Genomic DNA, 104,623 nt, shown 5'->3' with positions numbered 1-104,623 from the left:
CGTTGCCAGCACTGCATGCACCGATAGGCTACGGGCGACGGAACGCCCGGTTTTCTTCCGTCAGACTTCAACGGCAAAACAACGAACTACGCGACTGTCACGTCGCACAAGTACGATTACCCCAAGATGCTGATGGAGTATGTCGGCTGGAAGGATGTCCGCTCGGCCATGCGCTACATCGACGCGGCGGACCGGTTCACGCAGCGCAGGATCGAATCCGCGCTGGCGCCACCTAGATTCAGCGCGCGGCGGGAACACGTCGACCTCAGCGCTCAAGCTCGCCTTGATCCGGCGCGCGATGGTGCTCATGAATGCCGGTAGCGTCTGTCCCTAGCAGACCGATCAGTGCTTCCACTTGCGACTTGTCCAGCAGGACTTGATTGGTCGCTACGCTGCGCAGCCTTTGTCGATATAACTCCAGGCCGACGGCCTGGAGCGAATGCCGGTCAAGCAGAGTCTCAATGGCAACCCGAGCCTGCGGAGGCAAAGACGCCGGCTTCACTTCGTCCCTGGTGAGCCTTCCGACATCGCTCATGTGCCGGTCGCGAATCCACTCGTCAATGGGGACGCCGGGAATGCTGCGCAAGCCAGCGACAATGCGATTCTTCGCACGGACCGCCTCATCCCGCTCGGCCTTGATGAGCGCAACGTAGGCGCGGATCGTTTCGTCCTGAATCGCCGGCTCAAAGCTGTGGGCGTTGTGCGATGCCACTGGTAATACCTGCTCCGAACTGCGGGCTTTTACATAGGCGAAGAGAGTCTTATCGGCATTCCGGATGGACTGGCTCCTCGGGCCACCCCAGCGGTCAATACAATATTTGCCAACTGAGGTGGGCGTCATAGCCGCGCGGGCCGATTCCAGAAAGTCGCAAGCCTCCTTGATCCGTTCGAGAGACTCGCGCAGCCGCTTGTTGGTCGCCTCTTCGATGAGTCGCGCGTACAGCGCAGCACTGACGGGTGTGGACATCTCAAACCTCTTTCAGCGAGATGGGCCTGCGCTTCTTAGGAGAAAGCAATAGCGTGTCGGGCGCGGCCACCTCGCGTACCGCAGGCTCAAGGCCGTCAATCTCGCTCAACTTGACCTCACCGCTGGCCAAGCGGCGCATTTCCTGGGCCGCCACGAACCGCAATAGCGTTGCGCTCAAGAGGTTCGCTGCGCTATCGCGCTGCTCGCCGCTCAGGGTGACAAGGTAGTTAGCAGGAATACCGTTGGCGGCGAGAAGCTGGGCAAGGAGCACATGTTTGTCCTGCATTGCGCGCTGGTTGCGGAAGCCCGGCATGAACTCGGACGTCTGTGTGACGTACTCCATCAACAAAAATTCATCGGCCTCCTGCAGCGTCGTCTTGAGATCGTCCGGCGAGTTGGCGGTCACCATTGGCAGCGCAGGCGTTTCGTCCCTATGCAGGCAGTCGCGCATCTTCAGGTACCCGTCCATCAGTTCCGAAGATGCCATCGCATATCCATAGCGGGCCTGCCATTCTGCCAGATCAATGCTCAGTTCCCGTTCTGTCATTTCGATCCGATCCCGAATGTACCTGGCACTTGTGCGCTCACCCCGATCCTCGGCCTCGATCAAGCGATCTCTTTCCGCCTTGAGCGCCAACCCCTTTTGACGGATTTCGTAGGCCAGATTATTCACGGCGGCCATCTGCCCGAGCATGAAGGCTGGACCAGTGATCCAATATCGGCACAGGCCACAGCGTCGGCCGCCGGGCACCGGTTCGTGCTCAGACGCACCAGGCTGCCGTTCACCCCCGGTACTGCAAGACGTCCCTGGACAGATCCCATCCGCATTGATGGTCCATAGGCCAGTGTGTTCCTTGAGCGACGCAAATGCGGGGTCGTAGACTGCGCGCCCGCTTGCTTCTTTGGAGATAAGAAACGGCGAGAATTCTTCAACGTGATCGGCAAACGAGCGGCCGCCGATGAAGTCGGCCTCCTTTTCCGCCAGCTCGCTTGCGCGCTCGATTTCCTGCCGTAACTTGGCCGGTGCAAATTTCGTGTACCACAGCGTCATCACAAGAGTCGCATGTCCGGCGACGAACTGGGATACGACTTCGAGCGGCACGCCGTTCTCGATCATGGCGCTAATGCCGCTGACCCGCAACGTATGAAGGTCGACCTTCCACGTGCGTTTACCGCTTTCGTCCAACCTCGTCAGCTCGAAATCCGGGATGTTGCGCTCAATGCGTACCCGCTTCTCGGTCTCGTGAAGCACCGCAACCCAGAGGCGCGCCATCTTAGCGCGTGACACCGGGATGCTGCTTTGTGGTTGCTTGGGATCGCGCAAAAGCGGTGCGACCTGGGGGAGGAGCTTTCGATCAACCTTGGCGAAGGTGGATTTGCCCAAACCTTCGTTGGTGTAGGTGACTGGCGCAGCAAGCGGCGGCAAGTAGCGCTGGTTCCACTCCTGCATCCGATAAACCAGTTCGGCGGTTTGCTTGCTCACCCAAGGAATCACGTAGCCATTAGGCGACCGGCCATCGTATAGCGCAGTCTTGTTTGTGTTGACATACATGCCTACCCATTCCGCCTGTGACGCCGGGTCATTGAGCAGCCGTAGACAGGATTCGCGTCGACCGACAGTTGCGTTGGGGTTGATGTTTGTGACCTCCTTGCCAGCCCGATGATCGTAGTAGAGTTCGTCCAACTCCCCAGAATCGAGCCAGCGTGCCTGATGAGACCGCAACGGCAGGTCCAACAGAATGGTCAGAGCGATCGCCGTGCCTGGCCACCAGACGCGAGACACCTTCTTCTCGACAGCATCGAAAACGGGAACCGCATCTGCCGCGAATGATCTGGGAAGCGCAAAGTCATCCTCGGTCAGAGTACGTCGCAGCTCGTTCAACACCCAACTCGGCAAGGCTCTGCGGTGCGTGCCTGTGGGCGCGTTGTCATGCGTGACCCGTTCCATCTCGGTAACAGGGTTCTTGAACCGCCGCGCGATCTCCTTTCTGCCATTCCTATGCAACCAGTCCGGATACCAACTGAAGAACTCGCGCGCGATGCGCAGAATGCGCTGATGCCGCTTGGAGGCCAGGCCGGAAGCGCGCAGCCGCGTCATCAACGTATTGTTGTTCCTTAAGGTCGGATCATGGATGTGCTGATGACGATCAATGTCCTCCGGCCGCTGAGGCGGTGCCTCGAGTGACAAGAGGAAATCGACAAACCAGTTCAGGTCCGCGATCGGGCCCGACTTCGTCCTTGCGCCGCGCCGTTCCTCAATGAAGGCCGCCAATGGCTGTACCCAAGGTTCCATGTCCGGCCGCGCCAGACTCACCCAGTGGTACTCGCCTCTCGTACGCAATAGATTGGGGTTGTGTTTTTCTTGCTGTTTGCGCGTTGCCTTGAAGGCTTTCTCAGGGTAATGGCGGTTCCACATTTGCCGCAGACCCACAGCGGCCGAACGAACATGGCCCGGACGCCTTGCGACCCAGCTCGACGATGCCTGCGCGCTCAGTTTCGTCGCATAGAAAAGCTCTTCAGCGGCATCAATGATGTTTCGACTGAGGTCCTCCATGGACAGTACAGACGTGATCGCCAGCATCATCATCCCCAGGGCGGTCTTATCCGTTCGCTGGCCCCGGGCGTTCGTAAGATGGCGAGCGACCTCGTCAAGCAGCGGATAAAGGCTGCCCGCGTACCCTTGCTGGTAGAACGATTGCCACCTTACATTTCCGCCGGTCATCCAATCACCATATGCCGCAGGAAACAGTAGCCATCCTCGCCCCCGCAGCATCATTACGAGCTCACGATACGTTGCCGAATGATGTCTTGGAACGGTATTGTTGGCCAACTGCTCCTGGATGACCTCCACCAACGCTGACAGGCTGCCCGCAGCCGCGACAAGCCGGCCCAGGTCGACCGGAAACAGCGCCCGAATTGCATGCACACCGACCGTGCTTTCCAACTCCCGCCAATTCGCCGGCTTCAGAGAACGCAGTACCTCGACCTGTCGATCGAGTGCGTGGCGATAGATGTACTGTGCAATTTGGCGCTTGTTGCCTTCGATTGCGATCCCGAAAGCTTCCACAACCACGTTGCGTTTGAAATAGCGGAGCGACCCCTGGGCGGAGGAGGCGAACGCTGTAATGCAAGATTCATTGTGCGGCGTCTCGAAATGCTTCCAGAGTAAGTCGATACGCACGCGCTCCCAGTCGGCGATCAGCTCTGCCATTTCGACGGTGCCGGGTACATGCGTCCAAGTAAAACGATCCGTGTCCAGGTTGAGCCGTATGTCGCGGCCATTGATTTCGGACTTAAATACCTTGATCTCGTTAGGCATGGGAACCATCGCCGTCGGCCGACGCGAGCGTCAAACCGTTCAGAAATGTAGGGACCGCTTCCAGCATGCGCTGATGGGCAAGCGCCAACTCGTCACGGACCACCTTCGGGTCGAGGGCGTAGTACACCTCTGTGGATAAAACAGAGGCATGGTGCATTAGCACCTGGAGTTTCTCTTTTGAAAGGCGAAGCCATGTCGCACCGAAATAGCCGTAGAAGTGCCGTCCACCGTGCGGGTTCACTCCGTCTTGGGAAGGGGACAGCCCGATTCGCCTAGCATTGCCGTAAAACTGGTCTCGAAGATTCTTCAGCTTGAGAGGCTCCCCAAATGCGTCGTCTTTTATTGAGACAAAGTAGTAAGGGTGATTGTCTGACACACGCAGTCGGACGCTACGCATGTACTCCTTATGAAGTTTCCAGAACAATTGCCCCATCCTGGGGTCACTCCAATAGATCCAACCCTCGCGCCTTTGCTCATCGTCGTACTTCATTCCCTTCCAGCCAGCGCGTTCGGGATGGTAGGTAGCGAAATCCTGGCGCGGCACGCGCTGGTATCGCTCATCGAGGAAGTCGGCACGAATCCCATTTCTCAGCGTGCCGCGTCTTGTCGTCCATTGAATCTTCCCCTCTCTTGGATGAGCAAGTACAACGCGGGCCATACCGCTACGCTGATCTAGACTGATGTCGCGAACGTAGAGATGCATCAGTTCGGAGATACGCACGCCGCCGTAAAATATCAGCAGCCAACACAAGGCATCGCGCGTGTTCGCGGCCCGAGAGATGAAATCAAGCACGTGTTCAGGCGGAAAATACTTCGCAGACCGGATTCGCTTGGATTGGCCTGCCTCTGGGCGGAACACGCGCCGGGTTACGAACCCTTGACCTTCCTGACTTGCCCCATACGTGTGGTACAGCAAGTCGAAGCGCTTACGCCCATGGCCTTGCGCCAGCCAATTGTTGAACTCCCTGTTCGACATGGCCGACACCAGCACTCGCTCTGAAGGGTGAGCCTCCATGTGACCATAGTTGTCTTGGCAAAACGTCGAAAATTGGCCGACATACTCGAGGTCGTCCAGGGCAGTCTTCAGGCTCACCGGCCTCCACCCCAAGCTCTCGCATCCATAGCGGCGAGCTTCATAAAACTGCCGGATAAGGAGGTGCAAGCCTCGCTCGTCCAGAGTGGGACAGCGTTGGTCAAGGACGTAGTAGTCGTAAAGCAGGCCAATGGCTTTGGCTGCTTTGCTGACGGTCGGCCCCTTGCTGCCCAACAGCAGCATGTTGCGCAAAAAAGAAGTGACAAAAAGTGGGGCTTCGCCGGGATCTACTAACAGCAAAGGCATGGAGACACCGGACCGGGCGGACAGCGGCACCTCAACTATCGAGTGAGCGGACCGCTTCGGGGATGGGTAGTCGCGCGTCAACTCTGGAAAAGTTAAATAGGCAGGAGCCGTACACGATACCGGACGGCACAAAAAAAGGCACTAACGCGCCATAGCCACCCCTAGTAGTTAGCCCAGTTACCCAGCTATAACCTTGGTGATACAGATCTGGCTCGGCACGTCGAGCGGGATTTCCTTGAGCACGTGCTTGTAGGCCACACGATCGACAAAGGGCAGCACGATGTTGAGCCCCGGCGAGAGCGTTGCATGATATTTGCCCAGCCGCTCGAGAATCCAGGCGTGCTGCTGCGGCACAATCTTGATGCCTTGCGCAATGAGCACGATGGCGGCAAACAGGACGATGATGGCGAGAGTCCCCAGCTCGAACATAGAACCTCCGTGGTTGAGCTTATTGGTTGTTTTGAGTGCGATTTGCGCGTTATTTGGGCGCGACGACCAGCACGTTGCCGCGCACTTCGACGATGCGGAATTCACCGACTGTAGCCGCCGCATTCGGCGCCAACTCGACATCCCACGCTGCGCCGCGATATTGCACACGCGCGCGTCGTTCGGGTGACCAGGCGTCGACGCGCAACGTCTCGCCGATATCCAAATTGACGTTGCGATTCCGGGCGGCGTTCTCGCGCGTGACACGCCCGTAGCGCGTACGCCGCAGCCCAACGATGCCGAACACCGCCACGATGGCGGCCACGATGGCCTGCGCAGGAAATGCAAGGCCGATCAGCGCGGCAAGACCACCGGCAATCAGCCCAATCGCGACCATCAGCAGATAGAAGGTCCCCGTCATCAGCTCGCCGATGACGAGCAGCACGGCCAGCGAAAACCAGACGGTCTGAGCCGACATACTCCCTCTCCCTGAATCCCAGAAAAAAACCCCCGCGACGCTGTTCGTCTGCGGGGGCATGTCGCTCGGCCCCCGCCAGCGTTGGACCGCCGCCGGGCACTTCGCGTTCTTGTTGGCGCGCACCTGTCAGGATACGCGCCTTGTCTTACGACATTCGTTGCAACACTCTAGTTCAAGCTCAAGCCAAACCGAGCTTCTGCCATGTGTCGACCACCGAATCCGGGTTCAGCGAGATCGACGAGATGCCTTCCTTCGCCAGCCACTCGGCAAAATCCGGGTGATCGGAGGGGCCCTGACCGCAGATGCCGACGTACTTGTTCATCGACAGCGCCGTGGAGATGGCGCGCTGCAGCATGAACTTGACCGCCGGATCGCGCTCGTCGAAGTCCTTGGCCAGCAGCTCCATGCCGGAGTCGCGGTCCAGACCCAGCGTGAGCTGCGTCAGGTCGTTCGAACCGATCGAGAAACCGTCGAAGTACTGCAGGAACTGTTCGGCCAGGATCGCGTTGGACGGCACTTCGCACATCATGATCAGGCGCAGGCCGTTCTCGCCGCGCTTCAGGCCGTACTTGGCCAGCAGCTCGACAACCTTCTCGGCCTGGCCGAGCGTACGCACGAACGGCACCATCACCTCGACGTTGGTCAGGCCCATCTCGTCGCGCACGCGCTTCATGGCACGGCACTCCATCTCGAACGCTTCGGCAAAGTCTTCGGCGATGTAGCGCGAGGCGCCGCGGAAGCCCAGCATCGGGTTTTCTTCGTCCGGCTCGTAGCGCGAACCGCCGATCAGCTTCTTGTACTCGTTGGACTTGAAGTCCGACAGGCGCACGATCACGGGCTTCGGATAGAACGCCGCCGCGATGGTGGCGATGCCCTCGGCCAGCTTGTCGACGTAGAACGCCCGCGGGCTGGCATGGCCACGGGCCACGCTTTCCACGGCCTTCTTCAGGTCGCTGTCGACCTGCGGGTAGTCGAGAATCGCCTTCGGGTGAACGCCGATGTTGTTGTTGATGATGAATTCCAGACGGGCCAGGCCCACGCCGCCGTTCGGAATCTGGCAGAAATCGAACGCCAGTTGCGGATTGCCGACGTTCATCATGATCTTGGTGCTGATCGTCGGCATTTCGCCGCGCTGGACTTCCGTGATTTCGGTTTCCAGCAGACCGTCGTAGATCTTGCCTTCGTCGCCTTCGGCGCACGAGACCGTCACGAGCGTGCCGTCCTTCAGCAGATCGGTAGCATCGCCGCAGCCGACCACCGCCGGCACACCCAGCTCACGCGCGATGATGGCCGCGTGGCAGGTACGACCGCCGCGGTTCGTGACGATGGCCGAGGCGCGCTTCATCACCGGTTCCCAGTTCGGGTCGGTCATGTCGGCAACCAGCACGTCACCCGGCTGCACACGTTCCATTTCAGCCGGATCGTTGATCACGCGCACCGGGCCCGTACCGATCTTCTGGCCAATGGCGCGGCCGGTGGTCAGCACCGGCGCCGAGCCCTTCAGGCGGAAACGCTGCTCGACCTTGCCGTGCGCCTGGCTCTTCACCGTCTCCGGGCGGGCCTGCAGGATGTAGATCTTGCCGTCCTTGCCGTCCTTGCCCCACTCGATGTCCATCGGGCGGCCGTAGTGCTTTTCGATGATGACGGCGTACTTCGCCAGCTCTGCCACGTCGGCATCGTTGATGGAGTAACGGTTGCGGAGTTCGCCCGGCACGTCGACGGTCTTCACGCGGCCTTCTTCGCCCGGCGCGGTGAATTCCATCTTGATCAGCTTGGAGCCGATTGAGCGGCGGATGATCGGGTACTTGCCGGCGGCCAGCGTCGGCTTGAAGACGTAGAACTCGTCCGGGTTCACAGCGCCCTGCACCACCGTTTCGCCCAGGCCGTAGCTGGAGGTGATGAAAACGACATCCTGGAAGCCCGATTCGGTGTCGATGGTGAACATCACGCCCGAGGCGCCGCAGTCCGAGCGGACCATGCGCTGGATACCGGCCGACAGGGCGACCACGTCATGGGCGAAGCCCTTGTGCACGCGGTACGAAATCGCGCGGTCGTTGTACAGCGAGGCGAACACGTGCTTGATCTTGTCGAGCACGTCGTCGATGCCGAGCACGTTGAGATAGCTCTCTTGCTGGCCGGCGAACGATGCGTCCGGCAAGTCTTCAGCCGTGGCCGAGGAGCGCACGGCGAACGATGCCTCGGCGCCTTCGCGGGCCGACACGCGAGCATACGACTCGCGAATCTCCTGCTCCAGACGCGGCTGGAACGGCGCGGTGGCGACCCATTCGCGGATCTCCTTGCCGGCGACAGCCAGCGCCTTGACGTCGTCGACGTCGAGGCTGGCCAGACGCTGCGAGATGCGCTCGGTCAGGTTGTTGTGTGCAAGGAAATCGCGGAACGCCAGTGCCGTGGTGGCAAAACCGCCCGGAACGCGCACGCCGGCGCCATCCAGCTGGGAGATCATCTCGCCCAGCGAAGCGTTTTTACCGCCAACGACCTCGACATCGGTCATCCGCAATTGCTCGAACGGCAGCACATAGGCGCCGTCTTGCGACAGGTTAGTCATACAAGCCCCTAAACTAAGTGAAAAACCGGTCGGATCCGCACGGGGCTTTCTTCTTGTCGTCTGGCCGTACGAATCGCTTGGCTAAATCATCCGGAAGCCATGCCAGGATTGCCGCTGCGGCAGCGCCCGGCAGGCGATTGGCCCGAATTGCTTAGCTAAACGATCGCCGCTATTCTACCGTGCCGCAGCACGATTTCCTGCCGGCGTGCTGGAAAAACCCCTCGTTTTCGATGACCGACCTCGCCTCCGCATCTCCCAACCGGACACCTTTCCGGACCGTTTTCATCGTGTCGGATGGCACCGGGATCACCGCAGAAACCTTCAGCCACTCGATCCTGGCGCAGTTTGAGATGAAATTCCGCCAGGTGCGGATTCCGTTTGTCGACACGATCGACAAGGCGCATGTTGCGGTCGCCAAGATCAATGAGGCGTTCCACGCCGAAGGGGTGAGGCCGATCGTCTTCACCACGTTGGTGGATGCCGAGGCAAACGAGATCGTCCATCGGGCCAAGGCCACCATCCTGGATATGTTCCAGACCTTCATCGAGCCGCTCGAGAAGGAGCTGAACCTCAAGTCGACCCACGCGATCGGCCGTTTTCACCAGAACGCCGACACCGAGGCGTACAAAAACCGCATCGAAGCGATCAATTTTTCACTCGCCCACGATGACGGCCAGTCACACAAGAACCTGGCCGAGGCGGATGTGATTTTGGTGGGGGTATCGCGCAGCGGCAAGACGCCGACCAGCCTGTACCTGGCGATGCAATATGGCGTGAAATCGGCCAACTATCCGCTCATTCCGGACGATTTCGAGCGCGGCAAGCTGCCGTCGGTGCTGTATGACTACAAGAGCAAGATTTTTGGGCTCTCGATTGATCCTCAGCGCCTGTCCGAAATCCGCAATGAACGCCGGCCGGGCAGCAAATATGCCGCGCTGGAAAATTGCCGCTACGAGATCAACGAAGCTGAAGCGATGATGCGGCGCGAGGGCATCAAGTGGTTGTCGTCGACGCACAAGTCGATCGAGGAAATTGCCACGACGATCCTGCAGGACATCAAGATGGATCACAACAACTACTGAGCGTGGCATCGCACCACAAATAAAACGGCCGGCATTGCACCGGCCGTTTTGTTTTTCTGCCGGCCGCCCAGCCAGTCAGGCGCGGTCACGCACCCAGTTGCCGCCGTGCGCCGCGGCCTGCGCTGCCGGCGATGTTTCCAGATAGGCCAGCGCCTGCTCGGTCGAGCCTTCATGATGCGGCGTATAGCTCGGCCGGAAATAGCGCAGCGCGGCCCCCAGCATCTTCCAGAACGAGGGCAGGCAGTTACGCCGCGAGCCATGCCACCAGCCGCGGATAAAGCCGGGAAACCTGCCCGCGCCCGGATCGCGCTTGTGCATGAAGCGGAAGCCCGTCACCAGGAAATACAGCAGCAACAGGATCGTGGTCAGCATGTGGAAGCAGCGTTCGAGATACGTGCCGCCCATGTGCCGGAAGATGTCGAAGGCGACGGTACGGTGCTCGACTTCCTCCGCGCCATGCCAGCGCAACAGGTCCAGCATGACGGGATCGGCCTGGGCGGCGTCCAGCCCCTTTGCGTTGAGCACCCAATTGCCCAGATAGCCGAAAAAGTGCTCGAGTGCGGCGATGATACCGAGTTGCTGCCGCAGCCAGAAACGCGTGTGACCGATCTTCAGACCCAGCGGCTGTTCGCCGAGCACCTTGGAGAACAGCCAGTCGAGCCGCTTGGTGAACGGCTGGGTATCGATGCCGTGGTCTTTGTAGTAATGCGTCAGCACGCCGCCATGCGAGCGCGAATGGACGGCCTCCTGGCGCAGAAAGCCCTCGGCGTCGGCGCGCAGCTTCGCGTCGGCAATCAGCGGCAACACCTTGTTGTAGACGCGGCAGAACCACAACTCGCCCGCGGGAAACAACAGATTCAGGATGTTGATGATGTGCGTGCTGGACGGATCGCCGGGAACCCACTGGATAGGCGTGTCCTTCCAGTCGAAACGGACGTGGCGGGCCTTGATGAAGTAGTCGGGCGCGGTCATGGTGGTTTCCGGATGTTCTTGTCGGCGCGGGTTCAATGCCCGGCCATGCTCACGCGCGCGATCAGCCGGCTGAGCCACTGCGCATAGCGCGAGATGAAGCGCGACGAATGCGCCTCGATGCCGATCGTGACGACGGGCTTGTTGTATTGAATCGCGCGGAACATGGCTTTCGCGACGGTCTCGGGCTTGAGGCCACGCAGTTGGTAGAGCTTCGTCGCGCGGGCGCGCAGTTGCGCCTGCTGTGCCTCGGTTGTGCCGGTGTAGACCGTGGAGGCCATGATTCCCGTCTCGGCAAAGCCGGGGCAGATGGCCGACACGCCAATGCCCTGCCCGGCCAGCTCGCCGCGCATGCATTCGGACAGCATCAGCACCGCGGCCTTTGTCGTCGCATAGGCGGCAAGATCGCGCGATGGCGCAAAGGCCGCTGCCGATGCGGTGTTCAGGATGTGCCCGCCCTGCCCTCGCGCCACCATTTGCTTGGCGAACAGCCGGGCGCCGTGAATCACGCCCCACACATTCACGTGCAGGATGCGTTGCCAATCGCGCTCGGACGTGTCGACAATGCCGCCTGCCATGCCGATGCCCGCATTGTTGACGACGATGTCGGCGCCGCCCAGTTCTTTGCCGACCCAATCGACCAACGCTTCCATCTGCTCGGCGTTGCCGACGTCGACGGTACGCGCCCACGCCTTGCCGCCGGTGAGGCGGATGAGCTTGGCGGTGCGCTCTGCGTCTTCAGCATGAATGTCGACGGCGACAATGGCTGCGCCTTGCGCCGCGAATTCCAGCGCCGCGCAACGACCGATGCCGCTGCCGGCCCCCGTGATGACAGCGAGCTTGCCGGACAGCGGTTTGCGCTCGCCTTGCTGACGCGCGCGCTGCAGCGCTTCGGATTCCGGCTTGCCCTCGGCGTGCTCGATCAGCTCGCGCGCCATCTCGGCCATGCGCGCGGCATGCGTGACCGGCAGCCAGTGCCGTGCCACAACCTCGCGGCGCCAATATTGCGGCACCCAGCGCGAGAGGTCTTCGGACAACGCCGGGCTGACGTACTTGTCCAGCGTCGGCACGATCACCTGCACCGGCGCATGTGCGACACGTTTGCGCGGCGTGAACAGGCTGCGGATGAAGTTGGCGCGATACAGCGACACACCGCGCACGCCATCGGCCGTCTGCGTTGCGCGCGGCACGATGGCGGTCTTCTCGACACGACGCAGCACACGCGGCCACGCGCGCCCCAGCCACAGGCGCCAGCTCAGTTCCGGCACGATCGGCAAATGGAACAGCAGCACGTACCACGAGCGCACGAGCTGCCCGACCATCTTGCCCAGCGACGACGGCGTCGGGCGCAGCAGTCGCGCGCGCATCCAATGCCCGACGTGGTCCAGGCACGGCCCCGAGCACGACGTGTATGACGCAATGCGGCCGCGCAGGCGCGCCTCCGTCACGAATTCCCACGACTGGATCGAACCCCAATCGTGCGCGATCAGGTGCACGGGCTTGCCGGGGCTCAGCGCATCGATCACGGCGATGAAGTCGTCGGTCAACCGCGCGAAGGTGTAATTGCGCATCCCGCTGGGCGAACTCGACCGGCCTGCGCCCCGCACGTCGTAGGCAACGACGTAGTAGTCGCGCGCGAGCAGCGGTGCCATCTCGTGCCAGACCTCGCTGTTGTCGGGATAGCCGTGCACCAGCACGACGGTCGGATGCGCCGGGTTGCCCCACGTCTTGACGGCGAGGGAGACGCCGCCGGACTGCACCATCCGCTCCGAATAGTCGTTGGGCGAAACCGCTGCGGGCGATTCGAACAACGCCAGCGGGGCCTCTTCAAGAAGCGTTTTCATCTGGGCCTCCGCGTACGTCAGGCAGCGCGCTGCTGCCCGAGTTGACGCTGCTGCCAGCGGCGCACGTGCGGCAGATCGTCGTCGAGCCAGTAGGCGTCGTCTTCGGTGATGACGAGCAGCTCCTCGAACTTGGCCCCCACGCCATGAAAGCCCAGGTGCGGCTCGACGGCCCACAGGCCCGGCACCGGCGCGTGTTCGGATCGACGATCGATCGACCACAGCGGCGACCACCCTTCCTGCTTACCGCTGCGCACCTGGTCAAGGATCAGGTTGCGCGTGGCGTTCAGCCCGAAGCGCGCAACGAAACGCGGCTTCGACGGGCTGTCGAGCTTGGCCACGCGATGCGCCAGCACTTTGAACGGATACGCCTTGTGACGCGGCTCCACGCCCTGCTTCATGCAGAGTTGGTCCACCGCACGTGCCACATCGGCCATGGACCGGCGCTCGCGGATCAAACGCACGATCAACTCGCGATGCGCCATCAGGTCGTCCTGCAGCTGATCGAGCATGGCGTTTTCGCCGAGACACGTGGCATAGCCGACATCGGCGATCACGCCATTGCGCACGGGCGCCACGTCGAGGATGACCGGCATGTTCTCTTCCAGCCGCCGCGACGACGGAAAGAACGCCAGGTTGAAGCCGGCCATATGCGTCAGGCCCGAAAAGCCCTGGAACGCGGTGCGGTCGCCAAACCACGCGAACGGCTTGTGCAGCCAGTCATGGACGCCACGATCGCCAAGCCACTCGGTGAGCAGCTTGGCCGCGTCCTTCTCGGTCATGCCGGGGCGCAGCATGCCGCCGACGGCTTCGACGCACGCGTAAGCGAGCTGCTGGATTTCGCGAAACTGGGCGAGTTCGTCGACATGGACGCGCGCCAGGCTGGGGTTCGGCATGCCGGTCTCCTTGAGTCTGGGTATCGAGGGCGCTCGATGGCGCCGCGCCCAATGTTCCATTACTCAATGTCAAAGTCAATGCGGGACTTTTCTGGCGTTTGAAAACGCCGTATGACCGGTAATCGACAGAAAAAAGAGAGGGTTACGCCGCGCGGCGTTGTCGCACGGCCTCAAACAGGCAGATCGCTGCTGCGGCAGCCACATTGAGCGACTCCATGCCGCCCGGCTGGGGAATCGTCACCGGCGTCGTCACGGCAGAAAGCCATTCCTCCGACACGCCCGCGCCTTCGTTGCCGAACACCCAACCCACAGGTGTATTGAGCGGCACATCGAACACCGCCTGCTTGGCGTGCGACGAGGTCGCCAACAGCGGCACCTGAAGCCGCGAATGCACGCTTTCGAAGGTGCAGTGCTCAACGATATTCAGGTGGAAATGCGCACCCATGGCGGCGCGCAATGTCTTGGCCGACCACGCGAACGCGCAGCCCGGCGTCATGAAGACATCGCGCACGCCGGCGGCGGCCGCACACCGCAGGATGGAACCAACGTTGCCGGCGTCCTGGATGCCATCCAGGACGACGCAGTCTGCATCGATCGTCTGCGGCAACTTGCCCTCCGGCGTCTCGACCAGCGCCATCAGATCGACACCGTTGACGACGGTGGTGAGTTGGCCAAACAGGTTATCCGCCAGCAGGATGACGGTGTCCGGATCGACGCGATCGAGCACCGCGGCCACTTCCGGGTGCCGGATATGGCGCTCCGAAACCAGGCATTGCGCCGGCATATGGCCCGCATCCAGATACGCCACGACGAGATGCACGCCATCGAGCACGGATTGCCCCGCGCGCCGACGATGCTGCGTCGAGCCCGAAAGCGCCTTGAGATGCTTGAACACCGCGTTGTCGCGGGAAGTGATGTGCTTCACGAATGGGCCCAGCGGAAAAAGGTCAGTCGTCCCAGGCGCTGCCTGCAGCGGTGGTTTCGATGCTGATCGCGCTCATCCCCTCCAGCGCACGACGCACGGGCGCAAACGAGCGGCGATGATGTGGCGTTACGCCATGCAGGTCGATCGCGGCGAGATGCTGCGGCGTGCCATAGCCGGCATGGACGTCAAAACCATAGAGCGGAAACTCGGTATGCAGCGCTGCCAACTGGCGATCGCGCGTCACCTTCGCCAGGATGGATGCCGCTGAAATGGCCGGCACCAGCGCATCGCCCTTGACGATGGCCTCCACCGCAAACGCCACCTGCGGGCAGCGATTGCCGTCCACCTGCACGAGATCGGGCAGCGTGCCCAGTGCTGCCACGCCGTGCACCGCGCGCTGCATGGCGAGCATGGTCGCGTGCAGGATGTTGATGCGATCGATTTCTTCGACGGTGGCTTCTGCCACGTGCCAGGCAAGCGCCTTTTCGACGATCTCGTCGTAGAGCGCTTCACGCTTCTTGGCGGTCAGGATTTTGGAGTCGGCCAAGCCCTTGATCGGCTTGCGCGGATTGAGCACGACCGCTGCAGCCGTCACCGGCCCGGCCAAGGGCCCGCGGCCAGCCTCATCCACGCCGCACAGGATGCGACGCGCACGCTTGGCCGCCGGCTCTTGCGAGAGCAGCAAGCCAAGCTGATCGGGATTGGGTTTGCGGGAAGCCATGGACTCAAAGCTTACCGCGACTGCGCAGCAGGTCGACCACGACTTTCGCGCCGATCTCGGCCATGTTCTGCTTGAGCGTCAGGTGCATCTGCGTGAAGTGTTCACGCAGGAACGCGGCATTGCCATGGTCGCTCAGCTGCAGTAGCGTTTCGCGCGCGAGTGCCTCGGGCGTTGCGTCATCCTGCAGCAGTTCCGGCACGACAAAGCGGCCGGACAGGATGTTCGGCAGCCCAACATACGGCAGATAGCCTTTGCGCTTCATGATCTGCGCGGTCAACCAGGGCACCTTGTAGGTGATGACCATCGGCTTCTTGTACAGCGCCGCTTCCAGCGTGGCCGTGCCGCTGGCCAGCAGGATCACGTCAGCGGCTTCCATGGTGGCGTGCGACTGACCATCGACGACCCACAGATGCAGGCCCGGATGCTCCGCGCGCATGGCATCGATGCGCTCGCGCAGCGTCGCATTGGCCGCCGGCAGCACAAACGCCAGATCCGGCTCGACCGCCTGCATGCGCGACATCGCCGCAAACAGCGTCGGCCCGAGATGCTTCACTTCGGAATTCCGGCTACCCGGCAGAACCGCAACGACCTTGCGGCCCAACGGCAGCCCCAGGTGCGTGCGAGCACCCTCCACGTCCGGCACCAGCGGAATCTCGTCCGCCAGCGGATGCCCGACGTACGTGGCCGGAATGCCAGCCTTGGCGTAAATCTCGGGCTCGAACGGGAACAGACAGAGGATATGGTCGACGGCGCGAGCGATCGTCTTGATACGACCCGCTCGCCAAGCCCAGATCGACGGGCTCACGAAATGCACCACCGGCACACCCGCCTGCCGCATGGCGATCTCGACGTTGAAATTGAAGTCGGGCGCGTCCACGCCGATGAACGCCAGCGGGGGCGCAGTCAGCAGGTTCTGCTTGAGTTCCTTGCGAATCGTGAGAATCTCGCGCAGCTGGCCGAGCACTTCCACGTAGCCGTTGACCGACAGCTTGTGCATCGGCCAGTTCGACTGGAAACCCTGCTCCGCCATGCGTGCCCCGCCGATGCCGTTGTAGGCGATGTCGTCAGGCAGGTGTGCGCACAATCCCTTCAGCAGCAGCGAGGCCAGCAGATCGCCGGAAGCCTCGCCGGCCACCATGCCGATGCGGCGCACCGGCGTGGCGTTCTGTGGCTGCTCGCTCAACGCACGATGCCGCGCTTGGTGGCGGCAATGAAATCAGCAAATGCGGTCAACACCTCGCGGGTCGGGGCGTCATCCGCCTGAGCGATCTGCGCGGCGATTTCCGCCTTGGCCTGATCAAAGCTCAGATCGCTCTTGTAGAGCAGCTTGTATGCCTGGCGCAGCGCGGTGATCTGCTCGGCTGTAAAGCCACGGCGGCGCAGGCCTTCCACGTTGATGCCGTGCGGTGCGGCCTTGTTGCCGCCCTTGTCGCTGGCGGCGATCACGAACGGCGGCACATCCTGCACCAGCGCCGATGCGCCCCCCAGCATGGCATGCGCGCCGATGCGCACGAACTGGTGTACGCCCGACATGCCGCCGAGGATCGCCCAGTCGCCCACTTCCACGTGGCCCGCGATCTGCGCGTTGCTCGAGAACACCGTGTGGTTACCCACGCGGCAATCGTGCGCGATATGCACGTAGGCCATGATCCAGTTGTCGTCGCCGATGGACGTGATGCCGGCATCCTGCGCCGTGCCGGTATGGATCGTGGTGAATTCACGGATCGTATTGCGATCGCCGACGATCAGCTGCGTCGGCTCGTCGCGATACTTCATGTCCTGGGGGCGACCACCCACCGATGCGAAGTGGCCGATGCTGTTGTCACGGCCCAGCGTCGTGTAGCCCTCCACCACCGTGTGATGACCGACGCGCGTGCCCGCGCCCATGCGCACGTTCGGGCCCACGACCGTGAACGCACCGATCTCGACGCTCGAATCCAGTTCGGCCTTCGGATCGATCTGCGCGGTCGGGTGGATCTTCTGTGCTTGCGTCATGCCTCGCCCTTGGACTTGTCTTCGCGCACGGCACACATGATCTCGGCTTCCACGGCGACTTCGCCGTCAACCTTGCCGTACACCTTGAACTTCCACATACCGCTCTTCGAGCGCAGCAGCTCAGCCGTCATCACAAGCTGGTCGCCCGGGATCACCTGCCGCTTAAAGCGCGCACCATCGATGCTCACAAACAGGTAGAGCTGGTTTTCCTTGCGCTCGTGGTCTGCCTCGCCGAAGGTCAGCAGCGCAGCGGTTTGCGCCAGCGCCTCAAGCATCAACACGCCCGGCATCACCGGGTGGCCGGGGAAGTGCCCGTTGAAGAACGGCTCGTTGAACGTCACGTTCTTGATGGCCGTAATCGACTTGCGCGGCTCCAACGAGATCACGCGGTCAACCAGCAGCATCGGATAGCGATGCGGCAGCAGGTCGAGAATCTTCTTGATGTTGAAATCGCAGACGACGCTGGGGGTCGCGCTCGTCGTCGCATTCGTTGCTTCGGTCATGATTGTTGCTGCAGGTCTTTGACCCGCTGTTCCAGTTGTTGCAACCGTTCGCGCATGCGCGTCAGGCCTCGGACGATGGCCGCGTTACGCTCCCAGTCGCCGTGCGGCATGAATGGGAAAACGCTGGTGAAATGGCCACCGGGCTTGGTGATGGATTTGGTAATGGATGTGCCGCCCGAGACGGTCACGCGATCAGCAATGGTCAGGTGGCCGGCAAAATTGGCCGCGCCGCCGATGATGCAGTAGCGCCCGATCTTCGTGCTGCCGGAAATGGCAGCGCAGCCGGCGATCACGGTATAGGCGCCCACGTGCACGTTGTGCGCGATCTGCACCTGGTTGTCGATCTTGCAGCCTTGCTCGACCACCGTATCGGCCATCGCGCCGCGGTCGATGGCGGTGTTCGCGCCGATCTCCACGTCGTCGCCAATCACGGCTCGGCCAACCTGCGGAATCTTCACCCATTCGCCGCCCTGCGGACCAAAGTCCGGGGCAAAGCCGAAACCATCCGCGCCGATCACAACGCCGCTATGCAGAATGCAACGCGCCCCGACCACGCAGCCGTGATAGATCGAAACGTTCGCGTACACCAACGTGTCGTCGCCAATGCGCGCACCGGCCCCAACGAAACTGTTGCCAGCGATGCGCACACGCTCGCCAAGCACAGCACCGGCTTCAATGGTGACGTTCGGGCCAATGGAGCAGGATGCCGGCACCGTGGCGCCCTCTTCCACGCTGGCAGTCGGATGAATGCCCGGCACTACGGGGCGCGCTGCCAGCGCAACAAAGCGCTGGGCGACACGGGCAAACGCAGCATACGGATTGGCCGCAATGAGCCAGTTCCGGCCAGCAGCGTGGCCCTGGCCTTCGAGTGTTTCCAGATCGCGGGGCGACACGATGATCGCGCCCGCGCCGGAACTCACAGCCTGATTGAGGTACAGCGGATTGGAAAGAAAAGCGAGCTGATCGGCACCCGCTTGATCCAGCGGCGCGATCGACTTGACGATCAGGCCTGCGTCACCCTGGACGGTCGCGCCGAGCGACGCGGCAAGTTCACCAAGCGAAAACGACATGCGGACAACCTCATTTGGCCGATTGCGAATTCAGCGCCTTGAGCACCTCGTCCGTGATGTCGATGCGCGGGTTCACGTACACGGCTTCCTGCACGATCAGGTCGTACTTGCGCTGCTCTGCAATCGAGCGGATCACGCGATTGGCGCGCTCGAGCACCTGGGCCAGCTCTTCATTGCGACGCTGGTTCAGGTCTTCACGGAATTCGCGCTGCTTGCGCTGGAAGTCGCGGTCGAGGTCCGACAGTTCACGCTGACGGCGGTTGCGATCGGAATCGGCCAGCACGGCCGAATCCTTATCCAGCTTGTCAGACATGCCCTTGAGCTTGGCAGCCATGTCCTGCAGTTCGCGATCGCGCTTGGCGAACTCCGTTTCCAGCTTGGCCTGGGCGGCCTTGGCAGGTTGCGAGTCGCGCAGGATACGCTCGGAATTGACGGCAGCAATGCGCGCTTCCTGCGCCGTGGCCGGCAGCGCGAAGCTGGCAGCGGCAAGTGCGGCGAAAGCAGCGGACACGCCCATGCGGGACAACGTGATGCGCGTGGATTTCATGATGAATGCAGTCATTAGAATGCAGTCCCGATCTGGAACTGGAAGCGTTGCGTTTGATCTTCGGTCTTGCGCTTGATCGGGAAGCCCATGCTGATCTTCAGCGGGCCGATCGGCGACAGCCACGACAGACCGAAACCAGTGGAGTAGCGCATGTCGCCCAGCTTGTACGGCTGACCTTCGGCGAACACGTTACCGTAGTCGAAGAACGTGAACAGGCGAACCGTGCGGTCCACGCCAGAACCGGGCAGCGGGAAGATGAATTCCACGTTGCCGACGAACTTGCTGGCGCCACCGATGGCCACGCCGTTGGCGTCGCGCGGGCCCAGCGTGCTGGTTTCGTAACCGCGCACCGAGCCGATACCGCCCGCGTAGTAGTTCTTGAAGACCGGGAAGTCCTTGCCGCCGTAACCGTGGCCGTAACCGATTTCGTTGTTGAACGCCATCGTGAACGACTTCGACAGCGGGTAGAAATACTGGTGCTGGTAGTACGCACGGAAGTACTGCAGATCGCCGCCCGGGATACCGAATTCCAGGTTGGCCTGCTGATAACGGCCGCGCGTCGGCACCAATGCGCTGTCACGCTGATCCTTCGACCAGCCGATGGTGATCGGGAAGTTGTTGGTGATACGGCCGTTCTTCGCGACGTAATTCTGGTAAGCCAGCGGCGTGTTGGTCGTCACGTCGATGGTCGTGCGCTCGTAGCCGATGCCGAAGAAGACGGTATCGGTTTCCGAGAACGGCACGCCAAACTTGACGTTGCCGCCTTGTTGCACAACGCGGTAGTCCTGGTCACCCGTGTAGTACAGCGGGCGGTACGTGCGGTAGTACAGTTCCGTCGAACGGCTGATGCCATCCACCGTGAAGTACGGATCGAACTGCGTCACCGCAATCGTGCGGTTCGACTTGGACGTGTTCACATCCAGGCCGAGGCTCGTACCGGAGCCGAACACGTTGTCCTGACGAATACCCGCCGACAGCACCAGCTTGTCGGTCGACGAGAAGCCCACGCCCAGGTTGATCTGGCCAGTCGGCTTTTCGGTCACGTTGACGTTCACATCGACCTGGTCAGTCGTGCCGGGCACGTCTTCCGTCGTGATGTTGGCATCGGTGAAGTAACCGGTGCGGTTCACGCGATTCTGCGACAGTTGCAGTTTCTCGCCATCGAACCACGACGCTTCCATCTGGCGCATTTCGCGGCGCACGACTTCGTCGCGGGTCTTGCTGTTGCCGACCACGTTCACGCGACGCACATACACACGGCGGCCCGGATCCACGACCAGCGTGAGCGCAACCGTGCGATCCGACTGGTTGATCTGCGGCTGCGGATTGATGGTGGCGAAAGCGTAGCCGTACGTGCCGAGCAGATCGGTAATCGACTTGGTCGTCGACGACAGCTTGGCCGACGAGAAGACATCGCCCTGCTTAAGCTTGATGAGCTTCTCCATCTCGGCCTGCTTGCCGAGCAGCTCACCGGTCAGCTTGATGTCCGACACCTTGTACTGCTCACCCTCGTGGATGTTCAGCGTCAGGTAGATGTCCTTCTTGTCCGGCGTGATCGACACCTGGGTCGACTCGATTGCGAATTCCAGGTAGCCGCGATCCAGATAGAACGAGCGCAGCGCTTCGAGGTCGGCCGTGAGCTTCTGCTTCGAGTACAGATCGTTCTTGGTGTACCACGACAGCCAATTGGGCGTGGACAGTTGCATCTCGTCGCGCAGGTCGCCTTCCTTGAAGGCCTTGTTGCCGACGATATTGATCTGGCGAATCTTGGCGGTCGGGCCTTCGTCCACCGTGAAGGTGATCGACACGCGATTGGCGTCGACCGGCGTCACGGTCGTCGTCACCTCGGCCGCGTAGTAGCCGCGCGAAACATATTGGCGCTTGATTTCCTGCTCGGCGCGGTCGATGAGGGATTTGTCGTAGTAACGAGCCTCTGCCACGCCCACGCCACGCAGCGTACGACGGAGCGCTTCCTTGTCGAACTCCTTGAAGCCGATGAATTCGAGCTGCGAGATCGCCGGACGCTCTTCCACACGCACCACCAGCACGTTGCCTTCGGAGCGGATCTGCACGTCCTTGAAGAAGCCGGTGTTATAGAGCGCGCGGATCGATTCGGCGCCCTTCTCGTCGGTGAAGGTCTCACCCACCTTCACGGGCAGATAGCCGAACACGGTACCCGGCTCGACGCGCTGCACCCCCTCCACGCGAATGTCCTTGACGACGAACGGCTCCACTGCATGAGCCTGACCGGCAGTGACGGTCAGCACGGAAGCCGCCAGCACGCTGAGCGGGAAGCGATGTTGTCTGATCAATCTAATCCCCTAGTTGGATTCAATCGGAATCCACTTCTGAGTGTTTTCAAAACCCTGAGTTGCCCGCTCACGCCGGTGGCAACGATGCGGCTGACCGACCCAATTTGAATACGGTCTAGCCTCGAGTCAAAAACAACCGACTCAAATCGTTGTACAGGGCGAGCGAAGTGAGAAGCAGGATGCAGGCGACGCCGATCTTCTGAAGGACTGCTTGCCAGGATTCCGGCACGGGTCGGCCAGTCAAAAATTCCACGCAATAATACAGCAAATGCCCCCCATCCAATACCGGAACGGGCAATAAGTTCAGCACGCCGAGACTGACGCTGATCAACGCGAGAAAGCTCACAAACGTCTGCCAGCCAAGGCTTGCCGCCTTGCCCGCAAAGTCCGCCACCGTGATCGGCCCGCTCAGATTCTGCAGCGATGCCTGACCGACGATCATCTTGCCCAGCACCTGCAGCGACAGCACCGAAGTCCGCCAGACCTCACCGACGGCATGCCCCAAGGCGGCGACCGGCTCGTCCCGGATCATCGCCGTTTCCACCTTCTGGTTGAGTTGTGCGCCCAGCTTGCCGATCTTCGGCCCCGTGGGGTTCTTGGGATCGGCGTCTGCATCCGGGCGAACGGGCAACGTCATGGGCTGATCGTTGCGGAGGATATCGATCGAGGCGTTTTGCTCGGGCATGGCGCGGATCTGGCGGATGAGGTCCATCGCCTGATCGGCCGGCTGGCCCGCGAAGCGCACGATCTGGTCACCCGCCCGCAACCCCGCGCGTGCCGCGGCACTGCCCGGCAGTACGTCGACGATGGTGACGGGGCCGCCGAGCAGGCGCAAACCAATCTGGTCAATCACGTCGGCCTGCGGCGTGCGGGCAGCGCTCGGCAAGCCCTGCAGGCGGACGGTACGTTCGACTCCATCCGTGCCGCGCACTTGCACAAGCGCGTCGCGCCCGGCGATGCCAGCCGAGTACAACCGCATGCGGACATCGCTCCAACTGCGCACGGCGGCAGGCGCTTCGCCGTCCGTGCCGATTGCGATCACGCGGTCCCGTGCGCGCAGGTCGGCCTGCGCGGCGATGCTGCCCGGCGGCGGTGCGCCCAGAATAGGCACCGGCTCGATCGCACCCACCCATGCCAGCACGGCATAAAGCGCAATTGCGAGGAGGAAATTAGCGATCGGGCCCGCGGCGACGATGGCGAATCGCTTGTAGACCGGCTGGTGGTCGAACGTGCGCGGGAGATCTTCCGGGAGGATGGGCGGGTCTTTCTCGGGGTCCCGAGCGCCCTCGCCGAGCATCTTGACGTAGCCGCCTAGCGGAATGGCGCAGATCGTCCATTCGGTGTGGTCGGGCCCACGGCCGACACGGCGGAACAGCACCTTGCCGAAGCCAACGGAAAACCGGAGCACCTTGACGCCGCACAAGCGCGCGACGCTGTAGTGGCCCAGTTCGTGAATGACGATCAGTACCGCGATCGCAAAGACAAACGCTAAAACGGTCTGCAAAACCATCTCCGGATGCACTGAAGGGCACGCGCCGGGGTGCCCGGCGCGAAGCCGCTATGTTACCCGCTTGCTCTGACGGGGCGCTTTCACGCGGCCGGCAGTTGCGCGCATACGGTCGCGATATAGCGCTCAGCCTGCTGACGCGCCTGGGCGTCGGCAGCAAAAACGGTGTCGAGCGAGTCGGCCGGCACGATCGTGGTGTGGGCGAGCGTGTCGGCCACCACCGCGGCAATCTCGGTGAACCGGATTCGGCGCTGTAAAAATGCCTCGACGGCCACCTCGTTGGCCGCGTTCAGCGCAGCAGGTGCCGTACCACCGGCGCGCAGTGCGTCGAAGGCCAACGCCAGACACGGGAAGCGGCGCAGATCCGGTGCCTCGAACGTCAGTGCACCCGTGGTGACGAGATCGAGAAGCGGAACGCCGGCCTCAATGCGCTCAGGGTAGGCCAGACCGTAGGCAATCGGCGTGCGCATGTCGGGATTGCCCAGCTGCGCCAGCACCGAGCCATCGTCGTAGCCGACCATCGAATGGATGACACTCTGCGGGTGGATCAGGACTTCGAGATGCTCGACCGGCACGCCGAACAGCCAGTGCGCCTCGATCACCTCCAGCCCCTTGTTCATCATGGTGGCGGAATCGACCGAGATCTTGCGCCCCATCACCCAGTTCGGATGCGCGCAAGCCTGATCTGGCGTGACATCAGCGAGGGACTCCACGGCGCGCGTGCGGAACGGGCCGCCCGACGCCGTCAGGACGATGCGCGACACGCCGCGTCCAAACTGCGGAACTTGCTGCGGCAAGCATTGGAAGATGGCGTTGTGCTCGCTGTCGATCGGGAGCACGGTGGCGCCATGCTGACGCACCGCGTCCATGAAGAGCGCGCCGGACATGACCAGCGCTTCCTTGTTGGCCAGCAGCACGCGCTTGCCGGCGCGCACAGCCGCGAGCGTCGGGCGCAACCCCGCTGCGCCGACGATGGCCGCCATCACGGCATCGCAGTCGGGGTGGCCCGCAGCCTCTTCCAATGCCTCGCTGCCGAAACGGATGTCGATGCCGGCGGCCTCTGCGCCCAGTTGGTCACGCAATGCATCCGCCGCGACCGCCGAACCAAGCACCGCCATCTTCGGGCGAAACTCGCGGCAGAGCACCGCGAGCTTGTCGGCCTGGGCGTTGGCGGTCAGCGCAAAGACGCTGTACTTGTCGGGGTGACGGCGCACCACGTCGAGCGTGCTGTCGCCAATGGAGCCGGTGGCGCCAAGAACGGTCAAACGCATCATGTTCAGACGCCTCAGGAAATCAGCAGCGCAGCCAGCGGAAACACCGGCAGCAGCGCGTCGATACGATCGAGCACGCCGCCGTGGCCGGGCAACAGGCGGCTGCTGTCCTTCATGCCGACCTGACGCTTGAGCAGGGATTCAAACAAATCGCCGCCGACGCTTGCAGCCACCAGAAGGATGGTCAGCACCAGGGCGACGACGGCGCCGCGCTGGTCAAACTGGTGCGAAAACCACGTCGGCGCAAACCAGTGCGTGACGCCGGCCACGGTGGCAATCACTGCAACCAGCACGGCGCCGCCAATCGCACCTTCCCACGACTTGCCAGGGCTGATGGTCGGTGCGAGCTTGCGGCGGCCAATGGCCTTGCCGACAAAATACGCACCCACATCGGCCGCCCACACGAGCAACGCGACCGACAGCAGAAAGGCGACGCCGTGCGTGCGCAATTCAATGGCGCCATGCACAAATGCCGGCAGCATCACCAAGCCCAGCAGCACGAAAACGATCCTGCGTGTGCCGTGCAACTCGCGCACGCCCCCGGCCAGCAGCGCCCAGGCGATCACCCAGGCGATGACTGCGCCGTGGAACAGCGGCTGCACATCGCCGCGAACGGGAATGTCGTGCCAGGTGATCGTCAGCACGACGACAACGACGGCATAGAGAATCGGCCCCCACCAGCCCGGCAGGCGGACGAGACGCCCCCACTCCCACGCGGCGAGGGCTGCAAATACCGTCACCAACCCGGCCAGGCCGGCGGGCGGCGCGAAGAACAGAATGGGCAGGATGACAATCAGCAGGCAGACAGCGGTAACGACGCGAGTCAGCAGCATGTGTCAGGCTCCGGCGGATAGCGCGGGGGGAACATCGGGCTCGAGCTGCGCGCTGGTACGGCCAAAGCGACGCTCGCGGTTGCGATACCACGCGAAGGCGCGATCGAGTTCTGCAGCATCGAAGTCGGGCCAGTAGCGATCGGTGAAGTAGAGCTCGGAATAGGCAAGCTGCCACAGCAGGAAGTTGCTGATGCGCTGCTCGCCACCGGTGCGGATGAACAGATCCGGCTCTGGCGCGTAGGACAGTGCCATGTACGGCGCCAGCATCTCTTCGGTAATGGCCTCAGGTGCAATGCCGGGCCGCGCCGCCAACAACGCGCGCATGGCCTGCAGGATGTCCCAGCGCCCACCGTAGTTGGCGAGGATCGTCACCGTCAGACCGGGGTTGGCAGCCGTCTTCGCCTCGGCTTCGCGAATCAACAGCTGGATGCGCGGGCTGAACGCGGACAGATCGCCCACCACGCGCAGGCGGATGCCGTTATCGTGCAGCTTGCCCACTTCGCGACGCAGCGCCGTCATGAAGAGTTTCATGAGGAAGGTGACTTCGTCGGCCGGACGACGCCAGTTTTCGGAGCTGAAGGCAAACAGGGTCAAGTACCCGACGCCACGGCGTGCCGCTGCTTCAACGGTTGCACGCACGGCATCGAGGCCGCGGCTATGGCCGGCCACGCGCGGCAGGTGCCGTTCGGTGGCCCAGCGGCCGTTACCGTCCATGATGACGGCAACGTGGCGCGGCGTGTCGGCGGTGTCTGGCACCGCCAGTGTGGAACTGATATGCATGAATCGGGCTTCCCGCCACCTGCGCCCAATGCGCCGGCGACGGGAGACGGCCTTACACCGTCATGATTTCCTTGTCTTTCTCGGCGACCAGCTTGTCGATTTCGGCGACGAACTTGTCGGTCAGCTTCTGGACGTCGTCACCACCGCGACGCTCGTCGTCTTCCGAGATGGCCTTGTCCTTCACCAGCTTCTTGAGCTGTTCATTGGCGTCGCGACGCAGGTTGCGCACAGCGACCTTGGCATCCTCGCCCTCGCCCTTCACGACCTTGGTCAGCTCCTTGCGGCGCTCTTCGGTCAACGCGGGGGTCGGCACGCGAATGATGTCGCCCATCGTGGCAGGGTTCAGGCCGAGGTCCGCCTCACGGATGGCCTTCTCGACGGCTTGCACCATCTTCTTTTCCCACGGCTGCACGCCGATCGTGCGTGCGTCCACCAGCGTCACGTTGGCAACTTGGCTGATCGGCACCATCGAGCCGTAGTAGTCGACTTGCACGTGATCGAGCAGACCGGTGTGGGCACGGCCAGTACGGATCTTGGCCAGATCCGCCTTGAGAGCCTCGATCGACTTCTGCATCTTCTGCTCGGCATTCTTTTTGACATCGGCGACGCTCATACTTCCTCCGAACGATAACGGCGGTCTGCCGAACTTGTGCCCCGGAACACGACACAGGGCACCGGCAAGACCAAAAAGACAATAGACGATTTTACATGGAAGCCGCTCGCCAACGCCATTCAAGCGGGGTCAGCGAACGGTAAAAAAGGCGCCTGCGATGAGGCTTTCCGCTGGCTTCAGACGTGGACCAGCGTGCCTTCGTCTTCACCCAGGATGACGCGCTTGAGCGCGCCCGGCTTCTGAATCGAGAACACCTTGATCGGCAGCTTCTGATCGCGGCACAAGGCGAAAGCGGTCGCGTCCATCACCTGCAGGTTGCGCGAAATGGCTTCATCGAAAGTGATGGTGGTGTAGCGGGTGGCGCTCGGGTCTTTCTTCGGATCGGCGGTGTAGACGCCATCAACCTTGGTGGCCTTGAGAACGATCTCGGCGCCAATTTCCGAGCCGCGCAGCGCGGCAGCGGTGTCGGTCGTGAAGAACGGGTTACCGGTGCCGGCCGCGAAAATCACGATCTTGCCCTCTTCCAACTGGCGAATCGCACGAGGGCGGATGTACGGCTCGACCACTTGGTCCAGGCGCAATGCGGATTGCACACGGCCTTCGAGGTTGGCGTGGCGCATGGCGTCCTGCAGGGCCAGCGCGTTCATCATGGTGGCCAGCATGCCCATGTAGTCGGCCGTTGCGCGATCCATGCCGGCCGCGCCGCCCGCGACACCGCGGAAGATGTTACCGCCGCCGATCACCACTGCCACCTGCACGCCCAGCTTCACGATTTCAGCGATGTCGTTGACCATCCCTTCGATGGTGCTGCGATTGATGCCGAAGGCATCGTCGCCCATCAGGGCTTCGCCGGAAAGTTTGAGTAGAACGCGCTTATAGGCAGGCATGGAGATCCTCGTGACGATTCCTGGTACGGGAGACAGGAAAGGGGGAAATGACGCTGCGGAGATGACAACGACGTGCAAAGCGGGACTTCGCACATCCCGCAACCTTCTTGCGCGGAAGCCGTCGGGAAAAACCCAACGATGCCCGCGCAAGCAGGCTGCACCTGCAAACAGGGCACCTTTCGGTGCCCTGTCTGTTTGGCATTATACGGCTGCGCCAACGGTGGAAACGCCCCCTGCCGGCCTGCGCCGGAAGGTGAATCGCCGCACCGTTGGAAACGGCCGCTGCAGCATTACGCCTGTTGCTTGGCGGCGGCCACTTGGGCAGCCACTTCAGCAGCGAAGTCGTCTTGCTTCTTCTCGATGCCTTCGCCCACCACGTACAGCGTGAAAGCCTTCACGGTCGTGTTGGCGGCCTTGAGCATCTGCTCAACGGTCTGCTTGTCGTTCTTCACGAACGGCTGGTTCAGCAGCGAGACTTCCTTCAGGTACTTCTGCACGCTGCCTTCCACCATCTTGGCAACGATTTCAGCCGGCTTGCCCGATTCGGCAGCCTTCTGCTCAGCAACGCTGCGCTCCTTGGCGACCAGATCTGCGGGCACGTCGTCAGCCGACAGCGACACCGGCTTCATGGCGGCAACCTGCATGGCCGCATCCTTGGCCGCAACTTCGTCACCCTCGTACGCCACCATCACGCCGATGCGGGCGCCGTGCAGGTACGACGTCAGCTTGGTGCCGTCGAAACGCTGGAAGCGGCGGATCGTCATGTTTTCGCCGATCTTGCCGATCAGGCCCACGCGCACGTCTTCAACGGTCGGGCCGAAGCCGTCTTGCGACAGCGGCAGCGCGCCGACAGCGGCAACGTCAGCCGGGTTGTTCTTGGCGATCAGTGCAGCCACCGAGTTGGCGAAGGCCAGGAACGAATCGTTCTTCGAGACGAAGTCGGTTTCGCAGTTGATTTCGACCAGCGCGCCGGTCGTGCCTTCCACTGCAGCCGCCACCACGCCTTCAGCGGTGACGCGCGAGGCGGCCTTGCCTGCCTTGTTGCCCAGCTTCACACGCAGGATTTCTTCGGCCTTTTCCAGGTTGCCTTCGGCTTCCGTCAGGGCCTTCTTGCATTCCATCATCGGCGCATCGGTCTTCGCGCGCAGTTCTGCCACCATGCTTGCGGTAATTGCCGCCATTTCATGCTCCTTGTTTCAGATCGTCGTCCGGTCGCGCGCTGAAAGGTCTTTGCGTTTTCGCTGCACGCCGGCCTGTCGTCCGGTTTCCATCCGGCCACCCCACGAGATACGACGCGTGTGGGACATCCGCATGACAAATTAAAAAAAAGGGGCGTTTATTACGCGCCCCTGTCTGGCCTTCACCTCGGATGCACCGCGTTCGCAGAACATCACCGATATGGCCTGACGCGCTTCCCGCTCGGCAATGCGGCGGGCGCGCGCCTTCTTGTGTATTAGCCTTCTTGGACTTCGACGAAGTCGTCGCCGCCACGAGCGGCCTCAACCACTTCCTGGACCGCGTTCGCACGGCCTTCCAGGATCGCGTCGGCCACGCCGCGCACGTACAGTGCAACAGCCTTGCTCGAGTCGTCGTTACCCGGGATGACGTAGTCGATGCCTTCCGGCGAGTGGTTCGTGTCGACCACGCCGATCACCGGAATACCCAACTTGGCAGCTTCGGTCACGGCAATCTTGTGGTAACCGACGTCCACCACGAAGATGGCGTCCGGAATGCCGCCCATGTCCTTGATGCCGCCAATGGACTTCACCAGCTTGTCCATTTCGCGTTCGAACATCAGCGCTTCCTTCTTGCTCATGGTTTCGGTCGCGCCGGCTTCCTTGGCGACTTCCATGTCCTTCAGGCGCTTGATCGAGGTCTTGACCGTCTTGAAGTTGGTCAGCATGCCGCCGAGCCAGCGGCTGTCGACGAACGGCATACCTGCGCGAGCCGCTTCTTCAGCCAGGATCTCACGCGATTGGCGCTTCGTGCCGACGAACAGGATGGTGCCCCGGTTGGCTGCCAGCTGGCGCACATACTTCAGTGCGTCCTGGTACATCGGCAGCGTCTTTTCCAGGTTGATGATGTGAATCTTGTTGCGATGGCCGAAGATGTAGGGGGCCATCTTGGGGTTCCAGAAGCGGGTCTGGTGGCCAAAGTGGACACCGGCTTCCAGCATTTCGCGCATGGTCACGGACATGAAATTCTCCAGTCGGGTTAGGTCTAAAGCCGCCTCAGACATCTTTCGCATGCGATACGAAAAACACCCGCGGTGAGGCGGCTCGCGATTTCAAGCGCTCCCGGCCACACGACCGGCAACTGCTTAGCCAGCGATTATAGCGGTAAAAACCCAATCGACTCAAGACCTTCCGAGCATTCGCGACAAACGGCGCAAGACGGGCGCCCACCGCCCGAAAACCCCGGCCGGGGCGCTTTGGTGCGATAATTCATGCTTTAGCCACGACGCGGCGCTCCAGGCGCTTGCGTGCAGAAAGAGTCACAGCATGGCCGTTACCATTCACACCGCCGAAGACATTGCGCACATGCGCGTGGCCTGCCGGCTTGCGTCCGAAGTTCTCGACTACATCACCCCGTTCGTCGTGCCCGGCGTGACGACGGGCAAGCTGGACCAGCTGTGCCACGCTTACATGCGTGACGTGCAAGGCACCGTGCCGGCACCGCTGAACTATGCGCCGCCGGGCTATCCGCCCTTCCCGGCATCGATCTGCACCTCGGTCAACGATGTGATCTGCCACGGCATTCCGGGCGACAAGGTGCTCAAGAATGGCGACATCGTCAACCTGGACATCACCGTCATCACCAAGGAAGGCTATTACGGCGATACCAGCCGCACCTTCGTTGTGGGTGAAGGCTCGATCCTCGCCAAACGCCTGACGCAGGTTACGTTCGAATGCATGTGGAAGGGTATCGCGGCGGTGCGCCCGGGCGCCCGCCTCGGCGACATCGGCCACGTGATCCAGCAACATGCAGAAGCTGCCGGCTATAGCGTGGTGCGCGAATATTGCGGCCACGGCATCGGCAAGAAATTCCACGAAGATCCGCAGATCCTGCATTACGGCCGCCCCGGCACCGGGATGGAGCTGAAGGCCGGCATGATCTTCACGATTGAACCGATGATCAACGCGGGCAAGCGCGATATCCGCACGATGCCCGACCAGTGGACGGTCAAGACGCGCGATCGCAGCCTGTCGGCGCAGTGGGAACACACGCTTCTTGTGACAGAGACCGGCCATGAAGTGCTGACCGTGTCGGCCCTGACGCCGCCGGCACCGGAATTCGTACACGAAGGCGCACCGGCCACGGCCTGATCATCGCGGGCGAGCCGCACCTTCAGAGGCAGCAGCGTCGCGCTGATCTCGCCCCGCCTCAGCTCAACTCCTGCAGCGACCGGCTCGTTCCGGTCGCTGTTTCATTCACGCTCCACTCATGCCCTCCGCTGCCGCCGCCCCTGCCGAAGAAGTCCAACCGCGCGACGCCCTGAAAGCTGAGCGCGCGCACCTGTTCGCGCAGTTCGACCAGCACGCCAACGTTCAGCAGCTCGTGACCAAGCTGGCACGCGCCGTTGACCGTGCGCTGGTGCGGCTCTGGCAGGAGGAGCAGATGCCAGCCGACTGCGCCCTGATTGCCGTGGGCGGCTATGGGCGCGGCGAGCTGTTCCCGTATTCCGACGTCGACATCCTCCTGCTGCTGCCGGGCACCGCCGACAAGGCACTGGAGGCGCGGCTGGAAGCCTTCATCGGCCGCTGCTGGGACATGGGGCTGGATATTGGCTCCTCGGTGCGCACGGTCGACGAGTGCATCAAGGAGGCCGCGCAAGACGTAACGGTACGCACCTCGCTGCTGGAAGCACGTCTACTGACCGGCGACGAAGGCTTGTACCGCACGTTCGAGACGCACTATCAGGGCCATCTGGATGCGGCCGATTTCTTCCAGTCGAAACTGCTGGAGATGCGCCAGCGGCATGCCAAGTACCAGGACACGCCCTACTCGCTCGAACCGAACTGCAAGGAAAGCCCCGGTGGCCTGCGGGATCTGCAGGTCATTCTGTGGATGACGCGGGCGGCTGGTTTCGGTTCAAGCTGGAACGAGCTGCTTGCCAATGGCCTGCTGACGCGCCGTGAAGCGCAGGAGCTGGCAAGCAATGAGCGCTTGCTCAAAACCGTCCGCGCGCGTCTGCACCTGCTGGCCGGGCGCCGGCAGGACGTATTGGTGTTCGACCTGCAGACGCAACTGGCCGAGTCGTTCGGTTACCGCCCGACCACCGCCAAGCGCGCGAGCGAACAACTCATGCGCCGCTATTACTGGGTCGCCAAGGCCGTCACGCAGCTCAATACCGTGGTGCTGCAGAACATCGAGGCGCGGCTGTTCCCCAGCGAGCTGGGTATCACGCGGCGGATCAACGATCGCTTTGTCGAGCGACAAGGCATGCTCGAGATTGCCGACGCCGATCTCTACCAGCGCGAGCCGACGGCCATCCTGGAAACCTTCCTGCTGTACGAGCAGACGCGCGGCATCAAGGGATTGGCTGCCAGCACGATGCGCGCGCTCTACAACGCGCGGACGTTGATGGACGCCAAATGGCGCAAGGATCCGGCCAATCGCGCGCTGTTCCTGTCGATCCTGCAGCAGCCGCAGGGCATCACGCACGCGCTGCGCCTGATGAATCAGACCAGCGTGCTCGGCCGCTACCTGGTCAATTTCCGCCGCATCGTCGGGCAGATGCAGCACGACCTGTTCCACGTCTACACGGTCGATCAGCACATCCTGATGGTGGTGCGCAACATCCGACGCTTCTCCATCGTCGAGCACACGCACGAGTTCCCGTTCTGCAGCCAGTTGATGGCGAACTTCGACAAGCCGTGGGTACTGACCGTGGCGGCGCTGTTCCATGACATTGCGAAAGGACGCGGCGGCGACCACTCCGTGCTGGGCATGTCCGACGCACGCCGCTTCTGCAAGGAACACGGCATCGCCAAGGAAGACGCCGACCTCATCGTCTGGCTGGTCGAGCACCACCTGACCATGAGCCAGGTCGCCCAGAAGCAGGACCTCGGCGATCCGGAAGTCATCCGCCATTTCGCCGATCTGGTCGGCACCGAACGTCGGCTGACTGCGCTGTATCTGCTCACCGTTGCCGACATCCGCGGGACCAGCCCGAAAGTGTGGAACGCGTGGAAAGGCAAGCTGCTGGAAGACCTGTATCGCATGACGCTGCGCGTGCTCGGCGGCGCCACGACCGATCCGCACGCGGTGCTCGAAAGCCGCAAGGAAGAAGCGCGCGCCCTGTTGCGTCTGGCCGCGCTGGACGACACCGCGCACGAAGCGCTCTGGAAGCAGCTCGACGTGGGCGTGTTCCTGCGTCACGACGCGCGCGACATCGCCTGGTTCACGCGGCACTTCTACAACCGCGTCGACACGACGATCCCGATCGTGCGCGCGCGCATTTCACCGGCGGGCGTCGGCCTGCAGGTGGCGGTGTATTCGCCGGATCGGCCCGATCTTTTTGCGCGCATCTGCGGCTACTTCGAGCGCAAGAGCCTGACGATTCTCGACGCCAAGATCCACACGACCAAACACGGCTACGCGCTCGACACCTTCCAGGTGGCCGATCCCAGCAGCGGCCTGGTGGAGCCCGGCCATTACCGCGACATCATCACGCTGGTCGAGCACGAACTCGCCGAGCAGATCTCGCGCGAAACCGCCCTGCCCGAACCGCCGCGTGGGCGCATCTCGCGCCAGTCGCGCAGCTTCCCGATCAAGCCGCGCGTCGACCTGCGGGCAGACGAACGCGGCCAGTACTACCTGCTCTCCATTTCTGCAACAGACCGCACCGGTCTGCTCTACGCCATTGCCCGCGTGCTCGCACACCGTCGCGTGTCGGTACACACCGCGCGCATCAACACGCTCGGCGAGCGCGTGGAAGACATTTTCCTGGTCGACGGCACCCGCCTGACCCAGGACAACAAACTGCAGCTCGAACTCGAAAGCGAGCTGCTCGATGCGCTCGCCATCTGAGCGCCAGCCTTACCGGTCTAGATTCATGACTACCGATTCCGATGATTTCCCGGGCGACGACGACAAGCGCCGCGCCAGCGACCCGACGCAGCGCGCCACCCGCCCGGGCAAGCGCACCACGCTCGGCGTGCGCCGCGATGACGAAGGCAATGCCGTGCGTTCGACCGGCAAGCCGCTGCGCTCGTCCGACCTGAACCGCGAGCGCCAGCCGCTGCGCCCTTCGCAACGCCGCCCCAAGCCGGAAGAAGGCACCGGCAAGCCCGCGCGCCCGGCACGCCCGCCCCGCCGCGACGACGACGGCCAGACGCGCGACGCCAAGCCACGCCGCATGCAAGGCGATCGCCCGCCTCGCCGGTTCGACGACGAGCGCCCGCCGCGCCGATTCAACGACGAGCAACGGCCGCCCCGCCGCTCTGATGATGAGCGTCCGCCGCGTCGTTTCGAAGATCGCCCGCCTCGCCGATTTGACGACGAACGTCCTCCGCGTCGCTTTGACAACGACCGCCCACCCAGGCGCTTTGACGATGAACGTCCGCCGCGCAGGTTCAGCGACGATCAACGCCCGCCCCGTCGTTTCGATGACGAACGCCCGCGCCGCTACGGCGATGATCAACGCGCACCGCGCCGCGATGGCGACCAACGTCCGCCGCGACGCTTTGATGATGAGCGTCCGCCGCGTCGTTTCGACGATGAGCAACGCCCGCCGCGCCGGTTCGAGGATCGCCCGCCACGCAAGTTCGGCGACGATCAACGGCCGCCCCGTCGCTTCGACGACGAGCGCCCGCGCCGCTACGGCGACGACCAACGCGCGCCGCGTCGTGATGGCGATCAGCGCCCTCCGCGACGCTTTGACGACGAACGTCCGCCTCGCCGGTACGGTGACGATCAACGCCCGCCGCGTCGATTCGACGATGAGCAGCGGCCGCCGCGGCGCTATGGCGATGACCGCGCTCCGCGTCGTTTTGACAACGACCGTCCGCCGCGCCGCTTCGAAGACCGTCCGGCCCGTCCGCAACGGCCCGAGCGCGAGCGTGAGGAGCGCGCGCCGCGTCATGCCGAGGAGCAGGCACCGCGCCAGGCCGCGCAAACCGAATCGAGTGGGCTGGTCCGTCTGTCCAAACGCATGTCCGAACTGGGCCTGTGCTCACGCCGCGAGGCCGATGAATGGATTCCGCGCGGCTGGGTATTGGTGGACGGCGAGCCCGTCACCGAGCTGGGGTCACGCGTCAAGCCGGATGCGGTCATCGAAATCCACCAGTCGGCGCGCTCGGAGCAAGGCGAGCGCGTGACCGTGCTGATGCACAAGCCGGTCGGTTATGTGTCCGGCCAGGCAGAAGACGGCTATCAGCCGGCGGTGTCGCTGTTCGTGCCGGAAAACCAATGGGAAGGTGACCCCACACGCAAGCGCTTCGCGCCGTGGCAGCGTCGGGCGTTGGCGCCGGCCGGTCGACTGGATATCGATTCCACCGGGCTGCTGGTGTTGACGCAGGACGGCCGCGTGGCACGCCACCTGATCGGCGAGGATTCAACGGTCGAGAAGGAATACCTGGTGCGCGTCGTGTGGCATTCGCCGGACGGCGTGGTCGAGCACGACCTCTCCAAGGTCTTCCCCGAAGAGCTGATGGAAAAGCTGCGCTTTGGCCTGTCGCTCGACGGCGAAGCACTCAAGCCCGCGAAGGTGAGCTGGCAGAACGAAGAGCAACTGCGCTTCGTGCTGCGCGAAGGCAAGAAACGCCAGATCCGCCGCATGTGCGAACAGGTCGGATTGGAGGTGGTGGGCCTGAAGCGCATCCGCATGGGCAGCATCGTGCTGGGCGATCTGCCGGTCGGCCAGTGGCGATTCCTGGGGCCGTTCGAGAAGTTCTGAGGCAGCCTCTGCCCCAACAAAAAACCGGTCAGCGCACCCTGCGTTGACCGGTTTTCTTTTTGCGCGCTGCCTACGTTACAGATGCGGAGCTTGGCAGGCTGCGCCCGAGGTGTTGGCCGACGCGGGCATGCCGAACACGGCTTGTGCGCCACAACGCGACCCGAACATCTTCGCCTGCTCGTGGCCTACGCCAACCACTTCGTGCGCCTGGTGGTTGACGCGCTTGCGCCCCGCCAGGTAGCGCTCGTAGCGCCAGTAGTTGCGGGCGCGATCAAGGCGCGTCGGGCCTTCGGCTTCCGCACCGCACAGCTTGTCGAGCACGCGGTGGTTCGGGTCGTTGTCGTTCGTGCCGACCAGGTAGGTCACGTGGCGCTGCGCATATCGGTTGAACAACTGACGGCCGGTCTTGCCGGCGGCATACGGGACCATATCCACCATGCCGTATTTGTAGTGATCGTAGTCCGGGCACACGCTGGTGCTGTAGCGCGCAAAGCCCTTGCCGCGCGGTCGCTCCGGCGTGAAATACAGATACGACGACGGGTTGGCGACCACATAGCGCAGATCGACGCCGCGCTTGCGGATGGCCTCGTCCACGTTGTTGAGCACGGCGTAGCGCTGCACGATCTGGCCGCCGCCCGAATGGCCTGCCACCGTCACGCGCTTGACGTTGGGCGCACGCGCCGGGTCGGTCACGTAGCCGATCAGGTCATCGAGCACCTTGAGCGAACTCAGGTCCGTGTACGGCGCATTGGTGGCGTTGAAGCCGCCGATCCAGCCATCCACCGACCATACCGGCATGCCGTCGAAGCCCTTGCCTTCATCCGGCGTGCCGGGAAAGTTCGGGGCGATCAGCAGGACTTCGTCGGGATTGCGGCCGCTGGCCTGGAGCAGATCGGCCCCAGCGGTGTAGTAGTCGTTGCCGTTGCGCTGCAGGCCATGCTGCACGAAGACGACTTCGCGAATGCGGCTCAGATCGCCGTCAAGCGGATGGTTGGCGTAGACGGGGAAATCGTAGCCCGCCGCATCGGTACCAAGATGCACGCGCTGCCAGACGGGCCCCTGAGGCTTCTGTGCAGCCGACGCAGCCGCTGTCGTTTCCGGCGTCTGCGGCCCCGCGCATGCGGCCAGCCCCAGCATCGCAGTCATGGCCACGCCAAGCGCCAACCGGCGCCAGCCCCTCAAACCATCGCGCTTCATATCGTCTCCGTGGTGGATGAAACACGCGCCTACCCGCCCCCGCAGGTACGACGCTCCCGCAGTCGCGATCAGTCGTCGTGATTGGCGGGCAATTCCGGGAACAGCACTTCGGTAAAACCGAAGCGAGTGAAATCCTTGACACGCATCGGGTACAGCACGCCCTGCAGGTGATCGCATTCGTGCTGCACGACGCGGGCGTGGAAGCCCTCGGCAATACGGTCGATGGCATGGCCATGCTGGTCAAAGCCGGTATAGCGCAGGCGCGTGTAGCGCGGCACCACACCGCGCAGGCCGGGTACCGAGAGGCAACCCTCCCAGCCCTCTTCCATCTCGTCCGACAGCGGCTCGAGAGTCGGGTTGATCAACACCGTCTTGGGCACCGCCGGCGCATCCGGATATCGCTCGTTGCGATCGAACCCGAAGATGACGACCTGCAGGTCCACGCCGATCTGCGGGGCCGCCAGGCCGGCACCGCGCGCAGCGTCCATGGTGTCGAACATGTCTTCGATCAAGGCAGTCAGTTCGGGCGTGTGAAAGCGCTCGACCCGCTTGGCCACACGCAGCAGCCGGCTATCGCCCATCTTCAGGATGTTTCGGATCATGACTGGTCTCCCGCCGGATTTTTTAACAGCGCGAGCATACCCGCTTCGTCCAGAACCTTCACGTTCAATTCCTCGGCTTTGGCGAGCTTGCTGCCGGCGTCTTCTCCGGCGACAACGAAGTCGGTTTTCTTCGACACCGAACCCGACACCTTGGCGCCCGCCGCTTCCAGCATGGCCTTGGCTTCGTCGCGCGTGAGGTTGGGCAATGTGCCGGTCAACACGACGGTCTTGCCGGCCAGCACGCCTTCTTCGGCGGCTTCGGCGGGCATGGTGGCAAGCAGCTCGCCGCGCAACGCGTCGAGCTTCGTCAATTGCGCGCGATGGTCGTGCGAGGCGAGCCATTCGAGCAGCGACGCAGCCACATCCGCCGGCAGGCCAGCCAACTGCTCGGGTTCCACGCTTGCCAGGTGGGCAAGCGTTGGCGCTGCCACGGCCAGTTGCTTCGCACGCGTGACCGTCAGCTTGGGCACGCCGAGCGTGGCGTACAGCTCCGCCGGCTCCAGCTTCTCGCGCAGCTTCGCGTTCGGCGCGTGCTCGCCTTGCGGCGCGACACCGGCTTCGAGCAATGCATCCAGTGCCTGCTGATTCTTCGGCTCGGCAAAGAAGTCGGCGATGGCCTCCGCCACCGTGGCGCCCACGTCGGGCAGCGCCAGCAGCAGCGGCGCGGGTGCGCGACGGATCATCGCCAGGCTGCCGAGCCAGTCAGCGAGTGTCTTGGCGGTCGACTCGCCCACGTGGCGAATACCCAGGGCAAAAAGGAAGCGCGCCAGCGGCGGCGTCTTGCTGGCCTGGATGCCCTCCAGCAGGTTCTCGGCCCACTTGGTGGCGATCTTGCCGGCGGAAACCGTCTCGGGCGTCACGCCATCACGCTCATCCGCGCGGCGCTTCATCTCCAGGAAGTCTTCGAGCTTGAGCTTGTAGAGGTCGGCGATGCCGTGCACGTAGTCCAGTTCGACCAGGTTGTCGATGTAACGCTCGCCCAGGCCTTCGATGTCCATCATGCGGCGGCCGGCAAAGTGGCGGATCGCCTCTTTGCGCTGCGCCGAGCAGAACAGACCGCCCGAGCAACGGGCCACCGCCTCGCCCTCTTCACGCACGACGTGCGAGCCGCACACCGGGCAGGTCTTCGGCAGTTCGAACGGCGGGTACTTGGGCTGCTGCTTCGGATTGAACAAGTCGCTGCCCGGCACGTCGTCCATCGGGCGGCGGTCGAGCACCACGCTCACCACCTCGGGGATCACGTCACCGGCGCGCCGGACGATCACGGTGTCGCCGACGCGAACGTCCTTGCGGCGCACTTCGTCTTCGTTGTGCAGCGTGGCGTTGGTGACCGTCACCCCGCCAACAAACACCGGCACCAGCCGCGCTACCGGCGTGATGGCGCCCGTGCGGCCGACCTGCACGCCGATCGACTCGACCGTGGTCAGCGCTTCCTGCGCCGGATATTTGTGCGCGACCGCCCAGCGCGGCTCACGCGTGCGAAAGCCGAGTTCGCGTTGCAGCGCCAGCGAGTTGACCTTGTAGACCACGCCATCGATGTCGAACGGCAAGCTGTCGCGCTTGGCGCCGATGGCGTCATGAAACTCGACCAGGCCATCTCCGCCCTTCACCGCGGCGCGCTCCGCGCTGACCGGAAAACCGAACGCCTGCAGCGCGTCGAGCATGCCGGAATGCGTCTCGGGCATGCCCTTCCAGCCGACCACCTCGCCCAACCCATAAGCGAAGAACGACAGCGGGCGCTCGGCAGCCATCTTCGGATCGAGCTGGCGCACAGCGCCCGCCGCGGTGTTGCGCGGATTGACGAAGGTCTTGTCGCCGCGCTCGCGCTGGCGTGCGTTGAGCTTTTCGAAGTCGTCGCGGCGCATGTAGACCTCGCCGCGCACTTCCAGCACGTCTGGCACATGACCATCCACGGGCGACAGGCCCAGCGGAATCTGGCGGATCGTGCGGATGTTCTGCGTGACGTCTTCGCCCGTGGTGCCGTCGCCGCGCGTGGCCGCCTGCACGAGATAACCGCGCTCGTAGCGCAGGCTGATCGCCAGGCCGTCGAACTTCAGCTCGGCGGCATATTCGACGGGCGGGTCGGTATCGTCGAGGCCCAGCTCGCGGCGTACGCTGGCATCAAATGCGCGGGCGCCGTTGGCGGTGGTGTCGGTCTCGGTGCGGATCGACAGCATGGGAATGACATGCCTGACCGCCGCAAACTCGGGCAGGACGGCGCCGCCGACCCGCAGCGTGGGCGAGTCGGGCGTCTTCAGCTCGGGATGTTCCGCTTCCAGCGCTTCCAGCTCGCGATAGAGCCGGTCGTATTCAGCGTCGGGCACGCTGGGCTGGTCGAGCACGTAGTACTCGTGGGCGTAGCGGTTCAGCTCGGCGCGCAGCCAAGCTGCCCGCGCCTCGGGCGTGGCACCGGACGCGGGTTCTGCAATCTTGCGCATGGTGCGTCCGTCAGTGGCTGAACAAGCGCACCGCGGTGCTGGAACCGGCCGGGATGCCGCGCGATTCGAGCTTGTCGTACAGCACCCGCAGATGCTTCTGGATGGCGACGAACGATTGCTCCGTGAGCGGACGCAGGTTGTCGTCCACGACCTGCGCACCCATGCGCTGCGACAGCGTGTAGGCGTATTCGCACACCAGCTTGAACGGCTTGCTCGCCTCTTCCGCCACCGGGACATCGAGCAACAGCGTGATCTGACGACCCGCCTTGACGGTCAGGTCATCGCGCAGGAAATTGGTGTCGCCAAACTGCAGGGTGAACAGCGCGCGCTGCACGCCATCGGCACCGGCATGGAAGCGCGTGAAACGCGTGCCGTCGCGCGAGAGCACCAGCCCGTCTTGCGTGGCCACCGTCTGCACATACGCTGCCGACCAGGGCGCCCCGTCGGAGATCACGCTCACGCCCAGTTGCACATCGCACTCGGCGGCAAACGCGTCGAGTTCGCGCGCGTTGGAAATCGTCTCGTTCATGTCCGGCAGTTCCGGCACGGCATCGGCCGCTTCCGACAGCGGATCGATGGCGTTGATGAATTCCGAGAATTCCAGCGCATTCAGCGGGCCCGTGCGGTTGGCCAGTTGCACGGCGACTTGCACGTCAAGGTAACGCTGGCCGGCGCGGATGGCTTCCCACGCATTAGCGGCGGGGTTCAACCCTTCCACGTGAATCTGCTTGGTGCCTGCGCGGCGCAGCTTGGTCAGCGCCGGCAGCAGGCGGTCGCCCGACACTTCGCGTTCCGGATGCAGCGGCACGATGCAATCGATCAGCGGATCGATCACGCCATTGGCGGGCTCCAGCGAACCCGGCGCAGGCTCAGCAACCTCTTCCGTTTCGGCCGTTTCGAGCGCGGCATCGTCGCCCGAAGGCGAGAGTTCAGCGCCGATCACGCCGGCTTCGGTTTCGGCGCTGCCCGTGGCAGGCGTATGCGTCTTCGCCGAGAACCCCGGCTCAAGACGCGGTTCGACGCGGTCGATTTCATCACGCTCGCCGCCGAGGGCAGGTTCGGCGCGCTCGGTCCAACCTTCGCCGCGGGGCGTCTCGTCGACGGCCGGGTTGTATACCTCGGGGCGGCGCGCCTTGCGGATTTGCCACTGGTTGTAGACAACGATCACCAGCACAAAGACCACGCCTGCCCCCAACAGGGCCATCACCAGGTTGTTGTCCTGCATTTACGCTGCCTCCGCCATGGTCAGCGCGGCATCCATGTCCACCGCCACGATCCGGGACACACCTTGTTCCTGCATGGTCACACCGATGAGCTGTTGCGCCATTTCCATCGCAATCTTGTTGTGAGAAATAAAAACGAATTGGGTCTTGTCGGACATGCGCTTGACCATGTTGGCGTAGCGCTCGGTGTTGGCGTCGTCCAGCGGCGCGTCCACCTCATCCAGCAAGCAGAACGGGGCCGGATTCAGCTGGAACATCGCAAACACCAGCGCAATGGCGGTCAGCGCTTTTTCGCCGCCCGATAGCAGGTGAATGGTCGAGTTCTTCTTGCCCGGCGGCTGCGCCATCACCTGCACGCCCGCATCGAGGATCTCTTCGCCCGTCATCATCAGCTTGGCCTGGCCGCCGCCGAACAGCGTCGGGAACAGCTCGCCAAAGTGATAGTTGACCTGGTCGAACGTGCCTTGCAGCAGCGCGCGTGTTTCCTGGTCGATCTTGCGGATGGCGTCTTCCAGCGTGGTGATGGCGTCGGTCAAATCGGCCGATTGCGCATCGAGGAAGCCCTTGCGCTCGCGCGCCGCCGCCAGTTCGTCCAGGGCGGCCATGTTGACCGGGCCGAGCGCGTTGATGGCGTTGTTGATGCGCGTGACTTCGCCTTGCAGGTACGACGGCTTCAAGTCGCCCGTCAGACGTTCTGCCAACGCCGCTTCGTCAACATTGGCAGCGGTGAGCTGCTCGGTGAACTGCTCCTGGTTCAGGCGCGCCGCCTGTTCCTTCAACTGCAGCTCGGTGATGCGATCGCGCAGCGGTTGCTGGGCACGCTCGGCCGTCAGGCGTTGCTCGTCGTGCGTGCGCAGTTGCGCGGTCAGCGCATCCAGTTCCATGCGCGCCAGCCCGAGCTTTTCTTCCTTCTCGGCACGGCGCTCCAGCGCTTCCTGCAGTCCGGTATGCGCGGTCTGCTCGTTGATGGTTTCCAGCTCGGCGCGCGCGTTTTCGAGCGTCAGCACGATCTGCTGCGCCTGGTCGCTCGCTACCTGGATGTTGCGCTTCAGTTCGGCAATGCGGTTCTGCAGATTGCGTTCGGCAAAGTGCGCCTCTTGTGCGCCGCGCTCCTGATCGCGCAAGGCGTTGCGTGCGTCGCTCAGGCGAACTTCCAGCGCTTCGAACGCCTGCTGGCTGTCTTCGAAGCGCGCCTGCATGTCGGCGAGCGCCGCGTCGTGCTGTTCGAACGTCGCTTCGGATTCGGCGCGGATGGCGCGCTGCTCTTCGATCTGCGCGCGAATCTCTTCTAGCTCGCTGTCGATCTGGCCGCTGCGCGCGTTGTAGCGCTCCATCGCCTGCGACAGTTTGAGCACATCCATCTGCAGCACGTGGACGCGGCGCGTGGCCTGCTCGGCGCGAGCCCGCACCTGCGTGAGGTTCTGGCTGGCCTGGCTGTACGCCGCTTCAGCCCGCACGGCAGCGCTCTTGGCTTCGTCCGCCAACAGCATCTGCGCGCGCACCTGTTTGTTCAGGTTTTCGATTTCCTGCGCGCGAGCCAGCATGCCGGCCTGCTCGGAATCAGGCGCGTACAGCTGCACCGACGAGCGGCCAATCAGGTGCCCAGCCTGGACGACAAACGTGCCGCCTTCCGGCAGCGTCTGCCGTGCGGCGAGCGCAGCCTGCATGTCGTCGGCGATATAGACGTCGGCCAGCCAGTCTTGCAGCACGGCGCGCATGCCGGGCTCCGTCACTTGCACCAGCGACATCAACGGACGCAACCCGGCGGGCGCTTCCACCGGACGCGCTGCGGGCGGCGGCGCATAAAAAGCGAGCTTGGCGGGCGGCGCGTCGGCAGCAAACGCTTTGATCCAATCGAGGTTGGAGACTTCCAGCGCGCCAAGCTTTTCGCGCAGCACCGCTTCGAGTGCGGGCTCCCAGCCTTGCTCGATCTGCAGCTTCTTCCAGAAGCGCGGCAGTTCGCTCAACTCATGCTTGGCGAGCCACGGCTGGACCTTGCCGTCGGTCTGCACGTTCTCCTGCAGCTGCTTGAGCGCGGCGAGGCGGGCTTCCAGGCTGGCAATCGCGGCGGCTTCCGATTGCACGCGGTCCTGCGCGGCGCGGCGTGCCTCGTCGAGTTGCGGCACCTGTGTCTCGGCGTCTTCCAGCGCGGCTTGCGCTTCAGCCAGCACCTCTTCCTGCTCGGCCAGTTCAGCACGCAGGGTTTCGAGCTGCACGTCGTCCGGCTTGTCGAGGCCGGAGGATTCCTGCGTCAGACGTTCGCGGCGCTGCTCGAGCTGCAGCAGCGCCTGATCGGCATTGCGCTGGTGCGCGGCTTCGAGCTTGAGCGCCTGTTCCGATTGCAGGATCGCGGCGCGCTGATCGTTCAGCGCGGTCTGCGCATCGCGCCACTGCGCTTCCAGGGCGGGGAGTTCGTCGGCTTTGCGCGCGACGTCCTCGGCGGCCTGCGCGGCACGCTCCTCGGCCATGGCCAGCTCTTCCTCGGCGGCGGCGAGGTCTTCCTGCGCCTGCTCGCCCTGCGTATGCCACTGTTCCTGCTGCGCGGTCAGCGTGGCGATCTGCTGCTGGATCCGGTTGCGCGATTCCACCACGTAGCGGATCTCGGCTTCCAGGCGGCTGACTTCGGAGTTGGCTTCGTAGAGCGCGCCCTGCGCGGCGTGCATCGCATCGGACGACGCGTAATGCGCCACGCGCATCGTTTCGAGTTCGGCCTCGATATGGCGCAACTGCGCGGTCTGCGCTTCCAGGTCGATCTGTGCCTGTTCGATGGCGCGCTGATGGCGTTCCTGCTCAGCCTGCGCTTCACGCTTGCGGAGCAGCCACAGCAGGTGCTGTTTCTCTTCGCCGTCGGCCTGCAGCGCCTGGAAGCGCTGCGCGACTTCGGCCTGGCCCTCGAGCTTTTCGAGGTTCGAGCCGAGTTCGCGCAGGATGTCTTCCACGCGTGTGAGGTTTTCACGCGTGTCGGAGAGGCGGTTTTCGGTTTCGCGGCGGCGTTCCTTGTATTTGGACACGCCCGCGGCTTCTTCCAGGAAGATGCGCATGTCATCGGGCTTGGCCTCGATGATGCGCGAGATCATCCCCTGCCCGATGATGGCGTAGGCGCGCGGCCCGAGGCCCGTGCCCAGGAAGATGTCCTGGATGTCGCGGCGGCGCACCGCCTGGTTGTTGATGAAGTACGACGAGGTGCCATCGCGGCTCAGGACGCGCTTGACCGCCACTTCGGCGTATTGGCTCCACTGGCCGGCGGCGCGGCCTTCCGCGTTGTCGAAGACGAGTTCGACGCTGGCGCGGCCAGCCGGCTTGCGCTGGGTCGAGCCGTTGAAGATGACGTCCTGCATCGATTCGCCACGGAGTTCCGCAGCGCGTGATTCGCCGAGCACCCAGCGCACGGCGTCGATGATGTTGGATTTACCGCAACCGTTCGGGCCGACGATGCCGACAAGCTGGCCCGGAACATGGAAATTGGTCGGATCGACGAAAGACTTGAAGCCTGCGAGCTTGATCGAAGAGAGGCGCACGTTGTGTTCGTCTCGAAGGGATCAGAAAAGGGGGATAAAGCGGGCGCCCCAAGAGCGCGCCTTTACCGTCACACCAACGCCGTTCGGCGTGGACTGACAAGGCACGCCCCAGGGGCGCGGATGGCGCCATCATACCATTCGCACCCCGGCCTCCCGCCAATCAAATCGCTACAAAAATGGACGAAATTTGCAGCGTGGGAGGCCAAATTGCTGCGGATTTGTAAGCAGTTTCACCTTCATGACAAACGGCGTCAGTCCGGCCGGCGGGTGCGCGAAGGCGCCGGCGTGGCGAGCCAGTCAAGCAGCGCATTGTGCAGCGCATCAGGATCCTGGATTTGTGGCGCATGGCCCGCATCCGGGAATTCCACCAGCGTCGCGTGCGGAATGGCCTTGGCAGCTGCGCGGCCGAGTTCGGGGTAATGCCCCAGCTGCGCCCGTGCTTCGGGCGGCGCCGCGTCCTTGCCGATGGCGGTGGTGTCTTTTTGGCCGATGAGCAGCAGCGTCGGCGGGCGCAACTGGCCGAACTCATAGGCGACGGGCTGCGTGTAGATCATGTCGTACAGCAGTGCGGAATTCCACGCTACCAGATCGCGCCCCGGGCCGCGGTACATGCCGGCCAGCATCTGCACCCACGGTTCGTATTGCGTGCGCCATTGCCCGGCGTAGTACGTGGACTGCTCGTAGGCGCGTATGCGCTCGGCGGTCGTTTGCTTCTCACGCGCGAACCATTGGTCGACGGTCATGGACGGCACGCCTTTGGTCCTCCAGTCTTCCAGGCCGATCGGATTGATCATCACCAGCCGCGACACCGCGTTCGGATACATCAGCGCGTAGCGCGTCGCCAGCATGCCGCCCGTCGAATGGCCGATCATGATGGCCTGCTCGATGCCGAGCGACGCCAGCAGCGCATGCGTGTTGCTCGCCAGTTGCTGGAACGTGTACTGATATGCGCGTGGCTTGCTCGACTTGCAGAAGCCGATCTGATCCGGGGCGATCACGCGGTAGCCGGCGCCCGTGAGCGCGGCGATGGTGCCTTCCCAAGTGGCCGCGCAGAAGTTCTTGCCGTGCAGCAGCACCGCTACCTGGCCGTTGGGCTGCTTGGGCGCAACGTCCAGATACGCCATCTCCAGCGCACTGCCCTGCGACTCGAGCTTGAAGAGCTTGACGGGCGCCGGGTAATCGAAGCCTTCCAGGCGCGGGCCATACGCGGGGCCGGTCTCCGCCGGAGCGGCGTGCGCGGCCGCAGCGGCCGTCGACAGTGCAAACGTCAGCGCGATGGAAATCGAACGAAGCAACATCGGCAACTCCTTGGTTGGTTGGCGAAACGCCGGCAGCCTACTTGCGCCGCGACAGCCCGGACAGCGCCCCGGCCAGGATGATGCATGCGCCGCCCACCATCTCCTGTGGGGACAGACGCTCCGCCGTCAGCAGCGCAGACGACACGGCCGCGACCACGATCTCGAACAGCATCAGCAGCGCCGCACGATTGGCCGGCAAGCGTTGCAGGCCGCGCTGCACCATCGCATTGCCGCCGACCAGCACGCAGGCCATGCCCGCCAGCAGCAGCCACGTATTGCCCTGTGAGAAAGCCGCCGGCACCGTGCGCACGCCATCGAGCATCAGCGCAGCCGGAAAGCCCACCAGCGCGCAGCCGGTAAAGACGACCACGGTCCGCATCTCCGGGCGCATGGTCGGATGACGCTGCCCCGCCAGGCGGGACAGCACGTTGTTGCACGCAAAAGCGAGCCCCGCAATCAGCCCCGCCCATTCCGCCGCTGAACCGGGCCATGGCGTGCCGGCTTGGCCCGACCACAGCATCATCACCGCGCCCGACAGCGCCAGCGCGAGCAGCACACCGCCACGCCAGCCCAGCCGCTCGTGCAGCCACAGGCGTGCCAGCAGCGCAGTCCAGACGGGCGTCAGATAGAACAGGAGCAGCACCCGCATGACCGTGCCGTGCACCGTGCCCCAGACAAAGCCCGCGTTGGTGATGCCCGCCGCGATCCCGAGCGCCGGGATCAGCCACGACCATTGGAATGTCGAAAAGTGACGACGCAGCACCACGGCAGCCAGCACAGCCGCAGCCGCGCCCGTCATCGACGATGCCAGCATGCTGCCGAGCCCCCAGCCGGCCAGCAGGCGGTACGGATACCAGGAAATGCCCCAGACCGAGGCGCCCAGTAGGATGAAGAGTGCCGCCGCCCATTGCGGCTCGTGGTGAGCGGAAGCGTCCGCCGAGGAGGCTATCGATGTCATCTAAGCAATAAAAAAACGGCGGAAATCCGCCGCATGCAGCATTGTCTTGGGGCGGCCAGCACACGTTGGCCGTATAATTTCGGGCTTCCCGGCAAGCGCCAAGCTTGCCCGCTGACCAGCCCAACACCGCCGCCCAACACCGTGAATCCGCGCCTGTCCGCCCTCCAGCCGTATCCGTTCGAGAAACTGAAAGCGCTTGTGAAGGACGTCACGCCCAGCGCCGCCCATACGCCGATCAGCTTCGGCATCGGCGAGCCCAAGCACCCGACGCCGGCCCTGGTGAAAGATGCGCTGACAGCGGCGCTTGGCGGGCTGGCGAATTATCCCACGACGCTCGGCTCCGATGCACTGCGACAGTGCATCGCCGCATGGCTGGAGCGCCGCTACGGCTTGCCGAAGGTCGATCCGGCCACCGAAGTGATCCCCGTCAACGGCTCGCGCGAGGCGCTGTTCTCGTTCGCGCAGACCGTAATCGACGGCAGCAAGCCCGGCGCCCGCGTGCTGTGCCCGAACCCGTTCTACCAGATCTACGAAGGCTCGGCGCTGCTGGCCGGCGCCACGCCGCTGTTCGCCAACAGCGACCCGGCGCGCAACTATGCGCCCGATTTCGCCGCGATCACGCCCGAAGAATGGCGCAACGTGCAGCTCGTCTTCGTATGCAGCCCCGGCAACCCGACCGGCGCCGTACTCACGCTCGAAGACTGGAAGCAGCTCTTCGCGCTGTCGGACGAATACGGCTTCATCATCGCGTCGGACGAGTGCTACTCCGAAATCTATTTCGACGAGGCCAACCCGCCGCTGGGCGCACTGCAGGCGGCACACCAGCTGGGTCGCGGCTTTGATCGCCTGGTGATGTTCTCGAGCCTGTCCAAGCGCTCCAACGTGCCGGGCATGCGCTCCGGTTTCGTGGCGGGCGACGCCAAGCTGCTCAAGGCGTACCTGCTGTATCGCACGTATCACGGCAGCGCGATGAGCCCGTCGGTGCAATCCGCTAGCATCGCGGCGTGGAACGACGAGACCCATGTGCGCGACAACCGCGCGCAGTACGTCAAGAAGTTCCAGCAGGTCACGCCGATGCTGGCCGAGGTGCTGGACGTGGCCCTGCCCGATGCAGCCTTCTATCTGTGGGCCAACGTCAAGCGCACGGGCCTGTCGGACACCGAATTCGCACGCCAGCTGCTGGCCGCCAAGAACGTCGCCGTCCTGCCGGGCAGCTACCTCGCCCGTGAGGCGCACGGCACGAATCCGGGCCAGGACTACGTCCGCATCGCGCTGGTGGCCGGCGTGGACGAATGCCTGGAAGGTGCGCGCCGCATCGTCGAGTTCTGCCAGCAACGCTGAACCTGATTTTTCTCTTCTGTTTCCTCTCCGAGAGCCAACAAGACCATGACGCAACAACTGCAATCCCTGATCGACCAAGCGTGGGAAGACCGCGCCAACCTGTCGCCCAAGTCCGCTCCGGCCGATGTCCGCGAAGCCGTCGCCAACGTGATCGGCCAGCTCGATCGCGGCGCGCTGCGTGTGGCCGAGAAAAAGGACGGCGAGTGGATCGTCAATCAGTGGATCAAGAAGGCCGTGTTGCTGTCGTTCCGCCTGGAAGACAACGCGCCGATGGCTGCCGGTGGCTTCACGCAGTTCTACGACAAGGTGCCGAGCAAGTTCGCCAACTACACGGCAGAAGATTTCGCAGCGGGTGGCTTCCGCGTGGTGCCGCCGGCCGTGGCGCGCCGTGGCTCGTTCATCGCCAAGAACGCCGTGCTGATGCCGTCGTACGTGAACATCGGCGCTTACGTTGACGAAGGCACGATGGTCGACACGTGGGCCACCGTCGGTTCGTGCGCACAGATCGGCAAGAACGTGCACCTGTCGGGCGGCGTGGGCATCGGCGGCGTGCTGGAGCCGCTGCAGGCCAACCCGGTCATCATCGAAGACAACTGCTTCATCGGCGCACGCTCGGAAGTCGTGGAAGGCGTGATCGTTGAAGAGAACTCGGTGATTTCGATGGGCGTGTACCTGGGCCAGTCGACCAAGATCTACGACCGCGAAACCGGTGAAGTCAGCTACGGCCGCATCCCGGCGGGCTCGGTGGTGGTGGCGGGCAACCTGCCGTCGAAGGACGGCTCGCACAGCCTGTACTGCGCCGTGATCGTCAAGAAGGTCGACGCCAAGACGCGCGCCAAGGTTGGCCTGAACGAGCTGCTGCGCGGCGATTAAGCACCGGCGCAAGGCATGCCTGCTAGTCTTGCGGGCATGCCAACCACTTCAAGCGCAGCCATGTCCGAACGCAATGCCACCGGCTCCCGCTTCGGCAAGCTGCGCCAACGCATCATGGGTCTTGATCCAAACACCATCGGGACTGTCCTGTCGCTGCTGCCCACCATCCTGGAGCAGGCGAACAAGACCATCGACAAGTTCAAGAACCGCAAGAAAACCGGCACCGAAGCTGCCCGCGCAGAAGGCGCCGCGTCCGATCCGAATACACGCATCGCCGAGCTGGAAGCGGCGATCCTGCAGCAGGCCGAATCCGTCAAGCTGCTGGCTGAGCAGCACGCCATCACCATCGACGCGCTGCGCGACGAAGCCGCGCGGCTGGAGCGCCGCCTGAAGCGCATGACATGGCTGGCGTCCATCGGTTTTGCCTTGGCCGTTGCCGCCCTCTCGTTTGCCCTGCAAGCTTCTCGACACTGATTTCGAATCCCACCATGACGACCCTGCACGGCATCCCCAATTGCGACACCGTGAAGAAAGCCCGCACGTGGCTCGAATCGAACGGCGTTGCCTACACGTTTCACGATTTCAAGAAGCAAGGCGTGAGCGCCGACATGCTGGCCGGCTGGCTCAAGCATGTGCCGCTCACCACGCTGCTCAATCGCAAGGGCACCACATGGCGCGCCCTGTCTGACGCCGACAAGGCCCGCGCCGAAGACGAAGCCGGCGCCATCGCGCTGATGCAGGCCAACCCGTCGCTCATCAAGCGTCCGGTGCTCGTGCACGGCAAAAGCGTCAACGTCGGCTTTTCGGCGGATCAGTACGCCGCCCTGTTCTAACCACAACAACATCACCGTGACTGTCGTCATGTCGAACATGCAGCCCACGCTTGCCCTCACTGAAGACCTGATCCGCCGCCGCTCCGTCACGCCCGAAGACAAGGGCTGCCAGGACGTGCTGATCGAACGCCTGACCGCCGCCGGCTTCGAATGCGAAACCGTGATCAGCGGGCCGGACCACTTTCGGGTGACCAACCTGTGGGCCATCAAGCGCGGCCGCGCCGGCACCGACGGCAAGCTGCTCGTTTTCGCAGGCCACACCGATGTGGTGCCGACCGGCCCTGTGGAGCAATGGAGTTCCGATCCGTTCGAGCCCACGCACCGTGACGGCAAGCTCTACGCCCGCGGCGCAGCCGACATGAAGACATCGATTGCCGGCTTCGTGGTGGCCTCGGAAGAATTCGTTGCCAAGCATCCGGACCATGCCGGCTCGATCGGTTTCCTGATCACCAGCGACGAAGAAGGCCCGGCGCACGACGGCACCGTCAAGGTGTGCGACCTGCTGCGCGCACGCGGCGAGCGCCTCGACTACTGCGTGGTCGGCGAGCCGACTTCCGTCTCCACACTCGGCGACATGGTCAAGAACGGGCGACGCGGTTCGCTCTCGGGCAAGCTCACGGTGAATGGCGTGCAGGGCCACATCGCCTACCCGCATCTGGCCAAGAACCCGATCCACCTGGCTGCCCCGGCGCTGGCCGAGCTGGCCGCCGCCAAGTGGGACGACGGCAATGCCTACTTTCCGCCGACGACCTGGCAGATGTCGAACATCCACGGCGGCACGGGCGCGACGAACATCATTCCCGGCCACGTCACGATCGACTTCAACTTCCGCTTCTCGACCGCCAGCACGCCGGACGGCCTGAAGGCGCGCGTGCACAGCATTCTCGATGCGCACGGCCTCGACTACACGCTCGACTGGACGCTGGGCGGCGAGCCCTTCCTGACCGAGCGCGGCGACCTGTCCGAAGCCCTCGCCTCCGCCATCGAGGCCGAGTGCGGCGTGACGACCGAACTGTCGACCACGGGCGGCACGTCGGACGGCCGCTTCATCGCCAAGATCTGCCCGCAGGTGATCGAGTTCGGCCCGCCGAACGCGAGCATCCACAAGATCGACGAACACGTCGAAGTGGCGTTTATCGAGCCGCTGAAGAACGTGTATCGCCGCGTCTTGGAAACGTTGATCGCCTGAGGTTGCCCCGATGGCGCGCAACGTGGAGATCAAGGCGCGTGTGCGCGATGTGGCTGCGCTGATTGAACGCGCGGCCGCCATCGCCGATTCCGGCCCCGAGCGCATCGAGCAGGACGACACGTTCTTCGCCTGCGCGAACGGGCGCCTGAAGCTGCGGCAGTTCTCGCCCGAGCGCGGGGAGCTGATCCACTACTTCCGTGCCAACAGCGCCGGTCCGCGGGTGTCCAGCTACCACATCGTTCCGACCAGCGCGCCCGATGCCCTGCGCGACACGCTGGCCGCCGCCATCGGCACCGCCGGCCGGGTCATCAAGGTGCGCCAGCTGTATCTCTCCGGCCAGACGCGCATTCATGTCGATGCGGTGAAAGACCTCGGCGATTTCGTCGAACTCGAAGTCGTGCTGCACGATACGCAGTCCGAAAACGACGGCGTAAAGATTGCCCACCAACTGATGCACGCCCTCGGCATTGCCGAATCCGACCTGCTCGACGTGGCCTACGTCGACCTGCTCGCCGCCACCCAACGCTGAGCCAACTCACGTCACCCATGACCACGCCTACCCTCCCCGCTTCCCACCCGTTCACCACCGTACGCGACCTGCTGCGCTACGCCGTGTCGCGCTTCACCGCGGCGGGCCTCGTCTTCGGCCACGGCAGCGAGAACGCCTACGACGAAGCCGCCTACCTGATCCTGCACACGCTGCACCTGCCGATCGACACGCTGGAGCCGTTCATGGACGCGCGCCTGCTGCCCGAAGAAGTGGCGGCTGTGCTGAAGGTGATCGAGCGCCGCGCCGTCGACCGCGTGCCCGCTGCGTACATCACGCACGAGGCGTTCATGCACGGCATGCGCTTCTACGTGGACGAGCGCGTGATCGTGCCGCGCAGCTTCATCGGCGAATTGCTCGAAGACGGGCTGGAACCGTGGATCGACCAGGAAGACGGCCCGACCGACGTGCTGGAGCTGTGCACCGGCTCGGGCTGCCTGTCGATCCTGGCGGCGCTGCAATGGCCCAATGCGACGATCGATGCAGTGGACCTGTCACCGGATGCACTGGTGGTGGCCAATCGCAATGTCGACGAATACCGCCTGCAAGACCGCATCCGCCTGCACGAGGGCGACCTGTATGCGCCGCTGCCGCCGGGCGTGCATTACGACGTGATCCTGACGAACCCGCCGTACGTAAACGAAGCGTCGATGCAGGCGCTGCCGCCCGAGTACCGTGCCGAGCCGCACATGGCGCTGGCCGGCGGCAACGACGGCATGGACATCGTGCGCCGCATCCTCGCCGACGCACCGCGCCACCTCAAGCCGCACGGCGTGCTGGTGGTGGAAATCGGCAACGAGCGTGAAAACGTTGAGGCGGCGTTCCCCGATCTCGACCTGGTCTGGCTGCCGACCAGCGCAGGCGAAGACCAGGTATTCCTGGTGACGCGCGAGGCGCTTTAAGCGAATGGGGTTCCGAACCGCACGCGTGGGGTTCGGAACTCAGCAGGTTGGCGTTTGGAACGCCGTGGTCCGGGTTACGAACGCCGCGTTTGCAGTTCCCAACGCCGCAATTGAAGTTCCGAACGCCATGTGTGGGGTTCGGAACGCCGAATGTCCGGGTTCCGAACCCCACTTCTCTGGTTCTGGACTCGATGATTGCCGTTCAGAACCCCATGCGCCGGGCTTTGAACCGCGCATTTGACGTTCGGAACCCGACGCGCCGAGTGCAACACTCCGGCGAGGGCACCCCAGCGTCAGGACTTCACCTCATCGCAGGCGTCTTTCACGACGCAGATCGAAAAGCGCTTATCGAACACCTGGCCGCTCGGGCAGTGGTCGAAGACGGCTTGCGACTGGGCGTCGCAGGTGGCGTAGGCGGTGGTGCAGTTGGTGCGCACGGGCTGCTTGGGGCCGCGGTTGGTACCGTCGTCGATCATGAAGCGGCCCGAGGGCGCGGGGCATTTGAATTCTGCGGCAGCCTTGGCGAGCGCGGCGGCGGCCTTTTCGGCTTTTGATGTTTGGGGCGCGGGCGGATTGGGGGATGGGCGGCGGTCGCAGGCGGTTACCGTGACGACTGCTAGCGCACACAGCAACGTGGTGAGTGTGAGTGCGCGGGTCATGGGGGGGCTCCTTCGGGGGTTGGATGTGCTGAAGTTTACGCTGTGATGTGCGTTTTTGGTCCATCCCTGTTTCGTCCCCTGTCGGGGCCGACCTAGTTTCTTTGTCTTGCCAAAGAAAGGTAGGCAAAGAAAGGCGCGCCCGAGATGGCGAAAGATTCCTTGAATTTATGTCGCAGAGAAGGGAAGGGAAAAACCCGCTTCGCTCAGACAGTTTCCCTTCCTTTTTCCTCTCTGCAACAGAAATTCAAGGCGCCATCTAGGGCAGGAACGTCAACGGCCACACCGTCTGAGTGCGTCGTGGGATGGCGCCATGACTTGCGCCACACCGTTCTCAGCGCAGCATCGCCGACATGGCGGAGAGGCTGTTGAGCATGCGTACGGCGTGTTCTACGGAGTCGGCGGCGAAGCGCAACATCGTGCCGTCGACGCGCTCCAGGGCGGGCCATTGGCAGAACAGGTCGGCCAATGCAGATGTTTGCGTTTGCAGGCGGCAGACGATCGGTGCCTGGAGGCGCAGCGGCATGCTGAAATGGCCGCGCCGTACCGTGGCTTTCACCGCTGCGTAGATGGCTTCGCACGACTGCTCGGGCGAGAGCGATGTGCCGGCGTTCTGGCCTTCGGCCTGCTTGGTCTCGACAAACGTGGTGTGCGGCAGCAGCGGCTTGGTTTCCTTGATGAACACGTCGTCGCCGCTGGCCACGGCCACCGGCACACCGCGCTCGCCGGCCAGGGCGCCGTAGAGGCCGGCTTCGCCCAGTTCTTGTTCGTTGAACCAGACGCGCGCAAACGCGAAGCTGTTGATGGTGTGTGCCAGCACGCCGCGGCTGCCGGCGCGCGCGTGGTAGCCGATCATGCAGACGGCATCGCAGCCTTCCACGCCGGCCATCATGCTGAGGTAGCGCGGCTTGCCGAGGACGAAGCGTGCGCGGCGGTCAATGGAATCGGGGATGAGGTTGCGGAAACCTCCGTGCGAATCGTTGACGAGCACGTCCGTGGCGCCGCCGTCGAAGGCACCGCGCACGGCGGCGTCGGCTTCGGCGGTCATCCAGCGGCGGGCGCGTTCGTATTCGCCGTTGCCGGCGCGCGTCTGCTCGGGGTGGAACACGTTGGCCACGCCTTCGATGTCGGCGGAAATCAGGATTCGCATGGAGTCAGGTCAGATCAATTCGGTCAGTGCGCGGCGCGTGTTGCCGTCGCGGCCGGTGACCGCGGTTGCGTGGAACAGCGCGTGCACGATGGCTTGTTCGACGCTGTCGGCGGCGGCCTGGAACAGCGGATCGAGGTGCGATTCGTGGGCCATGGCGACGGCCGGCATGGCGCGTGTGCCTTCGTGCGGCACGGTGTAGGCAGTGGAGAACGCGAGCGCGATGTCGCCGCTGCCATGGCCGAAGACGGAGCCGGTACGCGCCAGCCCGGCGCCAGCGCGCAAGGCAAGGCGGCGCAACTGGCGTGCATCGAGCGGCGCATCCGTGGCGAGCAGCATGATGATCGAGCCCTTTTCCGGCGCCGGTGTGCCGGCAGACAGCGCTTTTGCCAAGTCCGCACCGACGTTGCGCCCTGCAAGCGTCAGGTTTGCCGTCACGCCAAAGTTGGACAGCACCAGCGCGCCCACCGTGCGTTGCGTGCCGTCAGCAAGCGCCACCACGCGCGACGCAGAGCCGATGCCGCCCTTCACGCCGAACGACGACATCCCGCGCCCTGCCCCGACCGCGCCCTGCTCGAACGCTTGGGCTGCCGCAGCGTAGGCCGCGTCGTAGTGCACGTCCTGCACGGCAAAGGCCTGCAGGTCGTTCAGGTAGCCGTCATTGCATTCAAAGACGAGCGGATTGACGGTCGACCATGCGCGGCCGATCTGCGGATTGGCGGCAACCGCCTGGCGGATCTGCGCCTGCGCCACGGCGCCCACGGCAAACGTGTTGGTCAGCGCAATCGGCGTTTCCAGCACGCCGAGTTCGTCCACCTGCACGAGGCCGATGCTCTTGCCGAAGCCGTTGAGCACGACGCTGGCGGCTGGCACCTTGTCGAGGAACGGGTCGCCGGCGTGCGGGCGTACTACGGTCACGCCGGTCTGGATGTCGCCGCCGGCAATCGTTGCGTGGCCGACCGTGACGCCGGCCACGTCGGTGATGCTGTTGCGTGTGCCGGCCGGCAGCGTGCCGATGGCAGGAAGGCGGATGGGCATATCAACGGCGGTCGATCTTCGGATCCAGCGCGTCGCGCAGGCCGTCGCCCAGCAGGTTGAACGCCAGCACGGTCAGGAAGATGGCCAGGCTCGGGAAGATCGCCACGTGCGGCGCCGTCACCATGTCGGCGCGCGCCTCGTTGAGCATCGCGCCCCACTCGGGCGTGGGCGGCTGCGCGCCCAGGCCCAGGAACGAGAGGCTGGCAGCGGTGATGATCGAGGTGCCGATCCGCATCGAGAAGTACACGACGATGGACGAAATCGTGCCCGGCAGGATGTGCCGCATGATGATCGTCCAGTCCGATGCGCCGATGCTGCGTGCGGCTTCCACATACGTCAGGTGCTTGAGCATGAGCGTATTGCCGCGCACCAGCCGCGCAAACGCCGGAATGCTGAACACCGCCACGGCAAAGATCACGTTGATCATGCCGTTGCCCAGGATGGCCACGATGCCGATCGCCAGCAGGATGCCCGGAAAGGCAAACAGTACGTCGGAAATGCGCATGACGATGCGGTCCCACCAGCCTTCGTAGTAGCCGGCCAGCAGGCCGAGCATGGTGCCAACGATGGCGCCGATGATGACCGACACGAAGCCCGCTTCCAGCGAGATGCGCGTGCCCATCAGGATGCGGCTGAAGATGTCGCGGCCCAGCGAGTCGACGCCAAACCAATGCTGCGCCGACGGCCCCGCGTTGAGCGCGTCGTAGTCGAAATAGTTTTCCGGGTCGAACGGCACGATGTGCGGCGCGAGGATGGCGATCAACACCAGCGCGATCACGAACACACCGGCGCCCATCGCCAGATGCTGCTTGCGGAACTTGCGCCAGAACTCCGTCCACGGGGTGCGGACGGGTTCGGTGGCGGCTTGCGGTGCGACCGCCTGGCTTGCGGCTTGGGTCATGGCGGCCTCCTTACTTCTTGTAGCGGATGGTGGGGTTGATGACGGTGTACAGCATGTCCACCACGAGGTTGATCAGGATGAACTCCAGCGAGAACAACAGCACCTCGGCCTGGATGACCGGGTAGTCGCGCATCTCCACCGCATCTACCAGCAGGCGCCCGAGGCCCGGCCAGTTGAACACCTTCTCCACGACGATCGAGCCGCCCAGCAGAAAGCCGAACTGCAGACCCATCATCGTCACCACCGGGATCATCGCGTTGCGCAGGCAATGCTTGATGACCACCACCGTCTCGCGCACGCCCTTGGCACGGGCGGTACGCACGAAATCTTCCTGCAGCACTTCCACGAACGATGCACGCGTGAAGCGCGCCATCACGGCGGCCACGGCCGCGCCCAGCGTGAGCGAAGGCAGGACGTAGTGCTTCCAGCTATCCGCGCCGATGGACGGCAGCCAGCCGAGCTGCACCGAGAACACCTCCATCAGCAGCATGCCCAGTGCGAACGCGGGGAACGAAATGCCCGACACGGCGAGCGTCATGCCCAGACGGTCGGGCCACTTGTTGCGCCACACGGCGGATGTGATGCCGATCACCATGCCGAAGATCACCGCCCACACCATGCTGGTGATCGTCAGGTTGAGCGTCGGCCAGAAGCGTTCGCCAATCTCTTCGTTCACCGGGCGCTTGGTGCGGATGGAGTTGCCGAATTCACCGCGTGCGGCGTTGGCGAAGAAACGCACGAACTGCTCGTGCATCGGCTTGTCCAGGCCCAGGTCCTTGCGTACGAGATCGACCGTCGTCTCGTCCGCTTCGGGGCCGGCGGCCAAACGCGCCGGGTCGCCGGGCAACAGATGCACGAACAGGAACACCAGCACTGCCACGATCAGCAGCGTCGGGATCACGCCCAGCACACGTTTAATGAAATAGTTCAGCATGGCAAATCCACCGCAGGCGGCATTTCAATGGCCCGCGCAAGGCTGCGCGGGCCGGTACGGCAATGAGGCTTACTGCTTGACGTCGATGTCGTCGAAGCTGAACGAACCGTCCGGCGCCACGTAGGCACCCGACAGACGCTTCGAACGTGCGTAGACGATCTTCTCCGTCACCAGGAAGGCCCACGGTGCGTCTTCCCAGATGCGCTTCTGCGCGTCGGTGTAGAGCTTCGACTTCTCTGCGCGATCAGTCGTGCGCAGCGCGCCGGCGATGTCGGCATCGACCTGCTCGTTCTTGTAGTACGCCGTGTTGAACGACTTGGGCGGCATGGCTTCCGATGCCAGCAGCGGACGCAGCGCCCAATCCGATTCACCCGTCGACGACGACCAGCCTGCGTAGTACATGCGCACGCCGGCGTCTTCCGGCTTCGGCACGCTTTCGACGCGCTCGACGCGCTGGCCCGCTTCCAGCGCCAGCACCGACGCCTTGATGCCGACCTGCGCCAGTTGCTGCTGCACGAACTGGATGATCTTCTGCGCCGTCGTGTGGTTGTAGGCCGACCACAGTTGCGTCTCGAAGCCGTTCGGGTAGCCTGCTTCCTTCAGCAGCTCTTTCGCCTTGGCCGGGTTGTACGGCCATGGGCCCAGCTTGACGGCGTAGTCGACGCCCGGCGGCACCACACCTTCAGACGGCACGGCGTAGCCCGCAAACGCCACCTTGGTCAGCGCATCCTTGTTGATGGCGTAGTTGATTGCCTGACGCACCTTGGGGTTGTCGAACGGCTTCACGTTGGTGTTGAAGCTGACATAGCGCTGGATGATCGACGGCGCTGCAATCAGGTCAACCTTCGGGCTGCTCTTGAGCACCGCGGCCTGCTCGAACGGAATCGTGAACGCAAAGTCGGCTTCGCCCGTCTGCATGACGGTGGCGCGCGTGTTGTTGTCGACCACCGGCTTCCAGGTGATGGTGTCGATCTTCGGCAGGCCATGCTTCCAGTAGCCGTCGAATTTCTTGCCCTTCAGGTAGTCGGTCTGCTTCCATTCGACAAACTCGAACGGGCCGGTGCCGACCGGGTGGAAGGCGATGTCCTTGCCGTACTTCTTGAGTGCCGTGGGCGAAATCATGGCCGCCGACGGGTGCGCCAGCACGTTGATGAACGGCGAGAACGGCTCCTTGAGCGTCACGCGGGCGGTGTACGGATCCACCACTTCGGTCTTCGCCACGCGGTTGAACAGCACGAAACGCTTGAGCTTGTTGGCCGGGTCCGTCACGCGGTCCAGGTTGGCCTTGACGGCGGTGGCGTCAAACGTGGTGCCGTCGTGGAACTTCACGCCCTTGTGCAGCTTGAACGTGTAGACCAGGCCGTCCTTGCTGACGTCGTAGCTGTCGCACAGCACGTTGACCAGCTTCATGTCCTTGTCGAAGCCGAACAGGCCTTGATAGAACGACTTGGCGGCGCTGAACGACAGCGTGTCGTTGGCGTCGTACGGGTCCATCGTGGTGAAGGTCGAGTAGACCGCCATCACGGCGTCCTTGGAGGCAAAGGCCGGCATGGTGAATGCCGCCAGGGCCAGGCCGCTGGCAACCATGGCTGCGCGCGGGCCGAATGCGACTCGGTGGGCAAAGCGATTGAACATTTCCTTCCTCCTCATCAAAGATGACGTCTCACTGCGTTCTGTATTGCGATTAATACGCGCCGCCAATCGAATGGCGGGCAACAAAGTGGTCTGGCGCCACTTGCACCAACGGCTGCACCACCGGCAGGTCGCCAACGGCACGGATCGGGCTGGGAATTTCGTGCGTGGAAAGTTCACGCTTCAGGTGACGGCGCGCCGGGTCCGCAATCGGCACGGCCGACATCAGCTTCTTCGTATAGGGGTGCTGCGGGTTTTCGAAGATCGCGCGGCGCGGGCCGATCTCGACGATCTGGCCGAGGTACATCACGGCCACGCGATGGCTGATGCGCTCCACCACCGCCATGTCATGCGAGATGAACAGGAACGCAACGCCAAACTCCTTCTGCAGGTCGAGCATCAGGTTGACGATCTGCGCCTGGATCGAGACGTCCAGCGCGGACACCGACTCATCGGCAATCACCACCTTCGGGTTCAACGCCAGCGCGCGCGCAATGCAGATGCGCTGGCGCTGCCCGCCCGAGAACTCGTGCGGATAGCGCGACGCATGCGCGGCCTGCAGGCCCACCTTGTCGAGCAGCCATTCCACGCGTTGCTGCGCCTCTTTGCCGGAAGCCACCTTGTGCACCAGCAGCGGCTCCATGATGGAGTAGCCGACCGGCACGCGCGGGTCCAGCGAGGCGAATGGGTCCTGGAAGATGAACTGGATGTTTCGGCGAAGCGTCTGGAGCGCGGGCCCCTTCAACTCGCCGATGTTCTGGCCGGCAAATTCGATGCTGCCGCTCTGGCTGTCCACCAGACGCAAGAGCGACCGTCCCGTCGTCGACTTGCCGCAGCCCGATTCGCCGACCAGCGCCAGCGTCTCACCAGGGTAGAGATCAAAACTGACCTGCTCCACCGCATGCACCCGGCGCGTGACGCGGCCGAAGATGCCCGTGGGCACGTCAAAGCGCGTGACGAGATCACGCACACGCAAAATGGGTTGCACATCGTGCGACGCCGCCGGTTGCGGTGTCGTATCGACTGCGGCGGCCGTGCCATCCACACGCAACAGCGGAAAGCGCGCCGGGCCATCGGTGCCCTGCATCGAGCCGAGGCGCGGCACTGCCGACAGCAGCGCACGCGTATACGGATGGGCCGGCTGCGCAAACACCGTGGCCGACGGGCCCTCTTCCACGCGATCGCCCTTGTACATCACGAGCACGCGGTCGGCCACTTCCGCCACCACGCCCATGTCGTGCGTGATGAACACCACGGCCATGTGCAGCTCCTGCTGCAGCGCGCGGATCAGTTGCAGGATTTCGGCCTGGATGGTGACGTCCAGCGCGGTGGTCGGCTCATCCGCAATCAGCAGCGACGGTTTGCATGACAGCGCCATCGCGATCATCACGCGCTGGCGCATGCCGCCCGACAGCTGGTGCGGATAGCGCCCCAGCACATTGCGCGCCTCGGGAATGCGCACCAGCTCCAGCATGCGCAGCGCCTCGGCCTTGGCTTCGCTGGCGGGCTTGCCCTGTTGCAGGCGGATCGATTCGGCAATCTGCTCGCCCACGGTGAACACCGGGTTGAGCGAGGTCATGGGCTCCTGGAAGATCATCGCGATGTCAGCGCCGCGCACGCCGCGCATGGCCGCCGGGCTGGCGTTGGCCAGGTCCAGCACCTCGCCGTTGCGGCGGCGCAAATGCATCTGCCCGCCGACGATCTTGCCGCCGCCGTGCTCCACCAGCCGCATCAGCGCCAGCGACGTCACCGACTTGCCCGAACCCGATTCGCCCACCACGGCCAGCGTCTCGCCGCGGTCCACATGGAACGACAGGTTGCGCACCGCGTCGACCACGCGTTCGGACGTGGCAAAGCGCACGCTCAGGTCTTGCACCTGCACGACGCGCTGATCGGGCATGGCAATGACGCTGCTGGCACTGGGCTGTTTGGTTGCTGTCACGACAAATCTCCTGCTGTCCTGCTCGCTTCTCTGCTGGGCTGCTGCTTACCGGTAGATCGACACGACGGGCGCTTCGGCCCCGCGTGCGAACCCGCGGTACATCCCTTCGGTGTTGAACGGCAACGCGACGTTGCCCTGCGCGTCCACGGCAATCAGCCCGCCGCGGCCGTTGATGGCCATCAGCTTGCGCATCACCACGTCGTCGGTGGCATCGGCCAGGGACTTGCCGGCGTATTGCATCTGCGCGGCCACGTCATAGGCGGCCACCGCGCGGATGAACATTTCGCCCGTGCCCGTGCACGACACCGCCGCCACGTTGTTCGCAAAGCAGCCCGCGCCGACGATGGGCGTGTCGCCCACGCGTCCAACCTTCTTGTTGGTGACGCCGCCCGTGGAGGTAGCGGCCGCGAGGCGCCCTTGCGCGTCGCATGCCACGGCGCCCACGGTGCCGAACTTGTTGTCGGGGTCGATGGGCGCGGCTTCCTTGGCCATGAGCGACGCGGCATCGTGATCGAGCAGCGCCATGCCGTCTTGCTGGCGAGCGCGCTGCCATTGGGCGTAGCGCGCTTCGGTGTAGTAGTAGTCGGGCTCGACAAACTCGAGGCCTTGCGCTTTCGCAAAAGCCTCAGCGCCTTCGGAGGTGAACAACACGTGTTCGCTGCGCTCCATGACCGCGCGGGCAGCCAGGATGGGATTGCGCAGGCGCTTGACGCAGGTGACTGCGCCCGCCGCCAGCGTGGCGCCATCCATGATCGATGCATCCAGTTCGTACGTGCCGGCGCTTGTGAGCACCGCACCCTTGCCGGCGTTGAACAGCGGGCACTCTTCGAGCAGGCGCACGGCTTCGGTCACGGCATCCAGCGCGCTGCCGCCATCGACAAGGATGCGTTGCCCAGCGGCCAGGATGTCGTTCAGCGCCTGCTGGTAGGCGGCTTCCTTGTCGGCACTCATGGCCGTGCGGGTGATGGTGCCGGCGCCGCCGTGAATGGCGAGGATGGGCGTAGTCATGCGTGGCTCGATGTAAATCAGTTTTCAGCGGTGCGTTTGCGGCCGCGTCGGGTGGTCGTCGATGTGCCGGGAGCGTTCGCGGCGTCGTTGGCGCGCGGCGCCGGGGCGGTATGCAGCCACGGCAGCACAAATTCAGTCAGGCGCTCGGCCGATTCCAGCGAATGCGCCGAGCGATGCGCCACCGCGCCGCACAACGCTTCGAACAGCGCCACGGCAGCCGTGTCGGACGTTGCCGAGAACTGCCGCTCCGGCCGCGCATACAAGGCAATGTCGGCCAGAGGCGCGAGCGGCGATGTGGGGCTGTCGGTGAGCGCCAGCAGCTGGCAGCCTTGCTTGCCGGCCTGCTTGGCAAGCGTGATGGTGTCGGCCGCATAGCGCGGGAAGGCGATGGCGATCAGCAGATCCTTCGGCCCGATCTTGCGCAGCTGGCGCGCCGCATCCGATGCGCCGCCCGGCTGCGAAACGGAGATCACCGTGTCGCAGTAAAGATCGAGCCCATGGCGCAGCAGCCCCGCCAGATAGCCGCTAGCGCCAAAGCCCATCACGTAGATGCGCTGTGCTCCCAGAATGGCATCGACCGCGCGTTCGCACGCAGCGGCGTCGAGCATGCGGCGCGTGGCGTCGAGGTTGGCGATGTCTTCGTTGAGGGAGGCGGCAAAGATCTCCGCGCTGGTGGCCGGGCGTGCCAGCTCGTGGCGCAGTTTTTCCACCGGCGCGAGCGTCGCCTCGAAACCTCGCAGCAGCCCCGCACGGAACTGCGGATAGCCGTCAAAGCCCAGCGCCAGCGCAAATCGGTTGGCCGTGGCAATCGACATGTCGACCGCGGCGGCAAACTCGTCGATGCGCATGGTGGCCGCGCGGAACGGGTTCGCCAGCACGTATTCCGCCATGCGCTGGTGCGCCGGCGTGAGCGTGGCAAGAGCCGCTCCAATGCGCTCGGAGACCGTCGCATCGGCGGCGAATGCGCCTTTCGACACATCCGTGCGCTTGCTGGTGGATTTCGCCATGTTCCTGGGCCGTGAAAATTTTGTGTAAATGTATTTTCACGAATCGGCCATGTAAAGAAAAAAACTTTCATGAAGACCTATGGTTTTCCCTAGGTCCAATGCCGCCGCACAGATTGCGGGCGAGCGCTGCTTCGGCACGGTGCAATGCACCAGTCCAAACGCCGCCGGCGCGCCAGGATCGTGCGACGCAGCACGCTACAATCGCAGCCTTCTCCGATTTGCCTTCAAGCGCAGTTTTTCGTGATCCGATTCGACGACCTCGTCCTCCAGCGCGGCACCAAGGTGCTGTTCGACCACGCCACCGCCACCCTCAACCCCGGTGAACGGGTCGGCCTTGTCGGCGTGAACGGCAGCGGCAAATCCACGCTGTTTTCAATGCTTCGCGGCGAATTGCACGCCGACGGCGGCGAAGTCGCCATCCCGCCCACCTGGCAGGTCGCCCACGTGGCGCAAGAAACCCCGGCCGTCGACCGCAGCGCGCTCGACTACACGCTCGACGGCGATACCCGCCTGCGCGACATCGAACGCCGCCTGGCCGCGGCCGAAGCCGCGCACGACGGCCACGCGCAAGCCGAAGCCCACACCGCCTTTGCCGATGCCGACGGCTACACCGCACCGGGGCGTGCGCAGGCGCTGCTGCTCGGTCTCGGTTTCACGATGGCGCAGACCTCGCAGCCGGTGGCGAGCTTCTCGGGCGGCTGGCGCATGCGCCTGAATCTGGCCCAGGCGCTGATGTGTCCATCCGACCTGCTGCTGCTCGACGAACCGACCAACCACCTGGATTTGGACGCCGTGGTCTGGCTGGAAGACTGGCTGTCGCGCTACGCCGGCACGCTCGTCATGATTTCGCACGACCGCGAATTCCTCGACGGCGTCTGCAACGTCACGCTGCATATCGAGCACCAGAAACTCAAACGCTACGGCGGCAACTACACGCAGTTCGAAACGCAGCGCCTGCAGCAGATGGCGCTGCAGGAAGCGTCGTACGCACGGCAGCAGAAGCAGATCGCGCATCTCGAATCGTTCATCACGCGTTTCAAGGCCAAGGCCAGCAAGGCCAAGCAGGCGCAGAGCCGCGTCAAGGCGCTGGAGCGCATGGAGCGTCTCGCGCCCGTGCATGCGGCGGCAGGCTTCTCGTTCGAATTCCGCGAGCCTGAGGCGGCGCCCAACCCGATGCTCACGTTTGAAGGCGTCGATTGCGGCTATCCCGGCCCGAGCGTTGATGAGCCCATCACCATCCTCAAGCACCTGACGTTTTCGATCCAGACCGGCCAGCGCATCGGCCTGCTGGGTGCGAACGGCCAGGGCAAGTCGACGCTGGTGAAAACGCTGGCCGAGACGCTGGCGCCGCTGTCCGGCACGATCCGGCGCGGCAAGGGGCTGCAGATCGGCTACTTCGCCCAGCACCAGCTTGAAACGCTGGACGATCACGCCTCCCCGCTGCTGCATCTGGCCCGGCTGGCACCCGACGTGCGCGAGCAGGAACTACGCGACTTTCTCGGCAGCTTCAACTTCCGCGGCGACATGGCGACCTCACCCATCGAGCCGTTCTCGGGCGGCGAGAAGGCGCGCCTGGCGCTCGCCCTGATCGTCTGGCAGCGCCCCAACCTGCTGCTGCTCGACGAGCCGACCAACCACCTGGATCTCGACACGCGCGAAGCGCTGACGATGGCGCTCGCCCAGTTCGACGGCACGCTGATCCTCGTCTCGCACGACCGGCATCTGCTGCGCGCCACGACCGACCAGTTCCTGCTCGTCGGCCAGGGCACCGTCGCCCCGTTCGACGGCGATCTGGACGACTACCGCGACTGGCTGCTCAAGCAAGCCGCGGCCAAGCGCGCAGCCGCGGGCGCACAGGCGGCTTCGGCCGATGCAGATGGCGCACCGGCCACCAACCGCCGCGACCAGAAGCGCGAAGAAGCCGCCGAACGTCAGCGCCTGAATGCGCTGCGCAAGCCGCTGCAGAAGAACGTCGACGCCATCGAAAAACGCATGGCGCCGCTGCAAAAGGAAAAGGCGGAACTCGAAGCCTTCCTCGCCGATGGCGCCGCGTATGAGGAAGCCAACAAGGCACGCATGATGGAAAGCCTGCGCCGCCAGGCCGAACTGAACGCCGAACTCGACGAACTCGAAGAGCGCTGGCTCGAGCTGCACGAACAACTCGAACAAATCAATTGAGGCTGGCGCGTCCGGCCAAGGAGACCTGTTGATGACATCGCCGTCGCCGGACACCGCCACGCATCAGCCACTGACCGGCGTGCGCGTGCTCGACCTCACGCGCCTGCTGCCCGGCCCGGCCGCCACGCGCCACCTGGCCGACCTCGGCGCAGAAGTCATCAAGATCGAAGACCCCGGCCCCGGCGACTACGCGCGCGACATGATGCGCACCCCCGCCGACCGCGCGGCCGAACGCCCGAGCCTGTTCTTCCGCTCGCTCAATCGCGGCAAGACCGAAATGCGGCTCGACCTGAAACGCGCCGAAGACCGCGACGCGCTCATCGAACTCGTACGCCACGCCGATGTGCTCATCGAAAGCTTCCGCCCTGGCGTCATGGCGCGCCTCGGTGTCGGCTGGGACACCCTGCGCGCGGCCAACTCGGCGCTCGTCATGTGTTCCATCAGCGGCTACGGCCAGGACGGCCCGCTCGCGCAAGCCGCCGGCCACGACATCAACTACGTCGGCTATGCGGGCATGCTCGATCAGCTCGTCAGCGCGGATGGCACGCCCATCGTCCCCAACGTACAGATCGGCGACCTGCTGGGCGGCTCACTCACGGCGGTGGTCGGCATCCTGGCCGCGCTCGTCGACGCGCGCGCCACGGGCCGCGGCCGCTACGTCGACGTATCGATGACGGATTCGGTGTTCGCGCACAACCTGATGGCGTTCTTTGCCGTCGGCACGCGCGGCAAGGCCAGCCCCGCGGGCACCGACCTGCTCAATGGGGGCGTGCCGTGCTACGGCGTATATCGCACGGCGGACGATCGCTTCATGGCCGTCGGTGCGCTCGAATTGAAGTTCTGGCAGGCGATGTGCGAGGTCATCGAAAAGCCCGAATGGAAAGACCGGCACTGGGCGCTCGGCCAGCGCGTCGGCGGCGATGACGCACGCGCCATTCGCGACGAACTTGCTGCGCTCTTCCTGACCGCCACGCAAGCCGAATGGACCGCCCGTTTTGCCGATGCCGATTGCTGTGTCACGCCCGTGCTGCGCATGGAAGACGCGTTGCAAAATCCGCTCTTTGTCGAGCGCAACAGCGTGGTGAAGGAGAACGGCGAGCCCGTGCAGCTCGCCTTACCGCTACGGTTTGCCGATTGACGAATCGGCGCGGTCCTGCGCGTCGAGCGCATCAAGCAGGCGCCCGGCTTCTTCCAGCTGGTGCTGGCTGAATACGCGGATGCCGTGTTGGCGCAGCAGCGCCGCCGTCACGCCCTCGCCTTCCTGCAGCTGGCTGGAAAACGTCCCGTCGTAGAGAAACGCAGAACCGCAAGACGGGCTGCGCTCGGTGAGCACGGCGACTTGCACGCCGGCCGCCTGCGCCGCTTCCAGTGCGCGCTGCGCGCCTTGGAGAAACGCTTGGGTGACATCGTGGCCGTGGTGTTCGACGACACGGGCTGCGCCGCGCAGCACCGCCGCGCCACCGCCCTCGCCGTGAATTTCCGCGGGCAGACGCGGCACCGGCAAACCACCGGTCATCTCCGGGCACATCGGCACGATGCGGCCTTCCATCTGCCAGCGCGCCAGGATGCCGCCCTCGGTGGCGACCGTGCCGCCGTCATAGCGCACCGGCTGGCCCAGCAGGCAGGCACTCACCAGCACGCGTTGCATGATCGGCGGCCCCGGCTCAGCGGCGCTCGCGGCGGATCATCCCCACCACCAGCGTCAGCGACAGAATCACCAGCCAGATCAGCGACCACACCGGCACCGACAGGCCCAGCACCGGCGGCATCGGCCCGACGCACAAACCATCGGCTTCGAACACCTGCGGCAACCATTTGGCAGTCGGCAGCGCGTTGACCCAGTTCTCGATCGGGTCGATGCCGCACGTTGCCTTCGGGTTCAGCAGCAGCGATACGTGGTACCCCGCGACGCACAGGCCGGCCAGGCCAGACAGCATGCCGAGCCCGTGCCACAGCAGCCGCGTGGCCGACGACAGCGCCGCCAGCAGCGAGAACACGCCGATGCCCAGGAACGCAAACCGCTGCAGGATGCACAGGGGGCATGGCTGCAGCCCCTCAACGTGCTGCAGGTACAGCGCATAGCCGACCACCCCGAAGGAGATCACGGCAATCAGCAGGAAAAAGGCGCGCGAGTTGGCTTGCATGGCGGCGTCAGTTCAGAGGAGTCATGGAGAAAAGTGGGCGGATTATCGCACCGCAACGGCACATGCATTTTCAAATGGCATCAGCGATACCGTTGCGAAATGTTGAACGATCAAGCCTCCAGCGAGCGCACCCGGTCGATCGCCTGTTCAATGCGCTCGACGGCAATGACCTCCAGCCCGTCGATCGCCTGCTTGGGGGCGTTGGATTTCGGGATCACGGCAATCGAAAAGCCCAGCTTGGCAGCCTCCTTCAACCGCTCCTGACCGCGCGGCGTCGGGCGGATTTCCCCGGCCAGGCCGATCTCGCCGAACACCACCAGCCCGCGCGGCAGCGCTTTGTTGCGCATCGACGAGTGGATCGCCAACAGCACCGCCAAGTCCGCCGCCGGTTCGGTAATCTTCACGCCGCCCACCGCGTTGAGAAACACGTCCTGGTCAAAGCACGCAATGCCGGCGTGACGGTGCAGCACCGCCAGCAACATCGCGAGCCGGTTCTGCTCCAGACCCACAGCCAAGCGGCGCGGATTCGGCACGTTGGCCGTATCCACCAGCGCCTGGATTTCGACCAGCAGCGGCCGCGTGCCTTCCTGGGTTACCAGCACGCACGAACCCGGCACCACCTGCTCGTGCTGCGACAGGAACAGCGCCGACGGATTCGCCACGCCGCGCAGGCCGCGCTCCGTCATTGCAAACACGCCCAACTCGTTGACGGCGCCAAAACGGTTCTTGAACGCACGCACGAGCCGGTAGGCGGAATGCGTATCGCCCTCGAAATAAAGCACCGTATCGACAATGTGTTCGAGCACACGAGGGCCCGCCAGCGCGCCTTCCTTGGTCACATGGCCGACCAGAATGGTGGTCACATCCAGCCGCTTGGCAATGCGCGTCAGCTGCGCCGCGCACTCGCGCACCTGCGCCACGGAGCCGGGCGCCGAGGTCAACGCCTCGGAATACAGCGTCTGGATCGAATCGATGACGACGACTTCCGGCTTTTCCGTCTCGATGGTCGCCTGGATGCGCTCAAGCTGGATTTCTGCCAGCAGCGCGAGGTTCGGGCTTTCGATGCCCAGGCGCCGTGCACGCAGCGCGATCTGCGAGCCGGATTCTTCGCCGCTCACGTACAGCACCCGCCGATCGGTCGACAGGTTGGACAGCGCCTGCAGCAACAGCGTCGATTTGCCGATCCCGGGATCACCGCCGATGAGCACCACACCGCCGCTGACCAGGCCGCCGCCCAGTACGCGGTCAAATTCGTCGATGCCGCTGGAGAAGCGCGGCACATCCACCGCGTCGATGTCTGACAGCTTGCGCACCGTCGCGCTCGATGCCAGCGACTGGAAACGCGCGCCGGCGCCGGACGTCGGCTGCGCGACGGTTTCCACCAGCGTGTTCCACTGCTGGCAATTCGGGCACTGCCCCGCCCACTTCGGTGCCGTGCCGCCACACTCGGTGCACGTATAGACCGTCTTGCTCTTGGCCAAACAACCCCCTGCTTACGGCGCCGCGCATGGGCGGCCGCCGCTTGATCTTTGTATTGACGATGCTGCGCTCAGGCAGCCTTGCCCAGGTCGCCGGCCTCTGCCGTGCTGACCGGTTCAACGGACACCGGCACGCGCGGCGCCAATGCACACATCAGCTCATAGCCGACCGTGCCGGACGCCTGCGCGACGTCGTCGATCGGCAAACCTTCGCCCCACAGCGTGACGGGGGTGCCGACGCGCGCTTCGGGCACGCCAGACAAGTCGACGGTAATCATGTCCATCGACACGCGGCCGACGGTATGCGTGCGCACGCCGTCGACCAGCACGGGCGTATGGTTGCCGTCCCAGCCGGGCGCATGACGCGGGTAGCCGTCGGCATAACCGCACGCGACGATGCCGATGCGCATCGGGTGTTCCACAACAAAACGCGAGCCGTAACCGATCGTCGCGCCGGGCTGCAGATCCTGAATGGCGATCAGCTCGCTCTTGAGCGACATGGCGGGCAGCAGGCCCGTGCCGTCGATGTCCGCCGCCACGCCCGTCGGCGAGGCGCCGTACATGATCACGCCCGGGCGCACCCAGTCGCGATGCGCTTTCGGGTGCCACAACGTGGCCGCCGAGTTGGAAAGCGACGCCTCGCCCGGCAAACCTTGCGTGGCCTGTTCAAACGCGACGAGTTGATGCTCGATGCCACGCGGGCCGTCGGCATCGGAAAAATGCGTCATGTGGACGATCGTGCCGACGCCCGAAATGGCGCGGGCGCGCTCCCACGCGGCGCGGTAGGCGGCGGGCGCGAAGCCGAGGCGGCTCATGCCCGTATTGATCTTGAGCTGCACGCTGATGGGCCCTTTCGGGCGTGCCAGTTCCAGCATGCGCAGTTGCTCTTCGCAGTGGACGGTGGTGGTCAGGCGGTACTGCTCGACGATGGCCAAATCTTCCGGCTTGAAAAAACCTTCCAGCAGAAGGATCGGCCCCTGCCAGCCGAGCTGGCGCAGGCGGACGGCCTCGTCCAGATCGAGCAGGCCGAAACCGTCGGTCTGGCGCAGGCCCTCATACACGCGTTCGATGCCGTGGCCATACGCGTTGGCTTTGACGACGGCCCACACGCGCGAGTTGGGCGCATGACGGCGGGCAACCTGGAGATTATTGGCAAGTGCTGGGCCGTGGATGACGGCCTGGATGGGTCTTGGCATGACGGCAAACCTGCAAAACGTGAATGCGATGGCGCGCTTGTGGCGCGGCGTCGGTGCTGCAATGCAACAGGCAAATGGACGTTGCGGGGGCCGGTGCGCCCGACCTCACGCGATGAGCGTTCTATTTGACCACAGGACGCCAACTGGTTCGCAGGTGTCATCGGCGCGCCAAAAAGAAAGTGCGCCGCCGTCACCGGAAGCGCACAAGTTTCATGATATAAAGCCGTTCAATTCAGGCATGGGAAAACAGTTGTGATGCGCTGTCAGCATAAGGAAAGTTGGGCACCCGCCACTTCTTTTTGCGCGATGCGGCCACATCCGGTTTGACCATGCGAGCAGGCGAGACCAAAACACATTCCGGGCGGAACGCATGGCCCGAACGTCTGTCAGTGAAGATTCCCGCGGTTGCCCAGCGATGCCTGTCTTACAGCACAGCATGGGCCCCGTCCAAGGGAACCACAACCAGGGGAGCCCGCGCGGGCACAGGCTTCGATGCCGCCACCGCGCACCTGTGCGCTGCACGGCCGGTCAGCCGTCGCAACGCTTGGCCGGCACCCCCGGGGGGCACTTCCGAGTGCCGGCATGCTGCCGGCAGGTCGTGAAGAGGAAGATGGCACCGCGGTCTACGGGGATGAATTCGAAGGTATGAAGAAGGGTTTTTACACCATCATGGCGGCGCAGTTTTTTTCGTCGCTCGCCGACAATGCGCTGCTCATTGCCGCCATCGCCCTTCTGACAGAGATGCATGCGCCGCAGTGGATGACCCCGCTGCTCAAGCTGTTCTTCGTGCTCTCTTACGTTTTACTTGCCGCATTTGTTGGCGCGTTTGCCGATTCCCGGCCCAAGGGCAAGGTGATGCTCATCACCAATGCGATCAAGCTGGTGGGCTGCGGTGTGATGCTCACTGGTCTGCACCCGCTGCTCGCCTATGGCGTGGTCGGTTTTGGTGCGGCAGCCTATTCGCCCGCCAAGTACGGCATCCTCACCGAACTCCTTCCCCCTGAAAAACTCGTCGCCGCCAATGGATGGATCGAAGGCCTTACCGTCGGCTCGATCATCCTGGGCACCGTGCTCGGCGGAGCGCTGATCTCAAACCATGTGTCGGCCTGGCTGCTGTCGTTCGACATTCCGGGGCTCGAGCGCATCGACACCCCGGCCGAAGCGGCGATGCTGGTGATCATGGTGATCTACCTGATCGCGGCGCTGTTCAATACGCGCATTCCGGACACCGGCGCGCGCTATCCGCAGCAGGAAAAGAATCCGGTACGTCTCATTTCGGAGTTTGCCGACTGCTTCAACGCACTGTGGCGCGACAAGCTCGGCCAGATCTCCCTGGCGGTGACGACGCTGTTCTGGGGCGCGGGCGCCACGCTGCAATTCATCGTGCTGAAGTGGGCCGAGCAATCGCTGGAGCTGAACCTCTCGCAGGGCGCCATTCTGCAAGCCGTGGTGGCCGTCGGCGTGGCGGCCGGCGCCATGGCTGCCGCCGTGAAAATTCCGCTGCGCCGCTCGCTCGACGTGCTGCCGGTGGGCGTGGCAATGGGCGCAGTCGTGATGCTGATGGCGTTCTACACCAAGCACACGATCCCGGAAGTCACATTTCACATCGGCCATATGAAGCTGCCGCTGTACATGATGATCGCCTACCTGTTCCTGATGATCGTCGGCGCCATGTCAGGCTTTTTCGTGGTGCCGATGAATGCACTGCTGCAGCACCGCGGACACGTGCTGCTCTCGGCCGGCCACTCGATTGCGGTGCAGAACTTCAACGAGAATGTCTCCGTGCTGCTGATGCTGTGCCTCTACGCACTGCTCATCAAGCTCAACGTGTCGGTGAGCGTCGTGATCGTGTCGTTCGGCATCTTCGTCTGCGTGACGATGGCGCTGGTCATGCGCCGGCATCGCCTCAACGAAAAGCTGTTTCACACCGCCGCGCTCATCGGCGAAGACAAGCACCATTGACGCAGTGCCCGCCACGCAGGCGGGCCACTGACTACTGGCCGCCGCGCTCCGCGTAAATCTTGCGCGCCAGGCAGAGGTCTTCCCACGCACGCGCCTTGTCAGTCAGCGTGCGCAAGAGGTACGCCGGGTGGTACGTCACCACCACGGGCACACCCTCCACCTCATGCACCTTGCCGCGCAGCTTGCCGACAGGCGTTTGCGTCTGCAGCAGGTTTTGCGCTGCAATGCGACCCAGCACGACGATGATGCGCGGCTTGACCAGCGCAATCTGACGCTTGAGATACGGATCGCACATCGCGGCTTCGTCCGGCTCCGGATCCCGATTGCCGGGCGGGCGGCACTTGAGCACGTTGGCGATGAACACGCCCTTCTCGCGCGACAGGCCGATCGATCGCAGCATGCTGTCGAGCAGCTTGCCGGCCTGGCCGACGAACGGCTCGCCCTGCTTGTCTTCCTGCTCGCCCGGCGCCTCGCCGATCAGCATCCATTCCGCCTCGCGATCGCCAACGCCGAAAACGGTGTTCGTGCGGCGCTCGCACAACTTGCACGAGGTGCAGTTGGAAACGGCGGCTTCGAGCTGTGCCCAGTCGAACGCGGCGATGCGCTGGGCGCGCGGCGCGGCCGTGTCAGATGGCGCGGCCACCTCCATGACAGGCGTTTGCGTTTCAAGTCGCACTGGCTCGGACTCAGCCACAACAAACGAATCGGCTTCCACCTCGACGGCAACCGGCTCGGCGACAGCGACCTCGACGGCCTCCACCCCGGCCGGCTCAGCCCCGCGCAAGGTCCATTCGGTCGAAACGCCCAGCGCTTCGAGCATTCGGGATCGACGATTCATGCGGCCTCCACCCCGCTCGCCTCGCACACCATGCGCATGACGAGCGCATCTTCGCGCGTGTTGTTTTCGGCCGGGTAATAGCGCTTGCGCCGGCCGATTTCGGCAAAGCCGATACGGTGATACAGCGCAATCGCGCCGGTGTTGGAGGGGCGCACTTCCAGCAGCAGGCTGCCGAAGCCATGCACCAACGTGAGCGCCGTTGCCAGACGCATGAGCCAATGGCCGAGCCCTTGCCGTTGCCACGCCGGTGCCACCGTCACGTTGAGCAAGTGCATCTCGTCGACCACCGGCATGAGGATCAGGTAGCCCGCGACCTCGTTGCCGCCGTCACGCAACACAATGCCGAGGTGGCCGGACTTGAGCGAATCCTCAAAATTGCCGCGCGACCAGGGAAATTTGAACGCCGCCAGTTCCACCGCCGCAACGCCCTCCAGATCGCGAGCCGTCATGCGCTCTGCGCGCCAGCCCGCAGGCAGCGGCGCCTGCGTGATGACGCGGGCCAGTGCGTTGTCGATCAGGCTCATGGCTGGGCACCTGCGGCAGCCTTGGCCTGCTGCACCGCTTGTCGCTCTTCAATGGTGAGCGCGACCTTGTCACGGACATAGAGCGGCGCCGCATCTTCAGGCCGCACCGTATGGCCGGCGGCCAGTAGGCGCAGACCGACGGTGATGATTTCTCGGGCGTGCGGCGCGACCTCGGGCAACACAACGGCGGCCCCTGCAGCGATGCTCAACTGATCGCCGAACACCGCGGCGGCATTGCCCGCCAGCCAATACGGCTGCGACGGCGCGACAACGTTTTGGGGGCCGCTGACCTGGATGGCGGAAAGCGCATGCCAACCGGATGCGTCCTGCGCCGCATCGGCGGGAATGAAGCTGGCCCAGTAGCACTCGTCCATACGCGCATCGAGCGCAATGGTCACGGCTGTGCCAGCGGGCAACGTTGCGCGCATCTGCTCGGCGCAGGCAACAAGCGAGTTGACGGGCACGACCGGCAGATCCGCACCGAACGCCAAACCCTGCGCCACGCCGCACGCCGTGCGCAGCCCGGTGAAGGAACCCGGCCCGGCGCCAAAGGCAATCGCAGCGCAATCGGCCAGGGCGATGCCCGCCTCGGCCAGCAATTCGGAAGCCGCCGGCAGCACGCGGCTACTGGAGCGCGGGCCGGTGTGTTCATGGCGGAACAGCGTGCGCGTGCCGTCACCAAGGGCGACGGAACAGAACTCGGTGGAGGTATCGAAAGCAAGAATCCAGGGCATGGCGGCATTGTACCGGCTGGTGTGGCGCCTGAATGCGCAAACCCGTGGCTGCGCCTCGGGAAACCGGGCCCAACGTCGCGCAGAAAACCGAAGCCGTCCTCGAATTCAAACGGCCCGACCGCCGAACCCCGGCGCTATCATCGCCAGACCATTGTTTTCAGCCGGGAATCATCATGAGCGACCTGCAAGCCCGTTTCGACCAAGCCCAAATCGACGTCAAGGGCCTCTCCGAGCGCCCCGCCAACATGACGCTGCTGCGCCTGTACGCGCTGTACAAGCAAGGCGCCGAAGGTGACGCGCACGGCGACAAGCCGGGCTTTACCGACATCGTCGGCCGCTACAAATTTGAGGCGTGGGAAGGCCTGAAAGGCACGTCGCAGGACGAGGCCAAGCAAAAGTACATCGACCTCGTCGAAGAACTGAAGAGCGGCGCAACGACCTGATCGTCGAATCGCCAACGAAGAACCGGGCCCCGTGCCCGGTTTTTTATTGCGCTGCAGGAATGGCGGACGGCAGCTCACGGCGGCGCATGCGCCATGCAGCCAGCACGGCCAGTGCGCACAGCGTGCCGAGAAAGACGAAAGTCTCGTCAAAGGCCAGGATGCGCGCCTCCGGGTCGACTGCCGCACCGTGCACCGTTTCGATACCGCGCGTGGCGAGCCGCCATTGCAGAAAGATACCGGTGGCCGACACGCCGATCGCCCCGCCCAATTGGCGCAGGAAATTCACGGCGCTGGAGCCTTGCGCGATCAACGTGAAATCGACACCACGCATGGCGCCAAGGCTCAGCGACGGCAGCACGAAACCCAGCCCGATCCGCCCGATGACGGCGATGGCGATCAGCAGCAGATAGCTCGTTGCCCGGGTGTTGGTCGCCATCAGGAAGAACGAAAGCGCCAGCGCTGCCAGCCCGAACGACACCAACCGGAACGGCTCGATGCGATTGGTCAGCCGCCCCGCCAGCATGATCGTCACGGCCAGCACGAGGCCGGCGGGCAGCAGCACCAGCCCGGCGCGCGACGGCGCATAGGCCAGAGCCACCTGCATATACACCGGCACGAGGTACGTCGAGCCGTACAGCCCGGCCCCGTAGATGAAGGCCACGACCGCCCCCATCGCAAACTGCCGGTAGCTGAACAGCCGCAGGTTGAGCAACGGCGACTCCACCCGCCGCTGCCAGAACACAAAGCCCGCCAGGCACACGGCCGACACGAGCATCAGCACAACGCCGTGCGCCACATCGCCGTGGAGCGCGACGAGTCCGTTGAGCAGCGTGACGGTCGCACCGCCGATCAACAGCAGGCCACGCCAGTCGAGCGGCTTGGGCTCGCCCGCCATCGACGAGTTGATGGCCATGAAGCGCCGCGCCATCGCCCAGCCGATCAGCGTGAACGGCATCACCACGAAGAAGATCGAGCGCCAGCCGAACAACTCCACCAGGAAACCGCCCACGCTCGGGCCCACGGCCGGCGCCAGCACAACACCAAAGCCGAACAGGCCGAACGCCTTGCCCTGCTCCCGCTCCGGAAACACGCGCAGGATCAGGATGTTGGGCAGCGGCTGCATGATGCCGGCCGCAATCCCTTCCACGACGCGCATGGCGATCATCACTTCGTAATTGGGCGACAGGCCACCCGCCAGCCCGCCGACGCCCAGCAGCAGCAACGCGCCGATAAACGTACGACGCAGCCCGAAACGCAGCAGCAGCCACGGTGTCAGCAGCATCGACAACGTCATCGCCACCATGAAGCTGGCCGATACCCACTGCGCGCGTTCCTGCCCGAGCACGAAATGCCGGCTGAGATCGGGAATCGCCACGTTCACGATCGTGGCTGAGATGACGGACGACACCGCACCCACCATCAGCGTGAAGAGAACGAGCCATTTGAAGCGCTCGCCGTAACGCGCGCGCAGCGCCTCCAGGGTGGGCGTGAATGTCGTCATGGTCTCGTTGTCGTGATGTGTGAGACGACCAGGGTGCAGGCAGAGCAAACCCGGCCGGCGCCTCCTCCAGCGCCGGCCGGACAGAACACGTCAGCCGAGGCGGCCGGTGGCGGCGATCTCGCGGATGCGGCGCACGGTGTCGATGTCGGATTCGCGGTAGGCGGATTTGACGATCTCGGCGTAGCGCGTGTCGCCGGTTTCGTCGGCGTTGGGCAGCGTGGTGTCGTAGATGAAGCGGATGAACGCGGCGTTGGCCTCGTTGCTCTCGATCGTCATGGTCAGCGAGCCGCCGGCGTGTTCGCCCGTGGCTTCAGTGGTGTACGTCACGCGCTTGTGGGGCTCGAGCGTCACGCGGTCCTGGATGCGCGCCTTGCCGAACACGAGTTCGCGCTCGACCCAGCCGTCGCCTTCAGCGGTGATGATGCATTCGTCCAGGCTTTCGACAAATTCGGTTTGCTCGCGCACGCGCAGCACCAGGCCTTGCCAGATCTGGTTCAGGGTCAGCGTGTCGATGAGGGGGTTCAGTGGATCGTTGACTTCCACCAGGTGTTCAAAGCGCAAAGCGACCTCCGCAAGATTTCGTGACATTATCGCGCGGCTTGGCCCGCCTTGCGCCAAATGAAAAAACGCCGGCGGGTTGCCCCAGCCGGCGTTTCCTCAGCGCGCTTTAGGCGTCGCTTAAAAATCGTTCATGATCCGTAGCGAGCGACCCGAGGTTGGCGCGAGAAGCGCAGCCGTACATGAGTACGGCGAGCATCGCAGAGCCAAGATCGGGGCGCGCAGTAGGATCGTGAGCGATTTTTTAGATCTCTTCGTACAGCGGCAGGGTCAGGAATTCCGCAAAGTCTTCCGACGTCGACATCTGTTCGAAGATTTCTGCGGCACGGTCGAAGTGGCCCACCGCGCCCGTCTCCTTCACCTTGGCCAATTCTTCCGGGATCAGCTTGCGCACCAGTTCAGCCGTGACCTTGGTGCCGTCTTCCAGCTTGCCCTTGGGCGAGCGGATCCACTGCCACACCTGCGAGCGGGAGATTTCTGCCGTGGCGGCATCTTCCATCAGGTTGTGGATCGGCACGCAACCGTTGCCGGCCAGCCAGGCGCCCAGGTAGTGGATGCCGACGTTGATGTTCATACGCAGGCCAGCTTCGGTGATCGGCGTTTCCGGCTGGAAGTCCAGCAGGTCGGCAGCCTTCACTTCCACGTCGGGGCGTTGCTTCTCGAACTGGTTCGGCTTGTCGCCCAGCACTGCCACGAATTCCTTCATGGCCGGCTCGACCAGGCCCGGGTGTGCCACCCAGCCGCCGTCGTAACCGTCGGTCGCGTCGCGCTTCTTGTCGTTGATGATGCCGGCCATGGCGATGGCGTTCTTCTCCGGATCGTTCTTGATCGGGATCAGCGCGCTCATGCCGCCGATGGCGGGTGCACCGCGCTTGTGGCAGGTCTTGAGCAGCAGCAGCGCGTAGGCACGCATGAACGGCGAGGTCATCGTCACCTTGGCGCGGTCGGCCAGGCAGAAGTTCTTGTCGACCTTGAACTTCTTGATGCACGAGAAGATGTAGTCCCAGCGGCCGGCGTTCAGGCCCGCGCTGTGTTCACGCAGTTCGTACAGGATTTCTTCCATCTCGAACGCGGCGAGGATGGTTTCGATCAGCACGGTGGCCTTGATCGTGCCTTGCGGCAGACCGATCTCGTTCTGCGCCATCACGAAGATGTCGTTCCACAGACGCGCTTCCAGATGGCTTTCCATCTTCGGCAGGTAGAAGAACGGGCCGGCGCCGCGCGCGATCTGCTCCTTGGCGTTGTGGAAGAGGAACAGCGCAAAGTCGAAGATGCCGCCGGACACGCGCTCGCCGTCGATCAGCACGTGCTTCTCGTCCAGGTGCCAGCCGCGCGGACGCACCTGCAGCGTGGCGATCTTGTCGTTGAGCTTGTAGGTCTTGCCGTTCTGCTCCAGCGTCAGCGTGCGGCGGATGGCGGCCTTCAGGTTGACCTGGCCCTGGATTTGGTTGTGCCAGCTCGGCGAATTCGAATCTTCGAAGTCGGTCATGTAGCTGTCCGCGCCCGAGTTGAACGCGTTGATGACCATCTTGGCATCGACCGGGCCAGTGATTTCCACACGGCGGCAGTGCAGTGCCGGCGGGATCGGAGCAACCTTCCAGTCGCCTTCACGCACGGCCTTCGTTTCCGGCAGGAAATCCGGGCGCTCGCCGGCGTCGAGGCGCTTGGCGCGCTCGACACGGGCAGCCAGCAGCTCTTTGCGACGCGGCTGGAAGGCACGGTGGAGCTTGGCGACCAGCGCCAGTGCTTCGGGGGTCAGAATGTCTTCGTAGGCCGGCAGAATCTCGGCCTTGATCTCCATGCCTTGGGGCAGCGTGAGCGCCATGGTTGTTCTCCAGAGGATGATGTGAGGGTTGAACGGGTTCGGTCCTATGGCTGGACCGATTAAATGCAATGCCTTACGTCGCTTGTGTTGCCTGCACGAACTGCAGCAGATCGCGCATGTCGTGGCCGGCCGCGGTGGGCGCCACGTCGAGCGCCTCGGGCGGATGCCCCAGGCGGTTGATCCAGAACGTTGTGAAGCCGTACCACGTCGCGCCGCAGGCATCCCAGCCATTGGACGAGACAAACAGAATCTGTTCCGCTGGCACACCAAACGCTTGTGGCGCCAGCGCATAGGCTTGCGGCGCGGTCTTGTAGAGCTTGACCGCATCGACCGACAGCACGTGATCGAACAGCCCCGACATGCCGGCACTCTTCACGGCAATGTCCAGCATCTGGGGGTTGCCGTTGGAGAGGATGCCCAGCGGCAAGCCCCTCTCGCGCAGGCGGCGCAGCGCAGGCACGTTCTCGGGAAACGCCGACAGGCACGCATATTCGCGCATCAGCGTGGCTTCGTCGTGGGCGGAAAGCTCTACGCCCAGGCGTGCGGCCGCATAGCGCAGCGCATCGACAGTGATGTCCCAGAACGGCTTGTAGTGTTCGCCCGACGGGCCGGCCAGCGAGCGGATGCGCGTGTAGTCGATCTGCTTGTCGCGCCACAGCACCGACAGCGCTTCGCCCTTGCCGGCAAACAGTTGCTCGGCGCGCGCGGCCACGGAATACACGTCGAACAACGTGCCATAGGCATCGAAAACCACCGCGCGAATCGAACTCATCAGAAGCTCCACGGACCCGAAGGCCACGCGCTCGCACGTTCCATTACGCAGAACGCCTTGCCGACCTTCGCAACGAGGGCCATTGTAGAAAAGCTGACGCACCGCACAAAGACGGCAATGGTCACTTGATCTTTAACTTTTACCGACGGAATGACGAGTGATAACCTTTATATTCGTCACAATCCCGCAGGCCCCGATCGGCACGGTATACATCAGGCATGGATCATTTCAAGCAGCTCGAAACCTTTGTCGCCGTCGCCACGCGCGGCAGCTTATCCGCCGCCGCCGCCGCTGAAGGCGTGGCGCCTGCCATCATCGGGCGCCGCATCGACGCGCTGGAAGAACGCCTCGGGGTCAAACTCCTCGTCCGCACCACGCGGCGCATCACGCTCACGTTCGAAGGCTCGGCGTTCCTGGAAGATTGCCAGCGCATTCTCAATGACCTGCACAACGCCGAGGCCAGCGTCTCGGCCGGTGGCGTGAAAGCCAGCGGGCATCTGCGCGTGACCGCCCCCGCCGGTTTCGGCCGCCGTCATGTCGCGCCGATGGTGCCGGACTTCATCGAGACGCATCCGGATGTCTCGATGACGCTGGACCTGGGCGACCGCGTCGTCGACCTCGTCAACGAAGGCTTCGACTGCGCCATCCGCCTGGGCGATCTACCCGATTCGAGCCTCGTGTCGATCCGCCTGTGGGAAAACCGCCGCGTGGTGGTGGCTGCGCCGTCGTACCTGGAGCGCCGTGGCGTTCCGACGCAGGTGGAGCAGCTTTCCACCCACAACTGCCTGGCCTTTGGCGCCAGTGCCAACGTGCAGCGCGGCTGGGTGTTCCAGCAAGGCGGCAAGGCTGTCACCGTGAAGGTATCGGGCACGATGGAATGCACCGACGGCGCCGTGCTGCGCGAGTGGTGTTTGCAAGGCTACGGCCTGGCGTGGCGCTCATGGTGGGAGGTGGGGCATGACATTGCCACGGGCAAGCTGGTGACGGTGCTCGATGCCTTCGAGGCGCCGCCGATCGGCATCCACGCAGTGTTTCCGCAGCGCAAGCATTTGCCGCTGCGCGTGCGCCTGTTCATCGACTTCCTCAAGAACACGTATGGCAACCCGGCCTACTGGCGCCGGGCAGACGCCTTGATCGGGATGGATTAGCAATCACCCCGAGTGGGTGAAACACCGCATGCGGCCTACAATCAAGACAAGAACGTCTTCCCGCATCCCACCTCAGGAGGCCGCATGTTCCAGCACATCCTCATCCCGACCGATGGTTCCGAGCTGTCGCGCAAGGCGGTGGCAGGGGCGCTCGACTTCGCCAAGACGCTGGGCGCGCGCCTGACGGCCTACACCTGCCTCGAGGAATACCCGTACACGCCGTTTTCCGAGATCGTCGTTGAGACACCCCAGGCGTTCAAGGAGCGCGTCGAAGCGCAGGCGCGCGTGGTCCTCAAGGACGTGGAAGACGCCGCCGTCAGCGCCGGCATCACGTGCGACACCGACATGAGCTGCTTCGCCGTCCCGTACATGGGCATCATCGACGCGGCCGAACGCCATGGCTGCGACGTCATCTTCATGGCCTCGCACGGGCGGCGCGGGTTGGCCGGGCTGCTGCTCGGCAGCGAAACGCAGAAGGTGCTCACGCATACCGAGATTCCGGTGATCGTCTACCGCTGAAGCGACCTCCCGCAAGCACGATAACCAGCCGCCTTTTTCAGGCGGCTTTTTTTCTCCTTGACTCTTGGCTTCCTGACGCATACAACTTTGTACACAAAACAAAAACAAGTTGTGTACATTTTTGCGCACAAGATCGCCCGGTCCTGAAACCGGCAAAAAACCAAAGGAGACAGCATGACCACGACCACCGCTTCGGCGGCGCAGGCGGTTGATTCGCCACACGCGCATCCCAACGTCATCATCAAGCCGCACTACGACCCGCGGCTCACCAACGAAGATCTGGCGCCGCTGCGCAAGCAGTCCTGGGGCACCTACAACATCTTCGCGTTCTGGATGTCGGACGTGCACAGCGTGGGCGGTTATCTGACGGCGGCAAGCCTGTTCTCGCTCGGCCTGTCGAGCCTGCAGGTGCTGTTTGCATTGCTGGTGGGCATCGTGATCGTGCAGGTGTTCTGCAACCTCGTCGCCAAACCCAGCCAGGCGACGGGCACGCCGTATCCGGTGATCTGCCGCGCGTCGTTCGGGGTGCTGGGCGCGAACATTCCGGCCATCATCCGCGGGCTGATCGCCGTGGCGTGGTACGGCATCCAGACCTATCTGGCATCGAGCGCGTTCATCGTGCTGGCGCTGAAGTTCATGCCGCAGCTCGCGCCGTATGCCGACGTTGCGCAGCACGGCTTTGTCGGCCTGTCGACGCTCGGTTGGGCGGCGTTCATGCTGCTGTGGGTCTTGCAGGCGTTCGTGTTCTGGCACGGCATGGAATCGATCCGCAAGTTCATCGACTGGGCAGGCCCGGCGGTGTATGTCGTGATGATCGCGCTGGCCGCATGGCTCGTGCACAAGGCCGGCTGGAACAACATCAACCTCACGCTTTCCTTTCTCAAATACGAGGGCTGGGATGCCGTGCCGGTGGTGCTCGGCGGGATCGCGCTGGTGGTGTCGTACTTTTCCGGCCCGATGCTGAACTTCGGTGACTTCTCTCGCTACGGCAAGGATTTCGCCTCCGTCAAACGCGGCAACTTCTGGGGGCTGCCGGTCAACTTTCTCGGCTTCGCGCTGCTGACGGTCGTCACCACGTCGGCCACGCTGCCGGTGTTCGGCGAGATGATCTCCGACCCCGTCGCCGTGGTTGCCCGCATCGACAACATCACGGCCGTGGTGCTGGGTGCGCTTACGTTCATGATCGCGACCATCGGCATCAACATCGTCGCCAACTTCGTGTCGCCGGCGTTCGACTTTTCCAACGTGGCGCCGCAGCACATCAGCTGGCGCACGGGCGGCATGATCGCGGCAGTCGCATCGATCTTCATCACGCCCTGGAACCTCTACAACAACCCCGAGGTGATCCACTACACGATCGACGTGCTGGGCGCGTTCATCGGCCCGCTGTTCGGCATCCTGATCGCGGACTACTACTTCGTGCAGCGGCAGCAGGTGCATGTCGACGATCTCTACACGCTGCGCCCCACGGGCCGCTACTGGTACCGCAACGGCTACAACCCCGCCGCCGTCTGGACGATGATCCCGTCCGCGCTGATTCCGATGGCGTGCGTGGTCTTCGAACGGCTGCATGTGCTGGCCAATTACAGCTGGTTCATCGGCGTGGGCATCGCGCTGGTGCTCTACACCGTGCTCAGCCGCAAGCAACGCACCCTCTCCCGCTAACCGGCGTCATCCACGCATCAACAACATGGACATCCGCATCATCAATCCCAACACCACGACGAGCATGACCGCGCTCATCGGCCGCTGCGCGCAAGCCGCGGCCGCATCGGGCACGCGCATCACGGCGGTGAGCCCGAAGATGGGCCCGGCTTCCATCGAAAGTCATTACGACGAAGCGCTCTCGGTGCCCGGCATCCTGGAAGAAATCCGCCACGGCGAACGCGATGGCGCCGATGCCTACGTCATTGCCTGCTTTGGTGACCCCGGCCTCTACGCCGCACGTGAACTCGCGCACGGCCCGGTAATCGGCATCGCTGAAGCGGCCATGCACATGGCGAGCCTGATCGGCAACAGCTTCAGCGTAGTGACGACGCTCGAGCGCACCGTCGGCATGGCGTGGCACCTGGCCGAGCGCTACGGCATGCGGCATGCGTGCCGCAACGTCCATGCAAGCGACCTGCCCGTGCTGGACCTGGAGAAACCCGGCTCCAACGCACGCCAGATCATCCTCGAAGCCTGCCGCATCGCGCTCGCGCAAGACCGAAGCGACTGCATCGTGCTCGGCTGTGCCGGCATGGCCGACCTCTGCGAAGACCTGACCGCCGAGCTGCACGTGCCGGTCATCGACGGTGTGGTGGCTGCGGTGAAGCTGGTCGAGGCGCTGGTCGGCATGCGGCTTTCCACCAGCAAGCGCGGCGACTGGGCCCGGCCGCTTCCAAAACCCTATACCGGGATGCTTGCCCCGTTTGCGTTGGCGTAGCGCAAAGCGGAGTGGAGCATTTGCTACCATGCACCATTCCGCTTTTTCTTCTGCACCGCCACCTGCCATGCCCGCACCCGCACGGGAACCTGCCGACAGCCAACCGGCTGCCGAACCGATCTACCAGGGCCTGCTGACGGCCATCATGGAGCACCGACTGCCGGCCGGCACCAAGCTGGTCGAAGAACGGCTGTGCGAAGCGACCGGCGCCGGCCGGCCGCGCATCCGCCAGGTGCTGGCGCGTCTGGCGCATGAGCATCTGGTGACCCTCGTGCCGAACAAGGGCGCGTTCGTCGCGCAGCCTTCCGTGAAAGAGGCGCGCGACGTTTTCCAGACTCGCCGCATCATCGAACCCGAACTGGCCAGCATGCTGGCAAACGCGTGCACGCCGGCAAAGGCCAAACGCCTGCGCGAACACATCGCGGCAGAACACGCCGCACGCGAACGCGGCGATCGGGCGGCCACCATCCGTCTGTCCGGCGAATACCACGTCCTCATTGCCGAGATGGCCGGCAACCATGTGCTTGAACGGCTGACGCGCGAGGCGGTGTCGCGCACCTGCCTGATCATCACGCTCTATGACCGCCCCGGCCTGCCCGCCTGCCCAGAGCACGAGCACGACACCCTGACCGAAGCGATCGCCACCGGCGATGCCGCGCGTGCGCACGACCTGATGCGGGAGCATCTGGAGCACATCGAGCACTCGCTCGACCTGCACGCGACAGCCACGTCGGCGCTGGATCTGGAATCGATCTTCAAGCGCGCCTGAGCGGCCACGCCGTACAGGTCGCAATATCGCGGACGAAAAAAAACCGCGCCGTTGAGGAAGCGCGGTTCGAGAGGCCGGCGTGTGGTCAGCACGGCCGGCCCGGATACCCAGGTGCCGGATGCGTCGGCAGCCTCAGGCAACCTTCTTGGCTTGCGCCGTTTCTTCGAAGAATTGTTCGTCTTCCGTCGAGCCCTTCAGCGCCGTGGTCGACGCCTCGCGTTCGATGGTCTGCGTCACCGCGTCGAAGTAGCCCGTGCCGACTTCGCGCTGGTGCTTCACCGCGGTGAAACCCTTTTCCGCCGCCTTGAACTCGGCCTCTTGCAGTTCGACGAATGCGCTCATCTGGTTGCGGGCATAGCCGTACGCCAGGTTGAACATCGAGTAGTTCAGGGCATGGAAACCGGCCAGCGTGATGAACTGGAACTTGTAGCCCATCGCGCCGAGTTCCTTCTGGAATCGGGCGATCGTCACGTCGTCCAGGTTCTTCTTCCAGTTGAACGACGGCGAGCAGTTGTAGGCGAGCATCTTGCCCGGGAACTTGGCGTGGATGGCTTCGGCAAACTTCTTGGCGTATTCCAGATCCGGCTTGCCGGTCTCGCACCACACGAGGTCCGCCACTTCCGCATACGCCAACCCACGGGAGATGGCCTGCTGCAGACCCGGCTTGGTGCGGTAGAAGCCTTCAACGGTGCGCTCGCCGGTGCAGAACGGCTTGTCGTTCTCGTCCACATCGGTGGTCAGCAGGTCAGCGGCTTCTGCGTCGGTGCGGGCGATCAGCACGGTCGGCACGCCCATCACGTCGGCAGCCAGACGCGCGGCCACGAGCTTGCTCACAGCTTCGCGGGTCGGCACAAGCACCTTGCCGCCCATGTGGCCGCACTTCTTCACGGCGGCCAACTGGTCTTCAAAGTGCACCCCGGCCGCGCCGGCCTCGATCATGGCCTTCATCAGTTCGAACGCGTTCAGCACGCCGCCGAAACCGGCTTCTGCATCCGCCACGATCGGCGCGAAGAAGTCGATGTCGTCCTTGCCTTCCGACCATTGGATCTGGTCAGCGCGCTGGAACGTGTTGTTGATCTTCTTGACAACCTTGGGCACCGAATCCACCGAGTACAGCGACTGGTCCGGATACATCTCGCCATTGCTGTTGGCATCGCCCGCAACCTGCCAGCCCGACAGATAGATCGCCTTCAGGCCCGCCTTCACCTGCTGCATGGCCTGGTTGCCCGTCAGTGCGCCCAGGGCGTTGACGAAGGGCTCGTTGTTGATCAGGTCCCACAGCTTTTCGGCACCCCGCTTGGCCAGCGTGTGCTCGATCTGCAGCGAACCGCGCAGGCGCACCACGTCTTCAGCCGTATAACCGCGCTTGATGCCCTTCCAACGCGGGTTGGTATCCCATTCCTTCTGCAGCTTTTGCACTTCGAGTTCGCGTGACATCGCACTCTCCTGTTTGATCGCATCCATCAAATAACCGGTAACTCACTCTGCGCCTTGAGCCGCTGGCGCCTTCTTGGGGCGCCGCTGGGTGGCTCAAGTCATATGTCTTATATAAGAGTGTAGAAACGGGCAGTGCAACGCAACAAGGAGAAGATGTTTCCGAGCGCAAGTTTTTACTTCTTAATTTTCAAAGGGTTACGATCAATATTCCACGATACGGAAAGATTTTTTCCATGATGAAAGACAGGGATGGTGCTGTGCGATGCGGAATTTTTGCGGACCAAAACCTCTTTCCGCATTATGAAAAATGACAGATGCCTGCTCGTCACATTGCAGGGGCACAAAAAACGCCGCAGATGCGGCGTTTTTTTGAGCGTCTAGTCACGTCAGGTGCGCGCCAAGCGATGCGCCACCCAATCGCCGCCCGTAATCACAGCACGCCCGGCAATGTGTTTGGGGCTGACCGGATACACAATGCAGTCGACCGGTTCGCTGCCCAGCATGACGGCGTGGTTCTCGCGCAAGAACAGCGCGTCCCCGCCCGGGTAGACCTCTTCGATCTCGTCCAGCACCGGAACGAGCGCCGCGTTGATCCGATACACATCGCCGCGCACGGCGGTGCCTGTCGGGTCCAGCACGAGGCCGGGGTACGCACCAAAGTCGTACAGGCGGCCGTGCAACATGGCCGTACCGAGCAGCTCCGGCTCGGGAATGCCGCGCTTTGCAGCAGCAACCCGCAGGTCGTTCGCCTCACCGGCACGCAGCGTGCCGTAGACGAACACATGGATGGCATTGGCGTGGTTCATTCGAGCATGTCCTGCGAAACCAGCACGCCGTCTTCATCGGCATAGACCCACTCGCCGGACTGGATGTACGCACCCGGCATCTGCACGCCCACCTCGCGCTGCCCGGCGTTCTTCTTGATGCTCTTGCGCGGATGCACCGCCAGGGCGTGGATGCCGACGTTGCATTCGGCCAACTCGCGCGTGTCGCGCACGCAACCGTTGAGCAGAATGCCCTCCCAACCGTTCTCTTCGGCCAGCTTGCCGAGGTTGCCGCCGACCAGCGCGCAGCGCAGCGAGCCGCCGCCGTCGATCACCAGCACGCGGCCAGCGCCCTGCTCTTCCAGCGCGGCGCGTACCAGGCCGTTGTCCTCAAACACCTTGAGCGTGGAAGCCGGGCCGGCAAACGCGGCGCGCTTGCCAAAGCTGCGGAAGACCGGCGCGAGCACGCGCAGGCTTCCGTACACCAGCTTGTCTTCGTGCATGTCGCACAGGTCGGTTACAGGAATCATCGTCATGGCAATGAGTGGATGGCGTTGGCGAAAACGAAAAATGAAAGCGGAATCAACTGCGTGACTGCGCGCGCAACGAATCGATCGTCGCGCGCGGGCTGATGATGTTTGGATCGGTCTGCACTTCGATGACGGTGGCAACGCTTGCCGCCAGCGCGGCTTCCATCGCCGACTGAAACCCTTCGAGCGAGCGCACCGTGTGCCCCTCAGCGCCGTAGGCTCTCGCCAGCGCGGCGAAGTCCGGGTTGCGCAGCTCCGTACCGCTGACGTGCTCGGGATACTCGCGCTCCTGGTGCATGCGGATGGTGCCGTACATGCCGTTGTTGACCACGATAAAGATCACCGGCGCGTTGTACTGCATGGCGGTCGCCAGCTCCTGGCCGTTCATCAGGAAGCAGCCGTCGCCGGCCATGCAGATGACGGGCGTGTCGGGGCAGACGATCTTGGCCGCCACCGCAGCCGGCGCTCCGTAACCCATCGCCCCGCTGGTTGGCGCAAGCTGCGTACGCGAGCCTGCCGCCAGCGGGCCATATTGGTAGAAGCGATGCAGCCACGTGGCGTAGTTGCCTGCGCCGTTGGTCAGGATGCTGTTCTGCGGCAGGCGCTCGCGCAGCCACTGCATGGCGCGGGCCATGTCGATGCCCTTGCCACCGAACGGCGGCGGCGCGATGTTGGCGCGGTAGTCGGCGTTGGCGGCCTCTGTCCAGGCGGACCAACGCGGCGGCGCATCCGGCGACACGCCATCCAGCGCCTCGGCAATCGCCGGCATCGACGCGTGGATCATCAGATCGGCCTGGTAGACACGCCCCAACTCTTCTGCGCCGGCATGCACGTGAACGAGCGTCTGCTTGGGCCGCGGCACATCGAACAACGTATAACCGGAGGTCGTCATCTCGCCCAGGCGTGTGCCGATGGCGAGCACCACATCAGCGTCTTTCACGCGCGCCGCGAGCTTCGGGTTGATGGCGATGCCGACATCGCCGGCGTAATTCGGGTGGCGGTTGTCGAACAGGTCTTGCCGGCGGAACACGCAGCCCGCGGGCAGATTCCATCGCTCGGCAAAGGCTTGCATGCGGGCGGCCGCTTGCGGCGTCCAGCCGGAGCCGCCGAGCAGCAGCATCGGGCGCTCGGCGTTCTGCAACAGCGTCTTCAGTTGCGCAAGGTCATGCGGGGCCGGCCACGCCATCGCGCGAGGCATCGGCGGTACATCGGCCACGGTGGCGACCTCGGTCAGCATGTCTTCGGGCAGCGCCAGCACAACCGGGCCGGGCCGGCCTGCGGTGGCAGTCTGGAAGGCGCGTGCGATGTATTCGGGGAGGCGCTCGACGCTGTCGATCTGCGCGACCCACTTGGCCATCTGGCCGAACATGCGGCGGTAGTCGATTTCCTGAAACGCTTCGCGGTCGACGAAATCGCGGCCGACCTGCCCGATGAAGAGGATCAGCGGCGTGGAGTCTTGAAATGCGGTGTGCACGCCAATGCTGGCGTTGGTGGCGCCCGGCCCGCGCGTGCAGAAGACGATGCCGGGACGGCCGGTGAGTTTGCCGTAGGCGTCGGCCATGTTGGCGGCGCCGCCCTCTTGCCGGCAGACGATGAAGCGTGCGCGGTCGCGGCGCTGGTAGAAGCCTTCGAGGACGGAGAGGTAGCTCTCGCCGGGCACGCCGAACGCCAAATCGACGCCGTGGCCCACCAGCGCATCGACAAGAATCTGGCCGCCGTGGCGTGGCTCGGCAACGTTGCTGGCGGGGCGTGCGGCGGGTGTCTCCATGGCGGGTGCTCTCGTTCTCGATCCGTTGACGACACGAAGGATCATAGCGGAGCCGCCGCCGCGGCGACTACATCTGCCGGAACAAATGCGCGTATTGCCGCGCGACGGGCAGCGTCTCGGTGCGCCCGCGTATCTTCAGCCCCAGACGACCTAGCGACAGATGCACGGCGCTCGACACATGCGCCACGTTGACCACCGTACCGCGATGCACCTGCCAGAAGTGCTCGGGGTCGAGCTGGGTCAGCAGCTCGCGCAGGCTGGTGCGGATGAGCGATTCGCCACTGCCGGCCACCACGTTGACGTATTTGTCGGTCGCTTCCAGATAGATCACGTCGTCCACGGGGATGAAGCGCACCTCCTGCCCGACCAGCGCCTTGATAAAGCGCAGATACCCACCCTGCGGTGTGGCTCGCGTTTGGGCCGCGCCCTGCAGCCCGGCAAGGCGCTCGACGAGTTCAGCCAGCGTCTGCGCCGGGTCCGTGGCGGCGGTGGCGTTGCCGTTCGGGCGCGCGCCGAGCCGGTCCTTCAGCCGCTTGACGGTCTCGGCCAGGCGCTCGGTCTGCACGGGTTTGAGCACGTAGTCGACCGCGGCCTGCTCGAAGGCGTCGAGCGCGAACTGGTCATAGGCCGTGACGAACACCACGAGCGGCCGGTCTTCCCGGGCCGACAGCTCACGCGCCACGTCGATGCCCGACAACCCCGGCATGCGGATGTCGAGGAAGACCACATCGGGCACCTCCCCGTCGGCCGCATCGTCAATCACGTCGAGCACGGATTGGCCGTCGTGCACGGCCGGCAGCAGCGTGGCATCAGGCCACAGCGCCGTCAGCTCGGCGACGAGGTTCTCAGCCAGCGCCGGTTCATCGTCGGCAATCAGCAAGCGGGGGGAAGCAGGCATCGATCAGGTTCCGGCAGATGCGCGCGCAGAGAGCGCGCCGGTGGCAGTGGCATTGGCCGTGGCGGCGGAGCGAGAGAAGCGGCAGCGCCATTCCGGCGCGTCGGCTTGAGACGGTGCAGGCGCCGTTTCATGCGCCAGCGGTAATTCGACGATGATCGTCACGCCGTGCGGCACGGTCTCGGCGATCGTCAGGCGCGCGTCGCCATCAAACAGGCGCGACAGACGTTCACGCACGTGCGTGAGCCCCAGCCCCGAGCCCGTGGCACCGTCGTTGCCGAAGCCGACACCCGTGTCGCGCACTTCCAGCACGAGACGCTCGCCGTCATGGCCGGCAGCCAGGCGCGCAGACAGGGCAATCTCGCCGCCCTCGCGCGCGGGCTCGATGCCGTGCACCACGGCGTTTTCCACCAGCGGCTGAATCAGCATGGGCGGGATGACGATGTTGGCGATGGCATCGTCCAACGCCAATGAAAAACGCAGCCGATTGCCGAAGCGCAGCGCCTGGATGTCGAGATACGCGCGCAGCAGCGCAAATTCCTGCGCCAGCGTGCACTGCTCGGCGCGCGCGTGCGAAAGCGAACTGCGTAGAAAGCCGATCAAATGCTGCAGCAGACGCCGCGCGCCGGCCGGGTCGCGCGCAATCAGCACATCGACGTGCGCCAGCGAGTTGAAGAGGAAGTGCGGTTCGATCTGCGCCTGCAGCGCCATCAGTTGCGCCCGCACGACCTGCTTCTCGGCCTCTTCGCGCTCAAGCGCATCGAGCGCGGCCTGGCGCTGCAATGCCGCGAGCTTGCCGCGCGACCAGTAGAAATACGTTGCGCCAAGCGCGGCCAGCATGGCGATGATGAAACTCATGCGCAGGCTGTCCGCGCGCCAGGGTTCCGGGTTGACGCTATTCAGGCACAGGATGGTGCGCGCCGCCCATTGCCCGAACGGCACGCCAATCAGCACGGCGCCCACCACAATCCACGGGAAGACCTTCTTGTTGGGCGGGCCGTCGCCCCACAGCACGTGTCGCGGGATATCGATCAGCGCAAACATCGACACGCCGATCGCTTGGCTGAACACGAAATCTTTCCAGAACGATTCTTCCGGCCGAATGCCGAAGGCCAACACCGCCGCGATCAGCGTATTGATGATGGCGATGATGAGCAGCCCCTTCCCCGCCCGCACGACGAAGCGCAGGCAATCCGCAAGCGAAGGGAACGACACATTGGCGAACATGCGGGCGATCTTACCGGAGGCTTCCCCGGCGTTGAAGCTTGGGGTTTCCCGCATCACTGGCGGCCGGCTTGCTCGCGCAAACGGGCGAGTTCCTGCTCGACCATGCGCTGGTAACCGTTGCCCTGGCTCCAGGCTAGGCTCAGGCCGTGTGCGGCCAGACCCATCCCCCACCCCAGCAGCGGCCAGACAAACCAGAACTGGCCGCGCGACAGCGCAATCACGGCCAGCCCGGCGTTAATCGCCAAAAACGACAGCAGGTGAATCCGGAACCCCAGGCGCGCGCCGGCGCGGTGGCGAGCCCGGCGCAGCAAGGCGGCGTCGGATTCGGTCGATGGGGAGGCTTGGGTATAGGGCACGGCGGACATGGCGGTCTCTAGTGGAACCGAGGATGTCCGCAGTATAGGAATGGCGCCCAGGCAGGCGCCATGCCGATGCGACGAATGGTGCGATTGGACGGATGAACGGTGCGCAACCGGCTCCGCCCCGGGGGACGATTACGCCGCCAGCGCTTCCCGCGCGGATTGCGTCACCACCGTGGAAGCCACCGCTTCGGCCACCGTTTCGCGCGACAGATGCGGCGCGAACATCCCGATGAAGTCATGCGCATAGCCGCGTAGATACGCGCCACGGCGCACCGCCACACGCGTGGTGTTCGGCTCGAACAGGTGATCGGCCCCGATGCAGACGAGGTTGTCGTCCTTGCGGCCGTCATACGCCATCGACGCGATGATGCCCACGCCCACATCCAGCGCCACGTAGGTCTTGATCACGTCCGCATCCATGGCGGTCAGCACGATCTCAGGGTGCAGGCCCGCGCTGGCAAATGCCGCGTCGATGTTGCGTCGGCCCGTGAAGCCCGCGTCGTACGTGATGAGCGGATACTGCGCCACGTCTTCCAACGTCGGGAGCGGATTCTTCGTCAGCGGATGGTCCGGGCTGACCACCAGCACGTGACGCCAGCGGTACGCCTCGAACGACGTCAGCCCCGGCTCGTTGGCCACGGCTTCGGTGGCGATACCGATATCGGCCTGCCCCGTCAGCAGCAGCTCGACGATGTGCGAGGGCGACGCCTCCTGCAGCGCCAGCGTAACGTGCGGGTATTCCTTGCGGAACGACTGCACCACCTTCGGCAGCGCATAGCGCGCCTGGGTGTGCGTGGTCGCCACGGTCAGGCGGCCGGATTGTCGGCCGGAGAACTCCTCGCCGGCCTGGCGCAGGTTTTCGGCTTCGAGCAGCAGCCGTTCGACAATGCGGACGATCTCGCGGCCCGGTTCGGTCAGGCCCGTCAGGCGCTTGCCGTACCGCTCGAAAATCTCCACGCCAAGCTCATCCTCCAGCTCGCGAATCTGCCGCGACACGCCGGGCTGCGACGTGTACAGCGCGTTGGCGACTTCGGTCAGGTTGAACTGGCGGCGCACCGCCTCGCGGATGGAACGCAGTTGCTGGAAGTTCATGGCTCGTGTCCTCTCGTATTGGTTGTCGTCGGAGCGTCGTGTTACACGGCGGCTTGCGCGACGGGCCGTGCATTGCCTTGCGCGAACACGCGGATCGCGCGCGGGCGCACCACCAGCGTTTCGCCTTCACGGAAACCCTCGGCGCGGAAGCGCTCGATGGGCAGGGAGACTTCGATGATGTCGTCGGTGTCTTCGCGCTCCAGCTCAAGCTGCGCGATGGCGCCCAGCGTGAGCGCGCGGCGCAGCGTCACGGGAATGCCCTCGGCGCCCGGCGCATAGCGCTCGAGGTCGATTTCATGCGGGCGCACGAAGGCCACCGCCTGATCGGCGCGGGACGAATCCACACCGCCCGACGGCACGGCGATGGCCGAATCGCCCACGTGCAGCACGCTGCCGCCCTCGCCCTCTTCCAGGCGGCCGTGGAACAGGTTCACGTTGCCGAGGAAGCCGTACACGAACGGCGTGGCCGGCGTGTTGTAGACCGCATCGGGGCTGCCGACCTGCTCCACCTGGCCGCGGTTCATCAGCACAACGTTGTCTGCCACTTCCAGCGCCTCTTCCTGGTCGTGCGTAACGAACAGGCTCGTGACATGCAGATCGTCGTGCAGGCGACGCAGCCAGCGGCGCAGCTCCTTGCGCACCTTGGCATCGAGCGCGCCGAAGGGCTCGTCGAGCAGCAGCACGCGCGGCTCCACCGCCAGCGCGCGTGCCAGGGCAATCCGCTGACGCTGCCCGCCAGACAGCTGCGGCGGGTAACGATCGGCCAGCCAATCCAGCTGCACGAGTTCCAGCAGCTCCTTCACCTTGGCGCGGATCTGCGCTTCGCTCGGCCGCTGCGCACGGGGTTTCACGCGCAGGCCGAACGCCACGTTCTCGAACACCGTCATGTGCTTGAACAGCGCGTAATGCTGGAACACGAAGCCGACCTGGCGCTCGCGCACATGCTGGTCCGATGCGTCTTCGCCGTTGAGGTGAATCGTGCCCGAATCGGCATGCTCCAACCCGGCGATGATGCGCAGCAGCGTGGTCTTGCCGCAGCCCGACGGGCCCAGCAGCGCAGTCAGTTCGCCCTGCTTGAAGTCGAGCGAAACATCGTTGAGGGCAACGAAGTTGCCAAAGCGCTTGGTGATGTGTTGAACCTGGATGCTCATGCTGCGCTCCCTTCCAGCGGAGATTGCACGGAAATGTGCGAGTTCGAATGGGATGTCGGTTGTTCCACGCGCTGGCCCGGACCTTCGCCCACGCCGGCATCAGCATCAGCCAGTTCCCGACGGCTGCGCCATTCGACCAGCGTCTTCAGCGCCAGGGTGACAAGCGCCAGCAATGTCAGCAGCGACGCCACGGCAAACGCGGCCGCAAAGTTGTATTCGTTGTAGAGAATTTCCACGTGCAGCGGCATCGTGTTCGTCAGCCCGCGAATGTGGCCCGACACCACCGACACCGCGCCAAACTCGCCCATCGCCCGCGCGTTGCACAGGATCACGCCATACAACAGGCCCCACTTGATGTTCGGCAGCGTTACGCGAAAGAACGTCTGCCAGCCCGAGGCGCCGAGCACGATGGCGGCCTCTTCCTCTTCGCTGCCTTGCGCCTGCATGAGCGGAATCAGCTCGCGCGCCACGAACGGAAACGTGACGAACACCGTCGCCAGCACAATGCCCGGCACCGCAAAAATGATCTTGAAATCATGATCGGAGAGATACGGCCCGAACCAGCCCTGCGCACCGAACAGCAGCACGTAGATCAGGCCGGCAATGACGGGCGACACCGAAAACGGCAAGTCGATCAACGTCAGCAGCAGGTTCTTGCCGCGAAACTCGAACTTGGCAATCGCCCATGCCGCCGCCACGCCAAACACCACGTTCAGCGGCACGGCAATCGCTGCGGTGGTCAGCGTCAGATAGATCGCCGAAAGCGCATCGGGCTCGATCAGCGCCTGGAGATACACGTCGACGCCCTTCTTGAACGCCTCGACAAACACGCTCGCCAGCGGCACGAACAGGAACAACGCCAGGAACACGAACGAAACGAGGATCAGCGTTGCGCGCACCCAGGCGGATTCTGCGGTGGCGCCCCGGCGGCCACCAGCGGGCGCCTGACCAAGTTGACGGGAAACAGTACCGGCCATGTCAGGCTCCAGCTGCCGCGTTGGCGGTCGGGGGTTCGGGGGCGCGCTCGATGGCGTCATTGCGATTGCCGCGGCGGCGCGTCCACGCTTGCAGCAGATTGATCACCAGCAGCAGCGTGAACGAGATACCGAGCATGACGACGGCAATGGCCGTGGCGCCCGCGTAATCGAATTGCTCCAGCTTGGAATAGATCATCAGCGGCGTGATCTCGGAAACCATCGGCATGTTGCCGGCGATGAAGATGACCGAGCCGTATTCGCCGGTGGCGCGCGCAAAGGCCAGCGCGAAACCGGTCAGCAATGCGGGCAGCAAGGTCGGCAGGATCACGCGAGTGAAGGTCTGCCAGCGCGTGGCGCCCAGGCTGGCTGCCGCCTCTTCCAGTTCGGCCTCCAGATCTTCCAGCACCGGCTGCACCGTGCGCACGACAAACGGCAGGCCGATGAACGTCAGCGCCACCACGATGCCCAGCGGCGTGAACGCAACCTTCAGCCCCAGCGGTTCCAGCCGCGAGCCGATCCAGCCATTCGGCGCATACAACGCGGTGAGCGCAATACCGGCCACCGCGGTCGGCAGCGCAAACGGCAGGTCGACCAGCGCATCGATCAACCGCTTGCCCGGAAAGCGATAGCGCACCAGCACCCACGCCACGATCAGCCCGAACACGAGGTTGATCACCGCGGCGATCAGCGAAGCCCCGAACGTCAGCTTGTATGACGCCACCACGCGCGGCGCGGTGACGGTCGTCCAGAACGCATCCCACGTCATGGTGAACGTCTTGAGGACCGTTGCCGACAGCGGGATCAGGACGATCAGCGCCAGGTACAGCAGCGAAAACCCCAGCGCCAGCCCGAAGCCGGGCAGCACATTGGCGGGCTTACGCCGCTTGGAGGAAAAAAACGCGGAAGGCAGGCTCATCAGCGCACCGATAAAAATGGCCGCAGAGCAAAACACTGCGGCCGATATGCAGATGAACCGATTGTGGCGGACTGTTCTTATGACGAAAACGAATATTTGCGCATGTGCATCATCGTTTTAGATATAAGGGGTGCTCGGTAAGACATCCCACTGCGCTTGCCAGTCGGCGCCGTCGCGGGTGGTGTCTTGTGCACTTGCGCGGCCGATCAGGCGATCGAGCAAGGCCAGGCCGGCGTCCCATTCACCGAGGTTGGAATCGGCGTTGATATGGCCGGCTTCGCCGGCATCCACGAATTCGGTGCCCCAACGCCCGGCCCAGTCGATGGCGCTGCCTTGCGGCATCCACGGGTCATTGCGGCTGGCGACAAGCGTGGCCGGGAACGGCAGCGTGCGCCCGGGAAGCAGATCCCGCACGCCGAACTTGTCCGGATCGGCCGGCGCGACGAGCAACACCGCCGCCACCGCCTCCTTGGTCTGGACCGCCCAATGCAATGACGCCAGGCAGCCGAAGCTATGCGCCACCAGGATGACCGGGCGCCTGCTGCGCGTGGGCGGACGCTCGGCAAGCGCCGCATGCACCGCTTCACCCACACGGGCCGACCAGCGCGGCAGGTCAGGCGTCGACCAATCCGTCTGCTCCACGCGGCGCCACGCCGGGAAGCGCTGCTCCCAGCGTGTCTGCCAGTGGCCGGGGCCGCTGCCATGCAAGCCGGGAACGGTCAGGATGACGGCGTCTGCCGGCCACTGCCAGGCGGGTGCGTCCGATGCGGTTGCGGGTGCGCTGCGTGCCATGTCGTGCTCATTGAGTCAGAGAAAGGCCGGCCGCGGATTGCTGCTGTTGCACCAACGGCGCCTGCGCCATGGGCACCACCTGTGGCGCGGGCGCAGGGTCCGGCTCAGCTTCCGCGCCGGGCAGGATGCTGCCCTGCACATACGTGATACCGGCGGCCCGGGCCAGTTCCAGGTCGCTCGGGCGCTCGCAGCGCCGCAAGGCCAGCGTCACGCCTAGCTCGCGTGCCGAATCGGCCAGCGACACCACGTTCCGCGTACGCCAATCGCGCCGCGCATCGAGCTTCAGATAGGCGGGCTTGGCATGCACGAGCAGCGCGCCAGCCTCCGCCGGGTCCGACGCCTGCACGGCGACGGCAAAACCGTTGCGCCGGTAGTTGTCCACCACGAACAGCAGCAGCCCCAGATCGTCATTCGCCGTCGACGGCACCTGGATGACGAACTGCTCGGGATGCAGCCCCAGCGCCGTCACCGCACGGTGGAACGCCTTGCCGTGGTCGGCCGCCACCGCTGCCAACAACCGGCCATGCACATTGACGACCAGCCGCCCCGCATCGGTGCGCGAAAAATAGTTGAGCGTATGCACCAGCCGGCACAGGCGGTCCAGTTCAACCAGCGTGTTGTCATCCGACGCCAGCGAAAACACCTTCCACGGGTTCAGGCCCAGCTCGCCGTCGCGCGTCCACGTGCGCATCAGCGCTTCGTGGCCGGCGGGCGTCAGCGCGCCATCGGCGGCAAGCTGCCAGACCGGCTCAAACAGGCTGGTGAGCGCGCAGTGGAAGAACTGACCTTGCACGCGGCCGGTGGCGTCACGCCACAAGTGACGATCTGGCGCGGGCGCGTTCGGCAATGTGCCGAGAAATTGTGCGACTGCTGTGGTGTGCATCAGGCTCATGGGTGAGGCTCCTTGTTGGGTCGCCGTCTCCTCCCCGTCCTTACAGTTTGGCGATCGAGACTTCAGTCGCCTTCACCAGCGCAACCACTTCGCTGCCGATCTTCAGGCCAAGGCTGTCGACCGAGCGCGTCGTAATGACCGAAGTGACGATGCCGGCCGGCGTCTCCACGTCGATCTCCGAGAGCACGTCGCCCCGGATGATCTCCTTGATCTGCCCACGGAACTGGTTGCGTACGTTAATCGCTTGAATGCTCATGATGTTCCTTCTTAGGTGACAACGGCACTACGTGCCAATGAATGTTTTCAGGAGAAAGGTTTGCAGCGCCTTACACGGCCCAGCGCACCGCAGTGGCAGACACGTCGAAGGGTGATGCCCACGCCGTGTGCGGGCGCACATCGGTCACTTCGTTCGGATCGGTCTTGCGCTGCATCACGCGGTTGAGGATCGCTTCTTCCAGCCGGGCAAACGCGGGCGAACCACGATGGCGCGGACGCGGCAGGTCGATGCGCTCGTCCAGCGCAATGCGGCCGTCTTCGATCAGCACCACGCGGTCGGCCAGCGCCACCGCCTCGGCCACATCGTGCGTGACGAGCACGGCCGTAAAGCCCAGGCGTTGCCACAGGCCTTCGATGAGGTTCTGCATATCGATGCGGGTCAGCGCGTCGAGCGCGCCCAGCGGCTCGTCCAGCAGCAGCAGGCGCGGCCGATGCACCAGTGCACGCGCCAATGCCACGCGCTGGCGCTGCCCGCCCGACAGGCGTGCCGGCCATTCACCTGCCCGCTCGGCCAGACCCACTTGCGCGAGCACTTCAGCGGCCTGCGCGCGCTGTGTTTTCGGCAGGCCGAGCGCGACGTTGTCGAGCACCTTCTTCCACGGCAGCAGGCGCGCATCCTGGAACATCACGCGGGCATCGTCGTGCAGGCCGTCTTCGGCGTCGCCATCGCGACGCAGGTGGCCATCGTCGATGCCTTCCAGCCCGGCGATGAGCCGCAGCAGCGTGCTCTTGCCGCAGCCGCTGCGCCCGACGATGACGACAAACTCGCCCGGGGTGATGTCCAGATCGATACCGTGCAGCACCTCACGGTCGCCATAGCGTTTGACGACGTGCTCGATGTGCAAGGCGGTGCCGGCCAGCGCGGCGTGTTCAGTGGCGTTGCTTTGCATGCGTCTCTCCAATTCAGCCTCAGGCCGCTGCTTGATAGCCAGGGTGCCAACGCAGCCAGAAGCGCTCCAGCGCACGCGACAGCAGATCGGCCAGCTTGCCCAGCAGCGCGTACAGCAGGATGCCCAGCAGCACCACGTCGGTCTGCAGGAACTCGCGCGCATTCATCGTCATGTACCCGATGCCGGCCTGCGCAGACACCGTCTCCGCCACGATCAGCGTCACCCACATCAGGCCGAGCGAAAACCGCACGCCCACCAGGATCTGCGGCAGCGCCCCCGGCAGGATCACCTCGCGATACAGCTGCGCACGCGAGAGCCCGTAGCTGCGGGCCATCTCCACCAGGGCCGGATCGACCGAGCGGATGCCGTGATACGTGTTCAGGTAGATCGGGAAGAACACGCCCAGCGATACCAGGAACAGCTTGGCCGATTCATCGATGCCGAACCACAGGATCACGAGCGGAATCAGCGCCAGCACGGGGATGTTGCGGACCATCTGCAGCGTGGTGTCGAGCAGGGTCTCGGCAGTGCGGAAGGTACCGGTCAGCAAGCCCAGCGCCAGCCCCAGCGAACCACCGATCGCAAAGCCCAGCAGCGCGCGCCACGTGCTCACGGCCACATGCGTCCACAGCTCACCCGAGCGCGCCAGCGCCACGGCGGATTTCGCCACGTCCAGCGGTGCCGGCAGGATGCGGTTCGACAGCCAGCCCCACTGTGCCGAGGCCTGCCACAGCACCAGCAGCACAAGCGGCACGATCCACGGCGCCAGGCGTTGCTGGGCGGTGCGCAGGAAGGCGTTTGCGTTTGCCTTAGCCTTCGGTTTCGATGTTGATTTGGATTTCGACTCGGATGCCATCGCCCTGCTCCTCTCGGCTCAGCTTGCCGCCACGCGCGGCACGATGCCGGTGGCAATCACTTCGCCAAACGGGCCGTTCAGCACGTTGCCCGGCAGCTTGTCGCGCACCGAGCGCGGCAACAGCGGGAACACCAGTTCAGCAAAACGGTAGGCCTCTTCCAGATGCGGATAACCGGACAGCACGAACGTATCGATGCCCAGCTCGGCGTATTCCTGCATGCGCGCGGCCACGGTTTGCGGATCGCCCACCAGCGCCGTGCCGGCACCACCGCGCACCAGACCCACGCCGGCCCACAGGTTCGGGCTGATCTCCAGATCGGCACGCGTGCGCTTGACGCCATTGGCATGCAGCGCGGCCATGCGCTGCTGGCCGGCTGAATCCATCTTGCGGAAAGCCTCCTGCGCACGTGCGACGGTGTCGTCGTCGAGCTTGCTGATGAGCTTGTCTGCAGCAGCCCAGGCTTCATCGTCCGTCTCGCGCACGATCACGTGCAGGCGGATACCGAAGCGCACGGTGCGGCCATGCTTGGCAGCGCGCGCCCGCACGTCGGCCAGCTTCTCGGCCACGGCGGCAGGCGGTTCGCCCCAGGTGAGATACGTGTCGACCTGCTCGGCTGCCAGTTCGTGCGCCGCTTCCGACGACCCACCGAAATACACCGGCGGATGCGGCCGCTGCACGGGCGGATACAGCACCTTCGCGCCCTTCACGCTGAGATGCTTGCCGGTGTAATCCAGCGCGGCGCCTTCGTGGCTGGCCGCCAGCGTTTCGCGCCAGATGCGGATGAATTCTTCCGAGGCTTCGTAGCGTTGCGCGTGGTCCAGGAACAGGCCATCGCCGGCCAGCTCCGACGGGTCACCACCGGTGACGAGGTTCACCAGCAAGCGGCCGTTCGACAGACGGTCGTACGTGGCGGCCATGCGGGCGGCCAGCGTCGGCGCCATCAGCCCAGGGCGCACCGCCACCAGGAAACGCAGGCGCTTGGTGACGGGAATCAGGCTCGCGGCCACGATCCACGGGTCTTCGCACGAGCGGCCGGTCGGAATCAGCACGCCCTCGTAGCCGAGCGTATCGGCGGCCACGGCCACCTGCTGCAGATAGGTTTGATCGACCTGGCGAGCGCCCTCGGCAGTGCCGAGATAACGGCTGTCGCCGTGCGTCGGGATGAACCAGAAAACTTGCATGACAGCTCCTTGGACTGTGTTGTTCTCAGATCAACGCAACAACTCAAGCGCGGGCGATGGCCAGTTGCGCCGGGGTCGGGTGCCAGACCAGTTCGATCGGCTTGACCGGGCGCGGAATCAGCCCCAGCCCGTGGAAGGCATCGGCCACGCGCTGCTGCTCGGCCACCGCTTCGGGCGTGACCGGCCGCACGGGCGAAGGCGGCCGGCGCGACAGGAACAGATGCACCGTCGCCAGCGACAGCCCGGAGAAATCTGCAATGCGCTGCGCGGCTTCCTTGCGGTTCTCCTGCACGAGGCGATCGGCGCGCGACAGCTCTGCAAAGATGGCGGCGATGGTGTCGCCGTGCTTTTCCGTAAAGGCCGTCGGCGCGAAGTAGAACGAGTTGTTGGACGACAGCGTGCGCCCGGTGGCCAGCACGCGCGGCTTGATCGCCAGTTCCGTGGCGGCGTAGTACGGATCCCAGATGCCCCAGGCGTCGACGCTGCCGCGCTCGAAGGCGGCGCGCGCATCGGCCGGCGTCAGGTACACGGGTTGGATGTCGGCAAAGCTCAGGCCGCCCTTCTGCAGGCCCCGCACGATCAGGAAATGCGCGCTCGAACCCTTCTGCAGCGCCACGCGCTTGCCCTTCAGGTCGGCCAGCGTCTTGAGCGTCGAATCCTGCTGCACGAGGATGGCCGAGCTGTCCGGCTTGGGCGGCTCCACGCCGACGTAGCGCAAATCCTTGCCGGCAGCCTGCGCGAACACCGGCGGCGTATCGCCCGTGATGGCGAGGTCGAGACTGCCCGCAGACAGCGCTTCGAGCTGCTGCGGCCCGGCCGGAAACTCCAGCCAGCTGATCTTGGTGCCCGGAAAGCGCTGCTCCAGTGCCCGGTTTTCTTTCACGATGACCAGGTTGACCGCGCTCTTCTGGAAACCGATGCGCAGTTGCGCGGGCGGCGTCACCTTGGGCAAGCCTGCCGCGGCCGGGGCGGCGGTTGCGGCATTGGCAGCGTGCGCGACCGGCCCGAGCGTGGCCAGCGAGGCGCCTGCCACGGTGGCGCTCAGCAAGCGGCGGCGTTGGATGTCGATCGTCATGGCAATCAGCGCGCGGCCTGTTGGGTGGTCGGCTGCCACGCAGCATCGGCCACCTTGACGGGACGCGGGATCAGCTTGAGTGCGTGGAACGTATCGGCAATGCGTTGCTGGTCGGCCAGCGCCTCGGCCCCGACCGGCTGGATGCCGTAGGCAATGCGCGACACCGAACGCGCCACCACGGCCGGCTCCAGGCCGAGCTGCGGGCCGAGAATGGTCGTCACATCCTTCGGGTTGGCCGCGGCCCAGGTGTCGGTCTTCTTCAGTTCATCCAGCACGATGTTCAGCACATCGGGCCGTGCGCCCGCATAGCCCTTCGAGGCCAGGAAGTACTGCGAGTTGTTGACCACGCCCGTGCCGTCGGCCAGCACACGCGCGCCCAGCTGCTGTTCAGCCGCGGCAAAGAACGGATCCCAGATCACCCAGGCGTCGACGGCGCCGCGCTCGAAGGCGGCGCGCGCATCGGCGGGCGTGAGGTACACGGGCTGGATATCGCTGTAAGGCACGTTGGCCTTTTCCAGCAGCTTCACCAGCAGGTAATGCACGTTCGAGCCCTTGTTGAAGGCGACGCGCTTGCCTTTGAGATCGGCCACGCTCTTGAGCGGCGAAGTCTTCGGCACGATGATCGCCTCGCCGGTGGGCGCAGGCGGTTGGTTGCCGACATAGACGAGATTCGCGCCGGCAGCCAGCGCGAAGATCGGCGGCGCTTCACCCGTGGTGCCGAAATCGATGGCGCCCACGTTCAGGCCTTCCAGCAGCTGCGGGCCCGCCGGAAACTCGGTCCACTTCACTTCGATGCCCTGCGCGGCAAGGCGCTTTTCCAGCGTGCCGCGTGCCTTGAGCACCGTCAGCGTGCCGTATTTCTGATAGCCGATGCGCAGTTGCTTGGCAGCGGTCGGGGGCGGCGCATCGCTGTTGGCAAATGCGGCGGGCGCGCCGAGCGTGGCAAGCAGCGTGGCGGCAATGGTCAAAGTCCTGCGCAGGGGCGAGTGGTTTTTCATGGCAAGTCCGGTCGATGCGGGGTGTATGGGCGGCACGGTCCGCGCGCAGCGGCTGCGCGGCGTGACAACAACGGGAAAGCAGTGAGCGGCGTGTGTAACGGCGGCGCGGTCAGCGCATCACGCCAGACATCGCATTCGTTCTTCGTCGGCGGCCTGGAACGTGGCACGCACCGCGCTGCGGCTCGAAACGATGACCTGCGCCACGGCCGGATGCCGTGCCAGCGCCAGTGCCTGGTGCACGCGCTCCACGCCGTCATCCAGGCGCTGCTGCAGCGCTGGGTCGACGCTCACGCCGTCGTCTGCCACAACGATCTGCGAGTCGACTGCAAAGATGCCGGGCAGGATCGAACGCGCCGCCAGCGCCGTCAGCACGGGGCGCAGCGCATAGTCGATCGCCAGCGTATGGGCGAGGCTGCCGCCGGTGGCAATGGGCAGCACGACCTTGTCGCGCAGGCCGCTCTGCGGCAGCAGATCGAGAAATGTCTTGAGCAGCCCGCTGTAGGCCGCCTTGTAGACCGGCGTGGCGAGAATCACCACGCCTGCCGCTTCCACCCGCGCCACCGCATCGGCGATGGCGGGGTCCGACACCTGCGCGCCGAGCAGCGCGTCGGCCGGAAGGCTGCGCAGGTCCAGGTGGTCCGCCTGCTCGCCGGCGCGTTCGAGCTGCGCACGCACGTGGCCCAGCAGGCGCGCAGATCGCGATTGCGCCGAAGGGCTGCCGGAAATCGTCAGGATTTGCATGATGCGGATCACCCGATGTCGTTACGTCGTGTGGGCCTTACTTGCCCGGTTGATAGAGCTGGTCAAACTGCCCGCCGTCGGCAAAGTGCGTCTTCTGCGCCTTCTGCCAGCCGCCGAACGTGTCGTCGATGGTCACAAGCTTCACCTTCGGGAATTCGCTCTCGTGCTTCTTCGCCACGGCCGGGTCGGTCGGGCGATAGAAATTCTTCGCACCGATCTCCTGCCCTTGCGGCGTGTACAGGAACTTGAGATACGCCTCCGCGGCCTTGCGCGTGCCCTTCTTGTCGGCCACCTTGTCCACCACCGCCACCGGCGGCTCGGCCAGGATGGAAATCGACGGCACCACCACGTCAAACTTGTCCTTGCCTTCCACGCGCGCCGCCAGCAGCGCCTCGTCTTCCCACGCGATCAGCACGTCGCCGATACCGCGCTCGGTAAAGGTGGTGGTCGCACCGCGCGCGCCCGAATCGAGCACCGGCACGTTCTTGTAGAGCTTCTGCACGAAATCCTTGGCGGTGGCGTCCGAACCGCCCGGCTGCTTCAGCGCATAGGCCCAGGCGGCGAGGTAATTCCAGCGTGCACCGCCGGAGGTCTTCGGGTTCGGCGTGATGACGGCGATGCCCGGCTTGACCAGGTCATTCCAGTCCTTGATGCCCTTCGGGTTGCCCTTGCGCACCAGGAAGACGATGGTCGACGTGTACGGCGAGGCGTTGTGCGGCAGGCGCTTCTGCCAGTCCTTGCCGGTCAGGCCCTTCTCGGCGATCGCGTCGATGTCGTAGCCCAGCGCCAGCGTCACCACATCGGCATCCAGCCCGTCGATCACGGAGCGCGCCTGCTTGCCCGAACCGCCATGCGAAGCGCGCAGGGTGATGTCCTCACCCGTTTCGGCCTTCCACTTCTTGGCAAATTCAGTGTTGATTTCCTTGTACAGCTCGCGCGTCGGGTCGTACGACACGTTCAGCAGTGTCGTTGCCGCATGCGCACCCACGGTTCCCCCCGCCACGATGGCAGCCGCGATGGTATTGAACAAAAACTTGCGAATCATCTTGCAGCTCCGTTTCTGATCTCTGATGGATTTGGAATAGGAGCAAGACTACCGAGCGGGTCTTGTACGGGGAACGAATGGTTTCAGGGAATGTTCATCGTTTTTTGCATAAAGGCGCGGTTGGGGGCTGCGCGGATGCAAAGCAAAGGGCCGTGAGCGGGCGTGCGGGCGTGGTGCTTGAGGGTCAAACCCTCGGCGTTGGATGTCGGAGACTCGAGCTTGGGCCTTGGACAGCGGGACTCCAGGGGTTTTGGGTGGAGGTCGGGCCTTGGAGAGACGTTGGGTCGACTGTTTTTGGGTGGCGCTTGGGGGTTGGAGGGTGGAACTTGAGGGTTTTAGGGTGACGTTTGGGTGTTGGAGGGTGGAACTTGAGGGTTTTAGGGTGACGTTTGGGTGTTGGAGGGTGGAACTTGAGGGTTTTAGGGTGACGCTTGAGTGTTGGAGGGTCGAGATTGAAGGTTTGGGGGTGGAGGTTGGGTCTTTGGGGGTGGAGCTTGAGGGTTTTAGGGTGGAGTTCGGGGCTTGGAGGGTGGGACTTGAGGGTTTTAGGGTGGGGCTTGGGTCTTAGACGGTGGGGCTTGAGGGTTTTGGGGTCGCGGGGGGAGTGTCAGGATTTCGGTGTTCAAAAGGGGCTTCCTTGCCCCGGGCGGTTTTTTGTTGGTGGTGCATCCCTTGTTTCATCCCCTGCCGGGGCTGACTCACTTGTAGTGGTCCAATTTCCTCGGACAAGTCGATAGGCGGACAATGAGCCACGACGAGGAAAAAGCAATGGCAAGAGAGAGACGGCAGTTTGACGCGAGCTTCAAGTTGGA

General features: G+C 64.3%; 92 protein-coding genes and 1 pseudogene. 20 read left to right on the top strand and 73 right to left on the bottom strand.

Annotation, left to right across the window (positions count from 1 at the left end):
* Window positions 1-265 precede the first annotated feature (265 nt).
* The 6 genes and pseudogenes from R2676_RS25375 to ppsA form a co-directional block, all read right to left on the bottom strand.
* On the bottom strand, window positions 266-967 hold the full coding sequence (locus R2676_RS25375) for a hypothetical protein (protein ID WP_316857648.1): 702 nt from the start codon (window positions 965-967) through the stop codon (window positions 266-268).
* Between the two features lies 1 nt (window position 968).
* Window positions 969-4,286, bottom strand: a complete 3,318-nt coding sequence (locus R2676_RS25370) for a VPA1269 family protein (RefSeq protein ID WP_173004204.1) — start codon at window positions 4,284-4,286, stop codon at window positions 969-971.
* The gene (locus R2676_RS25365; protein WP_154207451.1) at window positions 4,279-5,625 is read right to left on the bottom strand and encodes a site-specific integrase; all 1,347 of its coding nucleotides are present in this window, start codon (window positions 5,623-5,625) and stop codon (window positions 4,279-4,281) included. The genes R2676_RS25370 and R2676_RS25365 overlap by 8 nt, the downstream gene beginning before the upstream one ends.
* A 192-nt stretch (window positions 5,626-5,817) precedes the next feature.
* Window positions 5,818-6,054, bottom strand: a pseudogene (locus R2676_RS25360) (SPFH domain-containing protein); the annotation flags it as partial.
* A gap of 49 nt (window positions 6,055-6,103) precedes the next feature.
* Window positions 6,104-6,529, bottom strand: coding sequence for an NfeD family protein (locus tag R2676_RS25355; protein ID WP_027677455.1), 426 nt, complete (start codon window positions 6,527-6,529; stop codon window positions 6,104-6,106).
* A gap of 178 nt (window positions 6,530-6,707) precedes the next feature.
* Window positions 6,708-9,095 (bottom strand): phosphoenolpyruvate synthase, encoded by a 2,388-nt coding sequence (gene ppsA / locus R2676_RS25350; RefSeq protein WP_206271829.1) that lies wholly within the window; start codon window positions 9,093-9,095, stop codon window positions 6,708-6,710.
* 230 nt (window positions 9,096-9,325) lie between these two features.
* Here ppsA and ppsR point away from each other — a divergent pair, with 230 nt between their 5' ends.
* A complete protein-coding gene (gene ppsR / locus R2676_RS25345; protein ID WP_027677457.1) occupies window positions 9,326-10,177 on the top strand; it encodes a posphoenolpyruvate synthetase regulatory kinase/phosphorylase PpsR in 852 nt (283 codons plus the stop codon).
* Between the two features lie 75 nt (window positions 10,178-10,252).
* Here ppsR and R2676_RS25340 read toward each other — a convergent pair whose 3' ends face one another.
* From R2676_RS25340 to rpsB, 19 genes are all read right to left on the bottom strand, one after another.
* Entirely contained in the window at window positions 10,253-11,149 is an 897-nt protein-coding gene (locus R2676_RS25340; protein ID WP_206271830.1) for a metal-dependent hydrolase, read from the bottom strand.
* Between the two features lie 32 nt (window positions 11,150-11,181).
* The gene (locus tag R2676_RS25335) at window positions 11,182-12,990 is read right to left on the bottom strand and encodes an SDR family oxidoreductase (protein ID WP_316857649.1); all 1,809 of its coding nucleotides are present in this window, start codon (window positions 12,988-12,990) and stop codon (window positions 11,182-11,184) included.
* Between the two features lie 17 nt (window positions 12,991-13,007).
* Window positions 13,008-13,883: a M24 family metallopeptidase gene (locus tag R2676_RS25330; protein ID WP_206271832.1), complete on the bottom strand. Its 876-nt coding sequence runs from the start codon at window positions 13,881-13,883 to the stop codon at window positions 13,008-13,010.
* Window positions 13,884-14,025: 142 nt separating this feature from the next.
* Window positions 14,026-14,808, bottom strand: a complete 783-nt coding sequence (locus R2676_RS25325; RefSeq protein ID WP_206272282.1) for a TrmH family RNA methyltransferase — start codon at window positions 14,806-14,808, stop codon at window positions 14,026-14,028.
* Between the two features lie 22 nt (window positions 14,809-14,830).
* Window positions 14,831-15,529 (bottom strand): ribonuclease HII, encoded by a 699-nt coding sequence (gene rnhB, locus R2676_RS25320; protein ID WP_027677462.1) that lies wholly within the window; start codon window positions 15,527-15,529, stop codon window positions 14,831-14,833.
* Window positions 15,530-15,533: 4 nt separating this feature from the next.
* Window positions 15,534-16,667: a lipid-A-disaccharide synthase gene (gene lpxB / locus R2676_RS25315; RefSeq protein ID WP_410482507.1), complete on the bottom strand. Its 1,134-nt coding sequence runs from the start codon at window positions 16,665-16,667 to the stop codon at window positions 15,534-15,536.
* A gap of 41 nt (window positions 16,668-16,708) precedes the next feature.
* Entirely contained in the window at window positions 16,709-17,524 is an 816-nt protein-coding gene (gene lpxA / locus R2676_RS25310) for an acyl-ACP--UDP-N-acetylglucosamine O-acyltransferase (protein ID WP_027677464.1), read from the bottom strand.
* Complete coding sequence (gene fabZ / locus R2676_RS25305) at window positions 17,521-18,027, bottom strand: 3-hydroxyacyl-ACP dehydratase FabZ (protein WP_206272280.1); 507 nt, start codon at window positions 18,025-18,027, stop codon at window positions 17,521-17,523. The genes lpxA and fabZ overlap by 4 nt, the downstream gene beginning before the upstream one ends.
* Window positions 18,024-19,097, bottom strand: a complete 1,074-nt coding sequence (lpxD, locus tag R2676_RS25300; RefSeq protein ID WP_206272279.1) for a UDP-3-O-(3-hydroxymyristoyl)glucosamine N-acyltransferase — start codon at window positions 19,095-19,097, stop codon at window positions 18,024-18,026. The genes fabZ and lpxD overlap by 4 nt, the downstream gene beginning before the upstream one ends.
* Before the next feature lie 10 nt (window positions 19,098-19,107).
* A complete protein-coding gene (locus R2676_RS25295; RefSeq protein WP_004626688.1) occupies window positions 19,108-19,659 on the bottom strand; it encodes an OmpH/Skp family outer membrane protein in 552 nt (183 codons plus the stop codon).
* Complete coding sequence (bamA, locus tag R2676_RS25290) at window positions 19,659-21,956, bottom strand: outer membrane protein assembly factor BamA (protein WP_027677467.1); 2,298 nt, start codon at window positions 21,954-21,956, stop codon at window positions 19,659-19,661. The genes R2676_RS25295 and bamA overlap by 1 nt, the downstream gene beginning before the upstream one ends.
* A 115-nt stretch (window positions 21,957-22,071) precedes the next feature.
* Window positions 22,072-23,460, bottom strand: a complete 1,389-nt coding sequence (rseP, locus tag R2676_RS25285; protein ID WP_102067123.1) for an RIP metalloprotease RseP — start codon at window positions 23,458-23,460, stop codon at window positions 22,072-22,074.
* Between the two features lie 86 nt (window positions 23,461-23,546).
* A complete protein-coding gene (gene ispC / locus R2676_RS25280; RefSeq protein WP_206272278.1) occupies window positions 23,547-24,737 on the bottom strand; it encodes a 1-deoxy-D-xylulose-5-phosphate reductoisomerase in 1,191 nt (396 codons plus the stop codon).
* 11 nt (window positions 24,738-24,748) lie between these two features.
* Window positions 24,749-25,567 carry a phosphatidate cytidylyltransferase gene (locus R2676_RS25275; RefSeq protein WP_206272277.1) on the bottom strand — a complete coding sequence of 273 codons (819 nt, stop codon included), beginning with the start codon at window positions 25,565-25,567 and terminating at the stop codon, window positions 24,749-24,751.
* Between the two features lie 3 nt (window positions 25,568-25,570).
* On the bottom strand, window positions 25,571-26,347 hold the full coding sequence (gene uppS / locus R2676_RS25270) for a polyprenyl diphosphate synthase (protein ID WP_206272276.1): 777 nt from the start codon (window positions 26,345-26,347) through the stop codon (window positions 25,571-25,573).
* 52 nt (window positions 26,348-26,399) lie between these two features.
* Entirely contained in the window at window positions 26,400-26,960 is a 561-nt protein-coding gene (gene frr, locus R2676_RS25265) for a ribosome recycling factor (RefSeq protein ID WP_027677472.1), read from the bottom strand.
* Between the two features lie 176 nt (window positions 26,961-27,136).
* Window positions 27,137-27,847 carry a UMP kinase gene (gene pyrH, locus R2676_RS25260; RefSeq protein ID WP_009238238.1) on the bottom strand — a complete coding sequence of 237 codons (711 nt, stop codon included), beginning with the start codon at window positions 27,845-27,847 and terminating at the stop codon, window positions 27,137-27,139.
* A gap of 290 nt (window positions 27,848-28,137) precedes the next feature.
* Entirely contained in the window at window positions 28,138-29,028 is an 891-nt protein-coding gene (gene tsf, locus R2676_RS25255) for a translation elongation factor Ts (protein WP_027677473.1), read from the bottom strand.
* Window positions 29,029-29,300: 272 nt separating this feature from the next.
* Window positions 29,301-30,044 carry a 30S ribosomal protein S2 gene (gene rpsB / locus R2676_RS25250; protein WP_009238240.1) on the bottom strand — a complete coding sequence of 248 codons (744 nt, stop codon included), beginning with the start codon at window positions 30,042-30,044 and terminating at the stop codon, window positions 29,301-29,303.
* A 304-nt stretch (window positions 30,045-30,348) separates the two neighbouring features.
* Here rpsB and map point away from each other — a divergent pair, with 304 nt between their 5' ends.
* From map to R2676_RS25235, 3 genes are all read left to right on the top strand, one after another.
* Window positions 30,349-31,173: a type I methionyl aminopeptidase gene (gene map / locus R2676_RS25245; protein WP_027677474.1), complete on the top strand. Its 825-nt coding sequence runs from the start codon at window positions 30,349-30,351 to the stop codon at window positions 31,171-31,173.
* Window positions 31,174-31,291: 118 nt separating this feature from the next.
* Window positions 31,292-33,880, top strand: a complete 2,589-nt coding sequence (locus R2676_RS25240; RefSeq protein ID WP_206272275.1) for a [protein-PII] uridylyltransferase — start codon at window positions 31,292-31,294, stop codon at window positions 33,878-33,880.
* Complete coding sequence (locus tag R2676_RS25235) at window positions 33,864-35,747, top strand: pseudouridine synthase (RefSeq protein ID WP_206272274.1); 1,884 nt, start codon at window positions 33,864-33,866, stop codon at window positions 35,745-35,747. Before R2676_RS25240 ends, R2676_RS25235 begins: the two co-directional genes overlap by 17 nt.
* A gap of 75 nt (window positions 35,748-35,822) precedes the next feature.
* Here R2676_RS25235 and R2676_RS25230 read toward each other — a convergent pair whose 3' ends face one another.
* The 7 genes from R2676_RS25230 to R2676_RS25200 form a co-directional block, all read right to left on the bottom strand.
* Entirely contained in the window at window positions 35,823-36,944 is a 1,122-nt protein-coding gene (locus R2676_RS25230) for an alpha/beta fold hydrolase (protein WP_206272273.1), read from the bottom strand.
* A 68-nt stretch (window positions 36,945-37,012) separates the two neighbouring features.
* A complete protein-coding gene (gene def, locus R2676_RS25225; protein ID WP_027677478.1) occupies window positions 37,013-37,546 on the bottom strand; it encodes a peptide deformylase in 534 nt (177 codons plus the stop codon).
* Complete coding sequence (gene ligA, locus R2676_RS25220; protein ID WP_206272272.1) at window positions 37,543-39,984, bottom strand: NAD-dependent DNA ligase LigA; 2,442 nt, start codon at window positions 39,982-39,984, stop codon at window positions 37,543-37,545. Before ligA ends, def begins: the two co-directional genes overlap by 4 nt.
* A gap of 10 nt (window positions 39,985-39,994) precedes the next feature.
* A complete protein-coding gene (locus R2676_RS25215; RefSeq protein ID WP_206272271.1) occupies window positions 39,995-41,209 on the bottom strand; it encodes a cell division protein ZipA C-terminal FtsZ-binding domain-containing protein in 1,215 nt (404 codons plus the stop codon).
* A complete protein-coding gene (gene smc / locus R2676_RS25210; protein ID WP_206272270.1) occupies window positions 41,210-44,725 on the bottom strand; it encodes a chromosome segregation protein SMC in 3,516 nt (1,171 codons plus the stop codon).
* A 251-nt stretch (window positions 44,726-44,976) separates the two neighbouring features.
* Window positions 44,977-46,023: an alpha/beta fold hydrolase gene (locus tag R2676_RS25205; protein WP_206272269.1), complete on the bottom strand. Its 1,047-nt coding sequence runs from the start codon at window positions 46,021-46,023 to the stop codon at window positions 44,977-44,979.
* A gap of 37 nt (window positions 46,024-46,060) precedes the next feature.
* Window positions 46,061-46,981: a DMT family transporter gene (locus R2676_RS25200; protein ID WP_027677483.1), complete on the bottom strand. Its 921-nt coding sequence runs from the start codon at window positions 46,979-46,981 to the stop codon at window positions 46,061-46,063.
* A 141-nt stretch (window positions 46,982-47,122) separates the two neighbouring features.
* Between R2676_RS25200 and dapC the strand changes: the two genes are divergently transcribed.
* Genes dapC through prmB form a run of 7 tightly spaced genes read left to right on the top strand, consistent with a single transcriptional unit; the run spans window position 47,123 to window position 52,666 of the window.
* Window positions 47,123-48,322, top strand: a complete 1,200-nt coding sequence (gene dapC, locus R2676_RS25195; RefSeq protein ID WP_206272285.1) for a succinyldiaminopimelate transaminase — start codon at window positions 47,123-47,125, stop codon at window positions 48,320-48,322.
* A 45-nt stretch (window positions 48,323-48,367) separates the two neighbouring features.
* A complete protein-coding gene (dapD, locus tag R2676_RS25190) occupies window positions 48,368-49,195 on the top strand; it encodes a 2,3,4,5-tetrahydropyridine-2,6-dicarboxylate N-succinyltransferase (protein ID WP_004626643.1) in 828 nt (275 codons plus the stop codon).
* A 60-nt stretch (window positions 49,196-49,255) separates the two neighbouring features.
* Complete coding sequence (locus tag R2676_RS25185; protein WP_316857655.1) at window positions 49,256-49,669, top strand: hypothetical protein; 414 nt, start codon at window positions 49,256-49,258, stop codon at window positions 49,667-49,669.
* 14 nt (window positions 49,670-49,683) lie between these two features.
* Window positions 49,684-50,028: an arsenate reductase gene (locus tag R2676_RS25180; protein ID WP_027677486.1), complete on the top strand. Its 345-nt coding sequence runs from the start codon at window positions 49,684-49,686 to the stop codon at window positions 50,026-50,028.
* 37 nt (window positions 50,029-50,065) lie between these two features.
* Window positions 50,066-51,217 carry a succinyl-diaminopimelate desuccinylase gene (dapE, locus tag R2676_RS25175; RefSeq protein ID WP_206272284.1) on the top strand — a complete coding sequence of 384 codons (1,152 nt, stop codon included), beginning with the start codon at window positions 50,066-50,068 and terminating at the stop codon, window positions 51,215-51,217.
* Between the two features lie 10 nt (window positions 51,218-51,227).
* Entirely contained in the window at window positions 51,228-51,746 is a 519-nt protein-coding gene (locus R2676_RS25170; RefSeq protein WP_206272267.1) for a class IV adenylate cyclase, read from the top strand.
* Between the two features lie 17 nt (window positions 51,747-51,763).
* Window positions 51,764-52,666 carry a 50S ribosomal protein L3 N(5)-glutamine methyltransferase gene (gene prmB, locus R2676_RS25165; RefSeq protein ID WP_027677489.1) on the top strand — a complete coding sequence of 301 codons (903 nt, stop codon included), beginning with the start codon at window positions 51,764-51,766 and terminating at the stop codon, window positions 52,664-52,666.
* 293 nt (window positions 52,667-52,959) lie between these two features.
* Here prmB and R2676_RS25160 read toward each other — a convergent pair whose 3' ends face one another.
* The 9 genes from R2676_RS25160 to R2676_RS25120 form a co-directional block, all read right to left on the bottom strand.
* Window positions 52,960-53,325 (bottom strand): chitin-binding domain-containing protein, encoded by a 366-nt coding sequence (locus tag R2676_RS25160; protein WP_027677490.1) that lies wholly within the window; start codon window positions 53,323-53,325, stop codon window positions 52,960-52,962.
* Between the two features lie 331 nt (window positions 53,326-53,656).
* Window positions 53,657-54,472: a M55 family metallopeptidase gene (locus tag R2676_RS25155; protein WP_206272266.1), complete on the bottom strand. Its 816-nt coding sequence runs from the start codon at window positions 54,470-54,472 to the stop codon at window positions 53,657-53,659.
* A gap of 9 nt (window positions 54,473-54,481) precedes the next feature.
* Window positions 54,482-55,507 carry a DmpA family aminopeptidase gene (locus R2676_RS25150; RefSeq protein WP_206272265.1) on the bottom strand — a complete coding sequence of 342 codons (1,026 nt, stop codon included), beginning with the start codon at window positions 55,505-55,507 and terminating at the stop codon, window positions 54,482-54,484.
* Between the two features lies 1 nt (window position 55,508).
* Entirely contained in the window at window positions 55,509-56,408 is a 900-nt protein-coding gene (gene gsiD, locus R2676_RS25145) for a glutathione ABC transporter permease GsiD (protein ID WP_027677492.1), read from the bottom strand.
* 10 nt (window positions 56,409-56,418) lie between these two features.
* Window positions 56,419-57,342, bottom strand: coding sequence for a glutathione ABC transporter permease GsiC (gene gsiC, locus R2676_RS25140; RefSeq protein ID WP_206272264.1), 924 nt, complete (start codon window positions 57,340-57,342; stop codon window positions 56,419-56,421).
* A gap of 69 nt (window positions 57,343-57,411) precedes the next feature.
* On the bottom strand, window positions 57,412-58,977 hold the full coding sequence (gsiB, locus tag R2676_RS25135) for a glutathione ABC transporter substrate-binding protein GsiB (RefSeq protein WP_206272263.1): 1,566 nt from the start codon (window positions 58,975-58,977) through the stop codon (window positions 57,412-57,414).
* A 49-nt stretch (window positions 58,978-59,026) separates the two neighbouring features.
* On the bottom strand, window positions 59,027-60,874 hold the full coding sequence (locus R2676_RS25130) for a dipeptide ABC transporter ATP-binding protein (protein ID WP_410482508.1): 1,848 nt from the start codon (window positions 60,872-60,874) through the stop codon (window positions 59,027-59,029).
* An 87-nt stretch (window positions 60,875-60,961) separates the two neighbouring features.
* Window positions 60,962-61,924 (bottom strand): isoaspartyl peptidase/L-asparaginase family protein, encoded by a 963-nt coding sequence (locus R2676_RS25125; protein WP_206272261.1) that lies wholly within the window; start codon window positions 61,922-61,924, stop codon window positions 60,962-60,964.
* A gap of 17 nt (window positions 61,925-61,941) precedes the next feature.
* Window positions 61,942-62,931, bottom strand: a complete 990-nt coding sequence (locus R2676_RS25120; RefSeq protein WP_102067103.1) for a MurR/RpiR family transcriptional regulator — start codon at window positions 62,929-62,931, stop codon at window positions 61,942-61,944.
* 240 nt (window positions 62,932-63,171) lie between these two features.
* On the opposite strand from R2676_RS25120, the gene R2676_RS25115 reads away from it, so the two are divergent.
* Both R2676_RS25115 and R2676_RS25110 read left to right on the top strand, forming a co-directional pair.
* Window positions 63,172-65,109: an ATP-binding cassette domain-containing protein gene (locus R2676_RS25115; protein ID WP_316887549.1), complete on the top strand. Its 1,938-nt coding sequence runs from the start codon at window positions 63,172-63,174 to the stop codon at window positions 65,107-65,109.
* A gap of 31 nt (window positions 65,110-65,140) precedes the next feature.
* On the top strand, window positions 65,141-66,247 hold the full coding sequence (locus R2676_RS25110) for a CaiB/BaiF CoA transferase family protein (RefSeq protein WP_206272259.1): 1,107 nt from the start codon (window positions 65,141-65,143) through the stop codon (window positions 66,245-66,247).
* On the opposite strand, the gene R2676_RS25105 is transcribed toward R2676_RS25110, so the two are convergent.
* From R2676_RS25105 to alr, 4 genes are all read right to left on the bottom strand, one after another.
* Entirely contained in the window at window positions 66,230-66,757 is a 528-nt protein-coding gene (locus R2676_RS25105) for a 2-thiouracil desulfurase family protein (protein WP_206272258.1), read from the bottom strand. The genes R2676_RS25110 and R2676_RS25105 overlap by 18 nt on opposite strands.
* A 16-nt stretch (window positions 66,758-66,773) precedes the next feature.
* On the bottom strand, window positions 66,774-67,253 hold the full coding sequence (locus R2676_RS25100; protein WP_024975827.1) for a disulfide bond formation protein B: 480 nt from the start codon (window positions 67,251-67,253) through the stop codon (window positions 66,774-66,776).
* A 110-nt stretch (window positions 67,254-67,363) separates the two neighbouring features.
* Window positions 67,364-68,734: a DNA repair protein RadA gene (gene radA, locus R2676_RS25095; protein ID WP_009238271.1), complete on the bottom strand. Its 1,371-nt coding sequence runs from the start codon at window positions 68,732-68,734 to the stop codon at window positions 67,364-67,366.
* 68 nt (window positions 68,735-68,802) lie between these two features.
* Window positions 68,803-69,927, bottom strand: a complete 1,125-nt coding sequence (gene alr / locus R2676_RS25090) for an alanine racemase (RefSeq protein WP_206272257.1) — start codon at window positions 69,925-69,927, stop codon at window positions 68,803-68,805.
* Between the two features lie 645 nt (window positions 69,928-70,572).
* On the opposite strand from alr, the gene lplT reads away from it, so the two are divergent.
* Window positions 70,573-71,889 (top strand): lysophospholipid transporter LplT, encoded by a 1,317-nt coding sequence (gene lplT / locus R2676_RS25085; protein ID WP_027677502.1) that lies wholly within the window; start codon window positions 70,573-70,575, stop codon window positions 71,887-71,889.
* 31 nt (window positions 71,890-71,920) lie between these two features.
* Here the strand turns inward: lplT and R2676_RS25080 are convergent, their stop codons facing one another.
* The 3 genes from R2676_RS25080 to tsaB are packed head-to-tail and all read right to left on the bottom strand — an operon-like array spanning window position 71,921 to window position 73,985.
* Complete coding sequence (locus tag R2676_RS25080; RefSeq protein WP_206272255.1) at window positions 71,921-72,727, bottom strand: uracil-DNA glycosylase; 807 nt, start codon at window positions 72,725-72,727, stop codon at window positions 71,921-71,923.
* Window positions 72,724-73,251, bottom strand: coding sequence for a ribosomal protein S18-alanine N-acetyltransferase (gene rimI / locus R2676_RS25075; protein ID WP_027677504.1), 528 nt, complete (start codon window positions 73,249-73,251; stop codon window positions 72,724-72,726). The genes R2676_RS25080 and rimI overlap by 4 nt, the downstream gene beginning before the upstream one ends.
* On the bottom strand, window positions 73,248-73,985 hold the full coding sequence (gene tsaB, locus R2676_RS25070; RefSeq protein ID WP_206272254.1) for a tRNA (adenosine(37)-N6)-threonylcarbamoyltransferase complex dimerization subunit type 1 TsaB: 738 nt from the start codon (window positions 73,983-73,985) through the stop codon (window positions 73,248-73,250). The genes rimI and tsaB overlap by 4 nt, the downstream gene beginning before the upstream one ends.
* 173 nt (window positions 73,986-74,158) lie before the next feature.
* On the opposite strand from tsaB, the gene R2676_RS25065 reads away from it, so the two are divergent.
* The gene (locus R2676_RS25065; protein ID WP_004626591.1) at window positions 74,159-74,428 is read left to right on the top strand and encodes an acyl-CoA-binding protein; all 270 of its coding nucleotides are present in this window, start codon (window positions 74,159-74,161) and stop codon (window positions 74,426-74,428) included.
* A gap of 43 nt (window positions 74,429-74,471) precedes the next feature.
* On the opposite strand, the gene R2676_RS25060 is transcribed toward R2676_RS25065, so the two are convergent.
* From R2676_RS25060 to R2676_RS25045, 4 genes are all read right to left on the bottom strand, one after another.
* Complete coding sequence (locus R2676_RS25060) at window positions 74,472-75,929, bottom strand: DHA2 family efflux MFS transporter permease subunit (RefSeq protein WP_027677507.1); 1,458 nt, start codon at window positions 75,927-75,929, stop codon at window positions 74,472-74,474.
* A gap of 90 nt (window positions 75,930-76,019) precedes the next feature.
* Window positions 76,020-76,490 carry an SRPBCC family protein gene (locus R2676_RS25055; RefSeq protein ID WP_027677508.1) on the bottom strand — a complete coding sequence of 157 codons (471 nt, stop codon included), beginning with the start codon at window positions 76,488-76,490 and terminating at the stop codon, window positions 76,020-76,022.
* Window positions 76,491-76,731: 241 nt separating this feature from the next.
* Window positions 76,732-78,312: a malate synthase A gene (gene aceB / locus R2676_RS25050; protein WP_102067094.1), complete on the bottom strand. Its 1,581-nt coding sequence runs from the start codon at window positions 78,310-78,312 to the stop codon at window positions 76,732-76,734.
* A 73-nt stretch (window positions 78,313-78,385) separates the two neighbouring features.
* Window positions 78,386-79,084 (bottom strand): haloacid dehalogenase type II, encoded by a 699-nt coding sequence (locus tag R2676_RS25045; RefSeq protein WP_206272252.1) that lies wholly within the window; start codon window positions 79,082-79,084, stop codon window positions 78,386-78,388.
* A 218-nt stretch (window positions 79,085-79,302) separates the two neighbouring features.
* Between R2676_RS25045 and R2676_RS25040 the strand changes: the two genes are divergently transcribed.
* The 5 genes from R2676_RS25040 to R2676_RS25020 all read left to right on the top strand — a co-directional run bounded on the left by R2676_RS25040 (window position 79,303) and on the right by R2676_RS25020 (window position 83,945).
* Complete coding sequence (locus R2676_RS25040; RefSeq protein ID WP_004626580.1) at window positions 79,303-80,232, top strand: LysR family transcriptional regulator; 930 nt, start codon at window positions 79,303-79,305, stop codon at window positions 80,230-80,232.
* An 84-nt stretch (window positions 80,233-80,316) separates the two neighbouring features.
* Window positions 80,317-80,751, top strand: coding sequence for a universal stress protein (locus R2676_RS25035; RefSeq protein WP_027677510.1), 435 nt, complete (start codon window positions 80,317-80,319; stop codon window positions 80,749-80,751).
* A gap of 174 nt (window positions 80,752-80,925) precedes the next feature.
* Window positions 80,926-82,416, top strand: coding sequence for an NCS1 family nucleobase:cation symporter-1 (locus R2676_RS25030; protein ID WP_206272251.1), 1,491 nt, complete (start codon window positions 80,926-80,928; stop codon window positions 82,414-82,416).
* A 25-nt stretch (window positions 82,417-82,441) separates the two neighbouring features.
* A complete protein-coding gene (locus tag R2676_RS25025; protein WP_206272250.1) occupies window positions 82,442-83,176 on the top strand; it encodes an aspartate/glutamate racemase family protein in 735 nt (244 codons plus the stop codon).
* Between the two features lie 28 nt (window positions 83,177-83,204).
* Window positions 83,205-83,945: a GntR family transcriptional regulator gene (locus tag R2676_RS25020; RefSeq protein ID WP_316857663.1), complete on the top strand. Its 741-nt coding sequence runs from the start codon at window positions 83,205-83,207 to the stop codon at window positions 83,943-83,945.
* 132 nt (window positions 83,946-84,077) lie between these two features.
* Here the strand turns inward: R2676_RS25020 and aceA are convergent, their stop codons facing one another.
* The 21 genes from aceA to R2676_RS24915 all read right to left on the bottom strand — a co-directional run bounded on the left by aceA (window position 84,078) and on the right by R2676_RS24915 (window position 103,811).
* On the bottom strand, window positions 84,078-85,382 hold the full coding sequence (gene aceA, locus R2676_RS25015; RefSeq protein WP_024975843.1) for an isocitrate lyase: 1,305 nt from the start codon (window positions 85,380-85,382) through the stop codon (window positions 84,078-84,080).
* Window positions 85,383-85,768: 386 nt separating this feature from the next.
* Window positions 85,769-86,188: a gamma-glutamylcyclotransferase family protein gene (locus R2676_RS25010; RefSeq protein ID WP_206272249.1), complete on the bottom strand. Its 420-nt coding sequence runs from the start codon at window positions 86,186-86,188 to the stop codon at window positions 85,769-85,771.
* The gene (rraA, locus tag R2676_RS25005; protein ID WP_206272248.1) at window positions 86,185-86,682 is read right to left on the bottom strand and encodes a ribonuclease E activity regulator RraA; all 498 of its coding nucleotides are present in this window, start codon (window positions 86,680-86,682) and stop codon (window positions 86,185-86,187) included. The genes R2676_RS25010 and rraA overlap by 4 nt, the downstream gene beginning before the upstream one ends.
* A gap of 46 nt (window positions 86,683-86,728) precedes the next feature.
* Complete coding sequence (locus tag R2676_RS25000; protein ID WP_206272247.1) at window positions 86,729-88,444, bottom strand: thiamine pyrophosphate-binding protein; 1,716 nt, start codon at window positions 88,442-88,444, stop codon at window positions 86,729-86,731.
* A 67-nt stretch (window positions 88,445-88,511) separates the two neighbouring features.
* Entirely contained in the window at window positions 88,512-89,342 is an 831-nt protein-coding gene (locus R2676_RS24995) for a LytR/AlgR family response regulator transcription factor (RefSeq protein ID WP_206272246.1), read from the bottom strand.
* A 3-nt stretch (window positions 89,343-89,345) separates the two neighbouring features.
* Window positions 89,346-90,620 carry a sensor histidine kinase gene (locus R2676_RS24990; RefSeq protein WP_206272245.1) on the bottom strand — a complete coding sequence of 425 codons (1,275 nt, stop codon included), beginning with the start codon at window positions 90,618-90,620 and terminating at the stop codon, window positions 89,346-89,348.
* Window positions 90,620-90,931, bottom strand: a complete 312-nt coding sequence (locus R2676_RS24985) for a 2TM domain-containing protein (RefSeq protein WP_206272244.1) — start codon at window positions 90,929-90,931, stop codon at window positions 90,620-90,622. The genes R2676_RS24990 and R2676_RS24985 overlap by 1 nt, the downstream gene beginning before the upstream one ends.
* 129 nt (window positions 90,932-91,060) lie before the next feature.
* Complete coding sequence (locus R2676_RS24980; RefSeq protein WP_027677519.1) at window positions 91,061-92,020, bottom strand: CysB family HTH-type transcriptional regulator; 960 nt, start codon at window positions 92,018-92,020, stop codon at window positions 91,061-91,063.
* A gap of 41 nt (window positions 92,021-92,061) precedes the next feature.
* Window positions 92,062-93,171, bottom strand: coding sequence for a sulfate/molybdate ABC transporter ATP-binding protein (locus tag R2676_RS24975; RefSeq protein ID WP_027677520.1), 1,110 nt, complete (start codon window positions 93,169-93,171; stop codon window positions 92,062-92,064).
* On the bottom strand, window positions 93,168-94,148 hold the full coding sequence (gene cysW / locus R2676_RS24970) for a sulfate ABC transporter permease subunit CysW (RefSeq protein ID WP_206272243.1): 981 nt from the start codon (window positions 94,146-94,148) through the stop codon (window positions 93,168-93,170). The genes R2676_RS24975 and cysW overlap by 4 nt, the downstream gene beginning before the upstream one ends.
* Window position 94,149: 1 nt before the next feature.
* Window positions 94,150-95,064 carry a sulfate ABC transporter permease subunit CysT gene (gene cysT, locus R2676_RS24965; RefSeq protein WP_027677522.1) on the bottom strand — a complete coding sequence of 305 codons (915 nt, stop codon included), beginning with the start codon at window positions 95,062-95,064 and terminating at the stop codon, window positions 94,150-94,152.
* Window positions 95,065-95,181: 117 nt separating this feature from the next.
* Window positions 95,182-95,856 (bottom strand): RBBP9/YdeN family alpha/beta hydrolase, encoded by a 675-nt coding sequence (locus tag R2676_RS24960; protein WP_206272242.1) that lies wholly within the window; start codon window positions 95,854-95,856, stop codon window positions 95,182-95,184.
* 7 nt (window positions 95,857-95,863) lie between these two features.
* Complete coding sequence (locus tag R2676_RS24955) at window positions 95,864-96,748, bottom strand: EAL domain-containing protein (RefSeq protein WP_206272241.1); 885 nt, start codon at window positions 96,746-96,748, stop codon at window positions 95,864-95,866.
* Window positions 96,749-96,788: 40 nt separating this feature from the next.
* The gene (locus R2676_RS24950) at window positions 96,789-97,004 is read right to left on the bottom strand and encodes a TOBE domain-containing protein (RefSeq protein WP_004626558.1); all 216 of its coding nucleotides are present in this window, start codon (window positions 97,002-97,004) and stop codon (window positions 96,789-96,791) included.
* A 70-nt stretch (window positions 97,005-97,074) separates the two neighbouring features.
* Window positions 97,075-97,914: an ATP-binding cassette domain-containing protein gene (locus tag R2676_RS24945; protein WP_102067080.1), complete on the bottom strand. Its 840-nt coding sequence runs from the start codon at window positions 97,912-97,914 to the stop codon at window positions 97,075-97,077.
* Between the two features lie 19 nt (window positions 97,915-97,933).
* Window positions 97,934-98,770 (bottom strand): aliphatic sulfonate ABC transporter permease SsuC, encoded by an 837-nt coding sequence (ssuC, locus tag R2676_RS24940; RefSeq protein WP_316857665.1) that lies wholly within the window; start codon window positions 98,768-98,770, stop codon window positions 97,934-97,936.
* 18 nt (window positions 98,771-98,788) lie between these two features.
* Window positions 98,789-99,952: an FMNH2-dependent alkanesulfonate monooxygenase gene (gene ssuD / locus R2676_RS24935; RefSeq protein ID WP_027677527.1), complete on the bottom strand. Its 1,164-nt coding sequence runs from the start codon at window positions 99,950-99,952 to the stop codon at window positions 98,789-98,791.
* Between the two features lie 43 nt (window positions 99,953-99,995).
* Entirely contained in the window at window positions 99,996-101,027 is a 1,032-nt protein-coding gene (locus tag R2676_RS24930; protein ID WP_102067205.1) for an aliphatic sulfonate ABC transporter substrate-binding protein, read from the bottom strand.
* Window positions 101,028-101,032: 5 nt separating this feature from the next.
* Complete coding sequence (locus tag R2676_RS24925) at window positions 101,033-102,025, bottom strand: sulfonate ABC transporter substrate-binding protein (RefSeq protein WP_206272239.1); 993 nt, start codon at window positions 102,023-102,025, stop codon at window positions 101,033-101,035.
* A 117-nt stretch (window positions 102,026-102,142) separates the two neighbouring features.
* The gene (ssuE, locus tag R2676_RS24920; RefSeq protein ID WP_045787849.1) at window positions 102,143-102,766 is read right to left on the bottom strand and encodes an NADPH-dependent FMN reductase; all 624 of its coding nucleotides are present in this window, start codon (window positions 102,764-102,766) and stop codon (window positions 102,143-102,145) included.
* Window positions 102,767-102,803: 37 nt separating this feature from the next.
* Window positions 102,804-103,811, bottom strand: a complete 1,008-nt coding sequence (locus R2676_RS24915) for a sulfate ABC transporter substrate-binding protein (RefSeq protein WP_206272238.1) — start codon at window positions 103,809-103,811, stop codon at window positions 102,804-102,806.
* Between the last annotated feature and the right edge of the window lie 812 nt (window positions 103,812-104,623).

The organism is Ralstonia flatus, from assembly GCF_958439105.1.
Taxonomy (GTDB): Bacteria; Pseudomonadota; Gammaproteobacteria; order Burkholderiales; family Burkholderiaceae; genus Ralstonia; species Ralstonia flatus.
The sequence above is the reverse complement of the archived record's forward strand: the minus strand, read 5'-3'. Positions and strand labels throughout refer to the sequence as shown.

Excerpts from the sequence above, each read along its gene's own strand:
- R2676_RS25375 (WP_316857648.1), bottom strand. The coding sequence starts at position 967 with ATGTCCACACCCGTCAGTGCTGCGCTGTACGCGCGACTCATCGAAGAG.
- R2676_RS25370 (WP_173004204.1), bottom strand. The coding sequence starts at position 4,286 with ATGCCTAACGAGATCAAGGTATTTAAGTCCGAAATCAATGGCCGCGAC.
- R2676_RS25365 (WP_154207451.1), bottom strand. The coding sequence starts at position 5,625 with ATGCCTTTGCTGTTAGTAGATCCCGGCGAAGCCCCACTTTTTGTCACT.
- R2676_RS25355 (WP_027677455.1), bottom strand. The coding sequence starts at position 6,529 with ATGTCGGCTCAGACCGTCTGGTTTTCGCTGGCCGTGCTGCTCGTCATC.
- ppsA (WP_206271829.1), bottom strand. The coding sequence starts at position 9,095 with ATGACTAACCTGTCGCAAGACGGCGCCTATGTGCTGCCGTTCGAGCAA.
- ppsR (WP_027677457.1), top strand. The coding sequence starts at position 9,326 with ATGACCGACCTCGCCTCCGCATCTCCCAACCGGACACCTTTCCGGACC.
- R2676_RS25340 (WP_206271830.1), bottom strand. The coding sequence starts at position 11,149 with ATGACCGCGCCCGACTACTTCATCAAGGCCCGCCACGTCCGTTTCGAC.
- R2676_RS25335 (WP_316857649.1), bottom strand. The coding sequence starts at position 12,990 with ATGAAAACGCTTCTTGAAGAGGCCCCGCTGGCGTTGTTCGAATCGCCC.
- R2676_RS25330 (WP_206271832.1), bottom strand. The coding sequence starts at position 13,883 with ATGCCGAACCCCAGCCTGGCGCGCGTCCATGTCGACGAACTCGCCCAG.
- rnhB (WP_027677462.1), bottom strand. The coding sequence starts at position 15,529 with ATGGCTTCCCGCAAACCCAATCCCGATCAGCTTGGCTTGCTGCTCTCG.
- lpxB (WP_410482507.1), bottom strand. The coding sequence starts at position 16,667 with ATGGTGGCCGGCGAGGCTTCCGGCGATCTGCTGGCCTCGCTGCTGCTG.
- lpxA (WP_027677464.1), bottom strand. The coding sequence starts at position 17,524 with ATGACGCAAGCACAGAAGATCCACCCGACCGCGCAGATCGATCCGAAG.
- fabZ (WP_206272280.1), bottom strand. The coding sequence starts at position 18,027 with ATGACCGAAGCAACGAATGCGACGACGAGCGCGACCCCCAGCGTCGTC.
- lpxD (WP_206272279.1), bottom strand. The coding sequence starts at position 19,097 with ATGTCGTTTTCGCTTGGTGAACTTGCCGCGTCGCTCGGCGCGACCGTC.
- R2676_RS25295 (WP_004626688.1), bottom strand. The coding sequence starts at position 19,659 with ATGACTGCATTCATCATGAAATCCACGCGCATCACGTTGTCCCGCATG.
- ispC (WP_206272278.1), bottom strand. The coding sequence starts at position 24,737 with ATGATGCGTTTGACCGTTCTTGGCGCCACCGGCTCCATTGGCGACAGC.
- R2676_RS25275 (WP_206272277.1), bottom strand. The coding sequence starts at position 25,567 with ATGCTGCTGACTCGCGTCGTTACCGCTGTCTGCCTGCTGATTGTCATC.
- uppS (WP_206272276.1), bottom strand. The coding sequence starts at position 26,347 with ATGCATATCAGTTCCACACTGGCGGTGCCAGACACCGCCGACACGCCG.
- frr (WP_027677472.1), bottom strand. The coding sequence starts at position 26,960 with ATGAGCGTCGCCGATGTCAAAAAGAATGCCGAGCAGAAGATGCAGAAG.
- pyrH (WP_009238238.1), bottom strand. The coding sequence starts at position 27,847 with ATGCCTGCCTATAAGCGCGTTCTACTCAAACTTTCCGGCGAAGCCCTG.
- tsf (WP_027677473.1), bottom strand. The coding sequence starts at position 29,028 with ATGGCGGCAATTACCGCAAGCATGGTGGCAGAACTGCGCGCGAAGACC.
- rpsB (WP_009238240.1), bottom strand. The coding sequence starts at position 30,044 with ATGTCCGTGACCATGCGCGAAATGCTGGAAGCCGGTGTCCACTTTGGC.
- map (WP_027677474.1), top strand. The coding sequence starts at position 30,349 with ATGGCCGTTACCATTCACACCGCCGAAGACATTGCGCACATGCGCGTG.
- R2676_RS25240 (WP_206272275.1), top strand. The coding sequence starts at position 31,292 with ATGCCCTCCGCTGCCGCCGCCCCTGCCGAAGAAGTCCAACCGCGCGAC.
- R2676_RS25235 (WP_206272274.1), top strand. The coding sequence starts at position 33,864 with ATGCGCTCGCCATCTGAGCGCCAGCCTTACCGGTCTAGATTCATGACT.
- R2676_RS25230 (WP_206272273.1), bottom strand. The coding sequence starts at position 36,944 with ATGAAGCGCGATGGTTTGAGGGGCTGGCGCCGGTTGGCGCTTGGCGTG.
- def (WP_027677478.1), bottom strand. The coding sequence starts at position 37,546 with ATGATCCGAAACATCCTGAAGATGGGCGATAGCCGGCTGCTGCGTGTG.
- ligA (WP_206272272.1), bottom strand. The coding sequence starts at position 39,984 with ATGCGCAAGATTGCAGAACCCGCGTCCGGTGCCACGCCCGAGGCGCGG.
- R2676_RS25215 (WP_206272271.1), bottom strand. The coding sequence starts at position 41,209 with ATGCAGGACAACAACCTGGTGATGGCCCTGTTGGGGGCAGGCGTGGTC.
- R2676_RS25205 (WP_206272269.1), bottom strand. The coding sequence starts at position 46,023 with ATGTTGCTTCGTTCGATTTCCATCGCGCTGACGTTTGCACTGTCGACG.
- R2676_RS25200 (WP_027677483.1), bottom strand. The coding sequence starts at position 46,981 with ATGACATCGATAGCCTCCTCGGCGGACGCTTCCGCTCACCACGAGCCG.
- dapD (WP_004626643.1), top strand. The coding sequence starts at position 48,368 with ATGACGCAACAACTGCAATCCCTGATCGACCAAGCGTGGGAAGACCGC.
- R2676_RS25185 (WP_316857655.1), top strand. The coding sequence starts at position 49,256 with ATGTCCGAACGCAATGCCACCGGCTCCCGCTTCGGCAAGCTGCGCCAA.
- R2676_RS25180 (WP_027677486.1), top strand. The coding sequence starts at position 49,684 with ATGACGACCCTGCACGGCATCCCCAATTGCGACACCGTGAAGAAAGCC.
- dapE (WP_206272284.1), top strand. The coding sequence starts at position 50,066 with ATGCAGCCCACGCTTGCCCTCACTGAAGACCTGATCCGCCGCCGCTCC.
- R2676_RS25170 (WP_206272267.1), top strand. The coding sequence starts at position 51,228 with ATGGCGCGCAACGTGGAGATCAAGGCGCGTGTGCGCGATGTGGCTGCG.
- prmB (WP_027677489.1), top strand. The coding sequence starts at position 51,764 with ATGACCACGCCTACCCTCCCCGCTTCCCACCCGTTCACCACCGTACGC.
- R2676_RS25160 (WP_027677490.1), bottom strand. The coding sequence starts at position 53,325 with ATGACCCGCGCACTCACACTCACCACGTTGCTGTGTGCGCTAGCAGTC.
- R2676_RS25155 (WP_206272266.1), bottom strand. The coding sequence starts at position 54,472 with ATGCGAATCCTGATTTCCGCCGACATCGAAGGCGTGGCCAACGTGTTC.
- R2676_RS25150 (WP_206272265.1), bottom strand. The coding sequence starts at position 55,507 with ATGCCCATCCGCCTTCCTGCCATCGGCACGCTGCCGGCCGGCACACGC.
- gsiD (WP_027677492.1), bottom strand. The coding sequence starts at position 56,408 with ATGACCCAAGCCGCAAGCCAGGCGGTCGCACCGCAAGCCGCCACCGAA.
- gsiC (WP_206272264.1), bottom strand. The coding sequence starts at position 57,342 with ATGCTGAACTATTTCATTAAACGTGTGCTGGGCGTGATCCCGACGCTG.
- gsiB (WP_206272263.1), bottom strand. The coding sequence starts at position 58,977 with ATGTTCAATCGCTTTGCCCACCGAGTCGCATTCGGCCCGCGCGCAGCC.
- R2676_RS25130 (WP_410482508.1), bottom strand. The coding sequence starts at position 60,874 with ATGCCCGATCAGCGCGTCGTGCAGGTGCAAGACCTGAGCGTGCGCTTT.
- R2676_RS25125 (WP_206272261.1), bottom strand. The coding sequence starts at position 61,924 with ATGACTACGCCCATCCTCGCCATTCACGGCGGCGCCGGCACCATCACC.
- R2676_RS25120 (WP_102067103.1), bottom strand. The coding sequence starts at position 62,931 with ATGGCGAAATCCACCAGCAAGCGCACGGATGTGTCGAAAGGCGCATTC.
- R2676_RS25110 (WP_206272259.1), top strand. The coding sequence starts at position 65,141 with ATGACATCGCCGTCGCCGGACACCGCCACGCATCAGCCACTGACCGGC.
- R2676_RS25105 (WP_206272258.1), bottom strand. The coding sequence starts at position 66,757 with ATGCAACGCGTGCTGGTGAGTGCCTGCCTGCTGGGCCAGCCGGTGCGC.
- R2676_RS25100 (WP_024975827.1), bottom strand. The coding sequence starts at position 67,253 with ATGCAAGCCAACTCGCGCGCCTTTTTCCTGCTGATTGCCGTGATCTCC.
- alr (WP_206272257.1), bottom strand. The coding sequence starts at position 69,927 with ATGCCAAGACCCATCCAGGCCGTCATCCACGGCCCAGCACTTGCCAAT.
- lplT (WP_027677502.1), top strand. The coding sequence starts at position 70,573 with ATGAAGAAGGGTTTTTACACCATCATGGCGGCGCAGTTTTTTTCGTCG.
- R2676_RS25080 (WP_206272255.1), bottom strand. The coding sequence starts at position 72,727 with ATGAATCGTCGATCCCGAATGCTCGAAGCGCTGGGCGTTTCGACCGAA.
- rimI (WP_027677504.1), bottom strand. The coding sequence starts at position 73,251 with ATGAGCCTGATCGACAACGCACTGGCCCGCGTCATCACGCAGGCGCCG.
- tsaB (WP_206272254.1), bottom strand. The coding sequence starts at position 73,985 with ATGCCCTGGATTCTTGCTTTCGATACCTCCACCGAGTTCTGTTCCGTC.
- R2676_RS25065 (WP_004626591.1), top strand. The coding sequence starts at position 74,159 with ATGAGCGACCTGCAAGCCCGTTTCGACCAAGCCCAAATCGACGTCAAG.
- R2676_RS25060 (WP_027677507.1), bottom strand. The coding sequence starts at position 75,929 with ATGACGACATTCACGCCCACCCTGGAGGCGCTGCGCGCGCGTTACGGC.
- aceB (WP_102067094.1), bottom strand. The coding sequence starts at position 78,312 with ATGGCGCTCACGCTGCCCCAAGGCATGGAGATCAAGGCCGAGATTCTG.
- R2676_RS25045 (WP_206272252.1), bottom strand. The coding sequence starts at position 79,084 with ATGAGTTCGATTCGCGCGGTGGTTTTCGATGCCTATGGCACGTTGTTC.
- R2676_RS25040 (WP_004626580.1), top strand. The coding sequence starts at position 79,303 with ATGGATCATTTCAAGCAGCTCGAAACCTTTGTCGCCGTCGCCACGCGC.
- R2676_RS25035 (WP_027677510.1), top strand. The coding sequence starts at position 80,317 with ATGTTCCAGCACATCCTCATCCCGACCGATGGTTCCGAGCTGTCGCGC.
- R2676_RS25030 (WP_206272251.1), top strand. The coding sequence starts at position 80,926 with ATGACCACGACCACCGCTTCGGCGGCGCAGGCGGTTGATTCGCCACAC.
- R2676_RS25025 (WP_206272250.1), top strand. The coding sequence starts at position 82,442 with ATGGACATCCGCATCATCAATCCCAACACCACGACGAGCATGACCGCG.
- R2676_RS25020 (WP_316857663.1), top strand. The coding sequence starts at position 83,205 with ATGCACCATTCCGCTTTTTCTTCTGCACCGCCACCTGCCATGCCCGCA.
- aceA (WP_024975843.1), bottom strand. The coding sequence starts at position 85,382 with ATGTCACGCGAACTCGAAGTGCAAAAGCTGCAGAAGGAATGGGATACC.
- R2676_RS25010 (WP_206272249.1), bottom strand. The coding sequence starts at position 86,188 with ATGAACCACGCCAATGCCATCCATGTGTTCGTCTACGGCACGCTGCGT.
- rraA (WP_206272248.1), bottom strand. The coding sequence starts at position 86,682 with ATGACGATGATTCCTGTAACCGACCTGTGCGACATGCACGAAGACAAG.
- R2676_RS25000 (WP_206272247.1), bottom strand. The coding sequence starts at position 88,444 with ATGGAGACACCCGCCGCACGCCCCGCCAGCAACGTTGCCGAGCCACGC.
- R2676_RS24995 (WP_206272246.1), bottom strand. The coding sequence starts at position 89,342 with ATGCCTGCTTCCCCCCGCTTGCTGATTGCCGACGATGAACCGGCGCTG.
- R2676_RS24990 (WP_206272245.1), bottom strand. The coding sequence starts at position 90,620 with ATGCGGGAAACCCCAAGCTTCAACGCCGGGGAAGCCTCCGGTAAGATC.
- R2676_RS24985 (WP_206272244.1), bottom strand. The coding sequence starts at position 90,931 with ATGTCCGCCGTGCCCTATACCCAAGCCTCCCCATCGACCGAATCCGAC.
- R2676_RS24980 (WP_027677519.1), bottom strand. The coding sequence starts at position 92,020 with ATGAACTTCCAGCAACTGCGTTCCATCCGCGAGGCGGTGCGCCGCCAG.
- R2676_RS24975 (WP_027677520.1), bottom strand. The coding sequence starts at position 93,171 with ATGAGCATCCAGGTTCAACACATCACCAAGCGCTTTGGCAACTTCGTT.
- cysW (WP_206272243.1), bottom strand. The coding sequence starts at position 94,148 with ATGGCCGGTACTGTTTCCCGTCAACTTGGTCAGGCGCCCGCTGGTGGC.
- cysT (WP_027677522.1), bottom strand. The coding sequence starts at position 95,064 with ATGAGCCTGCCTTCCGCGTTTTTTTCCTCCAAGCGGCGTAAGCCCGCC.
- R2676_RS24960 (WP_206272242.1), bottom strand. The coding sequence starts at position 95,856 with ATGGCACGCAGCGCACCCGCAACCGCATCGGACGCACCCGCCTGGCAG.
- R2676_RS24955 (WP_206272241.1), bottom strand. The coding sequence starts at position 96,748 with ATGAGCCTGATGCACACCACAGCAGTCGCACAATTTCTCGGCACATTG.
- R2676_RS24950 (WP_004626558.1), bottom strand. The coding sequence starts at position 97,004 with ATGAGCATTCAAGCGATTAACGTACGCAACCAGTTCCGTGGGCAGATC.
- R2676_RS24945 (WP_102067080.1), bottom strand. The coding sequence starts at position 97,914 with ATGCAAAGCAACGCCACTGAACACGCCGCGCTGGCCGGCACCGCCTTG.
- ssuC (WP_316857665.1), bottom strand. The coding sequence starts at position 98,770 with ATGGCATCCGAGTCGAAATCCAAATCAACATCGAAACCGAAGGCTAAG.
- ssuD (WP_027677527.1), bottom strand. The coding sequence starts at position 99,952 with ATGCAAGTTTTCTGGTTCATCCCGACGCACGGCGACAGCCGTTATCTC.
- R2676_RS24930 (WP_102067205.1), bottom strand. The coding sequence starts at position 101,027 with ATGACGATCGACATCCAACGCCGCCGCTTGCTGAGCGCCACCGTGGCA.
- R2676_RS24925 (WP_206272239.1), bottom strand. The coding sequence starts at position 102,025 with ATGAAAAACCACTCGCCCCTGCGCAGGACTTTGACCATTGCCGCCACG.
- ssuE (WP_045787849.1), bottom strand. The coding sequence starts at position 102,766 with ATGCAAATCCTGACGATTTCCGGCAGCCCTTCGGCGCAATCGCGATCT.
- R2676_RS24915 (WP_206272238.1), bottom strand. The coding sequence starts at position 103,811 with ATGATTCGCAAGTTTTTGTTCAATACCATCGCGGCTGCCATCGTGGCG.